General features: G+C 66.9%; 108 protein-coding genes (1 of these 108 cut by a window edge). 43 read left to right on the top strand and 65 right to left on the bottom strand.

Annotated features, from left to right (window positions below):
* Positions 1–56: 56 nt before the first annotated feature.
* The 12 genes from glp to GV161_RS16935 form a co-directional block, all read right to left on the bottom strand.
* The gene (gene glp, locus GV161_RS16990) at positions 57–1,307 is read right to left on the bottom strand and encodes a gephyrin-like molybdotransferase Glp (protein ID WP_152016814.1); all 1,251 of its coding nucleotides are present in this window, start codon (positions 1,305–1,307) and stop codon (positions 57–59) included.
* 2 nt (positions 1,308–1,309) lie between these two features.
* The gene (mobB, locus tag GV161_RS16985) at positions 1,310–1,840 is read right to left on the bottom strand and encodes a molybdopterin-guanine dinucleotide biosynthesis protein B (RefSeq protein WP_152016813.1); all 531 of its coding nucleotides are present in this window, start codon (positions 1,838–1,840) and stop codon (positions 1,310–1,312) included.
* A gap of 94 nt (positions 1,841–1,934) precedes the next feature.
* Positions 1,935–2,939: a formate dehydrogenase subunit gamma gene (locus GV161_RS16980; RefSeq protein WP_152016812.1), complete on the bottom strand. Its 1,005-nt coding sequence runs from the start codon at positions 2,937–2,939 to the stop codon at positions 1,935–1,937.
* An 86-nt stretch (positions 2,940–3,025) separates the two neighbouring features.
* Positions 3,026–3,622, bottom strand: coding sequence for a formate dehydrogenase FDH3 subunit beta (gene fdh3B / locus GV161_RS16975; protein WP_110488212.1), 597 nt, complete (start codon positions 3,620–3,622; stop codon positions 3,026–3,028).
* Between the two features lie 14 nt (positions 3,623–3,636).
* Positions 3,637–6,615, bottom strand: a complete 2,979-nt coding sequence (locus GV161_RS16970) for a formate dehydrogenase subunit alpha (protein WP_152016811.1) — start codon at positions 6,613–6,615, stop codon at positions 3,637–3,639.
* A gap of 12 nt (positions 6,616–6,627) precedes the next feature.
* Positions 6,628–6,822: a formate dehydrogenase gene (locus GV161_RS16965; protein ID WP_152016810.1), complete on the bottom strand. Its 195-nt coding sequence runs from the start codon at positions 6,820–6,822 to the stop codon at positions 6,628–6,630.
* 23 nt (positions 6,823–6,845) lie between these two features.
* Positions 6,846–7,637: a Cro/CI family transcriptional regulator gene (locus GV161_RS16960; RefSeq protein ID WP_152016809.1), complete on the bottom strand. Its 792-nt coding sequence runs from the start codon at positions 7,635–7,637 to the stop codon at positions 6,846–6,848.
* A 105-nt stretch (positions 7,638–7,742) separates the two neighbouring features.
* Entirely contained in the window at positions 7,743–8,459 is a 717-nt protein-coding gene (locus GV161_RS16955) for a DUF3306 domain-containing protein (protein WP_152016808.1), read from the bottom strand.
* Entirely contained in the window at positions 8,459–8,965 is a 507-nt protein-coding gene (locus GV161_RS16950; RefSeq protein ID WP_152016807.1) for a DUF3305 domain-containing protein, read from the bottom strand. The genes GV161_RS16955 and GV161_RS16950 overlap by 1 nt, the downstream gene beginning before the upstream one ends.
* A 10-nt stretch (positions 8,966–8,975) precedes the next feature.
* A complete protein-coding gene (locus tag GV161_RS16945; RefSeq protein WP_152016806.1) occupies positions 8,976–9,986 on the bottom strand; it encodes a DUF6352 family protein in 1,011 nt (336 codons plus the stop codon).
* Positions 9,983–10,534 carry a DUF6505 family protein gene (locus GV161_RS16940; protein ID WP_152016805.1) on the bottom strand — a complete coding sequence of 184 codons (552 nt, stop codon included), beginning with the start codon at positions 10,532–10,534 and terminating at the stop codon, positions 9,983–9,985. The genes GV161_RS16945 and GV161_RS16940 overlap by 4 nt, the downstream gene beginning before the upstream one ends.
* Positions 10,531–11,274: a biotin/lipoate--protein ligase family protein gene (locus GV161_RS16935; protein ID WP_152016804.1), complete on the bottom strand. Its 744-nt coding sequence runs from the start codon at positions 11,272–11,274 to the stop codon at positions 10,531–10,533. The genes GV161_RS16940 and GV161_RS16935 overlap by 4 nt, the downstream gene beginning before the upstream one ends.
* Positions 11,275–11,400: 126 nt before the next feature.
* Between GV161_RS16935 and GV161_RS16930 the strand changes: the two genes are divergently transcribed.
* The gene (locus GV161_RS16930) at positions 11,401–13,440 is read left to right on the top strand and encodes a 4Fe-4S binding protein (RefSeq protein WP_152016803.1); all 2,040 of its coding nucleotides are present in this window, start codon (positions 11,401–11,403) and stop codon (positions 13,438–13,440) included.
* A 1-nt stretch (position 13,441) separates the two neighbouring features.
* Here GV161_RS16930 and GV161_RS16925 read toward each other — a convergent pair whose 3' ends face one another.
* Positions 13,442–14,671, bottom strand: coding sequence for a c-type cytochrome (locus GV161_RS16925; RefSeq protein ID WP_244624246.1), 1,230 nt, complete (start codon positions 14,669–14,671; stop codon positions 13,442–13,444).
* 230 nt (positions 14,672–14,901) lie between these two features.
* Between GV161_RS16925 and GV161_RS16920 the strand changes: the two genes are divergently transcribed.
* A complete protein-coding gene (locus tag GV161_RS16920) occupies positions 14,902–15,132 on the top strand; it encodes a sulfurtransferase TusA family protein (RefSeq protein WP_152016801.1) in 231 nt (76 codons plus the stop codon).
* A 27-nt stretch (positions 15,133–15,159) separates the two neighbouring features.
* Positions 15,160–16,290 (top strand): Mrp/NBP35 family ATP-binding protein, encoded by a 1,131-nt coding sequence (locus tag GV161_RS16915; protein WP_152016800.1) that lies wholly within the window; start codon positions 15,160–15,162, stop codon positions 16,288–16,290.
* A 9-nt stretch (positions 16,291–16,299) separates the two neighbouring features.
* Here GV161_RS16915 and GV161_RS16910 read toward each other — a convergent pair whose 3' ends face one another.
* A complete protein-coding gene (locus GV161_RS16910) occupies positions 16,300–16,788 on the bottom strand; it encodes a VOC family protein (protein ID WP_152016799.1) in 489 nt (162 codons plus the stop codon).
* Positions 16,789–16,948: 160 nt separating this feature from the next.
* On the opposite strand from GV161_RS16910, the gene GV161_RS16905 reads away from it, so the two are divergent.
* A complete protein-coding gene (locus GV161_RS16905) occupies positions 16,949–17,350 on the top strand; it encodes an SRPBCC family protein (protein ID WP_152016798.1) in 402 nt (133 codons plus the stop codon).
* Between the two features lie 9 nt (positions 17,351–17,359).
* Here the strand turns inward: GV161_RS16905 and GV161_RS31355 are convergent, their stop codons facing one another.
* From GV161_RS31355 to GV161_RS16890, 4 genes are all read right to left on the bottom strand, one after another.
* A complete protein-coding gene (locus GV161_RS31355) occupies positions 17,360–17,482 on the bottom strand; it encodes a hypothetical protein (protein ID WP_280179062.1) in 123 nt (40 codons plus the stop codon).
* Between the two features lie 70 nt (positions 17,483–17,552).
* Complete coding sequence (gene mobA / locus GV161_RS16900; protein ID WP_152016797.1) at positions 17,553–18,185, bottom strand: molybdenum cofactor guanylyltransferase MobA; 633 nt, start codon at positions 18,183–18,185, stop codon at positions 17,553–17,555.
* Positions 18,178–19,035: a formate dehydrogenase accessory sulfurtransferase FdhD gene (locus GV161_RS16895; RefSeq protein ID WP_244624296.1), complete on the bottom strand. Its 858-nt coding sequence runs from the start codon at positions 19,033–19,035 to the stop codon at positions 18,178–18,180. The genes mobA and GV161_RS16895 overlap by 8 nt, the downstream gene beginning before the upstream one ends.
* Before the next feature lie 54 nt (positions 19,036–19,089).
* Positions 19,090–19,608: a DUF2478 domain-containing protein gene (locus GV161_RS16890; RefSeq protein ID WP_152016795.1), complete on the bottom strand. Its 519-nt coding sequence runs from the start codon at positions 19,606–19,608 to the stop codon at positions 19,090–19,092.
* A gap of 182 nt (positions 19,609–19,790) precedes the next feature.
* On the opposite strand from GV161_RS16890, the gene GV161_RS16885 reads away from it, so the two are divergent.
* The gene (locus GV161_RS16885) at positions 19,791–21,044 is read left to right on the top strand and encodes a peptide ABC transporter permease (protein ID WP_201720719.1); all 1,254 of its coding nucleotides are present in this window, start codon (positions 19,791–19,793) and stop codon (positions 21,042–21,044) included.
* 74 nt (positions 21,045–21,118) lie between these two features.
* Positions 21,119–21,343: a hypothetical protein gene (locus tag GV161_RS16880; protein ID WP_152016793.1), complete on the top strand. Its 225-nt coding sequence runs from the start codon at positions 21,119–21,121 to the stop codon at positions 21,341–21,343.
* Positions 21,344–21,352: 9 nt separating this feature from the next.
* On the opposite strand, the gene GV161_RS16875 is transcribed toward GV161_RS16880, so the two are convergent.
* The 6 genes from GV161_RS16875 to argE form a co-directional block, all read right to left on the bottom strand.
* On the bottom strand, positions 21,353–22,345 hold the full coding sequence (locus GV161_RS16875) for an oligopeptide/dipeptide ABC transporter ATP-binding protein (protein ID WP_152016792.1): 993 nt from the start codon (positions 22,343–22,345) through the stop codon (positions 21,353–21,355).
* Positions 22,342–23,343: an ABC transporter ATP-binding protein gene (locus GV161_RS16870; RefSeq protein WP_152016791.1), complete on the bottom strand. Its 1,002-nt coding sequence runs from the start codon at positions 23,341–23,343 to the stop codon at positions 22,342–22,344. The genes GV161_RS16875 and GV161_RS16870 overlap by 4 nt, the downstream gene beginning before the upstream one ends.
* Positions 23,344–23,347: 4 nt before the next feature.
* Positions 23,348–24,295, bottom strand: a complete 948-nt coding sequence (locus GV161_RS16865; protein ID WP_152016790.1) for an ABC transporter permease — start codon at positions 24,293–24,295, stop codon at positions 23,348–23,350.
* Positions 24,296–24,303: 8 nt separating this feature from the next.
* Positions 24,304–25,284: an ABC transporter permease gene (locus tag GV161_RS16860; protein WP_152016789.1), complete on the bottom strand. Its 981-nt coding sequence runs from the start codon at positions 25,282–25,284 to the stop codon at positions 24,304–24,306.
* A 103-nt stretch (positions 25,285–25,387) separates the two neighbouring features.
* Positions 25,388–26,929, bottom strand: a complete 1,542-nt coding sequence (locus tag GV161_RS16855; protein WP_244624295.1) for an ABC transporter substrate-binding protein — start codon at positions 26,927–26,929, stop codon at positions 25,388–25,390.
* A gap of 285 nt (positions 26,930–27,214) precedes the next feature.
* Complete coding sequence (gene argE, locus GV161_RS16850; RefSeq protein ID WP_244624245.1) at positions 27,215–28,363, bottom strand: acetylornithine deacetylase; 1,149 nt, start codon at positions 28,361–28,363, stop codon at positions 27,215–27,217.
* Between the two features lie 152 nt (positions 28,364–28,515).
* Here argE and GV161_RS16845 point away from each other — a divergent pair, with 152 nt between their 5' ends.
* Positions 28,516–29,484 (top strand): pyridoxal-phosphate dependent enzyme, encoded by a 969-nt coding sequence (locus tag GV161_RS16845; RefSeq protein WP_159650280.1) that lies wholly within the window; start codon positions 28,516–28,518, stop codon positions 29,482–29,484.
* 52 nt (positions 29,485–29,536) lie between these two features.
* Here the strand turns inward: GV161_RS16845 and GV161_RS16840 are convergent, their stop codons facing one another.
* A complete protein-coding gene (locus GV161_RS16840; protein WP_152016786.1) occupies positions 29,537–30,112 on the bottom strand; it encodes a hypothetical protein in 576 nt (191 codons plus the stop codon).
* A 97-nt stretch (positions 30,113–30,209) separates the two neighbouring features.
* Complete coding sequence (locus tag GV161_RS16835; protein ID WP_152016785.1) at positions 30,210–31,160, bottom strand: phosphoribosylaminoimidazolesuccinocarboxamide synthase; 951 nt, start codon at positions 31,158–31,160, stop codon at positions 30,210–30,212.
* A gap of 228 nt (positions 31,161–31,388) precedes the next feature.
* On the opposite strand from GV161_RS16835, the gene GV161_RS16830 reads away from it, so the two are divergent.
* The gene (locus tag GV161_RS16830) at positions 31,389–32,564 is read left to right on the top strand and encodes a M20 aminoacylase family protein (protein WP_152016784.1); all 1,176 of its coding nucleotides are present in this window, start codon (positions 31,389–31,391) and stop codon (positions 32,562–32,564) included.
* Entirely contained in the window at positions 32,561–33,664 is a 1,104-nt protein-coding gene (locus GV161_RS16825; RefSeq protein WP_152016783.1) for an NAD(P)/FAD-dependent oxidoreductase, read from the top strand. The genes GV161_RS16830 and GV161_RS16825 overlap by 4 nt, the downstream gene beginning before the upstream one ends.
* Positions 33,665–33,787: 123 nt before the next feature.
* Here GV161_RS16825 and GV161_RS16820 read toward each other — a convergent pair whose 3' ends face one another.
* Positions 33,788–34,123 carry a GIY-YIG nuclease family protein gene (locus GV161_RS16820; protein ID WP_152016782.1) on the bottom strand — a complete coding sequence of 112 codons (336 nt, stop codon included), beginning with the start codon at positions 34,121–34,123 and terminating at the stop codon, positions 33,788–33,790.
* 98 nt (positions 34,124–34,221) lie between these two features.
* Between GV161_RS16820 and GV161_RS16815 the strand changes: the two genes are divergently transcribed.
* Positions 34,222–34,785 carry a DUF2239 family protein gene (locus GV161_RS16815; protein WP_152016781.1) on the top strand — a complete coding sequence of 188 codons (564 nt, stop codon included), beginning with the start codon at positions 34,222–34,224 and terminating at the stop codon, positions 34,783–34,785.
* Here GV161_RS16815 and eda read toward each other — a convergent pair.
* From eda to GV161_RS16775, 8 genes are all read right to left on the bottom strand, one after another.
* On the bottom strand, positions 34,782–35,426 hold the full coding sequence (eda, locus tag GV161_RS16810) for a bifunctional 4-hydroxy-2-oxoglutarate aldolase/2-dehydro-3-deoxy-phosphogluconate aldolase (protein ID WP_244624244.1): 645 nt from the start codon (positions 35,424–35,426) through the stop codon (positions 34,782–34,784). The two genes, GV161_RS16815 and eda, sit on opposite strands and share 4 nt — an antisense overlap.
* 154 nt (positions 35,427–35,580) lie before the next feature.
* Entirely contained in the window at positions 35,581–36,270 is a 690-nt protein-coding gene (gene pgl / locus GV161_RS16805; protein ID WP_159650279.1) for a 6-phosphogluconolactonase, read from the bottom strand.
* Positions 36,267–37,775 carry a glucose-6-phosphate dehydrogenase gene (gene zwf / locus GV161_RS16800; RefSeq protein ID WP_152016778.1) on the bottom strand — a complete coding sequence of 503 codons (1,509 nt, stop codon included), beginning with the start codon at positions 37,773–37,775 and terminating at the stop codon, positions 36,267–36,269. Before zwf ends, pgl begins: the two co-directional genes overlap by 4 nt.
* A 278-nt stretch (positions 37,776–38,053) precedes the next feature.
* Positions 38,054–38,809, bottom strand: a complete 756-nt coding sequence (locus tag GV161_RS16795; RefSeq protein ID WP_152016777.1) for an ABC transporter ATP-binding protein — start codon at positions 38,807–38,809, stop codon at positions 38,054–38,056.
* Positions 38,806–39,654, bottom strand: coding sequence for an ABC transporter ATP-binding protein (locus GV161_RS16790; protein ID WP_152016776.1), 849 nt, complete (start codon positions 39,652–39,654; stop codon positions 38,806–38,808). The genes GV161_RS16795 and GV161_RS16790 overlap by 4 nt, the downstream gene beginning before the upstream one ends.
* A gap of 8 nt (positions 39,655–39,662) precedes the next feature.
* Positions 39,663–40,574: a nickel transporter permease gene (gene nikC, locus GV161_RS16785; protein ID WP_201303024.1), complete on the bottom strand. Its 912-nt coding sequence runs from the start codon at positions 40,572–40,574 to the stop codon at positions 39,663–39,665.
* Positions 40,575–40,585: 11 nt separating this feature from the next.
* Positions 40,586–41,656: an ABC transporter permease gene (locus tag GV161_RS16780; RefSeq protein WP_152016774.1), complete on the bottom strand. Its 1,071-nt coding sequence runs from the start codon at positions 41,654–41,656 to the stop codon at positions 40,586–40,588.
* A 116-nt stretch (positions 41,657–41,772) separates the two neighbouring features.
* On the bottom strand, positions 41,773–43,341 hold the full coding sequence (locus tag GV161_RS16775; RefSeq protein ID WP_244624243.1) for an ABC transporter substrate-binding protein: 1,569 nt from the start codon (positions 43,339–43,341) through the stop codon (positions 41,773–41,775).
* A gap of 278 nt (positions 43,342–43,619) precedes the next feature.
* Between GV161_RS16775 and GV161_RS16770 the strand changes: the two genes are divergently transcribed.
* From GV161_RS16770 to GV161_RS16755, 4 genes are read left to right on the top strand one after another with little or no spacing between them, the layout of a single operon-like run.
* Positions 43,620–47,003, top strand: a complete 3,384-nt coding sequence (locus GV161_RS16770) for a transglutaminase family protein (protein WP_152016772.1) — start codon at positions 43,620–43,622, stop codon at positions 47,001–47,003.
* An 8-nt stretch (positions 47,004–47,011) separates the two neighbouring features.
* Positions 47,012–49,534 (top strand): circularly permuted type 2 ATP-grasp protein, encoded by a 2,523-nt coding sequence (locus tag GV161_RS16765; RefSeq protein WP_152016771.1) that lies wholly within the window; start codon positions 47,012–47,014, stop codon positions 49,532–49,534.
* 10 nt (positions 49,535–49,544) lie between these two features.
* Positions 49,545–50,423 (top strand): transglutaminase family protein, encoded by an 879-nt coding sequence (locus GV161_RS16760; RefSeq protein WP_152016770.1) that lies wholly within the window; start codon positions 49,545–49,547, stop codon positions 50,421–50,423.
* 14 nt (positions 50,424–50,437) lie between these two features.
* Positions 50,438–51,145 carry an HAD-IA family hydrolase gene (locus GV161_RS16755; protein ID WP_244624242.1) on the top strand — a complete coding sequence of 236 codons (708 nt, stop codon included), beginning with the start codon at positions 50,438–50,440 and terminating at the stop codon, positions 51,143–51,145.
* 12 nt (positions 51,146–51,157) lie between these two features.
* On the opposite strand, the gene GV161_RS16750 is transcribed toward GV161_RS16755, so the two are convergent.
* Together GV161_RS16750 and GV161_RS16745 are read right to left on the bottom strand one after the other, a co-directional pair.
* Positions 51,158–52,156 (bottom strand): BMP family protein, encoded by a 999-nt coding sequence (locus tag GV161_RS16750; protein WP_152016768.1) that lies wholly within the window; start codon positions 52,154–52,156, stop codon positions 51,158–51,160.
* A 131-nt stretch (positions 52,157–52,287) separates the two neighbouring features.
* Complete coding sequence (locus tag GV161_RS16745) at positions 52,288–53,733, bottom strand: aldehyde dehydrogenase family protein (protein WP_152016767.1); 1,446 nt, start codon at positions 53,731–53,733, stop codon at positions 52,288–52,290.
* Positions 53,734–54,031: 298 nt separating this feature from the next.
* On the opposite strand from GV161_RS16745, the gene GV161_RS16740 reads away from it, so the two are divergent.
* Positions 54,032–55,405: a GGDEF domain-containing protein gene (locus GV161_RS16740; protein WP_159650278.1), complete on the top strand. Its 1,374-nt coding sequence runs from the start codon at positions 54,032–54,034 to the stop codon at positions 55,403–55,405.
* Between the two features lie 40 nt (positions 55,406–55,445).
* Here the strand turns inward: GV161_RS16740 and GV161_RS30940 are convergent, their stop codons facing one another.
* The 5 genes from GV161_RS30940 to GV161_RS16720 all read right to left on the bottom strand — a co-directional run bounded on the left by GV161_RS30940 (position 55,446) and on the right by GV161_RS16720 (position 58,852).
* Entirely contained in the window at positions 55,446–55,598 is a 153-nt protein-coding gene (locus GV161_RS30940) for a hypothetical protein (protein ID WP_193219588.1), read from the bottom strand.
* Positions 55,599–55,671: 73 nt separating this feature from the next.
* Entirely contained in the window at positions 55,672–56,367 is a 696-nt protein-coding gene (locus GV161_RS16735) for a phosphatase PAP2 family protein (protein ID WP_159650277.1), read from the bottom strand.
* 8 nt (positions 56,368–56,375) lie between these two features.
* Positions 56,376–57,359 carry a diacylglycerol kinase family protein gene (locus tag GV161_RS16730; protein WP_152016764.1) on the bottom strand — a complete coding sequence of 328 codons (984 nt, stop codon included), beginning with the start codon at positions 57,357–57,359 and terminating at the stop codon, positions 56,376–56,378.
* Position 57,360: 1 nt separating this feature from the next.
* Positions 57,361–58,248 (bottom strand): transglutaminase family protein, encoded by an 888-nt coding sequence (locus tag GV161_RS16725; RefSeq protein ID WP_152016763.1) that lies wholly within the window; start codon positions 58,246–58,248, stop codon positions 57,361–57,363.
* A gap of 232 nt (positions 58,249–58,480) precedes the next feature.
* Positions 58,481–58,852: a PRC-barrel domain-containing protein gene (locus GV161_RS16720; RefSeq protein ID WP_100961908.1), complete on the bottom strand. Its 372-nt coding sequence runs from the start codon at positions 58,850–58,852 to the stop codon at positions 58,481–58,483.
* Positions 58,853–59,171: 319 nt separating this feature from the next.
* Between GV161_RS16720 and GV161_RS16715 the strand changes: the two genes are divergently transcribed.
* Positions 59,172–59,453 carry a glycine zipper domain-containing protein gene (locus GV161_RS16715; RefSeq protein ID WP_193219587.1) on the top strand — a complete coding sequence of 94 codons (282 nt, stop codon included), beginning with the start codon at positions 59,172–59,174 and terminating at the stop codon, positions 59,451–59,453.
* 108 nt (positions 59,454–59,561) lie between these two features.
* Here GV161_RS16715 and hutC read toward each other — a convergent pair whose 3' ends face one another.
* Together hutC and GV161_RS16705 are read right to left on the bottom strand one after the other, a co-directional pair.
* Positions 59,562–60,311 carry a histidine utilization repressor gene (hutC, locus tag GV161_RS16710; RefSeq protein WP_152016762.1) on the bottom strand — a complete coding sequence of 250 codons (750 nt, stop codon included), beginning with the start codon at positions 60,309–60,311 and terminating at the stop codon, positions 59,562–59,564.
* A gap of 13 nt (positions 60,312–60,324) precedes the next feature.
* On the bottom strand, positions 60,325–61,683 hold the full coding sequence (locus GV161_RS16705) for a formimidoylglutamate deiminase (protein ID WP_152017492.1): 1,359 nt from the start codon (positions 61,681–61,683) through the stop codon (positions 60,325–60,327).
* Positions 61,684–61,852: 169 nt separating this feature from the next.
* Between GV161_RS16705 and hutI the strand changes: the two genes are divergently transcribed.
* The 5 genes from hutI to GV161_RS16680 all read left to right on the top strand — a co-directional run bounded on the left by hutI (position 61,853) and on the right by GV161_RS16680 (position 67,739).
* A complete protein-coding gene (hutI, locus tag GV161_RS16700; RefSeq protein WP_152016761.1) occupies positions 61,853–63,019 on the top strand; it encodes an imidazolonepropionase in 1,167 nt (388 codons plus the stop codon).
* Positions 63,016–64,542, top strand: a complete 1,527-nt coding sequence (hutH, locus tag GV161_RS16695; RefSeq protein ID WP_152016760.1) for a histidine ammonia-lyase — start codon at positions 63,016–63,018, stop codon at positions 64,540–64,542. The genes hutI and hutH overlap by 4 nt, the downstream gene beginning before the upstream one ends.
* A complete protein-coding gene (hutG, locus tag GV161_RS16690; RefSeq protein ID WP_152016759.1) occupies positions 64,539–65,348 on the top strand; it encodes an N-formylglutamate deformylase in 810 nt (269 codons plus the stop codon). The genes hutH and hutG overlap by 4 nt, the downstream gene beginning before the upstream one ends.
* Positions 65,345–67,012, top strand: coding sequence for a urocanate hydratase (gene hutU / locus GV161_RS16685; RefSeq protein WP_152016758.1), 1,668 nt, complete (start codon positions 65,345–65,347; stop codon positions 67,010–67,012). The genes hutG and hutU overlap by 4 nt, the downstream gene beginning before the upstream one ends.
* 163 nt (positions 67,013–67,175) lie before the next feature.
* Positions 67,176–67,739, top strand: coding sequence for a HutD family protein (locus tag GV161_RS16680; protein WP_152016757.1), 564 nt, complete (start codon positions 67,176–67,178; stop codon positions 67,737–67,739).
* Between the two features lie 128 nt (positions 67,740–67,867).
* Here GV161_RS16680 and GV161_RS16675 read toward each other — a convergent pair whose 3' ends face one another.
* The gene (locus tag GV161_RS16675; RefSeq protein ID WP_152016756.1) at positions 67,868–68,944 is read right to left on the bottom strand and encodes a citrate synthase/methylcitrate synthase; all 1,077 of its coding nucleotides are present in this window, start codon (positions 68,942–68,944) and stop codon (positions 67,868–67,870) included.
* Between the two features lie 97 nt (positions 68,945–69,041).
* Between GV161_RS16675 and GV161_RS16670 the strand changes: the two genes are divergently transcribed.
* The gene (locus GV161_RS16670; protein ID WP_152016755.1) at positions 69,042–70,181 is read left to right on the top strand and encodes a citrate/2-methylcitrate synthase; all 1,140 of its coding nucleotides are present in this window, start codon (positions 69,042–69,044) and stop codon (positions 70,179–70,181) included.
* Between the two features lie 27 nt (positions 70,182–70,208).
* Here GV161_RS16670 and GV161_RS16665 read toward each other — a convergent pair whose 3' ends face one another.
* The 10 genes from GV161_RS16665 to GV161_RS16620 form a co-directional block, all read right to left on the bottom strand.
* Positions 70,209–71,672, bottom strand: a complete 1,464-nt coding sequence (locus GV161_RS16665; protein WP_244624241.1) for a lyase family protein — start codon at positions 71,670–71,672, stop codon at positions 70,209–70,211.
* Positions 71,673–71,779: 107 nt separating this feature from the next.
* Positions 71,780–72,859, bottom strand: coding sequence for a cyclopropane-fatty-acyl-phospholipid synthase family protein (locus tag GV161_RS16660; RefSeq protein WP_244624240.1), 1,080 nt, complete (start codon positions 72,857–72,859; stop codon positions 71,780–71,782).
* Positions 72,860–73,175: 316 nt separating this feature from the next.
* Positions 73,176–74,582 carry a TRAP transporter large permease gene (locus GV161_RS16655; protein WP_152016753.1) on the bottom strand — a complete coding sequence of 469 codons (1,407 nt, stop codon included), beginning with the start codon at positions 74,580–74,582 and terminating at the stop codon, positions 73,176–73,178.
* 3 nt (positions 74,583–74,585) lie between these two features.
* Positions 74,586–75,164 carry a TRAP transporter small permease gene (locus GV161_RS16650; RefSeq protein WP_152016752.1) on the bottom strand — a complete coding sequence of 193 codons (579 nt, stop codon included), beginning with the start codon at positions 75,162–75,164 and terminating at the stop codon, positions 74,586–74,588.
* 126 nt (positions 75,165–75,290) lie between these two features.
* The gene (locus tag GV161_RS16645; protein ID WP_152016751.1) at positions 75,291–76,262 is read right to left on the bottom strand and encodes a sialic acid TRAP transporter substrate-binding protein SiaP; all 972 of its coding nucleotides are present in this window, start codon (positions 76,260–76,262) and stop codon (positions 75,291–75,293) included.
* Between the two features lie 43 nt (positions 76,263–76,305).
* A complete protein-coding gene (locus tag GV161_RS16640) occupies positions 76,306–77,058 on the bottom strand; it encodes a FadR/GntR family transcriptional regulator (protein ID WP_152016750.1) in 753 nt (250 codons plus the stop codon).
* Between the two features lie 128 nt (positions 77,059–77,186).
* On the bottom strand, positions 77,187–77,972 hold the full coding sequence (locus tag GV161_RS16635; protein WP_193219586.1) for an ABC transporter ATP-binding protein: 786 nt from the start codon (positions 77,970–77,972) through the stop codon (positions 77,187–77,189).
* A complete protein-coding gene (locus GV161_RS16630) occupies positions 77,969–78,742 on the bottom strand; it encodes an ABC transporter permease (protein WP_152016748.1) in 774 nt (257 codons plus the stop codon). Before GV161_RS16630 ends, GV161_RS16635 begins: the two co-directional genes overlap by 4 nt.
* Positions 78,743–78,744: 2 nt before the next feature.
* The gene (locus tag GV161_RS16625; RefSeq protein WP_244624239.1) at positions 78,745–79,260 is read right to left on the bottom strand and encodes a mismatch-specific DNA-glycosylase; all 516 of its coding nucleotides are present in this window, start codon (positions 79,258–79,260) and stop codon (positions 78,745–78,747) included.
* Positions 79,257–80,195, bottom strand: a complete 939-nt coding sequence (locus GV161_RS16620) for an ABC transporter substrate-binding protein (RefSeq protein ID WP_152017490.1) — start codon at positions 80,193–80,195, stop codon at positions 79,257–79,259. Before GV161_RS16620 ends, GV161_RS16625 begins: the two co-directional genes overlap by 4 nt.
* A 328-nt stretch (positions 80,196–80,523) precedes the next feature.
* Between GV161_RS16620 and GV161_RS16615 the strand changes: the two genes are divergently transcribed.
* Together GV161_RS16615 and msrA are read left to right on the top strand one after the other, a co-directional pair.
* A complete protein-coding gene (locus GV161_RS16615) occupies positions 80,524–82,080 on the top strand; it encodes an acetolactate synthase large subunit (RefSeq protein WP_152016746.1) in 1,557 nt (518 codons plus the stop codon).
* 99 nt (positions 82,081–82,179) lie between these two features.
* Positions 82,180–82,686: a peptide-methionine (S)-S-oxide reductase MsrA gene (msrA, locus tag GV161_RS16610; protein WP_152016745.1), complete on the top strand. Its 507-nt coding sequence runs from the start codon at positions 82,180–82,182 to the stop codon at positions 82,684–82,686.
* Between the two features lie 215 nt (positions 82,687–82,901).
* Here msrA and GV161_RS16605 read toward each other — a convergent pair whose 3' ends face one another.
* The 5 genes from GV161_RS16605 to GV161_RS16585 form a co-directional block, all read right to left on the bottom strand.
* Entirely contained in the window at positions 82,902–83,945 is a 1,044-nt protein-coding gene (locus tag GV161_RS16605) for a histone deacetylase family protein (protein WP_152016744.1), read from the bottom strand.
* 167 nt (positions 83,946–84,112) lie between these two features.
* Complete coding sequence (locus GV161_RS16600) at positions 84,113–86,431, bottom strand: EAL domain-containing protein (RefSeq protein ID WP_152016743.1); 2,319 nt, start codon at positions 86,429–86,431, stop codon at positions 84,113–84,115.
* Between the two features lie 59 nt (positions 86,432–86,490).
* The gene (locus GV161_RS31350) at positions 86,491–87,090 is read right to left on the bottom strand and encodes a TetR/AcrR family transcriptional regulator (protein WP_152016742.1); all 600 of its coding nucleotides are present in this window, start codon (positions 87,088–87,090) and stop codon (positions 86,491–86,493) included.
* Positions 87,087–88,262 carry an acyl-CoA dehydrogenase family protein gene (locus tag GV161_RS16590; RefSeq protein ID WP_152016741.1) on the bottom strand — a complete coding sequence of 392 codons (1,176 nt, stop codon included), beginning with the start codon at positions 88,260–88,262 and terminating at the stop codon, positions 87,087–87,089. Before GV161_RS16590 ends, GV161_RS31350 begins: the two co-directional genes overlap by 4 nt.
* A gap of 148 nt (positions 88,263–88,410) precedes the next feature.
* Complete coding sequence (locus GV161_RS16585; RefSeq protein WP_152016740.1) at positions 88,411–88,680, bottom strand: hypothetical protein; 270 nt, start codon at positions 88,678–88,680, stop codon at positions 88,411–88,413.
* A 344-nt stretch (positions 88,681–89,024) separates the two neighbouring features.
* On the opposite strand from GV161_RS16585, the gene GV161_RS16580 reads away from it, so the two are divergent.
* Positions 89,025–90,113, top strand: coding sequence for a hypothetical protein (locus GV161_RS16580; protein ID WP_152016739.1), 1,089 nt, complete (start codon positions 89,025–89,027; stop codon positions 90,111–90,113).
* A 57-nt stretch (positions 90,114–90,170) separates the two neighbouring features.
* On the opposite strand, the gene GV161_RS16575 is transcribed toward GV161_RS16580, so the two are convergent.
* Both GV161_RS16575 and GV161_RS16570 read right to left on the bottom strand, forming a co-directional pair.
* On the bottom strand, positions 90,171–91,184 hold the full coding sequence (locus tag GV161_RS16575) for a TRAP transporter substrate-binding protein (RefSeq protein ID WP_152016738.1): 1,014 nt from the start codon (positions 91,182–91,184) through the stop codon (positions 90,171–90,173).
* Positions 91,185–91,329: 145 nt separating this feature from the next.
* Positions 91,330–93,228, bottom strand: coding sequence for a TRAP transporter large permease subunit (locus GV161_RS16570; RefSeq protein WP_152016737.1), 1,899 nt, complete (start codon positions 93,226–93,228; stop codon positions 91,330–91,332).
* A 190-nt stretch (positions 93,229–93,418) separates the two neighbouring features.
* On the opposite strand from GV161_RS16570, the gene GV161_RS16565 reads away from it, so the two are divergent.
* From GV161_RS16565 to GV161_RS16535, 7 genes are all read left to right on the top strand, one after another.
* Positions 93,419–94,270 (top strand): IclR family transcriptional regulator, encoded by an 852-nt coding sequence (locus GV161_RS16565; RefSeq protein WP_152016736.1) that lies wholly within the window; start codon positions 93,419–93,421, stop codon positions 94,268–94,270.
* Positions 94,267–95,907: an acyl-CoA synthetase gene (locus GV161_RS16560; protein WP_152016735.1), complete on the top strand. Its 1,641-nt coding sequence runs from the start codon at positions 94,267–94,269 to the stop codon at positions 95,905–95,907. Before GV161_RS16565 ends, GV161_RS16560 begins: the two co-directional genes overlap by 4 nt.
* Positions 95,904–96,761 carry a DUF296 domain-containing protein gene (locus GV161_RS16555; RefSeq protein ID WP_152016734.1) on the top strand — a complete coding sequence of 286 codons (858 nt, stop codon included), beginning with the start codon at positions 95,904–95,906 and terminating at the stop codon, positions 96,759–96,761. Before GV161_RS16560 ends, GV161_RS16555 begins: the two co-directional genes overlap by 4 nt.
* Before the next feature lie 632 nt (positions 96,762–97,393).
* Positions 97,394–97,711, top strand: a complete 318-nt coding sequence (locus GV161_RS16550) for a hypothetical protein (RefSeq protein ID WP_152016733.1) — start codon at positions 97,394–97,396, stop codon at positions 97,709–97,711.
* A gap of 156 nt (positions 97,712–97,867) precedes the next feature.
* Positions 97,868–98,917, top strand: coding sequence for a hypothetical protein (locus GV161_RS16545; protein ID WP_152016732.1), 1,050 nt, complete (start codon positions 97,868–97,870; stop codon positions 98,915–98,917).
* An 11-nt stretch (positions 98,918–98,928) separates the two neighbouring features.
* Positions 98,929–99,627, top strand: a complete 699-nt coding sequence (locus GV161_RS16540; RefSeq protein ID WP_152016731.1) for a cysteine peptidase family C39 domain-containing protein — start codon at positions 98,929–98,931, stop codon at positions 99,625–99,627.
* Between the two features lie 8 nt (positions 99,628–99,635).
* Positions 99,636–100,211, top strand: a complete 576-nt coding sequence (locus GV161_RS16535; RefSeq protein ID WP_152016730.1) for a hypothetical protein — start codon at positions 99,636–99,638, stop codon at positions 100,209–100,211.
* A gap of 69 nt (positions 100,212–100,280) precedes the next feature.
* On the opposite strand, the gene GV161_RS16530 is transcribed toward GV161_RS16535, so the two are convergent.
* From GV161_RS16530 to GV161_RS16520, 3 genes are read right to left on the bottom strand one after another with little or no spacing between them, the layout of a single operon-like run.
* On the bottom strand, positions 100,281–100,637 hold the full coding sequence (locus GV161_RS16530) for a RidA family protein (RefSeq protein ID WP_244624238.1): 357 nt from the start codon (positions 100,635–100,637) through the stop codon (positions 100,281–100,283).
* A gap of 8 nt (positions 100,638–100,645) precedes the next feature.
* Positions 100,646–102,982, bottom strand: a complete 2,337-nt coding sequence (locus tag GV161_RS16525; RefSeq protein ID WP_152016728.1) for a molybdopterin-dependent oxidoreductase — start codon at positions 102,980–102,982, stop codon at positions 100,646–100,648.
* Positions 102,983–102,996: 14 nt separating this feature from the next.
* Positions 102,997–103,722, bottom strand: a complete 726-nt coding sequence (locus GV161_RS16520) for a GntR family transcriptional regulator (RefSeq protein ID WP_159650276.1) — start codon at positions 103,720–103,722, stop codon at positions 102,997–102,999.
* Between the two features lie 285 nt (positions 103,723–104,007).
* Between GV161_RS16520 and GV161_RS16515 the strand changes: the two genes are divergently transcribed.
* The 11 genes from GV161_RS16515 to GV161_RS16470 all read left to right on the top strand — a co-directional run.
* The gene (locus GV161_RS16515; protein ID WP_152016726.1) at positions 104,008–105,933 is read left to right on the top strand and encodes a TRAP transporter fused permease subunit; all 1,926 of its coding nucleotides are present in this window, start codon (positions 104,008–104,010) and stop codon (positions 105,931–105,933) included.
* On the top strand, positions 105,930–106,652 hold the full coding sequence (locus GV161_RS16510) for an aspartate/glutamate racemase family protein (protein ID WP_152016725.1): 723 nt from the start codon (positions 105,930–105,932) through the stop codon (positions 106,650–106,652). Before GV161_RS16515 ends, GV161_RS16510 begins: the two co-directional genes overlap by 4 nt.
* Positions 106,653–106,660: 8 nt before the next feature.
* On the top strand, positions 106,661–107,785 hold the full coding sequence (locus tag GV161_RS16505; protein WP_152016724.1) for an FAD-binding oxidoreductase: 1,125 nt from the start codon (positions 106,661–106,663) through the stop codon (positions 107,783–107,785).
* The gene (locus GV161_RS16500) at positions 107,760–108,071 is read left to right on the top strand and encodes a (2Fe-2S)-binding protein (protein ID WP_152016723.1); all 312 of its coding nucleotides are present in this window, start codon (positions 107,760–107,762) and stop codon (positions 108,069–108,071) included. The genes GV161_RS16505 and GV161_RS16500 overlap by 26 nt, the downstream gene beginning before the upstream one ends.
* The gene (locus GV161_RS16495; protein WP_152016722.1) at positions 108,068–109,462 is read left to right on the top strand and encodes an NAD(P)/FAD-dependent oxidoreductase; all 1,395 of its coding nucleotides are present in this window, start codon (positions 108,068–108,070) and stop codon (positions 109,460–109,462) included. The genes GV161_RS16500 and GV161_RS16495 overlap by 4 nt, the downstream gene beginning before the upstream one ends.
* Complete coding sequence (locus GV161_RS16490) at positions 109,459–109,854, top strand: carboxymuconolactone decarboxylase family protein (protein ID WP_152016721.1); 396 nt, start codon at positions 109,459–109,461, stop codon at positions 109,852–109,854. Before GV161_RS16495 ends, GV161_RS16490 begins: the two co-directional genes overlap by 4 nt.
* Before the next feature lie 8 nt (positions 109,855–109,862).
* Positions 109,863–110,564: a ribonuclease activity regulator RraA gene (locus GV161_RS16485; RefSeq protein WP_152016720.1), complete on the top strand. Its 702-nt coding sequence runs from the start codon at positions 109,863–109,865 to the stop codon at positions 110,562–110,564.
* Positions 110,565–110,598: 34 nt separating this feature from the next.
* On the top strand, positions 110,599–111,582 hold the full coding sequence (locus GV161_RS16480; protein ID WP_152016719.1) for a TAXI family TRAP transporter solute-binding subunit: 984 nt from the start codon (positions 110,599–110,601) through the stop codon (positions 111,580–111,582).
* A gap of 119 nt (positions 111,583–111,701) precedes the next feature.
* Positions 111,702–111,911, top strand: a complete 210-nt coding sequence (locus GV161_RS16475; RefSeq protein ID WP_152016718.1) for a hypothetical protein — start codon at positions 111,702–111,704, stop codon at positions 111,909–111,911.
* A gap of 135 nt (positions 111,912–112,046) precedes the next feature.
* Positions 112,047–112,178, top strand: a complete 132-nt coding sequence (locus GV161_RS31345) for a hypothetical protein (protein WP_280179061.1) — start codon at positions 112,047–112,049, stop codon at positions 112,176–112,178.
* A gap of 540 nt (positions 112,179–112,718) precedes the next feature.
* On the top strand, positions 112,719–113,972 hold the 5' portion of the coding sequence (locus GV161_RS16470; RefSeq protein WP_152016717.1) for a glutamine synthetase family protein. Its footprint extends 120 nt past the window's final position; the window shows 1,254 of its 1,374 coding nt (coding positions 1–1,254); its start codon is at positions 112,719–112,721; its stop codon lies beyond the right edge, outside the window.

The raw sequence follows: 113,972 nt of genomic DNA, 5'->3' as shown, positions 1-113,972 counted from the left end.
CTGGATTGGGCATCAGGTTGCTCCGAAAAGTGGATTCCACTTTTCGGCCCGATGCTTCAGCCCGTCAGAATCTCATAGGCGAGGAAGGGCACGATCGTGCCTTCCGCCACGCTCGTCAGTTCGTCGGCGAGCTCGACCAACCCGTCGGTCTCGGTCAGCGAGGTCAGCACGCCTGCGCCATCGCGTGGATGCTTGCGCGCCACGGCGATGCCGTCCGGCCCGAAGGCCAGTGAGACACGGACATATTCGCGCCGACCCGCCTTCTTCTTGTAGGGAAAGCCGAGCCTGACCGGCAGTCCAGGCAGCCTGATCGGCTGCGTGCCCGAGAGGAGCGCGATCACGGTGCGGGCAACGAAGGCAAAGGTGACGAAGACCGCGACCGGATTGCCGGGGAGACCGATGAAGGGCGTGCCGGCGACCAGCCCCATCGCCACCGGACGGCCGGGCTTGATCGCGACACGCCAGAAGGCGAGCTCGCCGCCGCGCTCGACCGCCGCCTTGACGTGGTCCTCCTCGCCGGTGGAGACGCCGCCCGAGGTCAGGATCAGGTCGCAGCTTTCCGCAGCCTGGAGCAGTCGTGCGGCGAGGCTCTCCGGCTCATCCTTGAGGATGCCGAGATCGACGATCTCCGCTCCGGCGCGGGCGACGAGCGCGCGCAGCAGGCTGCGATTGGCATCGTAGATGCCGGCCGGCGGCAGTGCCGTGCCAGGCTCGTTGAGCTCATCCCCGGTCGAGAAGATCGCCACGCGGACGCGGCGGCGCACTAAAACCTCGGTCAAGCCGAGCGCGGCGAGCAGCGCCAGATCCTGTGGGCGCAGGCGCCGGCCGGCGGCGAGCGCGACGTGGCCGCGCGGCAGGTCTTCGCCCGCCGGCCGGGCGTTGGCGCCACGCTTCAGCCCTGGCGGCAGGATGACCGCGCCGGCATTCAGCGTGACGTCCTCCTGCATGAAGACGGTATCGGCACCCGCCGGCATCGGCGCGCCGGTAAAGACGCGCACGGCCATTCCCGCCGTCGCGACGCCGGCGGCGTCGGCGCCGGCCGCAACCCGGCCCGAGAGCGGAAGCCGCGTTTCCCCGGCCGCCAGATCGGCGAAACGGACGGCATAGCCATCGACCGCCGAATTGGAGAAGGGCGGCAGGTCGAGCGGCGCGACGACATCCGCGGCCAGCACGCGCCCATCTGCCACAGCGAGCGGGATCGCCTCGATGCCGGTCACCGTCGCGATGCGCTCGGCGGCATGTTCGGCCGCCTGCTCGATCGTCAGCATCGGCCCGAAGGCGTCGGCATCCGCGCTGAGCTGCGCCATCGTCAGAAATCCTCTTTCACCCGGGCCAGCACCGCGTCGAGCGGCTGCGCATTGGCGAAGAGACAATCGGCGATGGCGGCGACGTCGTCGAGCCCGATCACCGGGCGACCGGCATCCGGAAAGGCGGTGTCGCTGGCGATCGCGACGATGCTCGGATCGTCCGGATGCAAGGGTGGCTTGCCATTGGCGGCGCGGTAGACCTCGAGCTTGGCATGCGGATCGCGCTTGAAGCCTTCGACGAGAACGATATCGACCGGAGACAGCCGCGCCAGCAGCTCCGGCAGCGCCGCTTCCGGCTCGTCGCGCAATTCGTGCAGCAGCGCCCAGCGCTTGGCCGAGGAGATCAGCACCTCGGAGGCGCCGGCCTGCCGGTGCGCCCAGGAATCCTTGCCGGGCGTGTCGAGATCGAAGGCGTGATGGGCGTGCTTGATCGTCGAGACCCTGACGCCGCGGCGATTGAACTCCGGGATCAGCTTTGTGAGGAGCGTCGTCTTGCCGGCTCCGCTCCAGCCCGCCAGTCCGATCACGCGCATCGACAACGACATCCTCAAAAACACAAAGCCGGGCGCGAGACGCGCCCGGCTGTCATCGTGCAAATGCCGTCAGCCGGTCAAGCGCGGCAAAAGCTCACTCCGCCGGCTGCAGCTTGCCGTCATGGACGTGCCCCTTCTTCATCTCCTCGGCGACCCAGAGCGAATGGTGCTCCCTGGCCCAGTTGAGATCGACCTCGCCGGAGCCCATCGCGTCGAAGGCGCCCTCCATGCCGACGGTGCCGATATAGATGTGGGCGAGGATAGCGGCGATCATCAGCACGCCGACGATGCCGTGGACCACGTTCCAGAATTGCAGGTTGAGCACGCCGCCGGCCGTCGCGGGGAAGAGCAGATAGATGCCGGAGACCGAGAGCGCTGCACCGCCGAGGACGACGGTCCAGAACACGATCTTCTGGCCGCCATTGAAGCGCTTCGCCGGCGGGTGGCCCTTGCCGACGATGCCGCCGCCGGCCGCAAACCAGCGGACGTCGATCATCGACGGGATATTGTCCTTGATCCAGACCAGGAGCATCAGGGCGATGCCGAGCATGAACGGCCAGGCGAGATAGTTATGGGCCCATTTCGCCGCGATCGAGATATTGGTGAAGGCCTCCGGGCCGATGAGCGGCAGCAGCAGCGCCTTGCCGAAGGTGACATTCAGACCCGACAGCGCCAGCACGATGAAGCAGGCGGCGGTGAGCCAGTGCATGAAGCGCTCGAAGCCGTTGAAGCGCGTCAGGGTCTGCCCGGACGGGCCACTCTCGATCCGAATGCGGCCGCGAATGAGGTAGAAGGCGATCAGCACGATCAGCATGCCGAGCACGGAAACCGCGCCGATCTTGGTCATGGTGTTCTGATGGAAGGCGCGCCATTCGCGCCCTGCCGGCCGCTCCAGCGTCGCCGCCTTGGTGTCGGGAATCGTGATGCGGCCCTGCAACTCGGCCGAGGGGTTACCCTTCAGCGCGTCGAGGAACTGCTTTTCCTTGACCGAGTCGGCGGTCGGATTGACCTGCTGGGCCGTGCCGGGCTGAGCAAAGCCGACCGCGACGGCCAGTAGCAGCGCCGTGACCAGGAAGCGGAGATGAGCGCGGAGCGACATGGCGGCATCCTTTGCGAAGGCGGTATCGACCTAGGGAGAAACGCACCCGACCCTTTTCGAGTCGTGATGCGCCCCCCTCCCCCAGCTCAGATCGTGATGGTTTCCCGGTAGGCCGTCTGCCAACCCCAGGCTCCCGAGCCGTAGCCGCGCTTGACCACCCGTTCCTTGTAGATCTGCGCGATCACCTCGCCGTCGCCGGCGAGGAGCGACTTGGTCGAGCACATCTCGGCGCAGAGCGGCAGCTTGCCTTCGGCAAGACGGTTCGAGCCGTATTTCTGGTACTCGGCCGGCGAGAGGTCGACCTCCGGTCCGCCGGAGCAGTAGGTGCACTTGTCCATCTTGCCGCGCGAGCCGAAGTTGCTGACCTTCGGATATTGCGGGGCGCCGAACGGGCAGGCGTAGAAGCAGTAGCCGCAGCCGATGCACAGGTCCTTGTTGTGCAGCACCACCGCATCGGCCGTGGTGTAGAAGCAGTCGACCGGGCAGACCGCGGCGCAGGGCGCGTCGGTGCAGTGCATGCAGGCCATTGAGACCGAGCGCTCGCCGGGCTTGCCGTCATTGATGGTGACGACGCGCCGGCGGTTGATGCCCCAGGGCACGTCGTTCTCGTTCTTGCAGGCGGTGACGCAGGCGTTGCACTCGATGCAGCGGTCGGCGTCGCAGAGGAATTTCATCCGGGCCATGGTTCAGTTCCTCCTCACGCCGCCGCGATCTGGCAGAGCGTGACCTTGCCTTCGTGCATGGCGGTCACGGGGTCGTAGCCATAGGTGGTGATCGTGTTGACGGACTCGCCGAGCACGATCGGATCCAGCCCCTTGGGGTAGTTGCCGCGCTGGTCGACGCCCTGGAAGAAGCCGCCGAAATGGAAGGGCATGAAGGCCGCGCCCTTGCCGACCCGCTCGGTGACCAGCGCCTTGACCCTGGCCTTGGAGTTGTTCTCCGGGCCGGTGACCCAGACCATCGCACCGTCCCTGATGCCGCGCTCGGCCGCATCCGCCGTGTTGATCTCGACGAACATGTCCTGCTGCAGCTCGGCCAGCCACTTGTTCGAGCGCGTCTCCTCGCCGCCGCCCTCGTATTCGACGAGGCGGCCGGAGGTCAGCACGATCGGGAACGACTTGGCGATGCCCTTCTCGACCGCCGCCTTCTGCACGGAGGTGTGCAGGTTCGGGATGCGCAGCGTGCGTTCGTCCGGCCTGGCCGGCCATTTCGCCACGAGATCGACGCGCGGCGAATAGATAGGCTCGCGGTGGACCGGCACCGGATCAGGCAGATTCCAGGCATTGGCTCTGGCCTTGCCGTTGCCGTAGGGCACGCAGCCATGCTCCATCGCGACGCGCTGGATGCCGCCCGACAGGTCGGTCGACCAGGAGACGGTGTCGATCGTGTTGCCGCCGATCCAGGAGATCGTCGCCAGCTCCGCCGGCGTCAGGTCCTTGTCCCAGCCGAGCTTCTTCAGCACCCCCATGGTGAACTCGGGGTAGCCATCCTTGATGTCCGAGTTCAGCGAGTAGGAGCCACCCTCGGCGAGCAGGGTGTCCTCGACCTTGCTGCCATCGGGCAACGTGCGCTCGCGGGTGAGGCCGAAACGCGGGCGGAAGGTGCCGCCGCCATCCTTGGCCGCGAGCGAGGTATTGTAGAGGATGTGCGTGCCCGGGTGCTTGTATTCGGGCGTGCCCCAGCACGGCCAGGGCAGGCCGTAGAAATCGTTCTCGACCGGCGAGCCCTTGGCGCCGCGCAACGTCACGATGTCGAACTTGTCCTGGTTCGCCATGTGCAGCTTCAGGCGCTCGGGCGACTGACCAGTATAGCCGGTCGACCAGCCGCCGCGGTTGATCTCCCTGAGGATCGATTCAGCCGTCGGCTCCAGCCCGATCTTGCCCTGAACCATCTCGTAGGGCCGGAACATCTCGGTGGCGAAGCCGAGCTTCTGCGAGAATTTATAGATGACCGCATAGTCGCTGGCGGATTCGAAGATCGGTTCGACGACCTTCTCGCCCCATTGCACCGAGCGGTTGGAGCAGGTGCGCGAGCCCGAGGTCTCGAACTGGGTGCAGATCGGCAGGATGTAAGTGCCGTTCTTGCGCCCGCCGAGCGAGACGAAATTGGTCGGGTGCGGATCGCAGACCACGAGCAGCTCAAGCTTCTCGAGGCCTTTCACGGCATCGGGCATGCGCGGGATGGTGTTGCCGCCATGGCCCATGACGAACATGGCCTTGAGATTGTCCTTCTGATCGACCTGCTCGGCCGGCAGATTGGCTGCATCGAACCAGCGGGTCGAGGTGTGGCCAGAGGTCTCCATGTTCTGCTTGCGGGTGCGTGCAGCGCGGCCGCCCTTGGCCGGAACCTCGTCAAAGCGCGAGACGAAATAGTCGTAATCGACGCCCCAGACGCGGGCCCAATGGCGCCAGGCGCCTTCGACCAGGCCGTAATAGCAAGGCAGGTTCGAGATATCCAAGCCGAAGTCGGTCGCGCCCTGGACGTTGCAGTGGCCGCGGAAGATGTTGGCGCCGGTGCCGCGCGCGCCGACATTGCCGGTCGCCAGCAGGAGCGTGCAGATGGCGCGGACATTGGCCGTGCCGACCGAGTGCTGGGTCACGCCCATGCACCAGACGAAGGTCGCCGGCTTCACCGTGGCGAAGGTCTGGGCGACGCGCTTCATCTGCTCGCCGGGGACGCCGGTGATGTCCTCGACCGTCTTGGGATCGTATTTCTCGACCTCCTTGCGGACGTCGTCCATGCCGTGGACGCGCGCCGCGATGAAGGCCTTGTCCTCCCAGCCGTTCTTGAAGATGTGCCACATCAAGCCCCAGATCACCGCGATGTCGGTGCCGGAGCGGAAGCGGACATAATCGGTGGCGTGCGCCGCAGTGCGGGTCAGGCGCGGATCGAAGACGATGACGTTGGCGCGCTGCTGCTCCTTGCCGGTCAGGATGTGCTGCATCGAGACCGGATGCGCCTCGGCCGCGTTCGAGCCCATGAACAGCACGGTCTTCGAATTGCGGATGTCGTTGTAGGAATTGGTCATGGCGCCGTAGCCCCAGACGTTCGCGACGCCCGCGACCGTGGTCGAGTGGCAGATGCGCGCCTGATGGTCGACGTTGTTGGTGCCCCAGAAGGCTGCAAACTTGCGGAACAGGTAGGAGCCTTCATTGGAGAACTTGGCCGAGCCGAGCAGATAGACGGAATCCGCGCCGGACTTGGCCCGGATCTCCATCATCTTGTCGCCGATCTCGTTGACCGCCTGGTCCCAGGACAGGCGCTGCCATTGCCCGTCGACCAGCTTCATCGGGTACTTGATGCGGCGGTCGCCATGGACGAGCTCGCGCACCGAGGCACCCTTGGCGCAATGGCTGCCGCGATTGATCGGGCTTTCCCAGGCCGGCTCCTGGCCGACCCAGACGCCGTTGTTGACCTCGGCGCGGACAGTGCAGCCCACCGAGCAATGCGTGCAGATGTTCTTGACGACCTTGGTGCCGGTGGCCGGGCCGAGCTCGGCGGCCTCGGCCTTGCGAACGGCGCCGATCTGCAGCGCGCCAGCGGCCGCGACACCGCCGGCGACCAGGCCGGAGCGGCGCAGGAAGGAGCGGCGATCCATCACGCCGGAGGCGAGGCCTCCAAGGGCGCTCTGCAGGCGGCCGCGCTGGACGTCGGCGGATTTACGCTTGATCAGCATGACGCCGCCTCCTCAGTAACGGTTGACGCGGTAGAAGTCCTTGACGTGCTCGCTCTCGCGATAGCGCGCCTTCGTCTCGTCCTTGCCGGGGTCGACGGCGGCGGCAGGCGTGATCGCGACGGGAGCGACGGCCACCGTCGCGCCGGCGCCGAGCGCCTTGAAGAAGTTGCGGCGGTCGAGAGCCGTCTCCTTGCTCTTCTGCGACATCGTCGTCTCCTCCGTGCCGTAAATCATGCGGGCAGGCTCGCGGCCTGCGTCTCGATCGAAAGGTAGAGGCTGCCGACCCGGCCGACGGCGCGGTAGAAGCGCGCCGTCTCGGCGGTTTCGAGATCGGCGAAGAAGCGGTCGGCCCAGGGCCGGATATGGCGGGCGAAGAAGGAGGCCTCGTCGACCCCCTCGCCCGAGACCTCGCCACGGATCAGCTTGGCCTCGATATCCATCAGCACGGCGATATGGTCTTCGGGCTCGCCGACGCGCTCGGCCCGGGCGAGACCGAGCTTGCCCATGTCCTCGCGCACCAGAGCCAGTGGGCGCTCATGCAGGAAGCCGGTGAGGTAGTAGGAGGCGTAAGGCAGGAGCTCGCCGCGGCCGACGCCGATGAAAAGCTGGAAGAACTCGTCGCGGACCTGCTCGGGGCTCGCCTCGGCGGCCGCCTCGGCCAGCGCCAGATGGGCCATACCGAGCGGCGAGGCGTCGCCGCGCAGGCCCTGCAGGGCGGCCAGCGTCTCGGCTGTGGGAGCACGCCAGAGCAGCGCACCGATCAGCTCGAACTCCTCGGCGCGGGCGGCGTCGATCTCGTCGATCGCAGGCGCAGGGGCCTCGATGATGATCGGCTCGTGCGGATAGAGGTCAGGTCGAAGGTCGTTTCGCGAGACCCCTGTCAGAGCTTCCACTGAAAGCACGCGATCCGCCGGGACGCGCTTCCAGGTCGAGATCGCCGGCTGCGAGACGCCGACCGCCCGCGCCAGCGCACGCACGCCGCCGGCCGCTTCGATCGCCCGCTCCAGAGCCTGGTCCCGCATGAACGAAGGCGTCTCCAATCCCGCACCGGCACGCCTGGAGGCGCCGGAACATGCAGTGATAATGAGACCTTATCGTTCTAGATTGCAATTGTTCTGAACTGAAGCTCAGAGCGGTGTCGCACCGCCGCCGCGTCGTCTCGAGCGTTGCTGGGACGGTGGAATTTCGGGTGTTTTTTGCGCTGCAACAGAATTGCCGCCTGAAGAACCACCTGTTTCAGCAGCATTTTCAGTAGATTTTCGGGAAACACCCTCGTCGCTCAACCGCACCGGCTGGGGATCGTCAGCCGCCGTTGCCAAACCCTGCTGCGCCGCAGCAGAATCAGACCCGCTCTCGTCATTAGACGAAGGTCGAACAACTGCGACGTCGTTACGCACCGCCTCGGTCGGGTCGGCAACCGGCTCGGGCGGCTTGCCGAAGATGTTGGCCAGCATCTCCTCGACATTGTCCGACTCGCTGAGCGGCCCATAGCCCGGCGCGCCACCCGGCGTGTTCCAGTCGAGCGCGTAGTCACGGGCCGGGTCGAGATAGCTGGAGATCATCGGATCGCTCTCCCAGGCGCGCCGCAGCGCCTTGAGCTTCCACTCCTCGGGTACGTTCTGCTTCAGCCAATGAGCGAGGTCGAAATCCTTGTCGACGAGATCGAGCGAAGGCGGCTCGACCATCTCGGGCTCTGGTGCAGGCGCAGCGGGGTCAGCCGAGACAACCGGTTGAACTGGCGACTCTGTGACAACCGGCACAGCCGGCTGCTGCGCCTCTTTCTTGCGGCGCGCCCAGCGGCCGAGAAACCCTTCGCCCTGATCCTCGTCATCGGGGCGTGACATCAATCCTCTCCGCGATCGATGCCCGGGCGCGGCCGCAATCCGCCCTTGCGCGGATCATGCTCGGTCCTCTTGCGCTTGACGAATTCGCGCTCGACATGATGCACCTCGAAGAAGGCGAGCACGGCCTCAGCAATCGCGGCCGGCATCGGCACAGCCTCGACGATATCATCGACATTCTCAAGGAAGACCTCGCCCTCGGACGGATCGGCGGTGACGCCGACCAGCTCCAGCGCCGGCTCGATCCCGGTCGGCCTGACGGAGACCCAGAGCCTGGCCTGGCCTGTTGCGAAGTTCTCGCGAAAATGGGCGGTGTCGACCGAATGCAAGGTCAGCACGGCCGAACCGAGATAGAACCGCTCGCGCCTGTCATCGCCGGCGAGCCGGCTCCAGGGCGCGAGCGGCGGCGGCTCGGGCAGCACCGCGATCGGCGCCCAGGCATGGTCGGCCCAGGGCGAATCGAGCTTGCGCCGCTCGACCACGACACCGACCTCGTGATGCTGCTGCATGGCCTCGTCCTCAGTTCACCATCTCGTGCACGGCGAGTGGCAGGCCGGTCACCAGGTTCTGCGGCTTCATCCGGACGGTCCGGTCGCCGTCCATTGCCAACATCAGATAGATGGGTGCCCCCTTGGCCGCCGGTAGCACCGGCACCTCCGGTGGCAATGTCAGACGATAGAGCGCGATCAGGCGCGAGGCCTTGTCCTCATCAAGCGCCTCGCCCTTCCAGAGTGCATTGCCGATCGCCGTCGCCTGCGCATCGAGGCCGACGAACCAGCGCCAATCGGCATCGCGGACAGTCTCGACGGCTTCAATCGCGACCTCGAAACCATGGATCTGCCGGATCCAGTGCGCGATCGCCTTGCCGAGCGCGACGCGGCCCGAGGGCTTGCCGCCCAAATCGAGCACCATGTCGAAAGCGTCCGAGCGCTGCCAATAGCGGTCGGCATCCGCCTGCTTGAGGATATCGAGCGAGGTCACGGCCGGACCGCCCAGCATGGCGAGCAAGGGCGAGGCATGCCGGTCGGTCTCGTGCCCCTCGATCATCTCGGCATCGGCGAGCAGGATCGTGTTCTCGTGCAGGGTGACGCGCTGCGGCCGGAACAGGCATTCGGCGGCGCGCACCACGAAGGGGTCGCTCTCTTCGTCGAGCCCGGCCCGCAGGATGACGTGGACGAGCTGGTCGAGGAACACCGGCGGAATGCCGGAGACGCCGCGGCGGATGATCCCGGCATAGGCGCCCTGCAAGGTCGGCGCCGCCAGCAGCCGCCCGCGCCAGCCGAGCAGGAAGCGCCAGTTCTCGCGCGCATCGGCATCGGCGATGGCCGCGACCTCGCGTTCTGTGACCCCCGCCTGCGGCTGCGCCATCAGCCGGGCATGCAGCGCCCGCTCGGCTGCGCAGGCCTCTTCCGGCGGCAGCACTTCCGGCCGCGCCAGATAGGCTTTCAGGAAATCATCGGTGACGACGAGCCCGCCGCCTTCCTCGCGGTCGAGCAGGAGATGGCCGGAGCTCGCCCAGAAATGGGTCATCGCGGCGCGTCCTTGATCAACTGCATCAGGTCGACCTGCTCCTGCGGCTCGTCCTCGCCATCGGTCTCGACGAACTCGAAGGCGCGGAACGCATCCTTCGGCGTATCGCCGCGCGGCATTAAGGTCCGGAAGCGCTCGCGGATCTCGCCATCATCGAGCGTGCGATGCAAAGCGAGCAAGGTCTGCGCCGGATGATCACAGAGCGAGGCGGCGAAGGCGATCTCCTCCTCCGCGGCAGCCCGCGCGGCCGCGAGATCGGGCGCGCCGAGTTTGTCGACGAGTTGCGTCGCAAGCTGGGCAACCGCTTCCTGGCGTTCCTCCACCGTCACTTCGGTGACGACCGCAAGCGTGCTCCAGCCGAAGCTGTCGATGCCGAGGAAGCCGGAGCGGAAGGCGACGCGGCCCTTGGTGTCGAGTTCAGCGACGCTTTCCGGCGTGAACAGGAAGGAGCCGGTGACCAGCCATTCGCCGGCCTCTGCCGCCTTGCGGAAGACGAAGCTGTCCGACGGATCGAGCCGGATCGCGCGGGGGAGCTTGAGAGCGCTCACAGCTTCGGCGCTCCGCTGTCACGGTCGAGCCAGTCGATCCTGGCCAGAGCCTCGACCATGCTCCGGCGCTCGGTGCCAAACTGCGAGGTCGCGATCAGATCGCCGTTCGGCTCGATGCCGTGGCGGACGCCAACCACCTTTTCGAGCCGATCGAGCCAGCGCCGCGCCGCCGCCTTAGCTCCCTCCTCCTGCCAGTGGCTGACACCGAGCATGAGATGGCGGCAGAAGGCCTCGATCAGGTCGACGGCATCGACCTCCTCGAACCCTTCCTCGGCCATGCCGACGCCGGTCTGGCCGAGTTCGAAGGGCGACATCGTGGTCGCCCGGACCATGGCGCCGAAGACGAGCCAATCCGGCACCTGCCCTTCCGGGCAACCAGCCGGCCAGCCGAGGCGCCCGCCGCCGATCAGGCCGAGATCATAGGTCAGCGCATCCGGCCAGCGGAACAGCACCGGCCGCTCCGGCGGCGAATGCACGGCAAGCGCATCGGCAAGCGCGTTCATGGCGAGGTAGTGGGCGAGCCGGGCCTCGGCGAGGATGGCATCGGGCTCCAGCACCACCGCGAACTCGACGATGTCGAAACGTCGCACCCAGACCAAAGTCGCGGCGCCAGCCTCGGCCGCAATCGCCTGCGCATGGGCGAAGGCATCGCCGGATTCACGCAGGGTGACGAGCGAAAAGCCCGGCGGCAGCACCGGCTCGCGCCTGAGATCGTCCTGCCTGATCGGCCCTGCCGCCATCACCCGCCGCCTAACGTCTCATCCCAAGGAAGGCTTGCTTCTTTGGAGCCATTCCAATTCCATATAAGATGAGATTATCGCAAGCGCGACCAAAGACGCTGCTGCGATCTTGAGGATGCCTGCTCGATGACCGATGTCGCCCGCACGCTGATGGTCTGCTCGTGCGAAGACACGATGCCGCTCGATGGCGCGGCGATCCGGCGCGGCTGCAGCGGTGCTGCGGTCAGCGAGCATCGCCACCTCTGCCGCAGCCAGGTCGAACGCTTCCACGCCATGCTGGCTAAGAGCGATGCAATCACCGTCGCCTGCACGCAGGAGGCGCCGCTCTTTGAGGAGATCGCTGCAGACCTCGATTACACCGGCGATCTCATCTTCACCAACATCCGCGAACAGGCCGGCTGGTCGGACGAGGCCAGGGCCGCCGGCCCGAAGATGGCCGCCCTGCTCGCCGCGGCGAGCGAACCCATGCCGCCGGCCTCCTTCACCACGCTGACCAGCAAAGGCGTCGCGCTGATCTATGGCCGCGACGAGATCGCGATCACGCTGGCGCATCGGCTCGCCGAGCATCTCGACGTCACCGTGCTGCTGTCGCGCCCAAGCGAGATCGCGCCACCGCGCAGCGACGAATTCCCGGTGCTGAAGGGCACGATCGCGCAGGCGAGCGGCTGGCTCGGCGCCTTCGAGCTCACCGTCAACGACTATGCCGCGCCGAGCCCGTCCTCGCGCGGCAAGCTCATCTTCGAGGCGCCGCGCAATGGCGCGGTCTCGCAATGCGATGTCGTGATCGACGTCTCTGGCGGCACGCCGCTCTTCCCGGCCGGTGACCTCCGCGCCGGCTATCTGCGCGCCGATCCACGCGATGCGGCCGCGGTCGAGCGGCTCGCCTTCCAGGCGAGCGGGCTCCTCGGCGAGTTCGACAAGCCGGCCTATATCGCCCTGAACGAAGGCCTCTGCGCCCATGCCCGCTCGCAGAAAGCCGGTTGCACGCGCTGCCTCGAACTTTGCCCGACCGGCGCGATCACCCCGGCCGGCGACCATGTCGCGATCTCCGCTGAGATCTGCGCCGGCTGCGGCGCCTGCGCCGCCGTCTGCCCGACCGGCGCGGTGACCTACGCGCTGCCGCCGGCCGATGCGCTGCTGCGGAAGCTGCGGACGCTGCTCGTCACCTATGCCGAGGCCGGCGGGCGCGAGCCGGTCGTGCTGCTGCACGACGGCGACCATGGCGAGCCCCTGATCGAGGCGCTCGCCCGCCACGGCGCCGGTCTGCCGGCGCGGGTTTTGCCCCTGCGTGTCAACGAGATCACGCAGCTCGGACTGGAAAGCTTCGCCGCTGCGCTCGCCTTCGGCGCGTCGGCCATCCGCGTGCTCGGCCGGGCCAAGCCGAAGCACGATCTGTCCGGTCTCACCCGCAATCTCGACTACGCCAATGCTCTTGCCGGCGCGCTCGGCTATGGCGAGGCCCGCGCCGCGCTGATCGAGACCGACGATCCCGACGCGCTCGCCGCCGCCCTGTCGAAGGTCGCGCCCGGAACGAGCGCCGCGCAGCCCGCCCGCTTCCGGCCGATGGGAAGCGGCCGGCCGCTGCTGCGCCAGGCGATCGGCGAATTGCACGCCGCCGCGCCGACGCCCGTGGCAAACGTGGCGATGCCGCCGCGCGCGCCCTTCGGCACTGTTCATGTCGACACGGAGGGTTGCACGCTCTGCCTCGCCTGCGTCTCCGCCTGCCCGGTCAGCGCACTCGGCGACAACCCGGAGCGGCCGACGCTCACTTTCCAGGAAGACCTCTGCGTGCAGTGCGGGCTCTGCTCCGCGACCTGCCCGGAAAAGGTGATCACGCTGGAGCCACGCGTCGATTTCGACGCCTGGAAGGGCGGCCGCCGGATCGTCAAGCAGGAGGAGCCGTTCCACTGCATCGCCTGCGCCAAGCCGTTCGGCGTCCGCAGCACGATCGAGAAGATCGCGGCCAAGCTCGAGAACAAGCACTGGATGTTCGCTGGCGAAGGCGCCAAGCGCGCCTCGATCCTGCGCATGTGCGAGGATTGCCGGGTCGAGGCCGTGGTCAACGAGAGCTTCGACCCGCACCTCTCGCCGCAGCGCCCGCCGGTGCGCACCACCGACGACTATCTGCGCGAGCGGGCGGAACGAGGCGAGGATCCGCTGGGCTAGCTCAGCGCGTCACCTTCTCCAGCCAGTCGACCAGCGCCTGCCTGTCTTCCGCCGAGCCGATGGTCTGCTCCGGCATCTTGGTGCCGGGCGTGTAGGCGTTCGGGCCGATCTCGAACAGCTTCGCGACGCTCTCCTTGCTCCAGACGATGTCCATGCCCTTGAGCGCGTCGGAATAGGCATAAGCTGGCGCTGTGGCGATCCGGCGGCCGAAGATGCCGTGCAGAGTGGGACCGGCGCGATTGCCATCCGCCGGCGTCAAGGTGTGACAAGCCGCGCAGGCGCGGAAGACCTGCGCGCCCCGCTCGGCTTGGAAGCCGGCGAGCGCATCCTCGCCGGCCCGCGGCACCACCGCCCCGACATGCTCGCCAGTGACGGCGTTCCAGCGCCGGACCAGCCGGTCGGCGCCGCCGGACAGGAGATGCTTGCCGTCCGGCAGGAAAGCGAGCGACCAGACCGGCAGGCCAGGTCCGACCAGCGTGGCGCGGATGCTGCGCGCCTTGCGGTCGATCAGAGCGACCTGACCGCGCAGGCCGCCGGCGGCGATCGTGGCGCCGTCGGGCGAGATTGCGAGTGCGATCAGCGGGGTGTCGCCGACGACGATCTCGGCGCGCTGGGCGCTGTCCGGGCCGAACAGGCGCAGGCGGCCATCGGCAGCGGCGGCGACGATCTCGCCATCGGGCGCGACGACGACGCCGTTGAGCGGCGCCGGCGTGGTGACGATCAACGGCGCCCCGCGATCCGCCGGCCAAAGCCGCAAGGTCGCGTCATAGCCGGAGGAGACGACCATGCCGCCCGGAGCGAAGGCGACGCCGTTGACCGGACCCTGATGGCCTTCGAGCACCCGGGCCGCGCCGTCGGCCAGAGCGGTGACGCGCACCGTCCCGTCCCAGGAGGCGGAGGCGAGGTGCTGCCCTTCCGGCGAGATTGCGAGCGCCGCGACCGGCCCCTTGTGCCCTTCGATGACCTTCGCCGGCTCGGGCGCATCGCCGCGCCAGAGTGCGATCCTGCCGTCCTCGCCGCCCGTGGCGAAGCCGAGGCCGTTCACGGTGATGGCGGCATTGACCGCGCCCTGATGGAAACGCAGCACCTTGATCGCGCTGCCGCGGGCGAGGTCCCATAGGATCGCCGACTGGTCGAAGGAGCCGGTCAGCGCCAGCGTACCATCGGCCGAGACGGCCGCAGCGCGTACCGGCCCACCATGGCCGCGCAGTTCCTGAGCGGAAGCAGGCATTGTTGCAAGGACAAGCGCGAGGACTGCCAGGCGAACCCTTCTCCCCTCGGGGGAGAAGGTGGCAGCGCGCAGCGCTGACGGATGAGGGCATGAAAGGCGTCGGCGCATAACTTCCCTCATCCGTCTGCTTCGCAGACACCTTCTCCCCCGAGGGGAGAAGGATAGGTGCTGTTGCTCCCACGCGAAAAGCCATCATATGAAGCGCAACATCGTTCGATTGGCCTTCGCCCATGTCTTCCATCCCGCTCAATCTGCGCGGCCTGAAGTGCCCCCTCCCCGCCCTACGCGTGCGCAAGGCGTTGAAAAGCGCGGCTCCCGGCGATCTCTTCCTGGTCGAATGCACCGACCCGATGGCGGCGATCGACATCCCGAACCTGACGCGCGAGACCGGGGACGCGATCGAACTGAGCAGCCGCGAGGGCGAGTTGCTGGTCTTCCACATCCGCAAGGCCGCGGCCTAGCGTCGCGCAACAATCGGAGCCCAGATCGTGGCCCTTTCGCAAAACGACATCCTGCGCGCGCTCGAGCTGGTGAAGCTACCGGCGAGCGGGCAATCGCTGGCGGCGTCAGGCCGCATCGGCGACATCCTGATCAACGACGGCAAGGTGATCTTCGCGATCGGCATCGATGCGACCGAAGCCGGCGCGATGGAGCCCGTGCGCAAGGCGGCCGAAAGCGCGATCGGCGGCATTCCCGGCGTAACGCAGGTCTTGGTCGGCCTTACTGCCGACAAGGTGCCGGGGCGCGCGCCCTCGCAAGCGGCCGAGGCGCGCCGACAGGCGCATGGCCAGCCTGCACCCGGCGGTCCGGTGCCGAAGGCGGCCGGCATTCCCGGCGTCAAGCAGATCATCGCGGTGGCGAGCGGCAAGGGCGGTGTCGGCAAGTCGACCACCACCGCCAATCTCGCCGTCGGCCTGGCGACGCTCGGCCTCAAGGTCGGCGTGCTCGATGCCGACATCTACGGCCCGTCCGTGCCAAAAATCTTCGGCATCACCGGCAAGCCGCGGCTGGTCTCGGGCCGCACACTCGCGCCGATGGAGGCCTATGGCCTGAAGATCATGTCGATCGGCTTCCTGATTGACGAGGAAACGCCGATGATCTGGCGCGGGCCGATGGTGATCTCGGCGATCACCCAGATGCTACGCGAGGTCGCCTGGGGCGAGCTTGACGTGCTCGTCGTCGACATGCCGCCCGGCACCGGCGACGCCCAGCTCACCATGGCCCAGCAGACCCCGCTCGCCGGCGCCGTGATCGTCTCGACGCCGCAGGATCTTGCGCTGCTCGATGCCCGCCGCGGCGTCGCCATGTTCAGGAAGGTCGAGGTGCCGATCCTCGGCATCGTCGAGAACATGAGCTATTTCATCTGCCCGGAATGCGGCCACCGCTCGGACATCTTCGCCCATGGCGGGGCCCGGCATGAGGCGGAGCGGCAGGGCGTGCCTTTCCTCGGCGAAATCCCGCTCGCCATGCCGATCCGCGAGACCTCCGATGGCGGCCGCCCGATCGTCGCGAGCGACCCGGACAGCCCCCATGCCAAGGCCTATGTCGCCCTGGCGCGGCAGGTGAAGGCCGGCCTCGCCGGGCCGGCGCGGGCCGCACCGCGGATCGTGATCGAGTAAGGCCAACCGCTAGGCCCGAAGCGCCGAAATACCAGGCCTATCCGCCTGCGCCACGAGCTGGTCGGAAGACGCTCTCTCGGCTTCCGCCTCTCGCTCCGTCAGCATCCAGATATGGCCGAACGGATCGAAGAGCGAGGCGACCCGCCTGCCTTCGGTATCGGTCTGGACGCGGTCACGCAGCGCGGCACCAGCAACGATCGCTTGCGCGAAACAGGTCTCGATATCGGGAACCGTCAGCAGGATCGTCATGCTGACCGCCCCGGCCGCCTTGGGGAAGAACGGGCCGCCATAGGACGGTTCCTCCTCGCGGCGCGGATTGGAACCGGCGACGGAAACACGGGTTCCACCGATGAGCATCTCGACCCCGGCGAGCTCGCCGTCGATCCTGTGTGTCTTGAATTGCCGCGCCTCGAAGGCCTCGCTGTAGAAATCCGCGGCCTCCTGCTCACGCCCGTGCTGCACGAAAATCGCCAGGCCCAAGCCGATGGTCTGCTTCATGTCGAATCTCCTGATCCGTCGCCGCTGGAATAGAGGGCGGGCGAAACCGGCGGATTCTTGATCGATCCGCGGCGAGCTCGCGCACGGCCCATCACCGATCCGCGATGACAGATAATTTTGTTCATGTTATGTTCTAAGTGAAAACTATGGAGACGCGACCATGCCCATCCTGCCAACGCGCCATATCAGCATCACGATCGACCGGTCGATCGAGGAGGTCTACGGCTTCCTCGCCGATCCCATGAACTTCCCGAAATGGGCGGAGGGGCTCGGGGCTGAGTTCAGCCATGTCGAGGGCATGACCTATCGCGCGAAGACACCGATGGGGCCGATGCGGGTGATGTTCAGCGAGCCCAACCGCTACGGCGTGCTCGACCACGCCGTGGTGCCCGACAACGGCGCGCCGATGCACAACCCGATGCGCGCGCTGCCGAATGGCAGCGGCAGCGAGGTGGTGTTCACGCTGTTCAGGCGTCCGGAGATGACTGATGACGAGTTTGCGCGCGATGCCGAATGGGTCGCATCTGATCTCGCGCGCTTGAAAAAGCTGCTGGAAGGCTGAAGCTGAGCTTCAGAGCCGCACGCTGCTGGTCGCGTAGGCGACGTCGACCGGGCGCTGATAGGTCGCCAGCACCAGGCTCGCCCCGTAGGCGGCGATGGCGGCGAAGACGACGGCGATGGCAAAGGACTTCATGCGACTTCCCCCAGAGGCAGGCGAATAAGCTTCGCTTATCAGTTGAATCTAGGGGCGGCGCTGCCCCCGATCAAGCATCACCCAGCGCGGCATGGAGCCGCTCGGCCTCGGCGAGATCATCAGGCCGGTTGGCGTTAAAGAAGGGGTCGACCGGTGTGACCGGCCATTCGACCGAAACGACGCCATGGCGCGCCGTCCAGCGGTCGATCTTGCGCTCGTCCTCGACGGTGAGAGCATGGCGCAGTTCCTCGCGCAGCGCGACCGGCCAGAGCCCGATCACCGGATGGGTCCAACCGCCCGAGGCGGCGCAGGCGAACGGGACATTCGCCTCCGCACGCGCCGCATGCAGCCGCGTCACCAGATCGCGCGGGATGAAAGGCGTGTCGGCGGCGACGCTGACCAGCCACTCCGCGCCCGGCCGGTTCGCGGCCAGCCAGTCGAGCCCAGCGAGGATGCCGGCGAGCGGCCCGGCGAAATCCGGCACGCTGTCGGCGACCACGGGCAGGCCGTACTCCGAAAAACGCGCTGGGTCGCCATTGGCGTTGAGCAGCAGCCCGTCGCATTGCGACGCCAGCCGCTCGATTACATGGGCGAGGATCGTACGGCCGGCAATCGTACGCAGCGGCTTGTCGCCGCCCCCCATGCGACGGGCAAGCCCGCCGGCGAGCAGGAGGCCGAGGGTCGGCGGGCCGGGATCAGTCATCGCCGGACCCCTTGCGACGATGCTTGCCGCCCTCCTCCTCGACGCTGTCCGGGTCCTGGTCGAAGATGATGCGATTCTCGCCGGCCAGCGCCAGGAAACGCTTGCCGCGGGCGCGGCCGATCAAAGTGAGGCCGGCCTTGCGGGCGAGTTCGACGCCCCATTCGGTGAAGCCCGAGCGCGAGACCAGGATCGGGATGCCCATACGCACGGTCTTGATCACCATCTCCGAGGTCAACCGGCCGGTGGTGTAGAAGATCATCTTGCCGGGATCGACCTCGTGGCGGAAGAGCCACCCGGCGACCTTGTCGACGGCGTTGTGGCGGCCGACATCCTCCATATAAACCAGTGGCTTGTCACGCTCGCAGAGCACGCAGCCATGGATCGCGCCGGCCTCCAGATAGAGCGAGGGGGTGGTGTTGATCTTGCGGGTCAGCGCATAGAGCCAGCCGGTGCGCAATTCGGCTTTGGGCAAGACGATCTCGTCGATCGCCTCCATCAGGTCGCCGAAGGCCGTCCCCTGTGCGCAGCCGGAAGTCAGCGTCTTCTTCTTCAGCTTCTGCTCGAAATCGGTGCGCTCCGGCGTGCGCACCACCACGACCTCGAGCTCCTCGTCGTAGTCGACCGCCTCGACCGGGTCGCCGCGCCTGAGCATGTTCTGGTTGAGGAGATAGCCGAGCGCGAGATATTCGGGATGGTCGCCGATCGTCATCATGGTGACGATCTCCTGGCTGTTCAGGTAGAGCGTCAACGCCCGCTCGGTGACGACGCGGGTCTCGACGCGGGCGCCGCTATGGTCGATGCCGGTGACCGTCGCGCCGAGCCGCGCGGCGGCCGGGTCGGGCCGGATCAGATAATCGTCGAGAAAATCGCTGCCAACAGGCACGGGATGCTTCCTTGCGAGCCTTCAGGCCGGCTGGCGGAGCGCCGCCATCGCCCAGCCCGTCACCGCGGCAGATTCGGGCGGCAGGCGCTGCCAGTCCTCGCCGGCGAACTCGGACCAGGCGGCGAGCATGTCATCGCGCACGGCGGTCAAGAGCGGCAGGCCGGCGACGACGCCGGCGGCGATCTCGGCGCGCAGCCCCTGGCCTAGCACCTCCTGCTTGCCGAACTTGTTGACGATCACGAGGTCGACCGGCCCGGCAAGCGCCCCCGAGACGGCGGCACCGGCAGCAGCAAGCCCGGCCGCGTCAAGCCGGCAGCCGGCCGAGCCGGCACCGCGATCCTCGCTGATCGGGAAGAGCCGGCCGGAGGCAAGGTCCTCGAGCGCCATGCTGGCGCAGCCGCTCATGCAGTCGCCATTGTTGTGCTGGACGACGCCGCCAAGCCGGACGGCCTCGCGCTTCAGGGTATCGGCGACCTCCGCCATCAGTTCGTCGATGGGGAAGCCCGAGGAATAGACGATCGCGGCAAGCGGAGCAGTCATCGTCTGCCTTCATCCCACGGAACGGCGTTCACGGCCAGTGAACTTTAGGTGTTCCAAACTGCATGAGATGCTTTGCCAGTGTTGCAGCGCACCTACAGTCGAAGCTTGAGGCAGGCGCTAGGGTGACGTGGGCTGTTCCCGGCATCCTGGCCGGGCGCGGCTCGCCGAGTACCTGCTTGCCCATGATCCGCCCCAACGCCCAGACGCCCCTCGACCCTGCAACCGACGCCGCGCTGCTGCTGCGCCGCATCGGCTTTGCGACGCTGGCGCTCGCCCTGCCGCTGGCCTCGCTGGTCTCGCGCCGCGCCGCCGTCGTGCTGGTGCCCATCGGGGTGATCCTTTTGTCGATCGCTGCGCTGATCGAGGCGCCGCGCTGGTTTGCCGGCAACATCAGGGCAGCGATCTTCAGCCGCGCGGGCGTCACGCTGTGGGCGCTGGTCGGCTGGGCCGTGCTCTCGCTGATCTGGAGCCCCTATACCGGCTCGGCCACTGAAAAGGCGGCCAACCTGTTTCTTGCCGTGGCACTCGGCTTCGCCGGCGCGGCGGCGCTGCCCGAGCGCATGCGCGCCTCGAATCTCAACCTCGCTGCGCTCGGCGCCGGCGCCGCTGCGATCTTCGCGCTCGGGCTGCTCCTGACCGAAGCGCTCGGCCCGGTCGACTCACGCGCCGCCGACGCCGCCGGCAGTGTCGAGCGCGGCATCAGCGTCGTGCTGATCATGTCCTGGCCGGCGCTCGCCTGGCTGCTGTCGCGCGAGCGCGGGCTGACAGCGCTGGGACTGGCACTCGTCGTCGGGCTGCTTGCGCTCTCGCGCATCGAAGACGGCGAAGCGATGGCGATGCTGTGCGGCGCGATCGCCTTCGGCGCGGTCAGCGCCAACCGCATCGTCGGCGCGCGGCTGATGGGCGGGATCATGGCCGGGCTGATGCTGCTCGCCCCGCTGCTGCCCTTCCTGCTGCTGCCGTTCTTCCGGCTCTCGCCGGCGGTGTTCAGCACGGTCGGCGTCGGCCTCGACATCTGGGCCGACATCATATCGAGCCGGCCGGTGCAGCTGATCACCGGCCATGGACTCGATACGGTGCTGCGCGGACGCACCACCGGGGCGCTGCCGCTGGAGGTGCCGACCACCATCCTGTTCGAGACCTGGTACGAGCTCGGCCTGGTCGGCGCGGCAACGGCGGCGCTCTGCCTCTATTTCGCGGTCAGCGCCGCCGGCCGGATGCCGGGCGCGCTCGCCGCCGGCGGTGTCGCGGCTTATGTCACCGCCTTCGCGTTGGCGGCGCTCGGCTTCGCCTCGTTCCAGACCTGGTGGCTGATGACTCTGACCGCCGTCGCGCTGCTGTTCACCGCGATCGCGCGCGGCCAGTACCGCACCGAGCGGCCGGTGGCGCCACTCGGGCGACGGCCGAAGGCGCCGAACGTTCCGATTGGAGAGTGAGCGGGCGCAGCTTTTCTCGCCCGCTGCGGAGCGCTATCGTTGCGCGTCCGCCCCGGTCGGAAAGCGAGGCCGCGATGCTTACCGCAGACGATCCGCTCATCCTCGATCTCGTCGAATGGGTCGCGCGCGAGGAGCGCAGCCATGCCGATCTCATGGAAAGCTGGCGCACATCCTGCCCGCGCCTGACGGTCTGGGAGGACGCGGTCGAGCATGGCTATCTCGCACGGCAGGGCAGGCTGATCACGGTAACGGCAAAAGGCCGGGAGTTGCTCGGCACAAGCGGCCGGCGCGCCGCCTGAACAAGCCCCTTACGCCGCTTCCCGCCCGGCATTCACCGCATGGCAGGCGACACCATCGATCGCCGGCGGGTTTTCGATGCGGCAGCGGTCGAAGACAAGCGGGCAGCGCGGATGGAAGGTGCAGCCCGATGGCGGGTTGATCGGGTTCGGGATCTCGCCCTTCACGCCCTCGTGCGGCTTGCCGATCATGGCAAGGTCCGGCACCGCGTCGAGCAGCATCCTGGTATAGGGGTGACGCGGGGCGGCGAAGAGCTGCTTGCCGTCGGAGACCTCGACGAGGCGGCCGAGATACATCACGCCGATCCGCGTCGCCATGTGCCGGACGACCGCGAGATTGTGGCTGATGAAGAGATAGGTCAGCCCGAACTTCTCCTGCAGGTCGCGCATCAGGTTGAGGATCTGCGCCTGGACGGAAACGTCGAGCGCCGAGGTCGGCTCGTCGCAGACGATGAACTCGGCATTGGAGGCAAGCGCGCGGGCGATCGCGATACGCTGGCGCTGGCCGCCGGAGAATTCGTGGGGAAACTTCTTGCTGTCGTCCGGATGCAGGCCAACCAGCGAGAGCAGTTCGCCAACGCGCTCTGCGACCGCCGCATCGCCTTGGATGATGCCGAAGGCGTGGATCGGCTCGGCGATGATCCGCCCGACGCGCCAGCGCGGATTGAGCGAGGCGTAAGGGTCCTGGAAGATCATCTGGATGCGCTTGCGCAGGCGCTGGCGCTCCTGGGCGACGTTGACGTCGTTCATCGAGACGCCGTCGATCGAGACCGTACCGCCGGACGGGTTCAGCAGGCCGACGACCATGCGCGCCACGGTCGACTTGCCCGAGCCGGACTCGCCGACCAGCGCGAAGGTCTCGCCCTTGCGGATGTCGAAGGAGACGCCGTCGACGGCCTTGAGATACTGCTTCGGCGCGTTCTCCAGCACCCGGTTGAGCCAGGGCCGGGAGACGTCGAAGACGCGTTTGAGGTCGCGGACCTGGACGAAGGCTTTGTCGCTCACGCCGCGATCTCCGTCTTGCCGGCCGGCGCCTTGGCCTTGTCGTAGAGATGGCAGGCGACCTGATGGCCGCCGACATCGATGAGCTCCGGCCGGTTGACACGGCAGCGGTCGAACACCTTGGAGCAGCGCGGGTTGAAGGCGCAGCCCTGAGGGATGCTGGAGAGCCTGGGCATCGAGCCGGGGATCTGCACGAGCCGCTCGGCGTCACCCGTGATCGAGGGAATCGCGCCCATCAGCCCCTGCGTATAGGGATGGAGCGGCTGCTTGATCACGTCGCGCACCGGACCGATCTCGGCGACGCGGCCGGCATACATCACCGCGACCCGGTCGGCCGTCTCGGCGATCACGCCCATATCGTGGGTGACCAACATCACCGAGGTCCCGCGTTCCTTGCAGAGCCGCTTGATCAGGGCGATGATCTGCGCCTGCACCGAAACGTCGAGCGCGGTCGTCGGCTCGTCGGCGATGATGAATTCCGGCTCGGCGCAGAGCGCGAGCGCGATGACGACGCGCTGGCGCATGCCGCCGGAGAATTCGTGCGGATAGCCGTCGATGCGCCGCTCAGGCGCGGGAATGCCGACCTCGTCGAGCAGGGCGATGGCGCGCTTGCGGGCGTCCGCAGCGTTGAGATCGGTATGGGTCTGGATCGTCTCGATCAATTGCTCGCCGACCCGGTAGAGCGGGTTCAGGCTGGTCAACGGATCCTGGAAGATCATACCGATGCGCTTGCCACGGACGCGGCGCATCTGCTCCGGCGGGAGATGGTCGACGCGCTCGCCGGAGAGCACAACCTTGCCATCGGCGATGCGGCCGGGCGGATCGATCAGGCCGATGATGGCCGAGCCGGTGACCGACTTGCCGGCGCCGGATTCTCCGACGACACCGAGCACCTCGCCGCGGGCGATGTCGAAGGAGATCTTGTCGAGCGCGCGCAGCGTGCCGCGGCGGGTGACGAACTCGACAGTGAGATCCTGGACGGAGAGAACGGTCTCGCTCATCGGCTCACCTCAACCGCGGGTTCAGGGCGTCGCGCAGCCAGTCGCCGAGCAGATTCACCGCCAGCACCAGGATAGCGAGCGTCACGCCGGGGAAGGTGACGATCCACCAGTCGCCGGAGAACAGGTAGCGGTTGCCGATCGAGATCAGCGTGCCCAGCGAGGGCTGGGTCGGCGGCAGGCCGACGCCGAGGAAGGAGAGCGTCGCCTCGGTGATGACGGCGAGCGCGAGGTTGATGGTCAGGATGACCAGCACCGGGCCGATGACGTTCGGCAGGACATGGCGCAGCATGATGAGAGGCGCCGGCAGGCCCACGAGGCGGGCTGCCTGGACATAGTCCTTGTTGCGCTCGACCAGGGTCGAGCCGCGGATCGTGCGGGCGTACTGCACCCAGAAGGACAGCCCGATCGAGATCACTAGCACATAGAGCGCAGTGTCCTCGCGGTTGGCGTGCTTGAAGATACCGCGGACGACGCCGTCGATCAGAAGCGCGATCAGGATTGCCGGGAAGGTCAATTGCACGTCGGCGATGCGCATGATCAGCGAATCGACGCGGCCGCCGAGATAGCCGGCGAGCAGGCCGAGCGTGATGCCGATCGTCGCCGCCAATGCGACCCCGAGCAGGCCGACGATCAGCGAGACGCGCAGGCCATAGAGGATCGCCGAATAGAGATCGCGGCCCTGGTCGTCGGTGCCGAGGATGAACTTGGGATCGCCACCCTGCTGCCAGGCCGGCGGGATGTTGGCGTCGGCGAGGAAGACGGTCGCCGGGTCGAACGGGTTGGTCGGCGCGATCCAGGGCGAGAAGAAGGCGCCGATGAACAGCGCCAGCACGATCACGGCGGCGACCATCGTCACCTTCGAGCGCAGGAAGCTCGCGAGGATGTCGCTGTCGAGGATGCGGGCCCAGAGCGAGGGCGGCTGTTTCGAGGGGGAAGCGGGTTGCGCGCTCATGACCGGCCTCAATGCGCCCCGATCGTCGCGCGCAGGCGCGGATCGACCAGTGCGTAGAGCAGGTCGACGATCAGGTTGATGCTAACGAACAGGAAGGAAATCAACATGAGGTAGGCGGCCATGATCGGGATATCGACCTGCTGCACCGCCTTGAGGAAGAGCAGGCCCATCCCCGGCCACTGGAACACCGTCTCGGTGATGATGGCGAAAGCGATGATCGAGCCGAGCTGCAGGCCGGCGATGGTGATGACCGGCACCAGCGTGTTCTTCAGCGCATGGCCGAAATGGATGGCGCGGGTCTTGAGGCCGCGGGCGCGGGCGAACTTGATGTAGTCGGTGCGCAGCACCTCGAGCATCTCGGCCCTGACGAGGCGCATGATCAGCGTCATCTGGAACAGGCCGAGCGTGATCGACGGCAGGATCAGCGCCTTCCAACCGGAGGCGGTCAGGAGACCGGTCGTCCACCAGTTGCCGAGCTTGACGACCTCGCCACGCCCGAAGGAGGGCAGCCAGCCGAGCGTGACCGAGAACAGGTAGATCAGGAGGATACCGATCAGGAAGGTCGGCAGGCTGATACCGACCAGCGAGACCGTCTGGAAGATCTTCGCCAGCCAGCTGTCGCGGCGCAGCGCCGTGTAGACGCCCATGGGTATGCCGACCAAGAGCGAGAACAGCGCCGACATGAAGGCGAGCTCCAGCGTCGCCGGCGCGCGCTCGCCGAGCAGCGAGATCACTGGCAAGCGGAACTGGTAGGAGACGCCGAATTCGAGCCGCGCGGCGTTGTAGATGTAGCGCGCGAACTGGACGACGACCGGCTCGTCGAGGCCGAGCGTCTGGCGCAATTGCGCGACCTGCTCCTGCGGCGTGTCGACGCCGACCATCTGGTTCACCGGATCGCCGACGAAGCGGAACATGGTGAAGGCGATGAGCGCAACCGCGAGCATCACGATCAACGACTGGAACAGGCGGCGCAGGACAAATGCGAGCATGGTCGCCCTTACAAGGAAAACGAGACCGCCCCATGCGGGACGGCGTCTGTGCTGCAGATGGAGAAAGGGCGCGAGAGCTCTTCGCCTACGCGCCCTTCAAACCTCACTGCTCCTTGGTGGCGTAGTAGAGCAGCACCGAATTGTCGGCGCGCTGGGCGAGCTTCACCTTCTTCGACACCCCCCAGGCCAGGGCCTGCTGATGCAGCGGGATGTAGGAGAACTCGTCGACGGTCATCTTGAAGGCCTCGCCGATCATGGCGTTGCGCTTGGCGGTGTCCGACTCGACCAGGATCTTGTCGGTCAGCTCGTCGACCTTCTTGTTGCAGTAGTTGCCGAGGTTCGACTCGCCGCGGGAGGAGCCGGCAACGTCACGGCAGCCGAGGATGTCATAGAGGACATTGTGGCTGTCGAAGGTGCCGGGGGTCCAGCCGAGCAGGTAGAACGAGGTCTTGTAGCCACCCGGCTTCAGCACCTTGGCGAAATACTGCGCCTTGGGCTGGGCATTGAGGTTCACCTTGACGCCGATGCGGGCGAGCATGCCGACCACGGCCTGGCAGATCTGGCCGTCATTGACGTAGCGGTCGTTCGGGCAGTCCATGCCGAGCTCGAAGCCGTTCGGATAGCCGGCCTCGGCGAGCAGCTTCTTGGCGGCCTCGGTGTCGAACTTGGCGCGGATGAAGCCGGCGGTCGAGAACAGCTCAGGGGCGATCATCAGCGGCGAGGGCGTCGAGAGCCCACGCATGACGCGGCTCTTGATCGTCTCGATATCGATCGCCTGGAAGAAGGCCTGGCGGACCTTGACGTCCTTGAACGGGTTCTTGCCCTTGACGCTCGATTCCAGCAGCTCGTCGCGAGTCTGGTCGAAGCCGAGGAAGATGGTGCGCAGCTCGGGGCCGGTCAGGACCTGGGCATTGCCGGAGGCGTTGACGCGCTGGATGTCCTGGATCGGAACCGGCTCGATCACGTCGACCTCGCCGGAGAGCAGCGCCGCGACACGGGTCGCGTCCGAGGAGATCGGGGTGAAGATGATCTCCTTGATATTGCCCTCGATCTTCTTCCAGTAGTTCTCGTTGAGCTTGAAGACGGTCTTCACGCCCGGCTGGTGGCTCTCGATCTTGTAGGGACCGGTGCCGTTGGCGTTGAGCGAGGCGTGGCTCGGGGTCGTCGCGGCCGCAGGCGTCGGGGCGACGGCGTTGTTCGCCTCCGCCCACTTCTTCGACATGATGTACCAGGTGTCCCACTGCGCGTTCAGGATCGGGTTCGGCGTGGTCAGGATCACGTCGACCGTGTGGTCGTCGACCTTGACGAACTTGGCGCTGGTCGGGATGCGGGTGGTGAAGTTCGAGCCCGTGGCGCGGACGCGTTCGGCCGAGAAGAGCACGTCATCGGCGGTGAAATCCGAGCCGTCATGGAACTTGACGCCCTTGCGCAGGAAGAAGCGCCATTTCAGGCCGTCGGCGGAAATCTCCCACTTCTCGGCGAGGGCCGGCTCGATCTTGAGGTCCTTGCCGCGCGCGGTCAGGCCCTCATAGGGGTGGCCGAGATGGGCGTTGGTGGTGGTCTCGTTGACGGTATAGGGGTCGAGCGACTTCAGCTCGCCCTGGTTGGCGTATCGCAAGGTCTGGGCTTGCACAGCCCCGCACATCAAGGCCAGGGCGGCAACAGCTGCCAGGCAATGGGTCTTGAACGACATGTGAGACTGCTCCCGTTTGGTTAGAAACCACTCCTCCCCAGGAGCGGTGCCGGCTGCCTGCTTATTTTGGCGGCGGACCGACGAAGGCGGCAGATTAATGACGGTTCGAAGCCCGCGTCCAGTGCGGTCGATCGACTTCGTCCCAGATCGAACTTTGTTGCGAATCCAACTAATGCAACGCACGAAGCTGCGAAGGGCGGGGCAAAAGCCTGCAATGAAGCGCCCCGCCCTGCGCTCTCAGCGGGCCAGCTCCGTGATCAGCGCACGGACGAAGGCGGTGCCGGCGTCGAGCTGGGCCACGGTGAGGAACTCGTCCGGCTGGTGCGCCTGGGCGATATCCCCGGGCCCGCAGACCACCGTCGACCAGCCAGCCGCCTGGAACAGGCCGCCCTCCGTACCATAGGCGACGACATGGCTGCCATTGTCGCCGGTGACGCGGCGGGACAGCGTCTCGGCCACCCCGTCTTTCTCCGGCGCCAACGGCGGCGTCTGCGAGGTGATCTCCATCGTGATGCCGGTTTCGGGGGCGATCGCTTTCATCGGCCCTTCGAGCTCGGCGATCTTCGCCCGATAGCGCGCGACATAGTCCGCATTGTCGCCCGGCATGACGCGAACCTCATGGCTGAAGCTGGCATGCTCGGCGGTGATGTTGACCGCCGTGCCGCCGGCGACGACACCGACATGCAGCGTCGAATAGGGCGGCTCGAACGCAATGCCGGCTTTAGCCTTCGCCTTGTTCTCCTGCATGACGTCATCGTGCCAGGCGATCAGCTTGCCGGCGACCATCACAGCGGGCACGCCGATATCGACGCGGCTCGAATGCACGGCGTGGCCGCGCACCGTCGTCTTCATGCGCGTGCCACCCTTGTGGCCAGTGACGACCTGCATCATCGAGGGCTCGCCGACGATCACCGCCGACGGCTTCAAGCCCGCCTCCGCCATGGCGTCGATCATGATCGCGGCGCCGATGCAGCCAACCTCCTCGTCATAGGAGAGCGCGATGTGGAAGGGCCGCTTCAAGCCCGCTTCCAGCATCTCCGGCACCAGCGCCAGCGCGATCGCATCGAACCCCTTCATATCGCAGGAGCCGCGGCCATAGAGCTTGCCGTCGCGTTCGGTCAGCGTCCACGGATCGGAACTCCAGTCCTGGCCCTCGACCGGAACGACATCGGTATGGCCGGAGAGGACGATGCCGCCTTCGACCTTGGGGCCCACAGTCGCGTAGAGATTGGCCTTCTCGCCGTCCGGGCTCGGCACGATCGTGCTCTCGACCCCATGCGCCGCGAGATAGTCGCGGCAGAAATGGATCAGCTCGAGATTGCTGCGCCAGGACTCGGTGTTGAACGACACCAGCTTGGCCAGCATTTCCTTGGGGGAATATCGCACGGGTAAAAATCTCCAGAAATCGGCCGAGAGGCATGAACCGTGCCGGCAGGCTACGCTGGCATTGCCTGTCGTCAATCGCTTCTGCGCGCTTGACCGGGCTGCGCCCGGCGCGCTCATGTGCCGGCCAAGCAAAGCTTCCCCGTGAGTCCGCCATGCTCTTCGACGTCTCCCTCGCCGATATCCAGGCCGCCGCCACCCGCATCGCCGGCAAGGTCCGGCGCACGCCGACCTTCATGAGCGCCGGCCTCTCGGCCCGACTCGGCGTCGAGACCGTGGTCAAGGTCGAGAGCCTTCAGCTCGCCGGCTCGTTCAAGGTGCGCGGCTGCTACAACAAGCTGCTCGGGCTCTCCGACGCCGAGCGGGCGCGCGGCGTCGTCACCGTCTCCGGCGGCAACCACGCGATCGCGGTCTCGCTGGTCGCCAGCATGCTCGGCATCAAGGCCCTGGTGCTGATGCCGAAGAACGTCGCACCGCTCAACATCCGCCTGACGCAGGAGGCGGGCGGCGAGGTCGAGCTCTGCGAGGACGCGCTGGCTGCCTTCTCCAAGGCAGAGGAATACGAGGGCAAGGGCATGACCCATGTCCATTCCTATGACGATCCGGCGATCATCGCCGGCCATGGCACGGTCGGCCTCGAGCTCGCGGCCGATGCCGGCGGGCGGATCGACCATGTCTTCATCTCGATCGGCGGCGGCGGTTTCTCGGCAGGCGTCGGCGCGGCACTGAAGGGGCTGGACCCCGCCGTGCGCATCCATGGCGTCGAGACCGAAGGCGCGACGACGATGACGCAGGCACTGGAGGCTGGAAAGCCGGTACCGATCCGCCCGACCTCGATCGCGCGCACGCTCGGAGCGCCCTTCGCGACCGAGCGGACCATGGCGGCAGCGCGCCAATTCCTCGAAGAGATCGTCGTGGTGTCGGACACGGAAGCCGTGAGAGAACTGGTCTGGGTGTTGCAGAACGGGCGCGTCCTGCTCGAACCGGCCGCCTCCTGCACGGTCGCGGCCGCGATGGCGCGCAAGGATCAGTTCAAGCCGGGGGATCGCGTCGCCCTGGTGCTGTGCGGCTCGAACGTCGCGCTCGACGACATCGAGCGCTGGCGGCAGGAATTCGGGGTCTGAGGCAGACGGAAAGAGCGCAGGTCACGGCGCGCGCTCGTTTAGCGTGCAGCTCCTAAGGAACGACGCTGCCGCGAGCCCGCCCGCCGGCGACCCGGCACGAGCAGCTCGCGCCGAGCTCGGCCGGATTGATCAACTGGCAAGTCCGGATCGGCGTCCGGCAGTAGTCGCCAATGCCTGACGACACCGGAGCGGCGTAATAGGGCCTGCGGTAATAATAATAGGCCGGCTCGTCGTAATACGGCGCGCCATAGTAATAGGGATAGGCTGCGGCACTGCCGAGAATGGCGCCGGCTGCCAGGGCCCCGCCGCCCCATCCCCAGCCGCCGCCATAATAGCCGCGCCGCCCGTAATAGCCGCCGCCAGACCAGCGGTTGGGGCGGTAGCCCCAATTGCCGCCACCGCGGTAGGAACCGCCGCGATAGCCGTAGCCTGCGCCGCCCAAGGCGGCACGATTGCCACCGCCGAAGCCGCCACCGGACAAGGCCCGGCCTCCACCGCTGAGAGCGCCACCCACGCGGGGACCGCCGCCTGGAAAGGCACCGCCGCTCAAGGCCTGCGCGGAGACGTCGTTGGCGGAGAAGGCGAGCAGGGGAACAAGCGAAGCGGCAAGAACGATCAGGCGGCGCATGGCAGCCTCCCTCGGCGACAAGGACGGTCAACCATTAACGCGCGCGCACTGCGGCTGTTCCGTGGCGCCGGCTCGGGCCAGCCGAGCCGCAACCCGCTCAGAAATAACGCGCCAGGTTCCGCCGGATCCGCTCCAGCGGCGGCACATCGACCGCCGGCGGCACGAAGGTCTGGCCGGTGATCGTCTCGAAGGCCCGGATATAGACCTGCGAGGTCTGCTCGATCAGCTCGTCCGGGATCGCGGGGATCGGCTCGTTATAGGGGTCGCAACGCGCCGCGACCCAGTTGCGTACGAAATCCTTGTCGAAGCTCTCGGGCTTCTCCCCCTTCGCGAAGCGCTCGGGATAGCTGCCAGCGAACCAGTAGCGGCTCGAATCGGGGGTGTGGATCTCGTCGGCCAGGATGATCCTGCCGTCGGCATCGGTGCCGAACTCGTATTTAGTGTCGGCGAGGATGAGGCCGCGCTCGGCCGCGAGCTTCTGACCGCGCGCGAAGAGCTTCAGCGCATAGTCCGACAGCGTCTCCCATTGCTCCGTTGTCAGCAGCCCCTGCTCCAGAATCTGCGCCGGCGAGAGCGGCTCGTCATGGCCGCCGTCGAAGGCCTTGCTGGTCGGGGTGATGATCGCCTGCGGCAGCGCCTCGTTGTCCCGGAGACCGTCGGGGAAGCGGGCGCCATACATCTCCCGCTGACCCTGCTTGTACATGGTCAGGATCGAGGTGCCGGTGGTACCGGCGAGATAGCCGCGCACCACGATCTCCACGGGGAGGATGTCGAGCCGCTGGCCGACCACGACATTCGGGTCGGGGTAATCGAGGACATGGTTGGGGCAGATGTCGGCGGTCTGCTCGAAGCAGAAGCGCGCCGTCTGCGTCAGCACCTGCCCCTTGAACGGAATGCAGGCGATGGCGCGGTCGAAGGCGGACAGGCGATCGGTGGCGATGATGATCCGGCGGCCGTCCGGCAGGTCGTAATTCTCGCGGACCTTGCCGCGATAATGGTTCGGCAGCTCCGGGATCGTGACATCGCGGATGGTGTTCGCCTCGGACATGGCAGCGCTCGTCAGCTCGGGATCGCCCGGAGCGACACTCTCCGGTTGCGTGGCTCTTAACGCTTTCGCAGCGATGTGGACAGCGGGGCGCTACGCATTCGCCAGCCTCCCACCCCTCATGCCGCATTCGGCTTGGACAGGAGACATGGCTCCGGGCTAGCGTGCGCGCCTGGCAACCCGTTTTCTGCCGACCTGCTTTCCGCAGGGCCGCGACCTGTCGAGGACACAATGCCCAAATCCGATCTCATCGCCGCGATCGAACCCGAGATCAGCGCGATCCGCCGCGACTTCCATCGCCATCCCGAGCTGCTCTTCGACGTCGAGCGCACCGCCGGCATCGTCGCCGACAAGCTGAGGGAATGGGGCGTCGACGAGGTCGTCACCGGGATCGGGCGCACCGGCGTCGTCGGCGTGATCAGAGGCAAGGGCCAGGATTCCGGCAAGGTCATCGGCCTGCGCGCCGACATGGACGCACTGCCGATCCATGAGGAAACCAATCTCGAGCATCGCTCGACCGTAGCGGGCAAGATGCACGCCTGCGGCCATGACGGGCACACCGCCATGCTGCTGGGCGCCGCCAAGTATCTGGCGCAGACCCGCGATTTCGACGGCACCGCGATCGTGATCTTCCAGCCGGCCGAGGAAGGTGGCGGCGGCGGCCGCGAGATGTGCGCCGACGGTATGATGGAGCGCTTCGGCGTGCAGGAGGTCTACGGCCTGCACAACATGCCCGGTCTACCGATCGGCCAGTTCGCCATCCGCAAGGGCCCGATGATGGCGGCAGCCGACAAGTTCCTGCTCAAGCTCGAAGGCCGCGGCGGCCATGCCGCCAAGCCGAACGAGACGATCGATCCGCTGGTCGCCGCCTGCCAGCTCGTCACCTCGCTGCAGACCATCGCCTCGCGCAATGCCGATCCGCTCGATTCCCTCGTCGTCTCGGTGACGGCGCTGCAGGCAGGCACGGCTTTCAACGTCATTCCGCAGCATGTCGAGATCAAGGGCACGGTCCGCACGCTTTCGCCGGACATGCGCGACCTCGCCGAGAAGCGCCTGCGCGAGATCGTCACCGGCACCTGCCAGGCTTTCGGCCTCAGCGTCACCATCGAATATGATCGCGGCTACCCGGTCACCTTCAACCATGCCGGCCAGACCGACTTCGTCACCAGCGCGACGAAGAGCACCTTCGGCAAGGAGGCGATCGACACCGCGGTGCCGCCGACCATGGGCTCGGAAGACTTCTCCTTCATGCTCGAGGAGCGCCCTGGCGCCTACATCTTCATGGGCAATGGCGAGTCAGCCGGGCTGCACCACCCCGCCTATGAGTTCAACGACAAGGCGATTCCGGTGGGCATGACCTACTGGGCGAGCCTGGTCGAGATGGCGATGCCGCAGCGCGCGGCATGAGCGACATCGACTGCCTGGTGATCGGGGCCGGCGTCGTCGGCCTCGCGACGGCGCGCGCGCTTGCGCTCGCCGGCCGTGAGGTCGTGATCGCCGAGGCCGCGGACGGCATCGGCACCCAGACCTCAGCCCGCAACAGCGAGGTCATCCATGCCGGCATCTATTATCCGCCGGGCTCGCTGAAGGCGCGGGTCTGCGTCGAGGGGCGCCAGCGCCTCTACGCCTATCTGCGTGAGCGCGGCCTGCCGCACAAAGCCTGCGGCAAGCTGATCGTCGGTACCCATGCCGGCCAGCGCCCCGCGCTGGAAACCATCGCGGCGCGCGCCGAAGCCTCGGGCGTGACCTCGGTACGCTGGCTCGATGGCGCGCAGGCCAAGGTGCTGGAGCCGGAAGTGACCTGCGAGGTCGCCCTGCTCTCGCCCGAGACCGGCGTGGTCGACAGCCACGCGCTGATGCTGTCGCTACTCGGCGAGTGCGAGGCGGCCGGCGGCTCGCTGGCCCTCAACACGCCGATCCTGGCATGGCGACGGGAGGCGGATGGCTTCAGTGTCGATTTCGGCGGCGACGATCCCGCGACCTATACCGCGAACACCGTGGTGAACGCGGCCGGCCACAACGCGCCGCGCCTGCTCGGCAAGCTCGATGGCTTTCCGTCAGAGCTTGTGCCGAAGCAGTATTTCGCCAAGGGCAACTACTTCTCGCTGCTCGGAAAGCAGCCCTTCTCGCATCTGGTCTATCCGGTGCCGGAAGCGGCGGGCCTCGGCATCCACGCCACCATCGACATGGCCGGCCGGGTCAAGTTCGGGCCCGATGTCGAATGGGTCGATGATGACCAGGACCTCGTCGTCGATCCCGCCCGCGCCGAGAAGTTCTACGCGGCGATCCGGACCTATTGGCCCGGCCTGCCGGATGGCGCGCTCGTCGCCGACTATGCCGGCATCCGGCCGAAGCTGCACGGGCCGACCGAGCCGATCGTGGATTTCCGCATCGACGGGCCAGCGGTGCATGGCGTGCCGGGGCTGGTCAACCTGCTCGGCATCGAGAGCCCCGGGCTGACGAGCTCGCTGGCGATCGCCGATCTGGTGGTGGAGCGGCTGCGCTAGGCACGGCGGATTGCACGTCATGGTCGGGCTTGACCCGACCATCTCAGGACGGAAGGGCGCCCTATCCTGCCCGAGATTCCCGGGTCTGCGCTTCGCTCCGCCCGGGAATGACGCCTGCGGGCTTCACACTGCCTCCGCTCCCAATTCCGCGCACCAATGCGCGAGACGCGCCTTCATGACGCGTTCGTGGCCGGCTTCCAGCGCCTTCTCGTCGAGCCGCTCGATCTCCTCGAAGGCGAATGCGTCTTCGCCATGCGCATTCCAGGCGTCCTGCAGCTTTCGCCCGCGATGGCTGCCATGGCGCAGCGTGAACCAGACGCGGTTCTGGATCGTCGATAGGTCCGGCGCCTGCCCGGCCCAGCGTTCGCCGGTCGCAAGGCAGCGCACCAGATAGATGCCGGCCACGACCTTGCGCTCCTTATAGGCCGCGACCGCGACCTTCCTGTCCTCGTGACGCATCGCGCCCTCCTTGTGTGAGACGCCGCAAATATCACCCGGGCAATATTGACTCAAGTATTTTTATCCGGGTATTTAATGGCGTCACTCGGGGATCTACCATGTCCGACGCCGACCGCCTCTCGACCGCCTTCGACGGCAACAGCATCCTGGCCCGCGGCCGCCTCGCCGAGGTTGCCCTCGCCGTGCGGCAGCGCCTCGACGACCACCCAGAAGCCGCGCTGCTGACCTTCGACGATACGAGCGGGCGGGTGATCGATCTCGATTTGCGCGGCACGCCGGCCGAGATCGTGGCGCGGCTGGGCGACGAGCCACGCGGGCGCGGACGGCCGAAGCTCGGCGTGGTCGCACGCGAGGTGACGCTGCTGCCACGGCATTGGGAATGGCTTTCGGCGCAACCGGGCGGCGCTTCGCAGGCACTGAGACGCCTGATCGACGAGGCGCGGCGTGGCGATCGCGGCGAGACGCAAGGGCGCATCGCTCGCGAGGCGGCCTATCGCTTCATGAGCGCGCTCGCCGGCGATCTACCGGGCTTCGAGGAGGCGACACGCGCGCTCTTCGCCAATGACGAGATCGGCTTCTTCCGGCAAGCGGCGGGCTGGCCAGCCGACATCCGCACCTACACGCAGGAGCTGGCCTGGAGCGCAGTGCGGGACGAGGATTAGCCGCGCAGCTCGGCGACCCTTTCGCGCGCTTCCCGCGAGAGCTTCGTCACCTGCGCCCAGTCGCGGTTCTTCACCGCATCGGCCGGGACGAGCCAGGAGCCGCCGACGCAAATCACCTGCGGTAGGGCGAGGTAATTGCCGAGATTGGTGAGCGAGACGCCGCCGGTCGGGCAGAACTGCATCTGCGGGAACGGGCCCGAGAGCGCCTTGAGGCCGGCGACCCCGCCGGCCTGCTCGGCCGGAAAGAATTTGCAGGTCAGGCGGCCCGCCGAGACGGCGCGCATGCAGTCGGAGGCGGTCGCGACACCCGGCAGCCAGGGCAAACCGGTCTTGCGCATGGCCTCGTCGACGCTTTCGGTGAAGCCGGGGCTGACCACGGCGAGCGCGCCGGCATTGTGGACCTCGGCGGCCTGGGCCGGCGTCACCACCGTGCCGGCGACGGGCAGGATGCCCGGCACCTTCTTCGCCACGATTTCGAGCGCCGCCATCGCGGCCGGGCGGCGCAGGGTGATCTCGATCACGTCGATGCCGCCGGCGAGCAGGGCCTCCGCCAGCGGCACGGCGATCCCGGCCTCGTCGATGACGACGACGGGAACGACGCCGCAAGCCTTGAGGCGGGCGATTTCGGCGGGCATGGACATCGACATTTCTCCTGATCTCACCCTCGGCCCTCATCCTGAGGAGCGAGCAAAGCTCGCGTCTCGAAGGATGCTCCAGGAGGTTCCGGAGACGTCTCGACCATCCTTCGAGACGCAGCCTACGGCTGCTCCTCAGGATGAGGGCTGAAGATGTCGCTTACGCCTTGGCCCAGTAGACGTCGAGCCCCTGCGGACGCGAGAGCAGCAGGCCGACCGGGAAAGCCGCCGGCAATTCGACGGCCGAGGCCAGGACCTCGTCCTTCTCCTGCCCCGAAATCAGCAGGGCGACATGGCCGGCGCCCTGCAGCCGAGCCGGCGACAGCGAGAGCCGCGGCGGCAGATCGGGCGGGCTGGCAGCAACAGCATGGACCGATGCTGGCGCGGCCAGCGCCGCCGTCTGGCCGGGGAAGAGCGAGGCGATGTGCCCATCCGCGCCCATGCCGCTGACGACGATGTCGAGCGGCGGCAGGGTCTTCAACACCCGGTCCAGGCTAGCGGCTGCGGCTGAGAGATCATCGCCGGCATTGTGGAAGGAAACGAACGGGGTCCGTCCTTCGCGCAAGGGAGCGAAGGTCGCCCGGATCATGCGCTCGTTCGACGCTTGGTCGCCGGGCGCGACGAAGCGCTCATCGGTCGGCATCAGCGTGATGCGCTCCCAGGGCAGATCATGCGCGCCGAGCGCTACAAGAAAGCGCGCCGGCGTCGTCCCGCCGGGAACCGCGACAAGCGCCCTGCCCTGCTCCGCCACAAGCGCGCGCAACCGGACCGCGACCGCCTCGGCCAGCGCCTCCGAGGCGTCGGCCAGCGTCTCGAAGCGATGGCGGATCAGCGGGCCGGCCGCGCTCACTCGCCGAACTCCGGATCGGCCCAGGAGCGGCCCTCGCGCTCAATCAGCCCGATCGCCTGTGACGGCCCCCAGGAGCCGGCGGCATAGCGATGCGGCTGGGGATAGTATTCCTGCCAACCGGCGAGGATCGGGTCGATCCAGGTCCAGGCCTGTTCGACCTCGTCGCGCCGCATGAACAGGGTCTGGTCGCCGCGAATCACGTCGGTGAGCAGGCGCTCATAGGCATCGGGCGTGCGCACGTCGAAGGCAGTCTCGTAGCGTAGATCGAGCTGGCGCGGCACGACCTTGAGCTTGCCGGAGCCCGGCACCTTCATCATCAGCTGGAGCTGCACGCCGTCATTGGGCTGGAGCCGGATGACCAGACGGTTGGCGTAGAGTTCCTCGCAACCGGGGGCACGGCCGAAGATCGAATGCGGCACCGGCTTGAAGGTGACGGCGATCTCGGAATAGCGCTGCGCCATGCGCTTGCCGGTGCGCAGATAGATCGGCACGCCGGCCCAGCGCCAGGTGTCGAGCTCGCAGCGGATCGCGACGAAGGTCTCGGTGCCGCTGCCATGGCCGAGCTCCTCGGAGTAGCCCTTGACCCGCTGCCCGTCGATCGCACCCGGACCGTACTGGCCGCGCACGGTGTGACGCTGGACGTCGGGGCCAACGATCGGCCGCAGCGCCTTCAGCACCCTCACCTTCTCGTCGCGGACGGCGTCGGCTTCGAGCTGGTTCGGCGGCTCGATCGCGAACAGGCAGAGCAGTTGCAGCACATGGTTCTGCACCATGTCGCGCAGATGGCCGGCCTTGTCGTAATAGCCGGCACGGGATTCGAGCCCGACCGTCTCGGCCACGGTGATCTGGACATTGTCGATGTCGCGGCTCGACCAGGAGCGCTCGAACAGCGTGTTGGCGAAGCGCAGGACAAGCAGGTTCTGCACCGTTTCCTTGCCGAGATAATGATCGATCCGGTAGGTCCGGCTCTCCGGCAGGATGCGGGCGACGGCATCGTTGATCTCGCGCGCCGAGGCGAGATCGCGCCCGAGCGGCTTCTCCAGGATGACGCGCGAAGTCGGCGTCAGGATGCCGGAGTTGGCGAGGTTCTCGCAGATCGGGATGAACAGGTCCGGCGGCGTCGAGAGATAGAAGGAGCGCACGCGCTGGGAGTCGCCAAGCGCCTCTTTCAGCGCGCCATAGGTCTCGGGCTTCACCGCATCGAGCAGCACCATGGTCAGGCGCCGGCGGAAGGCGGCAATACGGTCTTGCGACAGGCCGGCGGCGGCGAGCTTGCTGGCGATCTCGTTGGGGATGCCCTCGACATCCTCCTGCTTGCGGACGATGCCGATGATGCGGCTCTCCTCCGGCAGCACGCCCTCCTCGTTGCGCTGGGCCAGCGCCGGGAAGAGCTTGCGCAAGGCGAGGTCGCCACCGGCGCCGAAGATCACCAGATCGAAGGGCGGGACCGGCGTGCGCTCCGGCGCAGCCTCCGGCTTCAGCAGGCGTTCAGCAATGGCGTCCATGGCGGCATACTCCTGATCGGCTGACACGCGGTCGGCGCGAATTCTCGTCGATCGATCCGTCCCGGTCGATCGGAAAGCGCGCCAGTCGAACCGAATCCTGCGACGACAATGCGACCAAGCACGCAGCTTGCCAAACGCTTTGGGCACGGGGATGGCGCGGCGCGCCGTCATTCTCGGGCGGAGCGAAGCGCAGACCTGGGAATCTCAGGATAAGAAGGCGCTATCAGGTGCCTCCTCCGGCCTGGGAACTCGGGTCGAGCCCGAGCATGACGCCTTTCTCAGCCGACCCGCCGAAAACCCTCGCTCGCGGTCAGCAATTGCTGGGCATAGGCCGTCTGCGGGGCGCGGGCGGCGAGCGTCGCCGCCGTCATTTCCTCGACGCCGCGGCCGAACTGCATGACCAGCAATCGCTCGCACATATGGCCAACCACGGCGAGGTCGTGGCTGACCAGGATATAGGTGAGCTTGCGCTCGTGGCGCAGCGCCTGCAGCAGGTTCAGCACCTCGGCCTGGATCGAGACGTCGAGCGCCGAGGTCGGCTCGTCGAGCAGCAGGATCGTCGGCTCCAGCACGAGGGCGCGGGCGATGGCGACGCGTTGGCGCTGACCGCCGGAGAGCTGGTGCGGATAGCGGAAGCGGAACGAGGTCGGCAGGCCGACATCCTGCATGGCCCGGCTGATCTTGGCCTCAGCGTCGCGGATGCCGTGGATGGCGAGCGGCTCGGCCAGGGTGTCGTCGACCGTCTTCTTCGGATGCAGCGAGCCGTAAGGGTCCTGGAAGACCATCTGGGCGGCGCGATAAAAGGCCTTGTCGCGGATCTTGGGTTGGCGCTTGCCGAGGATGTCGACCTCACCGCTCCAATCGCGGTTGAGACCGGCGAGCACCCGCAGCACGGTCGACTTGCCCGAGCCGGATTCACCGACGATGCCGTAGCTCTCGCCCGGCGCGACCGCGAAGGAGAGGTCTTTCACGACATGCGAGTCGCCGAAGGAGACGTTGAGCTTGTCGATGTTGATCGCGAATTGTGTCGTCATGCCAGCCATGCCGGATCGCGGGTGAGGGTCGCGAGCTTCTCGCGCGGATGATCGAGATCGGGCAGGCAGCCGAGCAGGCCGCGGGTATAGGGGTGCTGCGCCCGGTCGAGTTCGCTTGCTGCAAGCGTCTCCAGCGCCTTGCCGCCATACATGACGATGACGCGGTCGCAGAACGACTTCACCAGATGCAGATCGTGGCTGATGAAGATCAGCCCCATGCCGCGGCTGGTGACGAGATCGTCGAGGATCTTCAGCACCTGCAATTGCACGGTGACGTCGAGCGCCGAGGTCGGCTCATCGGCGATCAGGATCTCCGGCTCGGCGATCAGCATCATCGCGATCATCACGCGCTGGCCCATGCCGCCCGAGACCTCGTGCGGGTAGAGGTCGTAGACGCGCTGGGGTTCGCGGATCTGCACGGCCTCCAGCATCGACAGGCTGCGCTCCTTGGCCTGCCGTGCACTCGCCTTGTGGTGGACGCGATAGGCCTCGGCGATCTGGTCACCGACGGTCTGGACCGGGTTCAGCGAGAACTTCGGGTCCTGCATCACCATGGAGATGTGGCGGCCGCGCAGCTTGCGGCGGCTCGCCTTGTCCATGGTCGTGAGGTCCTTGCCCCGGAACTCCATGCGCTCCGCGCTGACCACGCCGGGATGCGGGATCAGGTCGAGGATGGCGCGGCCGGTCATCGACTTGCCGGAGCCGGATTCGCCGACGATGCCAAGCCGTTCACGGCCGAGCGTGAAGGAGAGCCCGCGCACCGCGTTGACGATGCCGGTGGGGGTATGGAAGTCGACGCGCAGATCGTCGAGCGTCAGCAGAGGTGCATCAGAGGGTGCAGTCATCTTGGCGCTCACCTCGCATCCAGCACGTCGCGCAGGCCATCGCCGAGCAGGTTGAAGCCGAGCGCGACGATGCAGATGGCAAGGCCCGGAAAGGTCGCGACCCACCACTGGTCGAAGATCTGCTCGCGGCCGGTCGAGATCATCGCGCCCCATTCCGGGATCGGCGGCTGCGCGCCGAGGCCGAGGAAACCGAGGCCGGCGGCGATGATGATGATGCCGGCCATGTCATAGGTGGTGCGCACGATCAGCGAGGGCACGCACATCGGCACGACATGCTTCAGCACGATCCGCATCTGGCTGGCGCCCTGCAGGCGCATCGCCGAGATGTAGTCGGCATTGCGGATGATCATCGTCTCGGCACGGGCGACACGGGCGTAAGGCGGCCAGGCGGTGAAGGCGATGGCGATGACGGCGTTCTCCAGTCCGGGGCCCAGTGCCGCGACGAAGGCGAGTGCCAGGACGAGCCGTGGGAAGGCGAGGAAGACGTCGGTGATGCGCATCAGCACGGTGTCGACCCAGCCGCCGAAATAGCCGGCGGCACAGCCGATCAAGAGGCCGAGCGGCCCGACCGTGATGACCACGAGCATGACGATCACCAGCGTGACGCGGGTGCCGTAGACGATGCGGCTGAAGATATCGCGGCCGAGCGCGTCGGTGCCGAACCAGTGCTTGGCCGAAGGCGCCAGCAGGCGCTGGTCGAGCGTCTGGGCGAGCGGATCGTATTGCGCGATCAGCGGCGCGAAGGCGGCCATCAGCAACAGCGCCAGCACGATCACGAGGCCGACCACGGCGGCCGGGTTCTTCCTGAAGGCGAGCCATTGCCGGTAGAGCTGGCCGAGCTTGGCCTGCCGGCGCGATTCCGGCGAGGTCGTGGTCAGCCAGGCATGCCAGCTGACAGGGGCGGAGGCGTGGTCGCTCATGGCCATCCTCCTCAGCGCGCTCGCGGATCGGCCAAGCGGCCGAGGATGTCGGAGAACAGGTTGACTGCGATGAAGACGGCGCCGACGACGAGCGTGGCGCCGAGCACCGCGTTCATGTCGGCGTTGAGCAGCGCATTGGTGAGATAGCGGCCGAGGCCCGGCCAGGCGAAGATCGTCTCGGTCAGCACCGAGCCTTCGAGCAAATGCATGTACGAGAGCGCGATCACGGTGACGAGCGGCACGAGGGCGTTGCCGAGCGCGTGGCCGCAGACGACGCGCCATTCCGACAGCCCCTTCACCCGCGCCGCCACGACATATTGCTGCTGCAGCTCGGTGATCATGAAGCTGCGGGTCATGCGGCTGATATAGGCGACAGAGAGCAGGCCGAGTACGGAAGCCGGCAGAATCAGGTGCCAGAAAGCATCCCGGACCGCCTCCCACTCGCCCTGCATTGCGGCGTCGAGCATGACGATGCCGGTGATCGGCGTGACGAAATCCTCGAAGGCGACCGAGAGCCGCCCAGGACCAGCAACCCAACCGAGCTTGGCGTAGAACAGCAGGAGCCCCATCAGGCCGAGCCAGAACACCGGGATCGAATAGCCGATCAGGCCGATCACGCGGGCGATCTGGTCGATCCAGCGGCCCTGGTTGACGGCGGCGAGGATGCCGAGCGGCACGCCGAGCGCGACGCCGATCAAGGTGCCGAGCGTCGCCAGCTCCAGCGTCGCCGGGAACACGGTCTTGATGTCGTCGGTGACCTTCTGCGCAGTCAGCACGGAGGTGCCGAGATCACCAGTGAAGACCTTGCCGATATAGACGGCGAATTGCTGCCAGTACGGCTTGTCGAGGCCGAGGGCGAGCCTGGCCTTGTCGTAGACATCCGCGGGAGCGCGATCGCCGACCACGGCCAGTACCGGATCGATCGGCATGACGCGCGCGATCAGGAAGGTGACCAGCAGCAGGCCGAAGATCGTGATCGCGACCGTAGTCAGCTCGCGGCCGAGGATCTTCGCCCAGCGAACGACACCACTCTTGGCGCGTGGCGGCGGTGCAGGCGGGGTCGGTGCAGTGATGGAAACCATCGTCGGCTCCGTTCTTCTTGTTCTTGGAGGGCGTCGGCCAGATTAGGTCGGGGCCAATGGCGAGAACCCGCCGCAGCCTGATGATGGGCTACGGCGGGTTCCGCTAGCGAAACGCCTCAGTTCTTGGTGATCGGAGCGTAGAAATTGGTGTCGGAGGTCGGTCCGATCACCCAGCCGGCAATGCCCTTGCGGTCGGCAGAGACTTCGACCTGCTGGAACATGATGACGAAGGGCGAGACCTTCTGGTGGTCGCGCTGCAGCTCGCCATAGACGTTGGCGCGCTTGGTCGCGTCGCTCTCCAGGACGTTGGCCTGGGTGAGCTTGGTCATGTCCGGAATATCCCAGGCATTGCGCCAGGCCAGGGTCTTCGACTTGGCTTCCTCGCCATTGTCCTCGTTGATGGCGAAGGTCTCGGCATTGGTGTGCGGGTCGAGATAGTCCGGGCCCCACTGGCCGATATAGATGTCGTGAGTGCGGGCGCGGTACTTGGTCAGCGTCTGCTTGCCGTCGCCGGGAAGGATCTCGAGCTTGATCCCGGCCTGGGCCCAGGTCGACTGGATCGCCTGGGCGATGTCGGTGATCGGATTGACCGAGCGGGTGTCGATGGTGACGGTGAAACCGTTCGGCAGACCAGCCTTGGCGAGCAGTTCCTTGGCCTTGGCGACGTCGAGCTTGTAGGGCTTGTCCGCGATGGCGCCGAGGAAGCCCTTGGGCAGGAAGCTCTCATGGCCCTTATAGGTGCCCTCGACGATGTTGCGCTCGATCGAGTCGTAGTCGACCAGCCACTTCAGGGCCTCGCGTACCTCGGGCTTGGCGAGGTTCGGGTTCTTCTGGTTCAGGCCGAGATAGAGGATGTAGCCCTTGTCGCCCTGGACGATCTCGACATTGGCATTGCTCTTGACCGCGGCGAGCTGGTCCTTGGAGAGATTGCGAGCGATGTCGATGTCGCCCTTTTCCAGCAGCAGGCGCTGCGAGGCCGGCTCGGCGACATGGCGGACGATGACGCGCTTGGTCTTGGGCGCGCCCTTGTACCAGCCTTCATTGGCATCGAGCGCATATTGCTCGTTCGGGCGATAGACCCGGACTTTGTAGGCGCCTGAGCCAGCCGAATTCAGCTTGAGCCAGCCATTGCCCCAGTCGCCATCCTTCTCATTCGCCTTGACCAGCTTGGAGTCGACCACCGCGGCGACGCCCGAGGTCAGGCAATTCAGGAAGAAGGTGGGCGCGAAGGGCTTGGAGACGGTGACGGTGACGGTCAGGTCGTCGGTCGCCTTGACCTTCTCCAGCACGGTGTCCTTGGTCAGGCCGAACTGGGTCAGGATGAAGCCCGGCGACTTGTTCAGCGTGACCGCACGCTGGAAGGAATAGACCACGTCGGCGGCGGTAAGCGGATTGCCGGAGTGAAACTTGACGCCCGGGCGGAGCTTGAAGGTGTAGGTCAGGTTGTCCGGGCTGACGGTCCAGCTCTGGGCGAGATCGCCGATCAGGGCGTTGTTGTTCTTGAGATCGACGCCGATCAGCTTGTCATAGACATTGGCGCCGACCTCGACGCCGGAGAATTCGAAAGCCTCGGCCGGGTCGAGCGTGATGATGTCGTCGATCTGCTTGGCCATCACGATGGTGTCTTTGGGCGTCTGGGCCTGGGCAGCGCTCGCCAGCAGGGCGGCGAAAGCGGAAGCCGCCATCAATTTCGCTACATGACGCATGGAAAATCCCCGTTGTGTGGTCTGCGGGCACTCCGGGGCGCCCGTTGGCGCGCACTCTGTGGCCAGATCATGGCCGATGTCCAGCCGGGGCGGAGCAGTGTTCGAGGGATGGTGCCCAGCATGCACTCTTGTTGCGCAACAGCCTGAATTGCCGGCGCATTCCTGCGCAGGAACGGGCTTGCTCCGCTTGCCCCTGCCGCTATCGTAATGACAGCGGCCAGCCCGGGCCGGTTCATGGCACAGCAGGACCACCGCTCTTGGCCATCATCGCCGCACTGCACCACCTGACCCACTATCGCTATGACCGCCCGGTCACGCTCGGCCCGCAGATCATTCGCCTGAGGCCGGCGCCCCATTGCCGCTCGGCGGTGAAGAGCTATTCGCTCAAGGTCACGCCGGCCGAGCATTTCGTGAACTGGCAGCAGGACCCGAACGGCAACTGGCTGGCGCGCTACGTCTTCCCCGAGCCGGTCACCGAATTCCGCATCGAGGTCGACCTCGTCACCGAGCTCTCGATCATCAATCCGTTCGACTTCTTCGTCGCGAGCGAAGCCGAGGAGTTCCCCTTCGCCTATCCGGACGAATTGAGCGACGAGCTCGCGCCCTATCTGGTCAAGGAAGAAGCCGGGCCGCTGCTCGCCGCTTTCCTCGCCACGATCCCGCGCGAGAAGACCAACACCGTCAACTTCGTCGTCGATCTCAACGCCCGTCTCCAGCAGATGATCGCCTATGGCATCCGGATGGAGCCGGGCGTGCAGGAGCCCGAGCAGACGCTGGCGATCAAATCCGGCTCCTGCCGCGACACCTCCTGGCTGCTCGTCCAGATACTCAGGCATATCGGCCTCGCCGCCCGCTTCGTCTCCGGCTACCTGATCCAGATGAAGGCGGACGTCGATCCGCTCGAAGGGCCGCGCGGCACCGACAAGGACTTCACCGACCTGCACGCCTGGGCCGAGGTCTATCTTCCCGGCGCCGGCTGGATCGGGATGGACCCGACCTCGGGCCTGCTCACCGGCGAGGGCCACCTGCCGCTGGCGGCGACGCCGCACTACCGCTCGGCCGCCCCCGTCAGCGGCGTCGCGAGCTATGCCGAGACGCAGTTTGCTTTCGACATGAGCGTGACGCGCGTGCACGAGGTGCCACGCATCACCCTGCCCTTCTCGGATGCCTCCTGGACCGAGCTCGATGCGCTCGGCGAGCAGGTCGAGGCCGATCTCACAGCGCAGGATGTCCGCCTGACCATGGGAGGCGAGCCGACCTTCGTCTCGATCGACGACCAGACCGGCGAGGAATGGAACACCGCAGCCGTCGGCCCGACCAAGCGCGAGCGCGCCGATGTGCTGATCCGGCGCCTGCGCGAGCGCTTCGCACCGGGCGGCATGCTGCATTACGGCCAGGGCAAATGGTATCCCGGCGAGAGCCTGCCGCGCTGGGCCTTCGCGCTCTACTGGCGTGAGGATGGCGAGCCGATCTGGCGCAATACCGCCCTGATCGCGCGCGAGCCCGGCACCAAGACGGGCGGCGACCGCGAGCACGAGGTCGTGCCGACATCGGCTGCGGTCGAAACGCTGGCTGCAGGCCTGTCCGAGCGGCTCGGCCTCGGCGCCGACTACGTACTGCCCGCCTATGAGGACACCGGGCACTGGCTGGTGAAGGAAGGCCAGCTGCCCGATAATGTCGATCCGCTCGACCCTAAGCTCTCCGACCCTGAAGAGCGCGCTCGCATGGTCCGCGTCTTCGAGCGCGGGCTCGGCAAGCCGAGCGGCTATGTCATCCCGGTGCAGCGCTGGCAGGCCGCGGCGGACGACCGGCGCTGGCGCTCGGAGAAATGGAAACTCCGGCGCGGCAAGCTCTTCCTGGTGCCGGGCGATTCACCCGTCGGCTTCCGGCTGCCGCTCGGATCGCTGCCGCATGTCCCGGCAAAGGCCTATCCGCATATCCACCCGCAGGACCCGCTGGAGCCGCGCGGGCCGCTGCCACCGGCTACGGCCGGCTCTCCCGGCGCGCCACGTGCCGCCGATCCCCCGCCTGGCTTCGACGGCCCAGTCCAGATGGCGCGGCCGGCCGGGAGCAGCGAGCCGCAGGCCGCGCGCCAGGACATCGTCGAGCAGGAGCTCGGCGCCGAGTCGGTACGCACCGCGCTCAGCATCGAGGTGCGCGACGGCGTGCTCTGCGTCTTCCTGCCGCCGGTCGAGCGGCTGGAGGATTATCTCGATCTGATCGCCAGCATCGAGGCGACAGCGGAAGAGACGGGCCAGCCAGTCCATATCGAGGGCTACTCGCCGCCGCACGATCCGCGCCTCAACGTCATCAAGGTCACGCCCGACCCCGGCGTCATCGAGGTCAACATTCACCCGGCGAAGAGCTGGGCGGAAGCTGTCGCGATCACCCGCGGCGTCTATGAGGAAGCACGGCAATCGCGGCTCTGCGCCGAGAAGTTCATGGTCGACGGCCGCCACACCGGCACCGGTGGCGGCAACCATGTCGTGCTCGGCGGCGTCACCCCTGCCGACAGCCCGTTCCTTCGCCGGCCGGACCTCCTGAAGAGCATCGTGCTCTACTGGCAGCGCCATCCCGCGCTGTCCTACCTGTTCTCCGGCCTGTTCATCGGCCCGACCAGCCAGGCGCCGCGCATCGACGAGGCTCGGCACGACCAGCTCTACGAGCTCGAGATCGCGCTGGCGCAGACACCCGGCCCGCACGATCCCGCCGTCCCGCTCTGGCTGGTCGATCGGCTCTACCGCAACCTCCTGGTCGATGTCTCCGGCAACACCCACCGCACCGAGATCTGCATCGACAAGCTCTATTCGCCGGATGGGCCGACAGGCCGGCTCGGGCTGATCGAGTTCCGTTCCTTCGAGATGCCGCCGGATGCGCGGATGTCGCTGGCGCAGCAGCTCCTGATCCGGGCCCTGATCGCCTGGTTCTGGCGCGAGCCGCAACAAGGCAAGCTCGTGCGTTGGGGCACCAGCCTGCATGACCGCTTCATGCTGCCGGAGATCGTCTCGCAGGATTTCCGCGACGTGCTCGCCGATCTGGAACGGGCCGGCTACCGCTTCGATCCCGCCTGGTTTTCGGCGCAGCAGGAATTCCGCTTTCCCTTCTTCGGGAGGGTAAACCAGGGCGGCGTCGAACTGGAACTGCGCCAGGCGCTCGAGCCCTGGCACGTCATGGGCGAAGAGGGTGCGATCGGCGGCACGGTCCGCTATGTCGATTCCTCGGTCGAGCGCCTGCAGGTCAAGGCAAGCGGACTGACACCCGGCCGGCATGTGATCACCTGCAATGGCCGCGCGCTGCCGATGACCGAGATCGGCGCCGGGACCAGCGTCGCCGGTCTGCGCTTCAAGGCCTGGCAGCCGGCCTCTGGACTGCATCCGACGATACCGGTGCATGCACCGCTGACCTTCGACATCGTCGACACATGGGCTGGGCGCTCGCTCGGCGGCTGCGTCTATCATGTCGCGCATCCCGGCGGGCGCAATTACGAGACACCGCCTGTGAATTCCTACGAGGCGGAAGCCAGGAGGCTGGCCCGCTTCGAAGCGATCGGCCATAGTCCGGGACCGCTGGCGATTCCCGCAGAAGAGCGCAATCCGGAGTTCCCGATGACCCTCGACCTGCGCCGCCCGCCGGGGGTTTGAGGTCAAGGATGGCTTTGCAGCGCCGATCGAGTTCGACGCGGACGCGCAACGAGCGCCGCAATGCCCTGCTCGCGGGCTATCGGCCGCTGCCCGGCGCTTATGACGAGCTGATGGCGCCTGACGGCTCGATCCGGCCGCATTGGGAGCCGTTCCTGGCGGAATGGTCGGCGCTCTCCGGCGACGAGCTGCAGCGCCGTTTCGGCCTCGCCGACCGGCATGTGCGCGACACCGGCGTCTCCTATCGCGTCCATGGCGATCTCGACGAGAGCGATCCCCTCGCCGGCGAGCGCTCATGGCCGCTCAATCACGCACCGCTCGTACTCACCGGGCAGGAGTGGAAGACGATCGCCGCCGGCGTCGCGCAGCGCGCTGAACTGCTCGATACCGTGCTCGGCGACATCTACGGACCCGGCCGATTGATCGCGGAAGGCGCGCTGCCGGCCGCCGCCATCACCGGCAGCCCCGACTATCTCAGGCCGGTGCAAGGCACGGCCGGCGCGGGCCAACTGCAGATCTACGCCGCCGATCTCGGCCGCGGTCCGGACGGGCGCTGGTGGGTGCTGAACGACCGCACCCAGGCACCATCCGGTGCGGGCTATGCGCTGGAGAACCGGCTCGCTCTCGGCCGCGCCTTCCCGGACCTGTTCCGGACGATGAACGTCGAGCGGCTCGCCGGCTTCTTCCAGGGCTTCCGCGCCGGGCTCGTCTCGCGCGCCCGGCGGGTCGAGCCGCGCATCTGCCTGCTGACGCCGGGCCAGATGCACGAAAGCTATTTCGAGCAGGCCTATCTCGCCCGCTATCTCGGCTTCCTGCTGGTCGAGGGCGGCGACCTCGTCATGCGCGACGGGCTGGTGCATGTGCGCACCATCGCCGGCTTCAAGCGCGCCGATATCATCTGGCGGCGCATCGACGGCGATTTCGCCGACCCGCTCGAACTCAATGCCGCCTCGGCGCTCGGCGTGCCCGGGCTGGTCGAGTCGGTGCGGGCCGAGAACGTCGTCGTCGCCAACGGGCTCGGCTCCGGCGTGGTCGAGGCGCGGGCGCTGATGGGCTTCATGCCCCGGCTGGCGCGGGACGTCCTCGGGGAAGATCTGATCCTGCCGAACGTCGCGACCTGGTGGTGCGGTCAACCGCGCGAGCGCGGGATCGTGCTCGACCGGCTGAACGAGATGAGCGTCTCCGCCGCCTTCCGCGCACCCGGCGACGGGCTCGACGGCGGCACCGTGCTGGTCGCCGATCTCGACAAGGCCGAGCGTGAGGCTTTGCGAGCTCGCATCGCCGAGCGCGGGCTCGACTATGTCGGGCAGGAGGTGGTCAACCTCTCGACGATGCCGGTGATGCAAGGCGGGCGGCTGGAGCCGCGGCCGATGACACTGCGCGTCTTTGCCGCCGCGACGCCCGATGGCTGGCAGGTGATGCCCGGCGGCTTCTGCCGCATCTCCGAGGAGTGCGATGCGCGCGCCGTGACGATGCGCTCGGGCGTGCGCTCCAGCGATGTCTGGGTGACCTCCGACCAGCCGGTCGAGCAAGTGACGCTGCTGCCGAGCCCGGACCGGATCGGCATCCGTCGCATCGTCGGCATCCTGCCGAGCCGCGCCGCCGACAACCTGTTCTGGCTCGGGCGCTATCTGGAGCGCAGCGAAGCGACGCTCAGGCTGGTGCGCGCCTTGCTCGGGCGCCTGATCAATGCCGACGACCAGGCGCCGGGCCATGCCGAGACGATCAAGCGGCTCGCCAATCTGCTGGTCGCCTGGGGTGCGGCGCCGACGGGCAGCAAGGGTCGGTCCATCACGGCGCAGGCGCGCTCGGCCCTGCATGATCTCGACCAATACGGCTCCGCCGCCGCCTCCGTCCGCGAGGCACGCCGCACCGTCTCTGTCATCCGCGAGCGGCTCTCGATCGACGCCTGGCGTCTGTTCGGCGACCTGCAACGCCAGCTCGCCGACCCCGGCAAGCCGACCAGCGCCGGCGAGGCCTTCGAGATCGCCGATACCGCCTTGAAGTCGCTCGCCGCCTTTTCCGGTCTCTCACAGGAGAACATGGTGCGCGGCGCCGGCTGGCGCTTCCTCGACATCGGCCGGCGGGTTGAACGTGGCGTCACCACCTGCCGCTTCGCCCGGCATTTCGTCGAGAACGATGCGCCGGGCAACAGCCTTGACGCGCTGCTCGACCTGACGGACTCGCAGATCACCTATCGCTCGCGCTACATGCTCGGCGCCTCGCTCCAGCCGGTGCTCGATCTCGTCATGCTGGATCCCTACAATCCGCGCTCGGTCGCCTTCCAGATCGAACGTCTCGACGCCGAGATCGCAGCCCTGCCCTGCCTCAACGATGACGGGATGCTGGAAGAGCCGCGCCGGCTCGCGCTCAAGCTCGCTGCCGAATGCCGCACGGCGGAAGCCAGCCGCCTTGATCGCACCGGCATCCTCTATTTCGAGCAATTGCTGATGGGGCTCTCAAACGCGGTGGCCGAGCGCTATTTCCTGCAAAACTCCAGGCCGGAACGGTCGCGGATGACGCGTCTGGCATAGTGGAAAGCGCGTGATCTACGACATCCGCCATCTCACGGCTTACAGCTATAGCCGGCCGGTTCCGTTTGCCCGCTGCATCCTGCGCGTGCTGCCGCGCGACGGCGTCGGCCAGCGTGTCCTGACGAGCCAGCTCTCCGTGGCGCCGCGCGGCGCCGAGCGGCGCGACGGCGTCTGCTTCTTCGGCAACCGCACGACGACGCTGACCATCGCCAAGCCGCATCGCGAACTCAGGATCGAGATGACCTCGCGGGTCGAGGTGACGCGGGCGGTCGCACCCTTCCCGGCCCTGACGCGAGGCTGGGAGGAGGTCGCCGAACTCGCATTGCAGGCGCAGAGCCTTTCTCCGGATTCCCCCGCCCAGTATCTCTATCCCAGCCGGCTGGCGCCGACCGTGCCGGAGATCACCGATTATGCCCGCAAGAGCTTTGCGACGAAGCGGCCGGTCTTCGAGGCGGCGAGCGAGCTGATGGCCCGCATCCGCAAGGAGTTCGTCTACGATCCCGAGGCGACCGAGGTCTCGACGCCGATCCGCGAGGCCTTCGCCAATCGCCACGGCGTCTGCCAGGACTTCGCCCATATCATGATCGCGGGCTTGAGGGGCCTCGGCCTGCCGGCCGCCTATGTCAGCGGCTATCTGCGCACCATCCCGCCAGCGGGCCAGCCCAGATTGGAGGGCGCCGACGCCACCCACGCCTGGGTGATGCTCTGGTGCGGACCGGAGACCGGCTGGATCGGGCTCGACCCGACAAACGATCTCGTCGTCGCCGACGACCATATCGTCACCGCGACAGGGCGCGACTATGCCGACGTCTCGCCGCTCGACGGCGTGCTGGTCGGCCCGGGCAACCAGAAGCTCGACGTCAAGGTCGACGTGGTCCCTGTCATATGATTGCCGGCGACATGATGGCGCGTCCTTCCATCCGCGGCGTCCTGTTCGATAAGGACGGCACGCTGATCGACTACCAGGCGAGCTGGGCGCCAACCAATCTCGGCGCCGGCCGGCTCGCAGCCCAGGGCGACACCGAGCTGGCGGCGCGGCTGCTGACGATCGCCGGCGTCGATCCCGCGACCGGCTACGCCACCTCCGACGGCCTGCTCGCCTCGGGCAATACCGAGGACGTGGCGCAGGCCTGGGTCGAGGCCGGCGCTCCGTTCGGCATGCTGGAATTGACCGATCGGCTCGATACGCTTTTTCGGTCCGCGGTCGTCGCGGCCGTGCCGGTCTGCGATCTCGCCGCCCTGTTCACTGGTCTGACCGACCGCGGGCTGGTCCTCGGCATAGCCTCCAGCGACAGCGAGGCGGCAGTCGCAGCGACGGCCGAGCGCTTCGGCCTTGAACCCCATCTCGCCTTCCTCTGCGGCTATGATTCCGGCCATGGCCCCAAGCCGGAGCGCGGCATGGTCGACGGCTTCTGCAGGGCGACCGGCCTTTCGGCGGACGCCGTCGCCGTCGTCGGCGATTCCAGCCATGACATGCACATGGCGGCTGCGGCCGGGGCTGGCCTGCGGGTCGCAGTCCTGACCGGGGCCGGCAGCGCCGAGACCTTGCGCCCACTTAGCCATCTGCTGCTGCCGAGCATCGCCGGGCTGGAGCAGGCGCTGTTTGCTTGAGAGGGTGCCGGCTCAGGCCGGATTCTGAAATTCCTCACCCTGCCATTCGGTCGGAACCTCGAAGCGGCGCGCGGCGATCTCGGCCGCCATCGCCTCGACCTTGCTCCGGACATCGGCTGGCACGGATGGGACAATGATCAGGCGCACGGCTTCCGGCGACTCCAGACCGATCTGTCTGATCTGGCCCACGGCGAGACGCGCCTGAACCAGGTCCTCCGTCGCGTTGAAGAGCGCCCGCCCAGCATCGGCAAAGGCCGAGGCGACAAAGACATCCGGCACCACCAGCGTCCAGTCGCGGACATTGCCGATCTGCTTTACGCCGCCCTCGCGGCAGGCCTCGATCGCACCAGCGCGCCCGGCGTTGAGCATGGTGAAGATGATGTCGGCCTTGGCCGCGATCATCGCGGAGGCAATCTTCTTCGACAACGCATTGTCGTCCTGGTTGCCGGAGAAATTGGTCAGGACCTTCGCATCGAGATTGGCGTAGCGCACGCCGGCGGCATAGGCCGCCCGGCCCTTCAATCCGGGCGTCACCCTGATGCCGGACATATGGCCGACGACGCCGGTCCTGGTGGTCAAGCCGGCGAGCATGCCAGCGAGGAAGGCCGAGTGCTCCTGCAGCACCTCGTAACTCGCGAGATTGGGACCCGTGACATTGCCTTGAGTGACGACGAAACGGATGTCAGGAAACTCCGCTGCAACCGTCTTGGCCGCTGCATTGTTCTGCCCGCCATGCGCAATGACGAGATCGGGGCGGCTGCCCGCCAGCTTGCGCAGTGCTGCAGTCAGATCCTCTGGCTTGGGCGCAACGCCCTGCTCGAAAGCGACCGCAACGCCGAGCCGGCTCTCCGCCAGCTTCAAGCCCTCATAGCCCGCCTGCATGAAGCCGTTGTCATCGACCTTGCCGGCGAAGAGCGCAGCGACCTTCGGCGCCGCAGCCAAGGCTCGGCCTGACAACGACATCATTGCCGCGAGAGCGAGAAAGCTACGACGGTGAAGCGATCCTGGCATGGTCTTGTCTCCGAAAAGCCGATCGGCCAGCCGAGCAAGACATATACCAGAGCACTCCGCCACGAGCAGATGGATCATGAAAAGGGCCGCGCTTGCAGCGCGGCCCCGATAGTCCCGGATGACGGCCCGGCTCAGGCGAGCGTGTAGGAGGTCTTCACCGTGGTGTAGAACTCGCGAGCATAAGCGCCCTGCTCGCGCGGGCCGTAGCTGGAGCCCTTCCGGCCGCCGAACGGCACATGGTAGTCGACGCCCGCGGTGGCGAGGTTGACCATCACCATGCCGGCCTCGGCATTGCGCTTGAAGTGCGTCGCATACTTCAGCGAGGTCGTGCAGATGCCCGAGGACAGGCCGAACTCGGTGTCGTTGGCGATGGCGAGCGCCTCCTCGTAATCCTTGACGCGGACGACGTTGGCGACCGGGCCGAAGACCTCCTCGCGCGAGATGCGCATGGCGTTGGTGGTCTCGGTGAACAGCGCCGGCTGCAGGTAGAAGCCGGGGTTCTCGCGGTTGAGCAGTTCGCCGCCCCAGGCGAGCTTGCCACCTTCGTCACGGGCGATCTGGATGTATTTCAGGTTCTGGTCGAGCTGGCTCTGATCGACCACCGGGCCGATCGTGGTGCCGGCCTTCAGCGCGTCGTCGATGGTGACGCCCTTCAGCCGCTCGATGCAGGCCTCGACGAAGCGGTCATGGATCCCGGCCTGGACGATCAGGCGCGAGGAGGCCGTGCAGCGCTGGCCGGTCGAGAAGAAGGCGCCCTGCACCGCGCATTCGACGGCGACCTTGAGGTCAGCGTCATCGAGCACGACGAGCGGGTTCTTGCCGCCCATCTCGAGCTGCACCTTCTTCATCGGGTTGCCGGAGATGCAGGCCGCCGCGACCTTGCGCCCGGTCGAGACCGAGCCGGTGAAGGAGATCGCGTGCACATCCTTGTGCTCGAGCAGCGCCTGGCCGACGACCGAGCCGCGGCCCATCACCAGGTTGAGCACGCCCTTGGGCAGGCCGGCGCGCTGGATGATGTCGACCAGCGCCCAGGCCGAGCCGGGCACGAGGTCGGCCGGCTTGATCACGACGCAATTGCCGTAGGCGAGCGCAGGGGCGACCTTCCAGGCCGGGATCGCGATCGGGAAGTTCCAGGGCGTGATCATGCCGACGATGCCGACCGGCTCGCGGGTGACCTCGACGCCGACGCCGGGGCGCACGGAGGGGATGCTCTCGCCGTTCAGACGCAGGCACTCGCCAGCGAAGAAGGCGAAGATCTGGCCGGCGCGGGTCGCCTCGCCGATGCCTTCCGGCAGGGTCTTGCCTTCCTCACGCGAGAGCAGCTTTCCGAGCTCTTCCTTGCGGGCGAGGATCTCGTCGGAGGCCTTCTTCAGGATCTCGTAGCGCTCCTGCGGGGTGGTGCGGCTCCAGGCCGGGAAGGCGGCCTTGGCGGCGGCGACCGCATTGTTCAGATCCTCGACGGACCCTTGCGAATACTCACCGACGACGTCGTTGGTGTTGGAGGGGTTGATATTGCGCGAAGCGTTCTGCGAGCCGGTCCATTCACCGGCGATCAGATTCTTGAAGGGAGCATTCATCGCAAAGCCTCGTGCCTAACCGAATTGAAACCGAATTGAGGAGCCGGTCTTAACCGTTTTATGTCGGCAAGGCCATGCAGGATGGCCCGATGAATGGCGATGCGGGCCCCGCCGTGAGCGCATGCAGCAGGACCGAAAGCTGGTCGTTGGCCACAGTTTATGGCCGCCATTTCAGCTTGCTTTCACCTTTGTCTGCTTTGCTCCGACGGCAATGAAGCTTGCTCGCGCCTTTCCCTCCCGGCCCGCTCACAACCAGGAGCAAGCAGCACCATCTCGCCTGCTTCCCTGGCGTGCAGCGATGCTGGTCGCGGGCATCGTCTTCACTGCTGCCCTGTTCGGCCACCTCACCCGTCCGCTCGGTTTCCTCTCCACCTTCTGGCCCGCCAATGCCCTGTTGATGGGCGTGATGGTACGCAATCCCGGCTGGGCTGGACCACTCGGCTGGGCGGGCGCCGCGATAGGGTATCTCGCCGCAGACTTCGCCATGGGCGGCAGCCTCGGCATCACGCTCTGGCTGACGGCGGGCAACCTGACCACCGCCAGCGTCGGGTATCTGCTGTTCCAGCACGTCGCCGGAGCGGATCGCCGGCTCGAACGGCCGCAATCGCTGCTGTTCCTGCTGCTGATCGCCTTCGCCGCCGCGGCTTCGGCCTCGGCCATCGGCAGCGGCTGCCTGGTCGTCTACTTCGGCCAGTCGCCGATGCAGGCCTTCGAGTTCTTCCTGACCAGCGAGTTCTCCAGCAATCTCGTGGTCCTGCCGATGGTCCTGACGGCACCGCCACTCGCCGAACTTGTGAAACGACTGAGCGCACGCGCCGCGCCGAGCAGATGGCGGCCGAAGGCGGCCCTTCCGGGCGTCACTTTGCTGGCTTCGATTCTCGTCGCCACAGCGATCGGCGGCACGAGTGCCATCGCGATCCCGGTTCCGTCGATCCTCTGGTGCGCGCTGAGCTACGGCATCTTCCCGACCGCGCTGCTGACCTTCGGGCTCGGCCTCTGGCAAAGCACGGTGCTGCTGTCCGCGCTGGCGCCGGGCACCACCGAATATGCCACCGCCCTCACCTCCCACCGCTTCGGCGTCGCCCTGTTCTCGCTCGGGCCGATCATGGTGGCGGCAATCAATGCCGCCCGCTCTCGCCTGCTGCGCGAGCTCGATCTTGCCGCCAATCAGGATGTCCTGACCCGAACGCTGTCGCGGCGCGCCTTCCTCGCCCGCAGCGAGGCCGCCCTGGCGCAGAACCTCGCCGAGAGCCGGCCGGTGGCCCTGCTGATGCTCGACGTCGACCGCTTCAAGCTCATCAACGACGAGTACGGCCACGCGATCGGGGACGACGTGCTGTTGATCCTGGCCGAGCGAATCTCGGAACTGCTGCGGCGAGATGATCTGTTCGGCCGGATCGGTGGCGAGGAATTCGCCATAATGGTCCCCGGTCTGACGCAACCCGCAGCGCTCGCTTTGGCAGAACGGCTGCGCGATGGCTGCGCCCGGCTGCGCGTCCCTGTCGAGGGACGGGAGCCGCTGGTGCTGACGGTCAGCATAGGCCTCGTCTGGGGTATCCCCGGGTCCGGCTGTTCCTTGCAACACTTGCTGAAGCAGGCAGACGACGCGCTCTACCGGGCCAAGCGCGCCGGCCGCGACCGCGTCGTCGAGGAGTCGCTCCAGGCGGCGTGAGGGGAGACGTCCGATCCGGCGCGGCGCATGGCCGGCCGGCTCACTTCTCCTTGATGGACAGGCCGTTCTTGCCGACCGAGATCTCGACGCCCTCCGGCTGCTTCTTCTCCTGATAGAGCGCGTAGCTGACGGCCCTCAGGCCGAGGACGAGCAAGCCGATCAGCAGGAAAAGCGCGTTGCGGGACAGCGTCATCAGGAACTCCGTTGCAGATGCGCCGGAACGGCGCCCTCATCAACGCTGACGCCAGCGCCCGGTTCCGATCTTCTCAGCCTGCGGGCTCGCTGCGGGATGCGACGGCCTGGGCGAGATCGACCTCCGAGCGGGCTGCCAGACGCCCGGTCAGGAAGGTGGCGAGGCTGGACCAGGCCACTCCGAGGCACCAGCCGCCGAGGACGTCGCTCGGCCAATGCACGCCGAGATAGATCCGGCTCACGCCGATCGCGATGATCAGAGCCCAGGCCACCCACAGGCAGAGCCGGGCGATATCGGCGCGGCGCGAGGCGATGCCGGCGAAGCTGGCGATACTGAGCAGCACCACCGCAGCAAGGAAGGCGTGACCGCTCGGGAAGCTCGCCGTGAAGGTCAATGCTGCGTGCTCGACGATATCCGGCCGCTCGCGGCCGATGCCGATCTTGAGCAAGGTGCTCGCCACCACTGCCGCCAGGACGGTAAGCACCAGGCCGAATGCGAGCGTGCGATGGCCGCAGAGGCGCAGCGTCAGCGTCGCGATCACCGTCGCGATGCCGAGCCCGATGAAACTGCCGAGCGCCGTCAGGTCGCGCATCATCTCGCGGAACCAGGCCGGGCCGATCGGCAGCGACGGGTTGGCCGGATCGCGGAACAGCATGACCAGGGTGCTGTCGAGCGCCGCGGCGCCATCGGAGACGACATAGAAGGCCAGCCCGACGAAACCGAAGGCCGCCGCGACAGGCAGGAGGAAGCGCGGCTGGAGGAGGAACATCGAATGCCTCATGAGGGGAACATGTGCTCGGCCGGGTGCGGTTCGATCTCGGCCGGCCGCGCCGCGATCACGCGCAGTGCGCCCGGCAACAGGCAATAGGTAAAGGGGCTGGCGCGACGCTCGACCTCGCCGTCGAAGGTGACATGGCCGCGGCGCTTGTCGCGACGGTTGATCGTCACGGCCGTACCGGTCAACGAAACCAGATGCTGCGAATTGCGCCAGCCGCCGGTCAGCATCGAGAACGCCGCTTTGGCGCGCGACAGCAAGCCGCCGGTATCGAGGATGTGGACCTCGAACTCGCCGCCGTCGAGACGGCTGCGGCGCCATTCGGCGCCGTCGAACTGGTTGACGGTGACGAGGACCGCATCGGCCTCGACCTGCCGACGCTCACCGGCGATCTCCATCTCGATACGGATCGAGCGGGTGAACAGGATCGACCGTGTCGCCGCAAAGAGGAAGGCGACGAGACGGCTGAACGGGAAGCGCCGGCGCGCATATTCGCGCTCACGCGCCATCAGGCTGAAGAAGCCCATGCCCGAGATCGAATGGAACAGCCGGCCGTTGACGCTGCCGAGATCCATCGAGACCGGCTCGCCCGCGCAGATCGCGATGATCTGCTCTTCGAGCGTGCCGATGAGGCCGAGATCGCGGCCGAGCACGTTGACGGTGCCGAGCGGCAGCACGCCGACCGGCCGCTTGCAGCCGACCAGAACCGGCAAGGCGCCGTTGATGCTGCCGTCGCCGCCGGCGACCACGGTCGTTACGGCCTCGTCGGCGACGGCAGCCCGCAGACGCTCCCGCAGCTGGCGTGGAGGGACGACCTCAACCTCAGCTCGGCAACCCGCCGCATCGAAGGCCGCCTCGATGCTGCGCGCGAAGCTCTCCGCGCCCGCCTCCAGCACCGCCCCGGCGCGCGCATTGGCGATGACGCGGAAGCAGCGAGGCTGCGCCTGCGTTTCGAGCTCCAGCAACGGGTCTGACGGTTTCGCCATGTCAGGCGGCGATATGGACGTCCCTTCTGGCGGGAACAAGGCGGGCCACGGCACGCAACGGCTCGTCCTCGACTTCCTCGGTGATCACCTCGAAACGCCGTAGCGAGTGCGGACCGAAGGAGGTCAGCATCGGCACATCGGCGGCGTCGCGACCGCGAGCGATGACGATCCGGCCGACGCGCCGCTGATTGTGACGGGGGTCGAACGTGTGCCAGCGCCCGCCGAGCCAGACCTCGAACCAGGCGTTGAAATCCATCGGCGCCGGGTCGGGTGCGACGCCGATGTCGCCGAGATAGCCATTGCAATAGCGCGCCGGGATATTGAGGCAGCGGCACAGGGCGATCGCGAGATGGGCGAAGTCCCGGCAGACCCCGATACGCTCGTTGAAGGTTTCCGCCGCTGTCCGCGTATTGCGGGCGAACGCGTAACCGAAGCTGACATGGTTGTGGACGAACCGGGTCACTGCCTCGACGCGGGCCCAGCCGGGCTCGACCTGGCCGAAAAGGCTCCAGGCGGTGTCGGCGAGCCGATCGGTCTCGCAATAGCGGCTGCCGAGCAGATAGGGCAGGGCTTCGTCCGGCAAGTCGGCCGGTGCGGCCTCTGTCGCGGTGAGGTCGACGCCGTCAGGCTCGCCCCTGTCATGGACGAGACCTTCGCAGGTGATCCGCAGCCCGCCCGCCGGTGCGACGAGACGGCGGCAGATGTTGCCGAACGGGTCGAGATGCTGGCTCAAGGCGATCGTCCTGCCCGAGCTGCGGAGCGGGGTGACCTGCATCTCGTCGGGCCTGATCAGATCGTGCCGGCGCGATGGGTGGACGTCGAGCAGGGTGAGCAAGGCGGTCGGCTGTTCGCAGACGAGCTCGATCCGGTAGCCGTAGCGGATGTGCATGATGACCTCGGCGCTGCAACAAGAGAGCTTCCCCGCCGCGGCGGGAGCGCTCCCAGCCGGCGCTCAATGACGCGCGGATCCGGCCGAAGTTCCCCGCTCCTCATCGGCCTGGGCGCATAAAAAAGGTGCGGGCCTTTCGACCCGCACCACGCAATCACGACGATCCGGCTGGGGGGATAGCGACCGCCGCGAGTTGCGCCTTTGTGTGGAACGCAGGCCCTGGAGCGCGCTCTCACATCATCCAATACGGCATCGTGCCGTAGTAATCGTGCACCCGCTTGCCGTATTCCTTGTCGTGCCAATCGGGCTCGCCGTCGGCGCCGTACATCGGGGCAGCTTCGAGCTTCTCGCGGGTCAGCGGGACAACATAGCCGCCCTTGTCGACGTCGTAGTCGAGCATGCTCCACGGAATCGGATGGTATTTCTCGCCGAGGCCGAGGAAGCCACCGAAGGACATGATCGCATAGGCAACCTTGCCCGTCGCCTTGTCGAGCATGACGTCGTAAATCGAGCCGAGATGCTCGCCGGTGGTGTTGTAGACATCGGTGCCGGCGACACGGGCACCGGCGATCAGCGGGTTGGCGGCGTGAGAGGCTGCGGTCATCGTAGCGCTCATCGATCCCTCCATGCATATCTGACGAGCCGGCGTAGGCCGGCTCGCTCCATCAACCCCGCGGAAGCGGCCGGGTTCCCGGAGCGAGCGAAAAAAAGCGTCATCGAGGCAGCGCCGCGACGGGCCATCCCTGGCATCCGGAACACTCCGCGGGCGGCGTGTCAGCCCATGCACGGAACAAATGCGGACGGGTGCGGTTTGATAGCCGATCGAACGCGGCTTCAAGCAACGCGATTCATGCGGCGGATGAACGCCAGCGGCGCTGCTGCGCGCCGTCGGCCCTCGCCCTCACATTATAAGGAAACGCCCGATGACCATCCCGATGACGATGAAGAAACTTCTCCTTGTCGCCACCGCCGTGACCGCGCTCGGCGCCTGCACGCCGCGCGAGGAAAGGACCGCCACCGGCGCATTGATCGGCGCCGGTGCCGGCGCCCTGATCGGCGGCGCAGCGACCGGCCGCGCCGGCGGCGCGCTGGCGGGCGCCGCGATCGGCGGTGCTGGCGGCGCGATCATCGGCAATGCGACGTCTCCGGACCGCATCTGCTATGATCGCGACGAATGGGGCCGGCGCATCCGCTACGCCTGCTGAGGTTCCCGCGCTGTTACGAGGAGCGTGAGCGACAAAGCAATCCAGCGGCCACGGAACTCTGTGCCCGCTTGGATTGCTTTACTGCGCTCGCAATGACGACAGCAGTCCTCAGACTGCCCCGTAAGGCCCGAAGCGGCCGACGAAGCGGTGGCGGCCTCCGGGATAGAGCAGCCGCACGGCGGTGATCGGCTCGGACTGGTTCCAGGTCCGGCGCTCGACCAGCAGGCAGGGAGAGCCGGCCTCGATCTTCAGCAATTCCGCTTCGTCCGGCTCGGCCGCGATGGCGCTGATCGCGTGCTCGGCCTGCGTCCACAGGCTGTTCTGCAGCAGCCAGTCACCCGGCGGTGTCTGCGCGAAGCTCTCATCCGCGACCTGCGGCATAGCCGAGGGGTGAATCACCCGATCCTCCAGCACATGCGGCGCGCCATCAGCGAAATGCAGCAGAGTGAGGTGGGTGACGTTGGCCGAGCGGCCGAGCTCGAAACGGGCAGCGAGCTCGCGAGAGGCCTTGCCGTCGCGCCGCTGCAGGATGCGATAGCTGTAGGCCTGCCCGAGCTCTTCGACCTCCTCGGGGATCGAGAGGATGTCGAGCATGGCGTGGCTCGCCGGCGGGCTCGCCACCACCGTACCCGAGCGGCGCCGACGCAGGATCAGCCCCTCGCGAGCGAGCTGCGCCAGCGCCCGGTGCACGGTCATGCGGGAGGCGCCGAGCTTCTCCATCAGCGCGTGCTCGGGCGGCACCGATGTCCCCGGCGGCCAGGTGCCGGCGAGAATCAGATCGCGGACGGCGCGGCGAATCTGGTCGTAGAGCGGCCCGGCTCCGTCCAGCGTCACGGCGTCGATCTGAGTGGTGGACATGGCTCCCTGACGTTCAGCTGAGGAGAGTGCGGATCACCTGGCCATAGCGGGCAGCGATGCGGGCGCGGTCAATGTGCCGGCCACCGCTGACCACAGGCTTTCCACCGACGATCACCTCCGCAACCGGCAGGGCCGCGGCGGCGAAGATCGCGCTGTCGAGCGCGAAGTCGCCGGCCTTGCCGACGATTGCCGGATGCTCGACGTCGAGGGTGACGAGATCGGCGCGGTGGCCGACGGCGATCGCGCCAATGCTGCGGCCGCAGGCCTGGGCGCCGCCAGCGCAGGCATCCTGCCAGAGCCTCAAGCCCGCCGAGATGCCAGGCTCGGCCCAGAGCGCGCGGCGCCGGTCGCGCAGGCGCTGCGAATATTCGAGCACGCGCAATTCGCCGCCGGCGCCGATCTCGACATTGGAGTCACTGCCGACACCGATGCGTCCGCCCTTCGCCCGGTAGCGAACGCCGTCGAAGATGCCGTCGCCGAGATTGGCCTCGGTAATCGGGCAGAGACCCGCGACCGCCCCGGAGAGGGCCATGGCGTCGCGCTCGGCATCGCTGAGATGGGTGGCGTGGATCAGGCACCAGCGCTCGTTCACCGCGACGTTCTGCATGAGGAGTTCGACCGGGCGGCGGCCGGTGATGGCGAGGCTGTCCTCGACCTCTCGGGTCTGCTCGGCGACGTGGATGTGCAAAGGCACATCCTTGCGCAGCTCCGCGACCCAGTTGAGGTCTTCGAGCGCCACCGCGCGCAGCGAATGCGGCGCCATGCCGACGCGGGCATCGGGGAGGCCGGCGACCGCCTTCTCGCTGCCCTCGATCAGGCGCGCATAGGCGTCGCGGTCATTGAGGAAACGGCGCTGGCCGGGCGCGGCCGGCGCCTTGCCGAAATTGCCGTAGCGATAGAGCACCGGCAGCAAGGTCAAGCCGATGCCGGTTTCCTCAGCCGCCGCCGCGATCGCCCCGCCCATGGTGGCGATGTCGGCATAGGCAGTGCCGTCCTTGTCGTGATGGAGGTAGTGGAACTCGGCGAGCGCAGTGAAGCCACCTTCCAGCATCTCGACCATAGCCTGCGCCGCGACCGCCTGGACATCGTCGGGGCTCAAGCGATCGAGGAAGCGGTACATCACCTCGCGCCAGGTCCAGAACGAATCCTCGGAGGCGCCGCGACGCTCGGCGAGGCCCGCCATGCCGCGCTGGAAGGCGTGGCTGTGCAGGTTGGGCAGGCCGGGAAGCGCGAGCCCGGCGAGCCGTGTCGCCCCAACAGGAGCTGCCTGCCCCGCCGCAACCGACATGATCACTCCATGATCGAGCGTCAGCGTGACGTTCTCGGCGAAGCCCTCAGGCAGGAGCGCCTGGGCAAGATGCAGGGTCGTGATTCCGGTCACGCGGGCTGTCCTTTTTTCATTTGCATATGCAAATGGAGCTTGCTATTTGCATATGCAAATGTCTAGCATAATCTGAAAGCAGACGAAGTCGAGAGGAAGCGACGTGGCGGCGACCCCTCCCCCCAGCCATCGAGTGTGGACCAATGCCCGGCTCGCGACCATGGTGGCCGATACGGGCACACCCTATGGCGCGATCGAGGACGGGATCGTCATCGCCCGCAATGGCCGCATCGTCTTCGCCGGCCCGAGCAGCGAAGTCTCGAACATCGGCCAGGCTGAGGTGATCGACTGCGAAGGGCGCTGGATCACGCCGGGCCTGATCGATTGCCATACCCATCTGGTCTATGGCGGCGACCGCGCCCATGAGTTCGAACTGCGCCTGAAGGGCGCGAGCTATGAGGAGATCGCCCGCGCCGGCGGCGGCATCGTCTCATCAGTCAAGGCGACGCGCGCAGCGAGCGAGGACGAGCTCTTCGCCAGCGCCGACAAGCGCCTCGCCGCACTGATCGCCGAAGGCGTCACCACCGTCGAGATCAAGTCGGGCTACGGGCTCGATACCGACAGCGAGGTGAAGGTGCTCGCCGTGGCGCGCCGGCTCGGACGCGAGCGCCCGGTCGGTGTGCGGACCAGCTTCCTCGGCGCCCATGCCGTGCCGGCCGAGTTCAAGGGTCGCTCCGGCGATTATATCGATCTCGTCTGCGGCCCCATGCTCGATGCGGTCACCGATCAGAATCTCGCCGATGCCGTCGACGTATTCTGCGAGGGCATCGCCTTCTCGCCGGAAGAGACGGCACGCGTCTTCAGCGCAGCCAAGGCGAAGGGCCTGGCCGTCAAGATCCATGCCGAGCAGCTCTCCAATCTCGGCGGCGCGGCGCTGGCGGCAGGCTTCGGCGCGCTATCTGCCGATCATCTCGAGCACCTCGACGAGGCCGGCGTGATCGCCTTGGCCAAGGCCGGCACCGTCGCGGTCGTCCTGCCGGGCGCCTTCTATTTCCTGCGCGAGACGGTGAAGCCGCCGATCGACTTGCTGCGCCAGCATGGCGTGCCGATCGCACTCGCCACTGACGCCAATCCCGGCACCTCACCGCTGACCTCGCCACTGCTGACCATGAACATGGGCTGCACCCTGTTCCGGCTGACGCCGGAGGAGGCGCTGGCCGGAATGACGCGCAACGCCGCGCTCGCCCTCGGCCTTCAGGACGAGATCGGCACGCTGGAGGCCGGCAAGGCCTGCGATCTCGCGATCTGGGAGATCGAACGCCCGGCCGAGCTCGCCTACCGCATCGGCTTCAACCCGCTTCACACCCGCATCCGGAACGGACAATGACCACGCTCTCGCTCACCCCCGGCAAGGCCCGCCTCGCCGACTGGCGCCATGTCATCGATGGCGCCACCGTCACCCTGACCGAGACCGGCGCGATCGCCGGCGCCCAAGCGATCGTCGACGACATCGTCGCCGCCGGCACGGTGACCTATGGCGTCAATACCGGCTTCGGCAAGCTCGCCAGCGTGCGCATCGCCGACAACGATCTCGCCAAGCTGCAGCGCAATCTCATCCTCTCGCATGCGGTCGGCACCGGCCCTGCCTTGCCGGACGAGGTCGTCGCGCTGATCCTCGCCATGAAGGCGGCGAGCCTGGCGCGCGGCGCCTCCGGCGTACGCCCCGTCGTGGTCGAGGCGCTTGTCGGCGCGCTGAAAGCCGGCGCGCTGCCGGTGGTGCCGGCCAAGGGCTCGGTCGGCGCCTCCGGCGACCTCGCCCCGCTGGCGCATTTGACCGCGGCGCTGATGGGGGTCGGTGAGATCCGCCTGAAGGGTGAAATCCTGCCGGCTGCCGAGGCCCTGAGGCGCATCGGCCAGGCGCCGCTCGCGCTCGGCGCCAAAGAGGGCCTGGCGCTGATCAACGGCACGCAAGTCTCCGCCTCGCTGGCGCTGACCGGCCTCGCCAGCGTCGCCCGCGTCTTCGATGCGGCGCTGATCGCCGGGGCGCTCTCGGTCGATGCGCTGAAGGGCTCCGACACGCCGTTCGACCCGCGCATCCAGGCGCTGCGCGGCCAGCACGGCCAGATCAAGGTGGCGGCATTGCTGCTCGACCTGATCGCCAGCAGCGAGATCCGCGAGAGCCACCGCTTCGGCGACAGCAAGGTGCAGGACCCCTATTCGCTGCGCTGCCAGCCGCAGGTGATGGGCGCGGTGCGCGATCTTCTCGCCAACGTCGCCGCGACGCTTGCGATCGAGGCCAATGCGGTCACTGACAACCCGCTGGTGCTGGGGCCGGGCGAGATCGTGTCGGGCGGCAATTTCCACGCCGAGCCGGTCGCTTTCGCCGCCGACACGCTGGCAATGGCCACCTGCGAGATCGGCAACCTTGCCGAGCGGCGGATCGCGCTGCTGGTCGACCCCGTGATGAGTGGCCTGCCGCCCTTCCTCGCCCGCGATGCCGGCCTCAACTCCGGCTTCATGATCGCGCAGGTGACCGCGGCGGCGCTCGCCTCCGAGAACAAGCAGCGGGCCTATCCGGCTTCGGTCGACACCATCCCGACCTCGGCCAACCAGGAAGACCATGTCTCGATGGCGACGCACGGCGCCTTCCGCCTGATCGAGATGGCGAAGAACGCCGCGAGCATCATCGCGGTCGAGCTGATGGCCGCGGCCGAGGCGATCGAGCATCATCGCCCGCTCAAGACCTCGCCGCGGCTGGAGCCGGTGCTGGCGCTGATCCGGGCCAAGATCGCACCGCTGACCGAGGACCGCTACCTCGCGCCCGATCTCGCGGCCGCGACGGAGCTCGTGCTCTCGGGCGCGCTCGGCAAGGCTGCCGGCGTCGACAGCTTCGCGGAGCTCTCCGCATGAGCACGGGAACCGTCTCCGTCACGCGCGGCTCGTCGCCGCTCGTGCTGTCGATGCCGCATCCCGGCACCGGCCTGCCGGTGGAGGTCGCGGCGCACCTCAATGCGCGCGGCAAACTGGTCGAGGACACCGACTGGCATATGCGCCAGCTCTATGGCTTCGCCGAGCGCTTCCAGCCGACGATCGTCGAGGCCGGGCTATCGCGCTTCGTCATCGACCTCAACCGCGACCCGGCCGGCGTCTCGCTCTATCCCGGCCAGGCGACGACCGAGCTCGTGCCGACGACCACCTTCGACGGCGCGCCGATCTGGAATACGGCCCCCGACGAGGCCGAGATCGCCCGCCGGCGCGAGGCTTATTTCCGGCCCTATCACGACGCCCTCGCCGCCGAGATCGCGCATGCCAAGGCGCAGCACGGTTTCTGCCTGCTCTGGGACTGCCACTCGATCAAGTCGGTGATCCCGCGGCTGTTTCCGGGCACGCTGCCGACGCTGAACCTCGGCACGAATTCCGGCGCCAGCGCCGCGCCCACCGTCGAAGCCGCAGCAGCGCAGGCGATGGCCGGCAGCGCCTTCACCCAGGTCGTCAACGGCCGCTTCAAGGGCGGCTGGATCACCCGGCATTACGGCCAACCGGCAACCCAAGTGCACGCGCTCCAGATGGAGATCGCGCTCTCTGCCTATCTCGACGACGAGGCCGCGCCCTGGGCCTTCGCCCCGGCCAAGGCCGCCAGCCTGCAAGCCACCCTGTCCGCCATGATCGAGGCCGCGCTCGCCGCTGCCGCCAAGCTCGAACGGAGCAAGCCATGACCCGCCTGGACAATACCCGCGTCATCCGCCCCGCCACCGGCACCGAGCTCAGCGCCAAGAGCTGGCTGACCGAAGCGCCGCTGCGCATGCTGATGAACAACCTGCATCCTGACGTCGCCGAGAACCCGCAGGAGCTCGTGGTCTATGGCGGCATCGGTCGCGCCGCCCGCACCTGGGAAGATTTTGACCGCATCGTCGCGGCCCTGCGCCAGCTCGAGGCCGACGAGACCCTGCTCGTCCAGTCTGGCAAGCCGGTCGGCGTGTTCCGGACGCACAAGGATGCGCCGCGCGTCCTGATCGCCAATTCCAACCTCGTGCCGCACTGGGCGAACTGGGACCATTTCAACGAGCTCGATAAGAAGGGGCTCGCCATGTACGGCCAGATGACGGCCGGCTCCTGGATCTATATCGGCACGCAAGGCATCGTGCAGGGCACCTACGAGACCTTCGTCGAGGCCGGGCGCCAGCACTATGGCGGCAATCTCAAGGGCAAATGGGTGCTGACCGGTGGCCTCGGCGGCATGGGCGGCGCCCAGCCTCTCGCCGCGGTGATGGCCGGCGCCTCCTGCCTCGCGGTCGAGTGCAACCCGGACTCGATCGATTTCCGCCTGCGCACCCGCTATCTCGACGAGAAGGCCTCGAGCCTCGACGAGGCGCTGGCGATGATCGAGCGCTGGACCAGGAATGGCGAGGCGAAGTCGGTCGGCCTGCTCGGCAACTGTGCCGAGATCCTGCCCGAGATGGTCCGCCGCGGCATCCGGCCGGACATGGTCACCGACCAGACCTCGGCGCATGACCCGGTCAACGGCTACCTGCCGAAAGGCTGGACCATGGGCCAGTGGAGGCAGGCGCGCGAAGCCAATCCGAAATCCGTGGAGAAGGCGGCACGCGCCTCGATGCGCGAGCATGTCGAGGCGATGATCGCCTTCCAGGACATGGGTATCCCGACCTTCGACTACGGCAACAATATCCGCCAGGTCGCCAAGGACGAGGGGCTGGAGAACGCCTTCGCCTTCCCGGGCTTCGTGCCGGCCTATATCCGCCCGCTGTTCTGCCGCGGCATCGGCCCGTTCCGCTGGGCCGCCCTCTCCGGCTACCCGGAGGACATCTACAAGACCGACGCCAAGGTGAAGGAGCTGCTGCCCGACAACAAGCACCTGCACAACTGGCTCGACATGGCGCGCGAGCGCATCTCGTTCCAGGGCGTGCCAGCGCGCATCTGCTGGGTCGGCCTCGGCGACCGCCACCGGCTCGGCCTCGCCTTCAACGAGATGGTCAGGACCGGCGAGCTCAAGGCCCCGGTCGTGATCGGCCGCGACCATCTCGATTCCGGCTCGGTCGCCTCCCCCAACCGCGAGACGGAAGCGATGAAGGACGGCTCGGACGCGGTCTCCGACTGGCCGCTGCTCAACGCCCTGCTCAACACGGCGTCCGGCGCGACCTGGGTCTCGCTGCATCATGGCGGCGGCGTCGGGATGGGCTTCTCGCAGCATTCGGGCGTCGTGATCTGCGCCGACGGCACCGATGACGCAGCCGCCCGCCTGTCGCGCGTGCTCTGGAACGACCCCGCCACCGGCGTGATGCGCCATGCCGATGCCGGCTACGACATCGCGCTCGACTGCGCCCGGGAGAAGGGGCTGAACCTGCCCGGCATCCTGGGCTGACCCCACATGTCATTCCGGGGCTCCGCGCCAACGGAGAACCCGGAACCCACGACTGGGCGAGCCAGACGGACCATCACGTCGCACCCCGTCCGTGGGTTCCGGGTTCGCCCTTCGGGCGCCCCGGAATGACAAGGGTGGCCGCTGGAATTCGAAGGACCGTTTTATGCGCATCATCCGCGCCGCCGACTGCCTGATCATGCCGTGGAAGAACGGCGGCGGGACGACGACCGAGATCGCGGTCGCGCCGGAGGGTGCCTCGCTCAACGATTTCGACTGGCGGATCAGCATGGCCCATGTCGGGCAGGACGGGCCGTTCTCGTCCTTCCCCGGCATCGACCGGACCCTGTCGGTGCTGACCGGGGCCGGCATCACATTGGCTTTCGGCGATGGCGAGCGCGTGCGACTGGATCGCACCAGCGCGCCCTATCCCTTCGCCGCCGACCGGGCGGTCGATGGGGTTCTAGTCGACGGGGCGATCGACGATCTCAATGTGATGTCCCGGCGTGGTCGCTGGCGGCACCGGGTCGAGCGTCTCTCCGGCGCAGGCTCGCTCAACGCGACCGAAGGGCTGTTGGTGTTGGTTGCCCGCAAGGGCGACTGGCAGGTGAACGGGGCAACGCTTCCTGTCGGCGACAGCGCGATCCTCGGCGCACCGGGACGTGTTGAGCTGGTCGTCAGCGGCGGTGAGGCTGAACTCTATGTAGTCCGGTTGACGCCCGAGACCTGATCCAAGGCGTCATTCTCGGGCGAAGCGAAGCGCAGACCCGAGAATCTCTGGACAAGAAGGCGCCGGTCGGAGCCCCGTCCGGCCTGAGATGCTCGGGTCAAGCCCGAGCATGACGGCTGCGGCAAGCTTCAAGCCGCCTGCCTCGGCTGCGGGCCGACATAGACCGATTGCGGCCGGATGAGCCGGCCGGTCTCGATCTGCTCGCGGGCATGGGCGAGCCAGCCGGTGGTGCGGCCGAGCGCGAAGACGCAGGTGAACGCGTCGGGCGGGAAGCCGAGCGCCTCGAGCAGCAGCGCCGTGTAGAACTCGACATTGGTCTCCAGCGAGCGGCCGGGCTTGCGCTCGCGCAGGATGGCCAGCGCCGCCTGCTCGACCGCCTCGGCATGGCGCAGGCGCCCGGCATCGGCGCCGAGTTTGGCGATCGCCTGCTTCAGCGCATCGGCCCGCGGATCGCGGACGCGATAGATGCGATGGCCGAAGCCCATCAGCCGCTCGCCGCGCCCCAGCGCATCCTCCAGCCAGGCGCGGGCATTGGCCGGCTCGCCGATCGCATCGAGCATCTCGATCACGGGCCCGGGCGCACCGCCATGCAGCGGTCCCTTCAGCGCGCTGATCCCCGCCAGCACGGCCGAGACCAGCCCGGCCCGGGTCGAGGCGACGACGCGCGCGGCGAAGGTCGAGGCGTTGAGGCCATGATCGGCGACGGTGACGAGATAGGTGTCGAGCGCAGCGGCCTGGGCCGCGGTCGGCATTTCGCCGCGCAGCATGCGCAGCGTGTCGGCCGCCTGCGACAGCGTCGCATCAGGCGCGATCGGGGCAAGGCCACGCTGCTTGCGCACGGCGGCGGCAGTGAAGACCGCCGGCGCAGCGAGCAGGTGCAGCGCGGCCTCAGATCCCTCGCCATCGGCGATTTGTGCTGTCCAGGCGCGAATGGCCTCGACCGGTCCGAGATCGGGCGAAAGCATGGTGCGCTCGACGATGCCGAAGAGATCGGCGCGGGCCTTGCCGAGCGCCACCGAGAGCTCGCGGCCCTGCGGCAGACCGGACAGCAAGCCGTCGAACATCAGCGCCGCCATCTCCTCGAAGCTGGTGCGGCCGGCGAGTTCGGCGAGGCTGTGGCCGCGGATCACCAGGCGACCGGCGGCGCCGTCGACCTCGGAGAGCACGGTGTGGGCGGCGACGACGTCATCGAGACCATCGGACATGTCAGGAACTCCTCAAAAGCGTTCGTCTCGAAAATCGGCTCCCGCATTGCAACAATCAATCTTGAACAATATAATCAATATATCTGAGGGAGAGGCGATGCAGGACTGGTTGACGGCACAGGAGGCGATGGCGCGACTCGGCCTGAAGCCGCAGACGCTCTACGCCTATGTCAGCCGCGGGCTGATCGAAGCACGCGGCGATGAAGGCGATTCCCGGCGTAGCCTCTACCGGGCCGAGGACGTCGCCCGGCTGGAGCATCGCAAGGCGCGCGGCCGTCGCCCCGCCGCGATCGCCGAGGATGCCATCGCCTATGGCGAGCCGGTGCTCGCCTCCGCCATCACTACGATCGAGCACGGCGGCCTCTGGTATCGCGGGCAGGATGCAGCGCGCCTCGCCGAGGGCGCCAAGCTGGAGGATGTCGCCCGCCTGCTCTGGGATTGCGGCACGCAGCGCTTTCCGCCGCTAGCAAGCATCGTGCCGCCGGGCGAGCCACTGGCGCGTGTCTTCGCGGTGATCGCAGCGCGGACCGCGACCGACCGGCCGATGGTCGGACGAGCCAAGAAGGCGCTCTATCTCGAAGCCGCCGCCGTGCTCGACACGCTGGTCGACGCCATCGCCGGTGGGCCGGGCGAAGGGCCGATCCATGCCCGGCTGGCGCGGGCCTGGGGCTGTGAAACAGAAGGCGCCGAGCCGATCCGGCGGGCGCTCGTCCTGCTCGCCGACCACGAGCTCAACGCCTCGACCTTCGCTGCCCGCGTCACCGCCTCGACCGGCGCCTCGCTCGCCGCCTGCGCGCTGGCGGGGCTCGCAGCGCTCTCAGGGCCCTCGCATGGTGGTGTCGCGCCGCGCGTGCTCGCACTGATGCGGGACATCGAGCGCGACGGGCTGGAGACTGCGCTGGCGGCAAGGCTGGAGACCGGCGCCAAGCTGCCCGGCTTCGGCCATCCACTCTATCCCGACGGCGACCCACGGGCGCTAGCCCTGTTCGCAGCGTTCGAGGTGCCGCCAACCTATGCACGGGCACAGACCGCCATCGCGACGCTGACGGGGGAAGAGCCGAACATCGACTTCGCGCTGTCGGCACTGGCGGCCAAGCTCGTTCTGCCGGAGACAGCGCCGTTCCAGATCTTCGCTGCGGCGCGCTGCACCGGCTGGCTCGCCCATGCGCTGGAGCAGAACGAGACTGGCCGGCTGATCCGCCCGCGCGCCCGCTATGTCGGGCGGCCCCCCGGCTGAGATCGGTACATCGGCGGGGCGAGCGCGCTATTGCGCCTGCGCGCGCAGCGTCTCGAAATCCTTGTCGAGCCTTCCAAGCGAGGCCGCGATCCGCTCGCGCCGCTCCTTGATCCAGGCGCCCTGCTCCGCGATCCGGCCCTTGGCCAAGGCCAGCATCCGCTCCATCTCGGCGGGCTGCGGACCGCCGACGGTCGCGCGGCTGCGCACGATCGCGACGGGATCGAGCGCGGCGCGGAACTCGGCTTCGCTGATCGGCAGCTCGGCCGGATACTCCGTGCCCTTGACCGCCGCAGCATAGATCCGCTTGGCCTCGGTATAGGGAAAATCGAGCGGCCTGATGTCGTGATCCTTGGCGTGGGTGACGACCTCGGAGGCGAAGTGATGGCCAACGCGGAAGGGCAGCTTGTATTTGCGCATCAGCAGGTCGGCGAGCTCCTGCGAGGCGGTCCAATCGCTGTTCAGCTCCTCCAGCGCCCGCTCGGGGCCGATCACCAGCCCTTTCAGGATGCGATCCCAGTTGGCGAGCACGGTGACCGCGCTCTTCACCATCGCACTGTTGGGCCTGACGTCCTTGGGGTCGCTCATCCCCGGCGTGATGTTGTGGGCCTGGATCGCGGCCCCCATCGCAAGCGAGACCGCGGTCGAGGCCTGCTGCCGCGTAGTGTTGAGCAGGCCGGGATTGCGCTTCTGCGGCATGGCGCTGGAAACATAGGTGTTGCCGTCGCCCTCCTGCAGCAGCATCCAGGGCCGCGCGAAGGCATATTGGGTCATGACGTCCTCGACGAAGGCGCCTGCGTGAAGGGCGACGCTGGTGACGATCGCACCCGCCTCGACCGGATGCTCAGCCGAGGAGATCTGGCCGGCGTCATAGGCGTTGTCGACGATCGCCGCGAAGCCGAGATAATCGGCCATCCGCTTGCGGTTGAGCGGCCAGCTCGTGCCGTTGAGCACGGTCGTGCCCATCGCCGAACGGTCGATCCTGGCATAGGCTTCGCGGATGCGCTGGGCGTCGCGCTCGAGGCCGGCGGCATGACCGAGCAGAGTATGGCCGAGGCTGTTCGGCTGGGCCGCGACGCCATTGGTGTAGTTCGGCACGGTGGTCGCAGCGTGCTTCTCCGCCAGCCCGACCAGCGTCGCCGTGGTGCGATTGAGCTGATCGGCGAGCGCCAGCATGTCGTCGCGCAGGATCGCAGCACGGTAGGTGGCGTGCATGTCCTGGCTGGAGCGGCCAGCATGCAGCAGCGTGACTTCCTGCCCGCCAGCCGCGATCAGCAGCGGCTCGAAGCTGATCACGGTCGAAGGTCGCTTGCCGCCCGGCTTGGCCCCCTCCTGCAGCACCTTGACGAGACCGGCCGCAATGCGCGGGGCCAGCGCCTTGTCGAGCAGGCCCTCATCCGTGTTGATCACGGCCGTGGCCTTGTTGATCTCGCCGAGCCAGAAGAACTCGTCGCGAGACTGGCGCTCCTGGGCAAGGGCGGGAAGAGCTGACATCTGCGCCGCCACCGCGAGCGCAATCATCGATGATCGCACGATCGACCTCCGCTAGTGCCCCCGCCGGGCCGGAGCCTAGCGGGGGCATTGCAGTAGCTCAATCGCAGTCAGGCCGCCCGGTCGACCGCCTCGGCCACGCGCGCGTTCTCGCTCATATAGTCGCGCGTCATCGGCAGCGTGCCGAGCCGCTTGGCGAGCTGAAGCTGGAAGACGACGAGGCCGTCATGGCGGAAGCTCGCCTCGGACGCGGCGAGATAGAACTCCCACATCCTGGCGAAGCGCTCGTCATACATCGCGACCGCCTCCTGGCGATGGGCGAGGAAGCGCTCGCGCCAGGCCTTCAGCGTCTCGGCATAGTGCAGGCGCAGCACCTCGACATCGGTGACGATCAACCCCTCCTTCTCCACCGCCGCCGTGACCTCCGATAGAGCCGGAATATAGCCGCCGGGGAAGATGTACTTGGCGATGAAGGGGTTGGTCGCGCCGGGCGGGGTGCTGCGGCCGATCGTATGGATCAGCGCGACACCGTCATCCTCAAGCAGTTCGTGGACCTTGCGGAAATAGTCGCGGTAATACCCGACGCCGACATGCTCGAACATGCCGACCGAGACGATGCGGTCGAAACGCTCGGGCACCGCCCGGTAGTCCTGCAGGCGGAACTCGACCGGCAGGCCCGACTCCTCCGCCCGCTTGGTCGAAGCCGCCAGTTGCTCCTCCGAGAGGGTGATGCCGGTCACCTTCGCCCCGGTCTCACGCGCTATCGAAAGACCGAGCCCGCCCCAGCCGGAGCCGATGTCGAGCACGCGCTGGCCCGGCTTCAGCGCCAGCTTCGCCGCGATGCGGCGCTTCTTGGCGGCTTGCGCTTCCTCGAGCGTCGCATCCGGTCGCTCGAAGAAGGCACAGGAATATTGCTGATCGGCATCGAGGAAGAGCCGGAAGAACTCGCTCTTCAAATCGTAATGGTGATGAACGTTGCGCTTGGCCCAAGCCGGGGTGTTGTGCTGCTTCAGCCGCCGTACAGCCGTGCGCAGCCGCGTCAGCGTTCCCGCGAAAGCGGAGGGGGGCTGTCGCGACAGGCCACGGATCAGGGTTTCGAGCAACTGGTAGATCGTACCGCGCTCGACGATGACACGGCCATCCATCACCGCCTCGCCCAAAGCGAGCTCGGGATCGAGCGCCAATCTCAACTCGGTCTCACGGTCGGCAATACGCAACTTGATTGTGGGCGCCGATCCTCGCCCGGCCGAATGGAGCGTTCCATCGGCGAACACGACATCAACCCGCGGCTCGCAAATGAGCCGGGACAACATATTCATGATCAGACTGCGCATGGCGCCACCTCACGGCAGTGCCCCTTCGCCATCAAAGATGGCAATCACCCGCGGCAGCGTAACAGTGGGTTCGGCGCAAAGCTGATCCACGCTCGCCGCATGCGGCTGTCAGCCTCCTGACAGGAAAAATGGGGGCGGCGGGCGCTTCCCGCCAGTCCACCCCCGTAATGCCTTACCGGATCATGCCCATTGTGCGCGGCAGCCAGAGCGTCAGCTCAGGGATGAAGGTGATCGCGAACAGTGCGGCAAAGAGCGGGATCAGCCAGGGCAGGATCGCCATGGTGGTGCGCTCGACCGAGAGCTTGGCGACGCGCGAGAGCACGAACAGCACCATGCCGAGCGGCGGGTGCAGCAAGCCGATCATCAGGTTGAGCGTCAGGATCAGGCCGAAATGGATCGGATCGACGCCGAGCTTGAGCGCGATCGGCAAGAGGATCGGCACGACGATGGTGATCGCTGCGATGGTGTCGAGGAAGCAGCCGATGAAGAGCAGCAGCAGGTTGACCAGGATCAGGAAAACCCATTTGTTCTGGGTGAAACCGAGGATCAGGTCGGAGAGCAGCTGGGCCGTCTGCGAGACCGTCAGCAGCCAAGCGAAGATCGAGGCGGCGGTGACGATGAACAGCACCGAGGCCGTGGTCTCGATCGTGTCGAAGGTCGCCTTGGTCAGGCTGCGCATGGTCATCGAGCGGTAGCGCACCAGGCCGAGGAACAGCGACCAGATCACCGCGGCGGCGGCGGCCTCGGTCGGGGTGAACCAGCCCATGGTCATGCCGCCGATCAGGATGACCGGCGTCATCAGCGCCATCACCGCCGAGAAGTTGAAGTAGTAGTCCAGGCCCAGCAGCAGGGCGAGTGCGATGCCGATGGCGAGGTTGGGATCGAGCCCGGCGAAGACCAGCGCATAGGCCAGGACCGGGAAGCCCATCACGACCAGCACCTCGATGCCGGCCGAGCCGAGCTCGCGCAGCGAGAACTTGGTGTCCGCTCCCCATTTGTAGATGCGGGCGAATATCGCGACCGTCGCCATCATGAACAGCGTCATGATCACGCCGGGAATGACGCCGCCGAGGAAGAGCGCGCCGATCGAGGTATTCGCCATCATGCCGTAGATGACGAAAGGCAAGGACGGCGGGATGATCGGCCCAAGCGTCGCCGAGGCGGCGGTGACGCCGACCGCGACCTCGGTCGAGTAGCCGTGATCCTTCATCGCCTTGATCTCGATCGTGCCGATGCCGGCGGCATCCGCGATCGCCGTACCGGACATGCCGGAGAAGATCACCGAGCCGATGATGTTGACCTGGGCGAGGCCGCCGCGCATCCAGCCGACGAGGGCGACGGCGAAGGAATAGATGCGGCCGGTGACGCCGGCGATGTTCATCAGGTTGCCGGCGAGGATGAAGAACGGCACCGCCAGCAGCGGGAAGCTCTCGACGCCGGCGATCATGCGCTGCGCCAGGATCACGTCCGGCACAGTGCCGGAGACGAGGATGAAGGCGAGCGAGGCGACGGCCATCGAGATGGCGACGGGCACGCCGAGCACCATCAGGCCGAGGAATGTTCCGAGCAGGATCAGCATCGGTCAGGCCTCCGAGCCGTCGAAGGCCGAGGGACGCTCCAGCACGGAGTAGCCGCGGCGCCAGTTCTGCCAGGCGACCTGGATCGAGCGCAGCGTCATCAGCGCGAAGGCGACGACGACGGCGTAGAACACCGGCGATTTCGGGAACTGGATCGTCGTCACCATCTCGTCGGGGATGAGCTCGGCATAGCGATGCACCAGCACTGTGCCATAGGCGAAGAAGCCGATGCGGATGATGTCCACAGCGGTGGAGAGCGCCCGGCCGGCACGATGCGACAGATAGCGGTAGAGGAAGTCGACCTGGATGTGCCTGGAGGCGCGCACGCAGAGCGAGGAGCCGAGGAAGACGACGACAATCAGCGCGTAGATCGCGATCTCCTCGGTCCAGGCGAAGCTGTCGTTGAGGACATAGCGGGTGAAGAACTGCGCCACGACGCAGGCGACCATCAGCCAGAAGGCGGCGAGCGTCACCCAGTCCTCGAGGCCGTAGCCGGAGAGATCGGCCGGCGGCGGCGCCTCGTCGAAGACGTGGGCGATCTCCTCGCTGGTGACTTGGGTGTGGACTTCCGGCGTCGTGGTCATGGCATGTCTTTTCTAACGAAGGCGGCGTGCCAGGCGTCATTCTCGGGCGTCGCGAAGCGCAGACCCGAGAATCTCCTGAAAGAGATGCTCGGGTCGAGCCCGAGCATGACGAGCCCTGAGGTCAGCTCACTTGATCGCCTGGATGCGCTCCCAGTCGGCCTTGCGGTAGCCGTACTGCTCGAAGCTGACGTTCTTCTGCACGGCGGCGAGGAAGTCGGCCTTGTCGATCTCGGTGACCGAGAGGCCTTTGTCCTTGAAGACCTGGACGAGCTTGGTCTCGTCGGCCTGGATCTTCTTGGTCGCGCGCTCGGCCGCCTCCTGGGCGACGTCGGTGAAGATCTTCTTGTCCTCGGGCGAGAGCTTGGCCCAGAGCTGCTTGGAGACGACCGTGTTGAGATGGTCGACGATGTGGCCGGTCAGCACGATGTGCTTCTGGACCTCGTAGAACTTCTTGGCGTCGATGGTGTTGAGCGGGTTCTCCTGCGCCTCGACGGTGCCGTTCTGCAAGGCGAGATAGACCTCGGCGAAGGCGATCGGCGTGGTGTTGGCGCCGCAGGCGCGCGGCATGGCGAGATAGGCCGGCACGTCGGGCACGCGGATCTTCAGGCCCTTCATGTCGGCGCAGGTCTTGATCGGCTTGTTCGAGGTGGTGTGGCGCGTGCCGTAATAGGTCACGGCCAGGATCTGGTGGCCGCTCTTCTCCTCATAGCCCTTGGCCATCTCCTTGAAGACGTCGCTCTTCACATAGGCGAGGAGATGGTCGGGGCCGCGGAAGATGAAGGGGTAGTAGGTCACGCCGATCGGCGGATAGGCGCGGGCGGCGAAGCTCGAGCCCGAGATGATCATGTCGACGGTGCCGAGCGTCAGGCCCTGGTTGATGTCGGTCTCCTTGCCGAGCTGCGAAGCCGGATAGACCGTGATCTCGTATTTGCCGTTGGTGCGCTTCTTGATCTCGTCGGCAGCCCAGACCGACTCGGTGTGGAAGGGCTCGGAGGTCTCGTAGACATGGGCCCATTTCAGTTTGGTCTGGGCCTGCGCCGGGGCGCCGGCGAAGAGAGCGCCGGCGGCGAGCGCGGCAAGGGCATAGTGCAGTTTCATCGTCTGTCCTCCCTGAAGGTCACGAATAAGGTCTGGCCTTGCGTCATTTGATCGGGCGTGGCCGGCGCTGACGCTCGCCTGCCCGCTTGATGTCGACGTCACCGAAGCTCTGCGAAAAGCGCTCCTGCGAGGCTTGGAGATGGGCGCACATCGCCGCCCGCGCCGCCTCGGGATCACCGTTGGCGAGCGCCGCATGGATGGCGCGATGCTCGCGCGCTGCCGAGCGCCACGAGTCCTCGTTCTCGAAATACTGCGCAAGCTGGCGGAAATACGGGCTCATACGCTGGTCGAAGAGCTCGCCGACGCAGCGCACGAGCACGGTGTTCCCCAGCATCGCGGCGATCTCGACATGGAAGGCGCGGTCGAGCGCGATCAGCTGCTCGGCCGGCAAACCGGGCTGCTCCATCTGGTCGAGGATGCCGGCGAGCCCGGCCAATTGCGCGGGCGTCGCCTGCCCTGCCGCCTCGGCCGCCATCGCCCCCTCGACCAACCGGCGCGCGGCGAGTACCTCGAACGGCCCCTCGACGGGAAAGCCGGCCCCGGCGAGGTGCGCTGCGGCCTGGGCGGGATCGACGACATAGACGCCCGAGCCCATGCGGATACGCACGCGGCCTTCAACCTCGAGCGCGATCAGGGCCTCACGCACAGACGGGCGGGAGACGCCGAGCTTCTCCGCGAGCTCGCGTTCGGGCGGCAGGCGGCTGCCGACCGGAAATTCATGCTGGTCGATGAGATGGCGCAACTGATCGGCGATCTGCCGATACAGACGTGGCGACTCGACGACTGCGAGCGGCATCAGCTCCCGGACCCTTCCCTGTGCCATCCGTTTCGGACGGCATCGATTTGGCCATGTGGTCAGGCCAATTTCGCGAGGAAGGAACCACCATACCGGCGCGGAGTCAACCGGTATGGTGGCCTACGCCGTCAATGCCCCTCGGCCGCGAGCACGGCCTCGACCCGGATCTCCTCGACCAACCGCTCCTTCAGCGCGACGAATTCCGGCGTGGTCTTGATCGTGTAGGGCCGGGGGTGCGGCAGCTCGACCGGAATGTCGGCCTTGATCCGGCCGGGCCTTGCGCTCATCACCACGACGCGCGAGCCGACGAAGATGGCCTCCTCGATGTCGTGGGTGACGAAGAGCACGGTCTTCTGTTCGCGCTCCCAGATGCCGAGCAGCATTTCCTGCATCAAAGCGCGGGTCTGATTGTCGAGCGCGCCGAAGGGCTCGTCGAGCAGCAGGATTTTTGGATCATTGGCGAGCGCGCGGGCGATCGCGGTGCGCTGCTGCATGCCGCCGGAGAGCTGCTTGGGGAAATGGTCGACGAAGCCGGAAAGCCCAACGCGCTCGGCCCATTTGCGGGCGATGTCGAGACGCTCGCGCTCCGGCACGCCCTTCTCGCGCAGGCCGAAGGCGATGTTCTGCACCACGCTCAGCCAGGGGAAGAGCGTATAGCTCTGGAAGACGAAGCCGCGATCGGCGCCCGGCCCCGTGACGGGAGCGCCATCGAGCAGGATCTTGCCTTCGCTTGCCGTCTCCAGCCCGCCGATGATGCGCAGCAGCGTCGACTTCCCACAGCCTGAGGGGCCAAGGATGGTGATGAAATCATTGTCGGCGACAGTGAGCGAGGTCGGCATCAGCGCGCGCGTCGGCTGGCCCTTGCCTCTAGCCGGGAAGACCTTGCCGACCTGGTCGATCAGAAGCTTGCTCATGCCTGCGCCCACGGAAACAGGCGCTGGTTGATCGCCTTGAAGAGGAAATCGGAGATCAGGCCGATCAGGCCGATGATGATGATACCGAAGATGATCTGCCCGGTGTTCAGGAGCGCCTGGCTGTCGGTGATCATGTGGCCGATGCCGGAGGAGGAGCCGATCAATTCCGCGACGATGACATAGGTCCAGGCCCAGCCGAGGACGAGACGGAAGATCTCGGCGATCTCCGGCGCGGCATTGGGCAGGAGCACGCGACGCACCACCGAGGAATCGCTGGCGCCCAGCGTATAGGCCGCATCGACCAGATCGCGCCGGATGCCGCCGACGGCGACCGCGATCATCAGCACGAGCTGGAAGAACGAGCCGATAAAGATGACGAGCAGCTTCTGCGTCTCGCCGATGCCGGCCCAGAGGATCAGCAGCGGGATGAAAGCCGAGGCCGGCAGATAGCGCGCGAAGGAGACGAAGGGCTCGAGGAAAGCCTCGACCGGCTTGTAGGCACCCATCAGGATGCCGAGTGGCAGCGCCAGGATCACAGCCAGAACGAAGCCGCCCAGCACCCGCCAGATCGTCATACCGATGTCGAACAGGAAGCCGTGGTTGACGAGCAGGTTCCAGCCTTCGCCGACCATGGTCAGGGGATCGGCGAGGAAGAGCTTCTGCACATAGCCGCCGAAGGTCGCGACCGACCAGACGACGACGAAGAGCGCGAAAAAGGCGATGCCGTAGCCGACGCGGGCGCCGGCGGAGACAGGCTGGAGTGGTTTCATCGTCAGAAACTTGTTTCCTTCACGAGGGCGGCGAGTTCACGCCAGGGCTCGATAGACCAAAAGCCGGAGGCCGCCCCGGAGGTAGAGGGCAAGATGAAGACGCGACTGCCTGCAAGGGGAGACGGCTGGAGGCCGTAGGCGAGCCTGCGGCCCTTCTCCTCTTCCAACACAGCCTGCGCGGCACGCTTGCCGTTGAACGCGACGATCGCCGGAGCGTAGTCGCGCATCTTGGCCAGGAAGCCGGCGCTATCGACATGGTGCCGCATCAGCGCCGTGTCGGGTCCGGACGTCCCCTTCGCGACATCGGTGAAGCCGATGCCGTATCGCGGCAGCTCCCGGAAATCCATGGGCCCGAGCGGCTGCGAGATCAGCCCGGTCTCGAACAGGGTCTTCCAGAACTTGTTGCCGGGGCCGGCATAATAGGCGCCCCGCCGGGCGGAGACCGCTCCAGCCTGCGTGCCGCAGAACACGACACGCAGGCCAGTGGTCAGCACATCCGGCAGGACGTCATCGCTCACTTGCCGGCGACGTACTTGGTCTCGACCAGCGTGCTGATCTCGGGCTTGGCCTTGATCAGGCCGATCTCCAGCAGCAGCTCGGCCGCCTTGGTGGTGAAGGCCTGCCATTCACCCGAGAAGAAAGCCTTGTTACCGGCGGCGTCCGACCAGCGCAGATAGCCGGCCGACTTGCCGAATTGCTCGCCGGTCTGCTTCACATCTGCGCCCATGATGCCATAGGCCTTGGCCTGATCGGCCTTGATCAGCTCCAGCGCCTCGAAATAGCTCTTGGTCAGCGCGACGGCGGCCGCGTCGTTCTCGGCGAGGAATTTCGGCGTGCAGCCGAAGGTGTCCATCACCATCGGATAGTCGAGCGTCGTGGCGATGATCTTGCCGGCCTCGGTCTTCTCGCGCACGGCCGAGAGATAGGGCTCATAGGTCATGGCGGCGTCGTTCTGGCCGGCGATGAAGGCCTGCGCCGCCGGGCCCGGCTCCATGTTGACCACGCTGACATCCTTCACCGACATGCCGTTCTCCTTGAGGATCCAGGCGAGGGCGAAATAGGGTGAGGTGCCGGGCGCAGAGGCCGCAACCGTCTTGCCCTTCAGGTCCTTGATCGAGCTGGTCGAGCCGCGCACGGCCATGCCATCGGCGCCGTAGCTCTTGTCGAGCTGGAAGATCTGCTTGGTCTTGATCCCGGCGGCGTCCCAGACGATCCAGGTCTCGACCGTGGTCGCGGCGCACTGGATGGCGCCGGAGGCCATGGCGAGATGGCGGTCCTTCTGCGGGATCTTCTGGATCGTGACGTCGAGGCCGTTCTTGGCGAAGATGCCGGCTTCCTTGGCGAGCACCAGCGGCGCGAAGCCGGTCCAGCCGGAAATGCCGATGGCGACCTTGGTCTGCGCCTGCGCGCCACCGGCGGTCATGAGGGCTGCAAGACCGATCCCGGCCAGCATCCCGATACGCTTCAAACCAGTCATGACGAACCCTTCCCCACTTGTTCCCGCCTGCAGCGGACACCCCGGCCAACGCAGCCCGATCGCGCCCATAAAGCAAGCTTCGTTCCAAATCACGTTAAATGCATATGCAAACCGGTCAAGGCGCTGCGCTTATTGGCTCTGCGCGAACTCTGCTCGCCCGGCCGATCCCGGCCGAGCGGAGCACGCGCTGATCACCGCCGCTTGGGAAAGCAATGACATTCTCTTGTTTGACACTCCCGCGGCGATCCCGTCCCCTCGGCAGCATCGGCGCGAGGCGCCCTTGGCTATCGAGAGGTTTTCCCGGATGAATGGCGCCGACCGCCTGTGCGACACGCTGCTGGTCAACGATGTCGATGTCTGCTTCGCCAATCCCGGCACCTCCGAAATGCACTTCGTCGCGGCGCTCGACCGCAAGCCGCAGATGCGCTGCGTGCTTGGCCTGTTCGAGGGCGTGGTCACCGGCGCTGCCGACGGCTATGCCCGCATGGCCGACAAACCGGCGGCGACGCTGCTGCATTGCGGGCCCGGCATGGCGAACGCACTCGCCAACATGCACAATGCCAGGCGCGCCTATACTCCGATGATCAACGTCGTCGGCGACCATGCGACCTATCATCTCCAGCACGACGCGCCGCTGACCAGCGACATCGAGAGCCTGGCCCGGCCGATGTCGCAGTTCGTGCGCCGCATCACCTCGCCTGAGGATGTCGGCCCGGCGATCGGCGAGGCTTACGCCGCCTCGCTTTCATTACCCGGCGTCACCACCGTGATCCTGCCGGCCGATTGCGCCTGGGGCAGCGTCGAGCCGGCGGAGCTGAAGCGGACGCCAGTGCCCGCGCCCAGGCAGGTCGACGCGGCCCAGATCCGCGCGGTCGCCGGCCTGCTGCGCAAGCACGGCTCGCGCGGGGCGATCATGCTGACCGGTTCGGCGCTGCGCGAGGGGCCGATGAACATGGCAGCGCGCATCTGCGCCGCGACCGGCGCGCAGATCTTCTCGCAGATGTCGAACGGCCGGATCGAGCGCGGTGCCGGCCGTGTCGCGATCCCGAAAGTGTTCTATCCGATCGACATGGCTCTGCAGCAGCTCAAGGACATCGACCTGCTGGTGCTGATCGGTGCCCAGGTGCCGGTCGGCTTTTTCGCCTATCCCGGCAAGCCGGGCCGGCTGGTGCACGAGAACTGCCAGGTCGAACAATTGGCCGTGCCGGGCGACGACCTGCCGGGTGCGATCGAGGCACTGGCCGACGAGCTCTCCGCACGGGCGACGCCACCCACCTTCATCGCCGCGCCGCAGAAAACCGACAGCGCGCTACCGGCCGGCGCGCTCGACGCCGACAAGGTCTGCGCCATCGTCACCCGGCTGCTGCCGGAGAACGCGATCATCTGCGACGAGTCGGTCTCGTCGGGCCGCAGCTTCTATTACGACTGCCATGGCGCGCCGCAGCACGACTATATCCAGCTCACCGGCGGCTCGATCGGCGAAGGCATTCCGCTCTGTATCGGCGCGGCGGTCGCCTGCCCCGACCGCAAGGTCATCGGCATGCAGGCCGACGGCTCCGGCATGTACACGGTGCAGGGCCTGTGGACGCAGGCGCGCGAGAATCTCGACGTCGTCACCGTGGTCTTCGCCAACCGGACCTATGCGATCCTGCACGGCGAGATGCGCAATGTCGGCGTCAACGATTTCGGCCGCAACGCCAAGCTGATGCTCAATATCGATGAGCCGGCGCTCGACTGGGTCTCGATGGCGAAAGGCATGGGCGTCGAGGCCGGCCGCGCCACGACGGCAGAGGAGTTCGCCAGGCTGTTCAAGGGCGCGCTCGGCCGCAAGGGGCCATTCCTGATCGAAGCGGTGATCTAGCCGCCCTCCCGATGAAGGCGTTGCCAAGCGTAACCAAACGCACCGACATGGCGAACTCAGGCTTCGATGCTTATCTCGCCGGGATCAAGGAGGTTTGACATGACGGAACGTGCTGTACTCGCAGGCGGTTGCTTCTGGGGCATGCAGGACCTGATCCGCAAGCTCCCCGGCGTCGAGACGACCCGGGTCGGCTACACCGGCGGCGACGTGAAGAATGCGACCTATCGCAATCACGGGACCCATGCCGAGGGTATCGAGATCACCTTCGATCCCGGCAAGATCGGCTATCGGCAGTTGGTGGAGTTCTTCTTCCAGATCCATGACCCGACGACGCTGAACCGCCAGGGCAACGACCTCGGCACCAGCTATCGCTCGGGCATCTACTATGTCGACGAGACGCAGAAGCAGATCGCCGAGGAGGTCATAGCCGAGGTGAACGCGTCGGGCCGCTGGCCCGGCCGCGTGACCACCGAGGTAAAGCCTGAAGGCGATTTCTGGGAGGCCGAGCCGGAGCACCAGGATTATCTGGAGCGCTATCCGGCCGGCTACACCTGCCACTGGGTCCGCCCGGACTGGGTGCTGCCGCGCCGCGAGGCGGCGGAGTAGCCGGATCTTCCTTCTGCCGTCGGGGAGAAGGTGGCAGCGCGAAGCGCTGACGGATGAGGGAAGGGTCGCGTAGGCGGCCCTTTTTTCGTCTCACCCGGTCGAAGCGCCCTCATCCCCCTGCCGGGACCTTCTCCCCGGTGCATGTCGGATTTTTCCGACATGCACCGCCCAGAGTGCCCATCTCGGGCAAGCCCGAGATGGGTGGGAGAAGGAAGCTATCCCTTGAACCCACCCAGGAACGCATCGAGGCAATCGCCGATCGCCTCGATCGCATAGCCGCCTTCCTGCACCACCAGCGTCGGCAGGCCGAGCGCCTTCACCCGCTCGCCGATCGTGCCGAAATCGGCGGCGTCGAGCTTGAGCACGCCGATCGGGTCGTCCTTGTGGGCGTCGTAACCGAGCGCGATCACCAGGGCTTCAGCGCCGAACTCGCGGATGGCGCGACCGGCGCGATCGACCGCCGCTTCCATCTCGGCGCCGCCGGCACCATGGGCGAGCGGCAGGTTGAGATTGAAGCCCTCGCCTGGGCCGTTACCGCGCTCGTCCGCATAGCCGGTGAAGAAGGGGTAGTAGTCCGCCGGATCGGCATGGACCGAGATCGTCAGCACGTCGTTGCGGCGATAGAAGATCTGCTGGGTGCCGTCACCGTGATGGGCATCGACATCGAGGATCGCGACCTTGCCGAATTTCGAGCGCAGGCGCTGCGCAGCAATCGCGCTGTTATTGAGATAGCAGAAGCCGGTGGCGCGGTCGGCGCGGGCATGATGGCCCGAGGGACGACAAAGCGAATAGACGGCACGCTCGCCGTCAAGGACCGCATCGGCGCCCGAGACCGCCGTCTCGGCCGAGCGCAGGGTCGAGAGCCAGCAATGCTCGCCGACCGGCACGGAGAGGTCTCCGAGATACCAGCCGAGCTGGCCCATGATCCCGGTCGGCCGGCAGGGTGGGCGGACATCCTCATCTGTCCGGCCGCTCCAATAGGGGAAGGTGTTGGGCCAGGCCTCCGGCCCGCGCTCGGGCAGAGCGAGCCAGCGCTGCCACAGCCCCTCCAGGAAGCGGACGAAGCCCTCGTCATGCACCGCGAGAATCGGCGCCGTGCCGTGCTCGGCCGAGCGCTCGGGCATGACGCCGTGCTTGGCGAGCGCGGCGAGCAGTCGCTCGGTCCGTTCCGGCAGGTCCTTCGGCGCGACGATCTTGCCGAAGCGCATATATTGCTGCGGATCGTGCTTGGACTGGTCGGGATGATAGAAGGCGCGCATGCAAGGCTCCGGTCGCTAGATCATTTCCGCGTTTCTTCGAATCGCGGAAATGATCTAAGTCTCTGTCTTGTCGCATTTTCTTCACGCGAACTGGTGTCCACTTCGCTCGAAAATGCTCTAGAGCCGGCATAGCGCCACGAAAATCCTGCTGCGACCAGTGCGCCAGATCAGGCGGCGGCACTATCCCCGTGCATGGCGTCGCCCTTGGGCAGCAGGTCCGGCAGCTGCAGCAGCCAGGGCACGCGGCCGGCGGGGGCAGGCTTGGCGTAACGATAGCCTTGCGCGAAGCGGCAACCCTGCTCCTTCAGGAAGGCCTCCTGCTCGGCGGTCTCGACACCCTCGGCAATGACGTCGAGGCGCAGATCCGCGGCGAGCCGGAGCAGCGCTCGCACGATCGCCGCATCGCCGCCATTCTCGGTGACGTGACTGACGAAGCCGCGGTCGATCTTGAGCGCATCGACCTGGAAGCGCTTGAGATGAGTGAGCGAGGCGTAGCCGGTGCCGAAATCGTCGAGCGCGACGCGCAGGCCAGCGGCGCGCAGGGTCTTCAGCGTGCGCTCGGCCTCGTCGGCATTGCGGGTGAGCAGCACCGTCTCGGTGACCTCGACGCCGAAATAGCTGGCCGGCACTCCAGCCGCGGCGAGCTGGCTGAGCAGGCGCTCCGGCAGCGCCGGGTCGCGGAAGACGCTGGCCGCGAGGTTGACGCAGACATGGCCGACATCGAGCCCGCCATCGAGCCAGCGGCGCAGATCGCTCACCACGGCCGCGATGATCGCGTCGCTGATCCCGGCGGCGATCTCGGGATCCTGGAAACCTTCCTGGAAGGCGGCGGCCGGGATGATCCCGCGCTCGGAATGACGCCAGCGCGCCAGAGCCTCGAAGCCGACGACCCGGCCGGTGTCGACCGCGACTTGCGGCTGGTAATAGGGCAGAATCCGCTCGTCCTTCAGCGCGCCGGCCAGCCCCTGGCAGACCGCGACGCGGCGCGCCATCGCCGCCCGCATCGCCGGCTCGTAGATGATCGCCATGTTGCGGCCGTTCGCCTTGGCCCGGTAGAGCGCGAGATCGGCGTCCTTCATCAATTCGACGCCGTCGCGATCATGCTCGGGCGCGAGCGCGATGCCGAGACTCGCCCGCGTCGCGATCATCTGGCCGGCATGCTCGCAGGGCTGGCGTAGCACCTCGATCAACGCCTCGCCCCGAGTCAGCGCCTGGAACCCCGTCAGCCGCTGCGTCGAGAGCACGACGAACTCGTCGCCGCCGAGCCGAGCGACCAACTCGTCCGGGCCGATCGCGGCGGCGAGTCGCTTCGCCGCTTCGATCAGCAGCGCGTCGCCGGCGTCATGGCCGAGCGTGTCGTTGATCGACTTGAAGTCGTCGAGATCGATCAGGAAGAGGCAAACTGCCCCGCCCTTGCTGGCCATCCGCGCCAGGGCCTGCTGCATCCGCTCGTTGAAGAGCAAACGGTTCGGCAGCTCGGTCAGCGCGTCATGCGTCGCCTGGCGGCGGGTCCGAGCCTCGGCCGCCTTGCGATCGGTGATGTCGACGATGCCGGCGACGACGGCCGGGTTCTCGCCGATCGGCAATGTCGTGGCGGTGATCAGCACATCGCGGACGGCGCCGCTGCCATCGCGGACTTGCGCCTCATGGCCTTCGATCTGCTCGTGGTCCTTCAGCAGACGGGCAATGACGCGGCGATTGCCGCCATCGAGCAGGACGTCCTGGACCTGCGCCTGCGTGACCTCGTCGCCGAAATAGCGCTTGGCCGCATCGTTGCCGCGCAGGAAACGGCCGTCGCCGCGCGAGGTGACGATGAGCGGGATCGGCACCGCCATGAAGATGCGCTCGATCATCGCCTGGCTGGCGCCGAGCTCGTCCTTGGCCTGGCGCTCGGCCTGCGTCGCCGCCCATTCGAGCCGGCGCAGCCGGTTGCCATGGACGACGACCAGCCCGAGCGCGAAATTGAGCATGACCAGGACGAGGATCAGGCCGGGCAGCGTCGAGGGCAGTGGCCCATTGCCGAGATATCCGGCGAGCATCAGCGCGCTGCAGCCGAGCCCCATGACAAGCGTCCAGCGGAAGATTGTCGGCGCGACCAGATAGAAGATCGACGGCAGCATCAGCACGACGAAGAGGGCAAGATCGCTCCGCGACGACACCAAGAGCGCGACCATCAGCGCGGTCGAGACCTCCCAGCCGATCAGCACGCCTTGCGCTTGCGAGACGTGCGTCGCCTTGCGCACCAGCGCAAAGCAGAGGAGCGAGGCAAGGACGACCGTCAGGCGCGCCGGCACGGCAACGAAGAAGTGCGGCGTGCCGTGGAAGCGCCAGTCGCTGGCGAGGAAGAGCGTGTTGAGGACAGCCGAGATCAGGAAGATCAGCCGACATTGCCGCAGCGTCTCGCCGAAGCGCGCATCGCGGAACGCCGCCTCGCGGACGGAATCCCGGAATTCGCCACCAAATCGAAACAGGCCGTCGCGTGTCATGCCGTACACTCGTTCGGCAGCGGTCAAGGCCAGGTTAAAGCGAACCGGCGATCAGCATCCTAAGGCGCGACGAGTGCCGCGAGCTCGCCGGCAAGTTGTGCGATATCGAAACGCCCCTCGCGATACCAATCGACCGAGCCGTTCATCGCCCCGAGCAGGAAGAGCCGCAGCCGTTCGGGCGCGATGCCGGTGGTCAGGACGCCAGCGCCGGCAAGCTCCTCGACCAGCCTTCGCCAGAGATCGTCATAGGCGCGGCGGGTAGCGCGCACGCTCTCGGGTGTGGGGTTCTCGCCGAAGCTGAAGACCTTGACGCTGGCGCAGGTGTAGTCGGAATGGCCGTGCAGGGCGGATAGATGCGCCGCGATCGCCGCCTCGAGCCGGCGACGCATATCGGCTTTGCCGGTCGCGTCCAGAGCGGCGAGCACAGCGTCATGGACGAAGCCGACGCCGTCATTGACCACCGCCTCGACGATCTCCTCCTTCGAACGGAAGTGATGATAGAGGCTGGCCTTGCGGATCCCGACCGCTTCGGCGATCTCGCGCAGGCTGGTCTGGTGATAGCCATTGCTGCGCAGCAGGCGCGCCGCATGGTCGAGGATCAGGCGGCGCGCGCCGCCCTCCAGCTCTGCCCGCTCGGCGCGTCCGGTCACGACCGTCACAGCCGCTTCGCCACCTCTTCGAGCATGACCTCGGTGGCGCCACCGCCGATCGCCTGGACGCGCGCGTCGCGGGCCATGCGCTCGATCGCGCTCTCGCGCATGAAGCCCATGCCGCCATGGAACTGGACGCAGGCGTACATCACTTCGTTCACCAGCTCGCCGCAGTAGGCCTTGACCATCGAGACCTCGCGCGTCGCATCGAAGCCCTTGGCGTCGAGCCAGGCAGCATGGTGGACGAGCTGACGCCCGGCCTCGACCTTGCCTGCGAGCATGGCGAGCTTCTGGCGGATCGCCTGCTTCTGCCAGAGCGGGGCGCCGAAGGCCGTGCGGGTGCGGACATAATCGACCGTCAGTTCGATCGCGGCCTGCGCCTCGCCCATCGCCATGGCGCCGATCACGGTGCGCTCGTTCTGGAAATTGCGCATGATCGCGTAGAAGCCACGGCCCTCGCCGCCGAGCAAGTTCTCGGCCGGAATCCGGCACTCCTCGAAGACCAGCTCGGCCGTGTCGGAGGAACGCCAGCCATGCTTGTCGAGGGCGCGGCTGACGCGGAAGCCGGGCGTGTCCTTCTCGATCAGGAACATCGAGACCGACTGCGACGGCTTGCCCGAGGGATCGGTCTTGGCGGCGACGCAGTAGAGATCGGCATGGACGCCGTTGGTGATGAACATCTTGGCGCCGTTCAGCACGTAGCTGTCGCCGTCGCGCCGGGCGGTGGTGCGGATGCCCTTCACGTCGGAGCCGGCGTCGGGCTCGGTGACGGCGATGGCGCAGATCACCTTGCCGGCGACGATATCGGGCATCCAGCGATCGCGCTGCGCCTTGCTGCCGGCATTGAAGACATGGACCGAGGCCATGTCGGTATGGACCAGCGCGGTGATGGCAAAACCCGAGAAGGTCGAGCGGCCGAGCTCCTCGGCGAGCACCACGGTCGCGAGCGTGTCGAGCTCGGAGCCGCCATATTCGGCGGGGTAGCGGATACCGAGGAAGCCGAGCTCGCCCATGCGGGCCAGCACCTGCCGCGGCACCATGCCGGCCTCTTCCCAGGCGAGCCCGTGCGGCTTGACTTCATTCGTGACGAAGCGGCGCAACTGGTCGCGCAGCGCCTCGTGCTCCTCGCCGAAATAGGGCGAGCGGAGCGTTCCGCCGCCGACCGCATCGAAACTGTCCATCGCCGCCATCATGCTCCGCTGTTCCCGCGCGCGAACTTAACCTACCGCCCGGCAGGTAGGCAACATTCCGAGCACACACATGAAAAGAGGGGCTCCGAGGCCCCTCTTCCTCCATGCCGGTGCGATCGCCGGTCGTCACATCGCAGGATCAGTTGCAGCCGCAGCCATGCCCGCCATTGCCGATCCCGATGCCGCCGCGGCCGACGCTGACCTTGTTGCCGTTGAGGATGCCGTTGCCGCTCAGCACCGAGACGTTGTTGAGCACCTTGACGCTGGAGACGGCAGTGGTGACCGAGGCCACGCTGGTGACGACGTTGCCGAGAAGGCCGCCGCCCTTGCCGGAACCGCCATGACCGCCGGCGAAGGCGGGGCTGACCGAGAAGGCGGCGATCGAGGCAAGAACAAATGCGTATTTCATCTTTCTCTCCCTGCACTCGCTCCGGGTGTCGAAGCGACATGCACGTTTTGGTTGTATTTCATCTTTATCGCAACCTGAACACATTGTTAACCATACTTGCTAGCGTTAACCGCCGTGCACTCGAATACAATCTGATGCGCTCCATAGATAAACATATATTTTATCAGATCTATTCTTAATTATACGATCGAAATCTTGGCTATATTAACTGACGATTAGGCATGATCACCTATCTTCGATTGAGAGGGGTGATGTTCATGCGTCCTATAAGCTCAGTCTTCGCGCTCTTTTGCATTGCGGTTGGCGCCTTTCCTGCTGCCGCGGGAGAGGATGCGACAGAGACCGTGACCTCGACAGCAGTGGTCGGACTGCGCGGCGGCCTCGACTCGAGCCCGACCAACAGCAAGGGCGAAAAGGGCAGTCCGACGCTCACCGGCTTCGCGAGCTGGAATTATCTGCGCGGCACGCTGCAGGACGGTTACGGGCTCGACCTTCTGCTGGTCGACACCCAGTACGACCCACGCCAGCTCGCCGCCAGCCGGTCGCATGCGCTGACGCTGAAGCACGCCACCGCGATCGGCGAGAACCTCACCCTGCAATCCTCGCTCGCGATCGAGAACGAGCAGACATGGTCGCGCCGCCGTAATGCGCTGACCTGGCGCGAACGGCTCAATCTCAGCCTCGGCTCCTTCAGGCTCTTCGCCAATGCCGAGGCGCGGCTTGCCGCGCTGAACGAGCGCAATGTCTTCGCTGACGGCGATTTCCTGCCGCAGGACGAGAATCTCGCCACGCTCGGCATCACGCCGGGTATCGCCTGGCGCCAGGGCGAGACCGAGATCGGCGTCTCCTTCACGACATCGAGCACGCGCTTCACCAACGGTATCGATTATCTCGGCATGCGCCGCGACAACTACCGGCTGCAGCCCAATCTGTTCGTCTCGACAGCACTCAAGGGAGCGACGTTCGAGGTCTCGCTCTCGCCGTTGCAGATCGTCTTCCCGGACAAGGAGTTCGAGAATGAGAAGAAGCTGCTCTATACGGCCAAGCTCCGCGTTCCCTATGAGTGGCTGACGCTCGACCTGTCATCGGGCCGCACTGTCGAGGACACCACCCTGCCCTTCGCCGTGGTCAATCTGGTGACCCAGCACGAGGGCAAGCTCACCGCGCGCTTCAACGACACGAACGCACTTTCGCTCACCGTCCGGCAGAAGCTGGAGGATTATCTCGGGCTCGACTCGACGACGCGCACCTCGAGCATCGGCCTCGATTATGCGCGCGGCCTCGGCAACGGCATGACTGCGACCGCCTCGGCCGCCTGGCGCAAGACCAAGGATACGGGACTGGAAGCGGTGCCGGCCTTCGTCGTCCAGCTCGGCCTGCAGAAGCAGCTCGATTTCAGCGAGCCGGGCAAGGCGGCGAAGAAGGGCAGCTGAAACAGTTGCGGCGCGCCTTTCAAGGCGCGCCGCAACGAAGCATCGAAAGTGATGCGATCAGGCCAGCTTGCCGCCGACTGCCTTCTCCAGGATCGCCCAGGCCTCGTCGCCGTACTTGCCCTTCCACTCGCCGTAGAAGCCGGCCTTCTGCAGTGCAGCGCGGAATTCGTCGGCCTTGGTCTGGTTGATGACCATGCCCTTCGAGGTCAGCTCAGCCTGCAGGCCGGCGTTGAGCTTGGCGACGTCGGCGCGCTCAAGGAGGGCGGCGGCGTCGATGTTCTTGGCGACGATGGTGCGCAGGTCCTGCGGCAGACGGTCCCAGGCGCGGCGATTGGCCAGGAACCAGAAGCCATCCCACATATGGTTGGTGAGCGAGAGGTACTTCTGCACCTCGAACAGCTTGGCGGTCGCGATGATCGCGAGCGGGTTCTCCTGGCCGTCGACGATCTTGGTCTGCAGGGCGGTGTAGACCTCGGCGAAGTTGATGCTGGCCGGGGCCGAGTCGAAGGCCTTGAACATCGAGGTCCAGAGCGGCGAGACCGGCACGCGGATCTTGAAGCCCTTGAGGTCGGCAGGGCTCGTGATCGCCCCCTTGGACGAAGTCATCTGGCGGAAGCCGTTGTCCCAGATCTTGTCGAGGACGTGCAGATTCGCCTTGGCGATCTGGCCGCGGACGTAAGTCCCGAGCTCGCCATCCATCGCCTTCCAGACGGAGTCATAATCCGGAAAGGCGAAGCCGATGCCGCTGACCGAGGCGTTCGGCACCAGGGTCGACAGGATCAACGGCGACAGCGTGAAGAACTCGACGCCGCCGGAGCGGACCTGGTTCAGCATGTCCGTGTCGGAGCCGAGCTGGTTGTTCGGGAAGATCTGGATGACGACCCGGCCATTGGTCTCAGCCTTGATCTTCTCCATCGCCTCGGCGGCGCGCACGTTCATCGGATGCGCCAGCGGCAGGTTGTTGGCGTATTTGTAGGTGAATTCCGGCGTCTGGGCGCGGGCGATCGAGAAGGTCCCGATCGTGGCGGCGGCAGTGGCGCCCTGCAGGATCGTGCGGCGTGAGATGGACATGGTCTTTCCTCCCTGAAGGTTCTTCATTGGTCAGCGCGGCCTAGTTCGGACGCGTGAAGGCGTTTCGGTCATGCTGGCGCGGGTTTTCGCCATCCGGCAATCGACGGCCACGACGGGTGGCCATGATGGAACGACATGGCGTGCCTCACAGGAACATCGTCGAGAAGGACGGGACATAGGCGATGATGGCGAGCCCGGCGAGCAGGGCCAGCAGATAGGGCCAGATCGCGCCCATCGCCTCGTCCGGTTCGACATTGCCGATCTTGCAGGCGATGTAGAAGCCGATGCCGACCGGCGGCGTCATCAGGCCGATGTTCATCGCGGTGACCACCACCATCGAATAGTGGATGTCGTTGATGCCGAGGCTCTTGGCGATCGGGAACATCAAGGGCGCCATCAGGACGATCGCCGGCAGGCCCTCGAGCACGCAGCCGAGGATCATGAAGACAACGATCGTCACCGCCATGAAGCTGATCCAGCCGCCGGGCAGATGCGACATCGCGGTAGCAAGGTCGCGGGCGAAGCCCGTCTGGGTCAGCGCCCAGGCCATGGCCGAGGCGGTGCCGAGGATCATCAGGATCGCACCCGAGAGCGCCGCGGTCTCGACCAGCATGCCGTAAAAGGTGCGCCAGCTGATGCCGCCATAGAGGACGATGCCGACGATCAGCGCATAGAGCACGGCGATGGTCGAAACCTCGGTCGCGGTGGCGACACCGCCGCCGACGGCACTGCGGATCAGGAAGGGCAGGACGAGGGCCGGCGCCGCGACCAGCGCCGTCTTCCAGATCACAGTGAAAGGTGCGCGGCGCACGCCTTTCAGCATCTCGCCCCGCGCCTTCCAGCGCGCCAGGATCGCGAGCACCAGCAGCAGCACGGTCGCGACGACGAGGCCGTTGGTGAAGAGTCCGGCGATTGAGACGCCGGCAACCGAACCGAGCACGATCAGGACGATCGAGGGCGGCACGGTCTCGGCCATGGCGGCGCCGGTCGAGAGCAGCGCGATCAGCTCCTTGGGCTGGTAGCCGCGCCGCTTCATCTCCGGGAACAGCGCCGGCGCCACCGTCGCCATGTCGGAGACCTTAGAGCCGGAGATGCCGGAGACCAGGAAGAGCGAGCCGAGCAGCACATAGGACATGCCGGCGCGGACATGCCCTAGCAATGAAGCGAGGAAGTCGACGATCGCCTTGCCCATGCCGGTGGCGTCGAGCACGCAGCCGAGCAGCACAAAGATCGGCACCGAAAGCAGGATCAGGCTCGACATGCCCTCGTCCATGCGCCCGATCATCACGAAGATCGGCACGGTGGTGCTGAACGACAGGAAGCAGAGAGCGCCCAGCCCGAAGCAGAAGGCGATCGGGATGCCGGCGAAGAGGCAGAGCCCAACGACGCCGAGCAGGAAGATGGCGATATTGACGTAGCCCAGCGTCTTGAACACCGGCGTCAGCAGGAAGAAGGCTGCCGCGACGAGGCCGATCACCACGGCGGAGATCAAGAGGTCGCGCAGCGTGCAGGTCCTGGCTGCATAGGTCAGCACCAGCGCCAGCATGGCGATGATGCCGAAGGCGATGGCCGAAACGCGATAGCTCGAGGGTATGTTGAGCGCCGCCGAGGTGACGTAGGATTCCTCGATGACGTAGTCGATCGCCGGCCAGGTCATCACGGCGAGGAAGGTCGCGACCGCGAGCAGGCCGAAGGCATGGACGAGACCGCGCAAACGCTCCGGCAGCATGCCGACGAACAGGGTCAGGCGCAGGTGCTCGTTGCGGTCGATCGCGATGGCGGCGCCGAGCATGGCGAGCCAGAGGAAGCAGATCGAGGCGGCCTCGTCGATCCAGACCACCGGAATCGACAGGACATAGCGCGAGGTCACGCCGGCGAGCAGCAACGTGACGATAGCGACGAGCAGGATCGCGGCGATGACCTCGAGCGGGCGCACCAGCGCCGAGCCGACACGCTTGGGGGTATGGTCGAGGCTCTCCAGGACCGCGGCGACGCCATCGCTGGCATGTGCGCCGGCGGCTGCGCTCGTGCTTGCTTCGGCCATAAGGGCCGCTCCTCCCATCCGCCCGTTCTGCCGGCATCGCCGATCCAACGGGTCCACATTATGGCGATTTTGTTCGCTCGTTCCGGCTGGAACATACACGGATCGACCGCTGTTGCAATCAGCATCGCCGCCATTTACACCTTCAAGGCAGAAGAGAGGTCCGCATCATGGACCCAATACGGCAGAGGAAATGCAGCCCGAGTCCGCGCCGACGCCCGATCTGTCAGGCTCGCAGAGCGTCGACCGCGCCTTGCGACTGCTGGCGCTTGTCGGCCGCGAGAGCGCATCCGGCCTGCCGCTCAGCGAGATCGTTGAGGAGAGCCGGCTGAACAAGCCGACCGTCCGGCGCCTGCTGCTGGCGCTGATGCGGGCCGGCCTGGTCGAACAGGACGCACGGACGCGGCGTTACCATCTCGGCGAGGAGGCCTTCGTGCTCGGCCTGCTCTCGGGCCAGCGCCACGGCCTGCTCGACCTCGCCATGGAAAGCCTGCACGCACTCTCCGACACGACGCAGGACACCAGCTTCTTCTCGATCCGGCGCGACCGCTTCGCCATCTGCCTGCATCGCGAGGAAGGCACCTGGCCGGTGCGCACTCACGCCCTCCAGGCCGGCGACCAGCATCCGCTCGGGGTCGGCGCCGGCTCGCTCGCCATGCTGGCGCTGATGCCGGACGCCGAATCCAGCGCGATGATCGAGGCCAACCGCGCCGTGCTCGCGGCACGCTACCCGGCCTATTCGCCGGCGCAGCTGATTACCGACATCGTGCTCGCACGTGCGCAGGGTTTCGCTCTCAATCCGGGGCGCATCGTCGCGAATTCCTGGGGCATCGGCGTCGGCGTACGCTACCCGGACGGGCGCACCGCCGGGGCGCTCAGCATCGCCGCGATCGATTCGCGCATGCAGCCGCAGCGGCAGGAGGAACTCGGGGCGCTGCTACGCCACGAGGCACGGCAGGTCGAGACGCGGATCGCCAACATGCTCGACCGGCGGCAGGCCAGGCCGGCGCAAGCCGAGATCAGAACAGTGGAGACGACGCCATGACGACGAGCGCAGCCGACGCTGAGCCCGCTGGCGGGTTGAAGCCCGTGACGACGCGGGTGATGAACCTCGCGCATTTCCTGACGCGCAATGCCCGCCGCTTCGGCGACCGGCCCGGGCTGATCTGGGGCGAGCGGCAATGGAGCTGGAGTGAGCTCGATGCGGCAGCACATGCGCTCTGCGCCGCCCTCGCCGCGCGCGGCATCGGCAAGGGCGACCGCATCCTCGTCCACTCGAAGAACTGCGACGAGATGTTCGTCTCGATGTTCGCCGCCTTCCGGCTTGGCGCCGTCTGGGTTCCGACCAATTTCCGGCTGATGCCGGACGAGGTCGCCTATCTCGCGACCTCCTCGGGCGCCAAGGGCTTCCTCTGCCATGGCGATTTCCCCGATCATGCCGCTGCCGTCGCCAAGGATAGCAGGGCGCTCGAATTCACCTGGCGGATCGGTGCCGGCGCTTTCGGCGAGACGACGCTGACCGAGGCGATCGCCGCGCACCGGGGCAGCCATGTACCCGACGCCGTCGTCGACCGCGATGATCCCTGCTGGTTCTTCTTCACCTCGGGCACGACCGGCCGCTCCAAGGCGGCGGTGCTGACCCATGGCCAGATGGGCTTCGTGGTGACAAATCACCTCGCCGACCTCGTACCGGGCTCGACCGAGGCGGACGCCTCGCTCGTCGTCGCGCCACTCTCGCATGGCGCCGGCGTGCATCAACTCGTGCTCTCGGCCCGCGGCGCGCCGACGATCCTGCTGCCGACCGAGCGCTTCGACATCGACGAGGCCTTCCGGCTGATCGCAAAGCACCGGGTCACCAACATCTTCACCGTGCCGACCATCCTGAAGATGCTGGTCGAGCACCCGGCCGTCGACCAGCACGATCACTCCAGCTTGCGCCATGTCATCTATGCCGGCGCGCCGATGTATCGCGAGGACCAGAAGACGGCGCTCGCCAAGCTCGGCAAGGTGCTGGTGCAGTATTTCGGCCTCGGCGAGGTCACCGGCAACATCACCGTGCTGCCGACCTATCTGCACGAGGAAGAGGATGGGCCGGCGGCGCGCATCGGCAGCTGCGGCGTCGAGCGCACCGGCATCCAGGTCGCGATCCAGAACGACGCGGGCGAGGAGCTCAAGCCCTTCGAGACCGGCGAGATCTGCGTGATCGGCCCGGCGGTCTTCGCCGGCTATTACGAGAACCCGGAGGCCAATGCGAAATCCTTCCGCAATGGCTGGTTCCGCACCGGCGACCTCGGCCACATGGACGAAGAGGGTTTCGTCTACATCACCGGCCGCGCCTCAGACATGTACATCTCCGGCGGCTCGAACATCTATCCACGCGACATCGAGGAGAAGATCCTGACCCATCCGGCGATCGCCGAAGCCGCCGTGCTCGGCGTGCCCGATGCGGTCTGGGGAGAGATCGGCGTCGCGGTCTGCGTCGCGCGCAGCCCTGTCGATGAGAACGAGCTGGCGAGCTACCTCGCCGAGAAGATCCCGCGCTACAAGATGCCAAAGCGCTTCTTCTTCTTCGAGGAACTGCCGAAATCCGGCTATGGCAAGGTGCCCAAGCGCCTGGTGCGCGACGAGCTGGAGAAGCGCGGCCTGCTCGACTTCGTCCGCGCGCCGGGAGCCTCGGCGTGAGGACGATCCAGCAGCCGGGGCCGGTCGCGCCCGAGCGGGTGCAATGGGCCGAGGCGCGCGGCCGCAAGCTCACCTTGGAGCTAAAGCCCGGCCTGCTGCTCGACGCTATCGCGGAGACCTTCGCCGCGCAGGGCTTTTCCAGCGGCGTGCTGCGCCTGCCGGCCGGGCTTCCCCTCGCGCCCTTCGCCTATGTGATGCCGGCGCTCTCGGCGACGCCGGAGCATGCTGCCTTCTACAGCGAGACCTTCCGGCCTGATGGCGTGACCCGGATCGAGACCGGTGCCCTGACCTTCGGCGAGCGCGACGGCGCCCCATTCTTCCATGGCCATGCGCTCTGGCGCGAGGCGGATGGCAACCGCAATGGCGGCCATATCCTGCCGGACCAGAGCTTCCTGGCCGAGCCAATCGCCGTCGACGCAATCGGGCTGGACGGCGCCGGCTTCGTCGCCAGTCATGACCCGGAGACCAACTTCAAGCTGTTCATGCCAGCGCAGCGACCGAGCAGGGGCGCGGAAGCAGGCGGCCGCTTCTTCGTGCTGCGGCTGCGGCCGAACCGCGACGTCTTCACGGCGCTAGAGACGTTCTGTGCTGAGCGCGGCATCGGGCAGGCGATCATCCATGGCGGCGTCGGTTCGACCATCGGCGCGCGCTTCACGGATGGGCGCTCGATCGAGCCTTTCGCCACCGAGATCGCCATCACGGCCGGACACATCGCACCCGGCACCGACGGCAAACCGGAAGCGGCACTCGCGATCGCGCTGGTCGACTATACCGGCGGCATGGTGCAAGGCGCGCTCGCGCGTGGCGACAATCCAGTACTAATGACGCTGGAGCTGGTGCTGGAAGCGCAGTAGCACTCCCCGCCCCCCTGGACATGGTCGCCGCCACAGGGGAACATAGACTCTCGTCGAGGGTTGCAGCTCGTTCCGAGCAGCTCGGGAAGGCTCGCAGTTGGCGCGGCCTGCCGGACCGGACAATCCCGTCCGCCAGTACCCACTCGAATCCCAGAGGCTGCCGAGGATCTTTTCCATGAGCGGAACAAGCGGACCGGCCAACGCCGAGATTGAGCCTGAAGAGGGGTAAGAAGGCACGCTGCTCGCCGTGTCGCGCCGTGGCCCGCATGATTGGCATGGCCCGATACACAACGTTTCAGATCAAAACATGAGTTGCGTCCAAAAATAAGAATATGCCTAGGTTTATAATTTCATGACCTAAGGGCATATTTATCCAGTTTAGTAATAAAGAAATCGAATTGACCTTGATTTAATATCATTTTTGCAAAAGGAATTATTGCTAGTTTAATTTTTAAATCATAAGACTTCGGTGAATTCAATTTTTATAGCTCATCCTTTTTCCAAAAGAACGATAAACTCACTGAAGTCTTTCTCATATCAGATTCATTGCTTGACGCCGCAACGTCAGCAGTGTACCCAGTTATTGCAAGGTGGAACCATTCTCGCCTGTCGTGACCGCAAGGGGACCCTCGATGAAAAAGTTGTTGCTCGCCTCCGCCGCAGCGCTCGCGTTCAGCGCCGCTCCAGCCGCCGCCGACACTGCCCAGATCTTCGGCAATGCCAGCGCCAAAGTGCTGACCCCCGACGCCAACAAGAAGGTCGTCGGCAAGGGCTATTACGCTGACTACTACGGTTATTATGGCTACTACTATTCATATTACGCCAACTATTATGCGTATTATGGATATATCTACTCGAATTCGAGCTATTACTACACCGCTTACTCCTATTCTTACTACGCAACTCAGTACCTCTACAACGCCTACTACTATCAGTACTACAATTCCTGATAACTCCACCGACAGGCCGGATCGCTTCGGCTGATCCGGCTTGTTGCAATCGGTTCCGGCCTGCCCGGTGGATAGGGATTAGGATTGTTGCGTAGAACATCAATTCGCACGGCGTGCCTTGCGGCGCGTTCAGTCGGTGTTTCGCTGGCGGTTCTGATGACCGCCAGCGTTTCTGCCTTTGCTCAATCGAAGGAAGAGTTGCTTGAGCGGCGTATTCAGCAGCTTGAAGCACGCCTGAAACTGCTCGAGGGCGAGGTCAGCAAGCGCGAGAAGGCCAAGCCGACCGGATCGCGGGATCGCGGCGCCGATCGGCAGCAGGCTGCAGCGAGCACGCCGGCGACCGAAGGTGCCCAGAGTGGCGCGCAGCTGCCGCCCGGCCAGCAGAAGAGCACCGTCGCCCAGGAGGCATTCCTGGCGCGCGACAACATCCCGACTCTGCAGAGCAACAAGTTCGAGGTCTCGCAGAGCTTCGATTACGGCCGCGCCACCAGCTTCGTCCAGAACGATCGCAGCTTCCGCGCGACCACGACATTCCGCTATGGCATCAGCAACGATGTCGAGCTCGCCTTGTCGGTGCCGTATTTCGCCTCGCAGCGCCGAACCAACGCGTTCAACCAGACCATCGTCCGCAACCGCTCCGGCTTCAGCGACATCTCACTCCAGGCCTCAGCCAACCTCTGGCGCGAAGGCGAGTGGTATCCCGGCGCCGCACTCAGCCTCGGTCTGTCGATCCCGACCGGTGATGCGCCCTACGATCTGCAGAACCTGCGGGCGGGCCTCATTCCGACCGACCCGCTGGCGCTTAACCAATCGAGCGGCCATTGGGTGCCGCGCGGTGCGGTCCAGTTCTTCAAGACGGTCGACCCGCTGATCCTGTTCTTCGGCGTCGGCGCCGACTATGCCATCCCGAAGACCTTCAACGGCACCAAGATCGAGCCCGGCTACCGCATCACCTACAATATGGGCTTTGGCTTCGCGGTTTCGGAGCGGACGACGCTGGGCCTGTCCTTCAACGGCGCCTTGTCCGAGCGGCTGAAGGTCGGCGGCGTACCGGTCGCCAATTCGGTCAACGAGCTCCTGACGGCGCGCTTCACTCTGATCCAGCGGCTCGGGCAGGATTTCTGGCTCGAACCCGCAGTGACGCTCGGCCTGACCGACGACGCCCCGGACGCCGCGTTCACGTTGTCGCTGCGCAAGCGCTTCTGAGGCCGGCAGCCATGCCGCGCCCTGCCCTGACACGACGTCGCTTCCTCGGTAGCGGCGGCGCCTTGTGCGCCTCGCTCGCGGGAGGCCTTCCGGTGTGGGCCGAGGAGGCTCCGGCTGAGGAAGGCTCGGTACGCCGGCCGAAATCCTTCCTCGACCGCCGATTCGACGGCGTCGTCGGCCAGACCGCCGACTTCACCTGCGGCGCCGCTTCGATCGCCACCATCCTGACGTATTACTGGAACCGACCGACCACCGAGATCGAGGCGCTCGAGATCATCCGCTCGCGCTACACCGCCGAGCAGTGGAAGAATCGCGAAGGCAACGGCGTCTCCTTCGACGATCTGATCTTCGCGGCTAAGAAACTGGGCTTCCAGGCCGCCGGTGCGGAGATCGCGCTGGAGGATTTGCCGAAATTGGCGGCGCCGGTGATCCTGCATCTCGACAAGGGCAAGTTCCAGCACTTCAGCGTGCTGCGCCGGGCCGTCTCCGAGGTGTATTACATGGCCGATTCGATCGTCGGCCAGACCGTGCTGACGCAGGCCGATCTTCGGTCACAATATACCGGCAAAGCATTGGCGATCGCGAAGCGGAAGGCCGACCTGCCGACGGGCACCGCCTTGTCGGCCGTCCGGGACGGCACCTCTGTCTCGCGGATCGTCGGAGACGTCATGCTGCGGGGCTTCGAGCGCCTGCCCCCAGCCCTGCGATGAGGATAGCCATGATTGCAAGACACATTCCCGCACTTCCTGCCGTGCTGGCGCTGTGCGGCACGGTCGCCTTCGTCCATGCCGCAGCCGCCAATGAATGCGTCAAGGTCGCGCCCGGCTCCTACAGCGCCGATCGCAGCATTTCCGGCCCGGACGCTTCCCTGCGGGCCAAGATCTTCGTTTCCGGCGGCAAGCTCCGCGAGGAAAGCTCGGGCCAGGTCGGGCCCGAGGTCAAGATCATGAACGGGCCAGGCCAAGGTACCGTGCTGTTCAATCCGGAGACCAAGGTCGGCTCGCGGCTCCCCGCCCCTCCCCATAACCGCCGCCGCGACATCAAGGTGAACTCCCAGGATCGCGGCGACGGCACCGTCGTCGTCACCATCACCGCCGACGTCAACGGCCAGTTGCAGCAGATTTCGCAGATGACCTGCCGCAAGGACGGCGTCCTGATCGAGGCCCGGCATACCATTCCCGACGAGCAGGGCAATCCGAAAGGCACGCTGGTGATCCGCGACAGCAATGTCGTGGTCGGGCCGCAGCCTGCCTCGCTCTTCGCCGTGCCGGCCGGTATCAAGTTCCTCCGTTGAGGAACGACTGGCGCTCATCACTGGCATGAGCGGTCGGCATCCGAAGGCCAGTTGCCGAACCGGCTGCCATCACTGCGCGGCCGTCAGGATGATCTCGACCCTGATGGCCGGATCGGCCATCTCGACCACGCCGCAGCAGCGGGCCGGGGCGTGGTCGGGATCGATCCAGCGGTCCCAGACCGCGTTCATCCCGGCATAGTCGGACATGTCCTTGAGCCAGATCGTGGCACTGAGGACTTTGCGGCGCTCGCTGCCGCCTTCGGCCAGCAGCTTGTCGATGCGGGTGAGTGCTTCCTGCGTCTGCTGGCCGATGTCGCCGCTGAAATCGTCGGCGACCTGACCGGCGAAATGCAGCGTGCCGTTATGGACGACGACGCGGCTGCGGCGGCCATTGGAATCGATGCGGCGGATCTCGGTGGTCGACACGGCCATCCTCATTCGGCGGGTTTGACGCCCGCCGGCAGGATTGCCGGCGGCACATGACTGGTGATCTCGGGCAGCGGCCCGCGATAGGCTTCGATCTCGACGAGACAGGAATGGGCGCTCGGCCCCTGCCCCAGACGCGAGGTGCCGCGGTCGGGCGTCAGCACGTTCGGATTGCCATGCTTGTCGAGCGCGCCGGGCCGGCCCGGCTCGAACGGGTCGAACCAGGCGCCGGTCGAGAGCTGAACCACGCCCGGGCGCAGCGCATCCGAGATGCGCAAGCCCGCTAGGCAGGCGCCGCGCTCGTTGAAGACCCTGACGATATCGCCATCCTTCAGGTCGCGGCTCGCGGCGTCCTGCGGATGCATGCGCACCGGCTCGCGTCCGGCGATCTTGCTGTCCCGGGCGTGGCTGCCGTGATCGTACTGGCTGTGCAGCTTGGTCACCGGCTGATTCGAGATCAGATGCAGCGGGAAGTGCTCCGCGGCTTCTGCGCCCAGCCATTCCTGCGAAGGCAGCCAGGCGGCGTGGCCAAGGCAGTCGTCGTAGCCAAAACCTGCGATCCGCTCGGAGAAAAGCTCGATCAGCCCGGAGGGCGTCGCGAGCCGGTGCACCTGCGGATCGGCCCGGAAATCGGCCAGCAGCGGCTTCACGACCTCCGGCTCCGGCAGGAACGTCACGCCTTGGCGCCAGAAGCTGTCGAAGTCGGGAATGTCGAGATTGGCCGCGGCGACGCGCTGGCGGGCCAGCCCATAGAGCTGGCGCAGCCAACTCTCCTCGTCGCGCCCCTCGGTGAAGGCCTCCTCGACACCGAGCCGTGCGGCAAGGCCGGAGAAGATCGCATAGTCGTCGCGCGCTTCGCCGGCCGGCTCGACCGCCTTGTGCGAGGCGGCCAGCATCAGGTCGCGATTGGCGCAGACGATGTCGTTGCGTTCGAGCTGGGTGGTTACGGGCAGGACGATGTCGGCATGCCGGGCGGTCGCGGTCCACCAGGGCTCATGCACGATAATCGTCTGCGGCCGCTGCCAGGCCCCGACCAGACGGTTCAGGTCCTGGTGATGGTGAAACGGGTTGCCGCCGGCCCAATAGACCAGCTTGATGTCGGGATAGTTTCGGCGCTCGCCGTTGAAATCATAGGCGCCGCCGGGATCAAGCAGCATGTCGGCGATGCGCGCGACCGGGATGAAATCGGTGACGGGGTTCTCGCCCTGCGACAGCGACGGCCAGGTGATCTCCTGCGCGGCATTGCCGACGCCATTGACCGAGCCGTAGCCGAAGCCGAAGCCGCCGCCGGGCAGGCCGATCTGGCCGAGCATCGCAGCGAGCGTGATCGCCATCCAATAGGGCTGCTCGCCATGGTCGGCCCGCTGCAGCGACCAGGACATCATGACGAAGGTCCGCTTCGCCGCCATCTTGCGGGCGAGCGAGCGAATATCCTCGGCCGGAATCTCGCAGAGCTCCGCGGCCCATTCTGCTGTCTTCGGCGTGCCGTCGGTGGCGCCGATTAGGTAGGCCTCGACTTCCTTGAATCCGGTGGTGCAGCGCGCCAGGAAATTGCGGTCGTGCAGGCCTTCGCTCAAGAGCGTGTGGCACAGGCCGAGCATCAGCGCGACGTCGGATTGCGGGCGCGGCGCCCACCAGTGTGCGCCGGCTTCCAACGCGGTGTCATCGCGGATCGGGCTGATCGAGACCAGCTCGGCGCCCTGGTCGCGGCAGGCCAGGATGCCCTCGCGCAAAGCGTGGCGGCTGAGTCCGCCGGAGGAGACCTGCGCATTCTTCGGCGAGGCGCCGCCGAACATCACGATCAGCTCGGCATGGCCGGCCAGCAGCCGCCAGGGCGTGTGGCCACTGGCGAGCCCTTTCCGGTCGCCGATCACATGCGGCAGGATCGTGTCGGCGGCGGCGAAGGAGTAATTCTGAACCGAACGCGTATAGCCGCCGATCGTGTTGAGGAAGCGGTGGACCTGGCTCTGCGCATGGTGGAAGCGCCCGGCGCTGGCCCAGCCATAGGAGCCGCCATAGATCGCGCCATTGCCATGGTGGCTGCGCACCCGGTCGAGCTCGCCTGAAACCAGCGCCAGTGCCTCGTCCCAGCCAATCTCGACGAAGGGCTCGTTGCCACGCCCGCCCTCGCCAGCGGCATGGCCGCGCTCGAGGAAGGAGCGTCGCACCGCCGGTCGCAGGATGCGGGCCGGGGCGGTGCGCGCCGCAAGCATCGCCGAAGCGATCGGTGAGGGATCGGGATCGGCCTCGAAGGGATCGAGCGCGACGGGACGCCCCGATTCCATACGCACCCGATAGGTTCCCCAATGGGTCGCCAGCGTCTGTCGTTCCGGCTGCGGCAGCATCTCGTCCTCCCGCGCTAGAGCTCGGCCGCGGCGGGCGCGGCGGTGCTCTCTTGCTGGGCTTCGAGCAGGTCCAGCGCGCGCCAGGCGCTGGAGAAATGCTCGACCAGCAACCGCCCCAGCAGCGCACCATCACGCTTGTCGAGCGCCTCGATGATCGCCTCGTGTTGGTTGCTGACGAAGGTCCAGTCTTTCCGCTGCATGATCGCGAGATAGCGCACCCGGTGCAGGCGCAGATTGAGCTGGCCGTGAACCTCGATCAGCGAGGCGTTGCGCGAGGCTGCGATGATGCGCAGGTGGAAAGCCTGGTTGGCCCGGAAATAGGCGAGCTTGTCGCGCCGTTCGAAGGCCCCCACCATCTCCTGCTGCCAACGATGGACGGCGTCGATGTCGTCCTGCTCCGCACGCTCGCACGCCATCTGGCCGGCCAGGCCCTCCAGCGTCGAATAGACCCGCAGCAGGTCACGCAGTTCCACCACGCTCGGATTGGCGACGGTCGCCCCGCGGTTCGGGTGCAGGTCGACGAGGCGCTCGACCGCGAGGATCTTGAGGGCGTCGCGCAAGGGCGTGCGTGACACGGCGAGCTCCAGCGACAGCGGCTGCTCGCGGACCCGCTCGCCCGGCTTCAGCTCGTCATGGATGATCAGCTCGCGCAGATGCGCGGCGATCTGCTGGGGCAGCGGCTGAGCCGCGACCCGTCGCGCTGAGGCTTCCAGCATCGGCATGCCGAACGGCACCGTCACGTTCCCGCCTCCATTCCTGCGCCGCCCCCGGCATCCGCGATTCTCTGCAAGATCATACCCGCTCTCCAGACAACCGGGAGTTGTCCGCAAGAACGGACAATCCGTTCGGTGCGGAGAATTATTTTCCGAAAATTGCGCGTCAAAGAGAATTGACGACATGGAACTTAGCTGTCTTGATTATTGCATGCAATCGACAAAAGCAGGGGCGCGTCAAATCCGACGTTCTTCCTCAGGTTTCGGTCGGTGCATGTCCGGCATGGCAGCTGCGCTCGGGGGCAACGAACGATGCGGCGGATAGACGGAATTCCAGGCATCCTTCTCGGCCTGTGGTCGGTGGCCGCGGTGCTGGTCCATCTCTGGTTCGCCGGCACCGGCTATCCCGAGCCGCTGGAGCTCGCGGCGATCCATCTGGCGCTGTTCGTGCCGCCGGTCTTCCTGCTGTTTCCGGCGAGCGAGCACTCGCCGAAGAACCGGCCGAGCATTCTCGACCTCATCCTGGCGGTCTGCGCCTTCGTGCCGAACGTCTACATCTACCTGAACCAGGAGCAGATCTACGAGCGCACCAGCTTCATCGACCCGCTGACGCCGGTGCAGTATGTGCTCGGCACGGTGATGGTCGCGACCGTCGTCGAGGCGACGCGCCGCTCGATCTCCTACACGCTCGCCGGCCTCGTGGTCGCGGTGATCGGCTACATGGCGATCTGCCATCTGCTGCCGGGCGCCTGGTATTATCGCGAGCTGCCCTTCGCCCACATCACCGAGATCAACTTCCTCTCGGTCGGCAGCGGGCTCTACGGCTCGCTGACGGTGATGAGCGCGACCATCGTCGCCTCCTTCCTGATCTTCGGCTCGCTGATGCAGGCGAGCGGCATGAGCCGGCTCTTCGGCAATTTCGGCGCCCTCACCGGCGGGCGCTTCACCGGCGGGCCGGCCAAGGTCGCGGTGATCTCCTCGGCCCTGTTCGGCACGATGAGCGGCTCATCCGTCGCCAATGTCGTGGTCACCGGCTCGATGTCGATCCCGCTGATGAAGCGGCTCGGCTTCCGGCCGGTCTTCGCCGCCGGCATCGAGGCAGCGGCGAGCGTCGGCGGCCCGTTGGTGCCGCCGGTGATGGGCGCCGCCGCCTTCATCATGTCGGAGATGATCGCCGTGCCCTATTCGGCGATCATCGTCGCGGCGGCGATGGGCGCAGCGCTCTACTACGTCAACATCCTCGCCGCCGTTCACTATGAGTCGAAGAAGCTCGGCATCGGCGCGATCCCGCGCCACATGCTGCCCAGCCTGTCCGACCTCGGGCGCGACGCCCATCTCATCCTGCCGCTCGCCGTGCTGGTGACGATGATGATGATGCGCTTCTCGCCTTATCTCGCTGCATTCTGGGGGACGATCGCGACGGTCGTGGTCGCGGCGTTGCGCAGCCACACCCGCATGGGACCGCGCGCGCTCTTCATCGCGCTGCGCGATGGCGGTTTCCTGATCTCGATGATCGCGGTCGCCGTGACCTCGGCCGGCATCATCACGGCCGCACTGACCGCGACCGGCCTGCTCCTCGCCTTCACCGGCATGATCAAGGCAGCGGCCGGCGGCTCGCTGCTGCTGCTTGCCCTCCTGATCGCCGGCACCTGCCTCTTCCTCGGCGTCGGCATCCCGACCACACCGGCCTACATCATCACCGCCGCGATCGGCGCGCCGCTCATCGCCGAGCATGGCGTGACGCCGATCGCGATCCACCTCTTCATCTTCTACTTCGCCGTCCTCGCCGACGCCTCGCCGCCGGTCGCGCCGGTGGCCGACGCGGCCGCGACCATCGCTGGCGCCCCGCCGATGACGACCGGCTGGTATGCCTGTCGCTTCGCGCTCGGCGGCTTCGTCACCGGCATGGCCTATATCTACGAGCCCGGCCTGATCCTCGAGGGCTCGCTGTTCAACATCATCTCGACGGCGATCGCGCTGTCGACAGGCCTCATTCTGATCTCGGCCGGACTCGTCGGCTACACTTGGGGACCGCTGCCAGCCTGGCTGCGCCTCGCCTATGTCACCGCCGGCAGCCTGTGCTCGCTCGCCTATGTCGTGCCGGTCTGGCAGCGCGGGCTCGCCGGCATCGCTTTGATCGGCGCCACCATCCTGATGAGCCGCATCGCGACTGCGCGCGGCACTGCGCCCGAACTCAAGCCGGCGCTGGTCAGCCATGCCGAAGGAGAACTGCGTTGAACGAGCGGAAGAAGACCTATTATGGCGTGAGCGTCGGCATCCTGATGGTGCGCTCCTATTTCGAGCGCTTCCTCGGCGATATCGGCCATGCCGGCACCTGGGACTTCCCGGTACAGTACCGCATCGTGCATGACGCGATCCCGGCGCGGATGACCGACCTGCACAATGTCGACCTGCTCGACAAGTTCAAGGCGGCGGCGCAGGAGCTGATCGACGCGGGCGTCGACGGCATCACCACCACCTGCGGCTTCCTCTCGATCTACCAGCGCGAGCTCGCCGAGTTCTGCTCCGTGCCGGTCGCGACCAGCGCTCTGCTGCAGGTGCCGATGGTCGAACGCCTGATCCCGGCCTCGAAGCGCGTCGGCGTCCTCACCTACAACGCGGCGTCGCTGAGCGGGCGCTATTTCGAAGGCGTCGGCGTCGCCGCCGACACGCCGGTCGTCGGCATGCCGCAAGATAGCGAATTCGTCCGCTCGATCCGCGACGGCGACAACAGCGTGCCCTTCGATACCTTGCGGGCCGAGGTGCTGGAAGCGGCCGGCCGGCTGCTGCGCGAAAATCCGAACATTGGCGCCATCGTCTCCGAATGCACCAATCTCACCCCTTACAGCGCCGACATCGTCGAGAAGTTCGGCGTGCCGGTCTATGACGCGGTGTCGCTGGTGAACTGGTTCCATGCTGGATTGCGGCCGCGCCGCTTCCGGCAGGACGAGCGCTGAGACGCGCCATGGCGGCAGGGTCCGAGATCGCGATCGTCGGAGGCGGGCTGGTCGGCGCCGCGATCGGGCTCGGCCTCGTGCGCGGCGGGGCGAGCGTGACGCTCTATGACGAGGGCGACATCGCCCATCGCGCCGCCCGCGGCAATCTCGGCAATGTCTGGGTACAGGGCAAAGGGCTGGCGAGCCCGCCCTATGCCGAGCTTACCCGCCGCGCCGCCCTGGGCTGGCGCGACTTCGCCGCCGAACTGACCGACGAGACCGGGATCGACCTGCGCTTCCGGCAGGACGGCGCCTTCTTCTGCTGCTTCAGCCCGGAGGAACTCGACAGGCGCGCCGGCCAACTCGAAGCGGCCGAGGCACGCTCGCAGATCCCGAGCAGCTATGCGCGGGCGAGCCTGTCCGAGATGCGGGCCGACTTCCCGATGCTAGGCGACGGCGTCGCCGGCGCGACCTTCTGCAAGCTCGACGGCATGGTCGACCCGCTGCGCCTGCTGCGCGCTCTGCTCGCCGCCTTCCAGACGCGCGGCGGGCGCTATCTGCCGCGTGCCCGCGTCGAGAGCATCACGCCGGAAGCCGGGGGCTTCCGCATTACCTCCGCCGCCGGCGCAGGCCATGCCGACCGGATCGTGCTCGCCGCCGGGCTCGGCAATGCACGCCTGGCGCCGCAGCTCGGGCTCGAAGCACCGGTGCGGCCGGTGCGCGGCCAGATCCTGATCACCGAGAAATTGCGGCCGTTCATGCCGCGCGGCATCAGCTTCATTCGCCAGACCGAAGATGGCGGGCTGATCTGCGGCGAATCCTCGGAGGAAGCCGGCTTCGAGGAGGCGACGACGCGCACCATCCTGCAGGACACGGCGCGGCGCGCCACCACCGTCTTCCCCTTCCTGCGCGATGTCCGGGCCGTGCGCGCCTGGGGGGCGCTCAGGGTGATGAGCCCAGACGGGCAGCCGATCTACCAGCGCTCGATCAGCCATCCGCAGGCCTTCCTGACCTCGGTCCATAGCGGGGTGACGCTCGCCCCTTTCCATGCCGGCCCTCTCGCCGATGCCATCCGCACCGGCGCCTTGCCCGACGATATCGCCCTGCCCTTCTCCCCGGCCCGCTTCCATGTTCAAGCAACTCGCGCCGCCTGACCGGCCTCTAGTCGGCATCGTCCTGTCCGGCCGCGCCGTGAGCGCGCCCGAGGGCGAGACGCTGGCCGCCGTGCTGCTGCGCGAGGGCTTCGGGCCATTCCGCACCACGCCAACGGGCGGGCGCGAGCGCGCCGCCTATTGCATGATGGGCGTCTGCTTCGACTGCCTTGTCACCATCGACGGCCGGCCGAATCGCCAGGCCTGCCAGGAGCGCGTCCGCGCCGGCATCTCTGTCGAGCCGCAGCAGGGCGCGGCCCTTCTCCCCGCGACCGGGAGCAAGGCATGAGCGGAACCGTCGATCTCGCCATCATCGGCGCAGGCCCGGCCGGCATGGCCGCCGCGATCACCGCGCGTCGGCATGGGCTCACCGTCGCGGTGATCGACGAGCAGCCGGCTCCGGGCGGGCAGATTTTTCGGGCTATCACCGAGCCGGCACCGCTGCCGGCCTCCGTGCTCGGTCCCGACTACCATGCCGGTCGGATGCTGGCGGAACGCTTCCTCGCCTGCGGCGCCGATTACTGGCCGGGCTCGCTGGTCTGGCAGGAAGAGAAGGGCACGCTCGACCTCACCGGACCGGACGGACCGCAGAGCCTCCAGGCGAAGCGGATCCTCGTCGCGGGCGGGGCTATGGAACGGCCCTTCCCAGTCCCTGGCTGGACATTGCCCGGCGTGATGACCGCCGGCGCCGCTCAGATCCTGCTCAAGACCGCGGCCAGCGCCGCGCCGGGCGCCGTCTTCACCGGCAGCGGGCCGCTGATCTATCTCATCGTCGCGCAATATGCCCGCGCCGGCGTCCCGGTCGCCGCTTTGCTCGACACCACACCGCGCGGCGCGCGATTAAAGGCGCTGCGCCATCTGCCGGGCGCGCTGGTGGCGCCGTCCTATCTGCGCAAGGGACTCGGCCTGCTGGCGGAGATCCGGCGGGCGGGCATCAGGGTCGTCAGGCATGTCGAAGCGCTGCGGATCGAGGGTGAAAGCGCCGTCCGCAGCATCGGCTGGCAGGCCGGCGACGCGCGCGGCGAGATCGCGACCGAGACGGTCTTCCTGCACCAGGGCGTGATCCCCAACGTCAATCTCGCCATGGCGTTCGGCTGCCGTCATGTCTTCGACGAGAGCCAGCGTTGCTGGCGGCCGGAGCGCGATCGCTGGGGCCGCTCGAGCCGCGACGACATCCTGATCGCCGGAGATGCCGGCGGCATCCTCGGCGCCGCCAGCGCAGAACTCACCGGCGAAATCGCGGCGCTCGCAGCCTGCGCCGATCTCGGCCGCCTGCCGACTGACAAGGCAGAGCGCGCCGCCGCGCCGGTTTTCGCCAAGCTGCGACGCGAAAGCGCGATCCGCCCCTTCCTCGAAACGCTCTACCGGCCGGCGCCGCAATTCCTCGTTCCTGGCGATGACGACACGCTCGTCTGCCGCTGCGAGGAGGTGACGCGCGGGGCGATCGCCGCCGCTGTCGCCGAGCAATGCCAGGGACCGAACCAGCTGAAAGCCTTCACACGCGCTGGCATGGGCCCCTGCCAGGGGCGCATGTGCGGCCACAGCGTCACCGAGACGATGGCCGCCCTGACCGGACGGTCGCCGGCCGAGATCGGCTATCTGCGCATCCGCATGCCGGTGAAACCGGTGACATTCGGCGACATCGCCGGGCCAGTCGAGCAAGGGAGGAACGCAGCATGAGCAGCAGGCCGAAGCCGGTCTCCTATGAGGAGGCCTCGCCCGAAGCGCAGGCGGTGATCGACGACATCAAGCGCAGCCGCAACCTGCCTGATGTCAACGACTTCTGGAAATACCTCGCAAGCGACCCCAAGACGCTGAAGCGGACCTGGGAGAGCATCAAGGAGGTGATGGCGCCGGGCGCGCTCGATCCGCTGACCAAGGAGCTGGTCTATCTCGCCGTCAGCGTCACCAACAACTGCACCTATTGCATCGCGAGCCACACGGCTGCCGCCCGCAAGGCCGGGATGAGCGAGGAGATGTTCGCCGAGCTCGTCGCGGTGATCGGCATGGCCAACGAGACCAACCGGCTGGTCACCGCCTATCGCGTTCCGGTCGATCCGGCCTTCGATTGAGCCCGGTGATGACGAGCGACATCCAGGCCCGCCTCGCCGCGATCGGCACGCCGACCCTGTCGAGCCAGCTGATCAAGCATGGCCTGCGCCAGAGCTACCTCGCCGGCCCGCGTCGCCTCGTGGGCGAGAGCGCGCTCTGCGGCCCGGCCTTCACCTTGCGTTTCGTCCCGGCCCGCGACGACAAGGCCGTGCCGGCGAGCTATGGCTGGCCCGGCGCGCTGCCGGCCGCGATCGATGCGGCGCCGGTCGGCAGCGTCATCGTCATCGACGCGCGCGGCCATCCTGCTGCCGGCACGGTCGGCGACATCTTTGCCGATCGCCTCAGGCTCAACGGCGTCCAGGCCATCGTCAGTGACGGCGTGGTGCGCGACCTGCCGGGCCTGCGCCAGGTCGGCCTGCCGATCTGGGCGAGCGGGACTGCCTCGCCGCCCTCGATCGGCGGGCTCAGCTTCGCCGGCTGGGGCGATCCGATCGGCTGCGGCGACGCCGCGATCTGGCCGGAAGACCTGATCGTCGCCGACGAGGACGGCGTCCTCGTCGTCCCGCCCAACCTCGCCGAGGAGATCGCCACCGGCGGCGAGAAGCAGAACCGCTTCGAACTTTGGGTGCAGAAGCGCGTCGCCGCCGGCGCGCAGCTCGTCGGGCTCTATCCCGCCGACGAGAAGACGCTCGCCGAGTTCGAAGCAGAAGACGCCGCCCGAACTGCCTGAACCTTAACCCCTCACCTTGATCGGAGCCTCCAGGATGTCACGCCTTCTCCCGCGTCTCTCTTTGCTGGCGCTCTTCGGCGCCCTGTTCGTCGCGCCCTTGCCGGCTGCGGCCCAGAGCAAGAACCTCGAATGGACCTCCGGCTCGCCGGGCGGCGCCTGGTTCACCCAGACCACCGGCGTCTCGACCTTGGTCATGGAGGCGACGCCGGGGGTCAACATCCGCATCGTCCCCGGCGGCGGCAAGGACAATCCGAGCCGCATCCAGGCAGGAATCAGCCAGATCGGCATGGGCATCGACTTCCTCAGCGCCGCGGCGCTGAAGGGCGAGGAGCCCTACAAGCAGAAGCACGACAAGCTGCGCACGCTCGGCTCGACCGGCGTCGACGTGTATTTCATGGTCTATGTGCCGGTGGAGGAGAAACGCTCGCTCGCCGAGATCCTCGCCGACTCCAAGCTCACCATCGGCGTGACCTCGGCCGCGACCTCCGAGCACCTGACATTGCAGCGCGCGCTCGAACACTACGGCAATTCCTTCGCCAAGATCCGCGCGGGCGGCGGCAAGGTGGTGATCTCGGCCTATGGCGAATTGATCCAGGGCTTCAACGACAACCAGTTCAGCGTGCTCTGGACGGCGGGCGAGATCCCCTCGGGCCTGGCGAGCCAGATCGTCGACGGCCGCCGCAAGGTGAAGTTCGCCGCCTTCCCAGCGGAGCTGCAGAACGCCCTGACCGAGAAATTCGGCTATTCGAAGGGCACCATCCCGGCCGGCACCTTCCCCGATCTGCAGAGCGCCGATGTCTCCGTCTCCTCGATGGGCAACATCTACCTGGTCTCCTCAGAACTCCCCGACGACTTCGTCTATGCGATGACCAAGGCGATCATCGCCAACAAGCCGCGCCTGGCGAACATCTACCAGGCAATGGGCCGCTACGATCCTGCCACCGCCTGGAAGACGCAGCCGGTGCCACTGCATCCGGGCGCCGAAAAGGCCTTCCGCGAGGCTGGTTTCCTGAAATAGGGACTTGCCGCCTGCCACTTCACGCCACCAAAATCGGGCTCGCGCATCCCTGCGCGGGCCCGATCAAATTATCGCCCCATGCGCCTGCTCGACTCGGCCGTTCGGAAGGAGGGACAACCATGCGCATAGCACTCGCGGCAATCGCCATCGTTCTCGCCGGCTGCAGCGGGGGCGACAGCTCGCGCGGCGTCGCCAGGAATCTGACCATCGGCACCGAGCAATGCTCGAAATTCAAATGGGGCACGCCGGAGATGGCCGCCTGCCTCGACCGCGCCGCGGAACAGCAATCGGCGACCGTCGCCAGTCCGCAGGATGCCGGCAGCAGCTGATCTCAAGGCGTTTTCGATTTTGTTCCATGCGCTGGCGGTTATCCCGCACCCGCTAAGATTGCTTGTGCGATGCAGCAATAGTTCATATCTAACCCGTGCCGAAGCAACCTCCCCACGTTTCGAAAGGAGCGATCCATGCTGGAACGGCACGATTGTGAGTGTGTGCTCGAGACTGAGCACGACCACGAGGAGAACCAGGAAGCGCAGCAGCAGGACGTCAGCGAAACGTTCTCTCCGCGCGACCACCAGGCAGGCTTCTGGAGCTAGCCAGACAAGGCAAGGCGGAGGGCGCGGCGCCCTCCGCCGGCCAGATTCTCCCTACCCAACCTTCAGTTGCACGACGCCGCCACCTGAATGGCAGCTGAGGCGGCTCCGCGTTATTCGCCCCCTACTCCCCCGTCCATCACTTGCTGGCCATGCGAAACATTGCCCTGCGCGCTTGGGCGCAGTTGGCCAAGTTTGCGTGTCGGCCAGGACATTTCACGCTCACACAGAGCTGCCATTCCCGCGCTCCTTTCACTGCCGCCAGACTGACGTGAGGTTGGGTGGAAAAGGTTCCCTGGGGGTGCGGGTCACGGCATTGCATCCATCCCGCATCGTGCCTCCCCCTGCTCGATCCCGAGTAAGCGCCCGGCCGTCCAAGCCGCGGTGACGCCAGCGACGACACCGTCAATCCTATAGCCGGCAACAAATCTACACCCCATCGCTGCGAACAGCCCGCAGAACAGTTGCAAGGACAGGCCCAACTGGGCTTCTCTTGGTCGTTCGACGATTGCGCTTCCGCTGCTCCAGCCTTCAGGGATGCCGATGCCCGCTGCGTTTTCCTTCGAGGCCCTGAAGGCTGCGGTCGCAGCCGGGGAGATCGATACCGTGATCGTCGCCATGGTCGACATGGCCGGGCAGTTGATCGGCAAGCGTTTCCACGCCGAGCATTTCGTCGCGAGCGCGCATGACGAGACCCATGCCTGCAACTATCTGCTGGCCAGCGACATCGACATGGAGCCGGTCCCCGGCTACGCCGCCGCCAACTGGGCGAAGGGCTATGGCGATTTCGTCCTGAAGCCGGACATGGCGACGCTGCGGCGCATCGCCTGGCTGCCCGGCACGGCGCTGGTCATCGCCGACGTGCTCGACCATCACGGCCATGAGGACGTGCCGCATTCACCGCGCGGGATGCTGAAGAAGCAGCTCGCTCGCCTGAATGCCATGGGCATCAAGGCCTACTTCGCCACCGAGCTCGAATTCTACCTGTTCGACGAGAGCTATGAGGCGATCCACGCCAAGGGCTATCGCGATCCGAAGACGGCCGGCTACTACATCGAGGACTACCACGTCTTCCAAACCACCAAGGAAGAGCCGGTGATGCGGGCGATCCGCAACGGGCTGCATGAGAGCGGCATACCCGTCGAGAACTCCAAGGGCGAATGGGGCCCGGGCCAGGCCGAGATCAATGTCCGCTATGCCGACGCGCTCGACATGGCCGACCGCCATGTCGTGATCAAGAACGGCATCAAGGAGATCGCCCACGCCCAGGGCAAGGCCGTCACCTTCATGTCGAAATGGCGCTACGACCTCGCCGGCTCCTCCAGCCATGTCCACGCCTCGCTCTGGGATGCGAAGGGGGTGAAGCCACTCTTCGCCGACCCGAACGGCGAGCGCGGCATGTCGGAGCTGATGCGCCATTATGTGGCCGGACAGCTCGCCCATGCCCGCGAGATCACCTATTTCCTCGCGCCCTACATCAATTCCTACAAGCGCTTCCAGCAGGTCGGTACCTTCGCGCCGACGCGCGCCGTCTGGAGCGACGACAACCGCACCGCGGGCTTCCGACTCTGCGGCGCCGGCACAAAGGGCATCCGGATTGAGTGCCGGATCGGCGGATCGGATCTGAACCCCTATCTCGCTTTCGCGGCACTGATCGCCGCCGGCCTCTCTGGCATCGAGCAGAAACTCGAGCTGGAGCCGGCCTTCGTCGGCGACGCCTATGGTGGGGCGGAGTTGCGCCAGATTCCCAACACGCTGCGCGAGGCGACCCTGACGCTCGACGGCTCGGCGATGCTG

Origin of the sequence: Bosea sp. 29B (assembly GCF_902506165.1) — a bacterium.
Classification (GTDB): Bacteria; Pseudomonadota; Alphaproteobacteria; order Rhizobiales; family Beijerinckiaceae; genus Allobosea.
The sequence above is the reverse complement of the archived record's forward strand: the minus strand, read 5'-3'. Positions and strand labels throughout refer to the sequence as shown.

Coding starts and splice junctions, on each gene's coding strand:
- GV161_RS16650 (WP_152016752.1), bottom strand. CDS start 75,164: ATGACCACGACGCCGGAAGTCCACACCCAAGTCACCAGCGAGGAGATC.
- GV161_RS16615 (WP_152016746.1), top strand. CDS start 80,524: ATGAATGGCGCCGACCGCCTGTGCGACACGCTGCTGGTCAACGATGTC.
- GV161_RS16640 (WP_152016750.1), bottom strand. CDS start 77,058: ATGCCGCTCGCAGTCGTCGAGTCGCCACGTCTGTATCGGCAGATCGCC.
- mobB (WP_152016813.1), bottom strand. CDS start 1,840: ATGCGCGTGATCGGACTGGCGGGCTGGAGCGGAGCCGGCAAGACGACG.
- GV161_RS16910 (WP_152016799.1), bottom strand. CDS start 16,788: ATGAAGCAGACCATCGGCTTGGGCCTGGCGATTTTCGTGCAGCACGGG.
- GV161_RS16755 (WP_244624242.1), top strand. CDS start 50,438: ATGGCGCGTCCTTCCATCCGCGGCGTCCTGTTCGATAAGGACGGCACG.
- GV161_RS16495 (WP_152016722.1), top strand. CDS start 108,068: ATGAGCGGAACCGTCGATCTCGCCATCATCGGCGCAGGCCCGGCCGGC.
- GV161_RS16680 (WP_152016757.1), top strand. CDS start 67,176: ATGCGCATCATCCGCGCCGCCGACTGCCTGATCATGCCGTGGAAGAAC.
- GV161_RS16590 (WP_152016741.1), bottom strand. CDS start 88,262: ATGGACAGTTTCGATGCGGTCGGCGGCGGAACGCTCCGCTCGCCCTAT.
- GV161_RS16505 (WP_152016724.1), top strand. CDS start 106,661: ATGGCGGCAGGGTCCGAGATCGCGATCGTCGGAGGCGGGCTGGTCGGC.
- GV161_RS16945 (WP_152016806.1), bottom strand. CDS start 9,986: ATGACCCATTTCTGGGCGAGCTCCGGCCATCTCCTGCTCGACCGCGAG.
- GV161_RS16920 (WP_152016801.1), top strand. CDS start 14,902: ATGTCTTCCATCCCGCTCAATCTGCGCGGCCTGAAGTGCCCCCTCCCC.
- GV161_RS16865 (WP_152016790.1), bottom strand. CDS start 24,295: ATGAGCGCGCAACCCGCTTCCCCCTCGAAACAGCCGCCCTCGCTCTGG.
- hutU (WP_152016758.1), top strand. CDS start 65,345: ATGACCCGCCTGGACAATACCCGCGTCATCCGCCCCGCCACCGGCACC.
- GV161_RS16840 (WP_152016786.1), bottom strand. CDS start 30,112: ATGCGCCGCCTGATCGTTCTTGCCGCTTCGCTTGTTCCCCTGCTCGCC.
- GV161_RS16735 (WP_159650277.1), bottom strand. CDS start 56,367: ATGTTCCTCCTCCAGCCGCGCTTCCTCCTGCCTGTCGCGGCGGCCTTC.
- GV161_RS16535 (WP_152016730.1), top strand. CDS start 99,636: ATGATTGCAAGACACATTCCCGCACTTCCTGCCGTGCTGGCGCTGTGC.
- GV161_RS16665 (WP_244624241.1), bottom strand. CDS start 71,672: ATGTCAGCTCTTCCCGCCCTTGCCCAGGAGCGCCAGTCTCGCGACGAG.
- GV161_RS16630 (WP_152016748.1), bottom strand. CDS start 78,742: ATGAAACCACTCCAGCCTGTCTCCGCCGGCGCCCGCGTCGGCTACGGC.
- GV161_RS16560 (WP_152016735.1), top strand. CDS start 94,267: ATGACGACGAGCGCAGCCGACGCTGAGCCCGCTGGCGGGTTGAAGCCC.
- GV161_RS16585 (WP_152016740.1), bottom strand. CDS start 88,680: ATGAAATACGCATTTGTTCTTGCCTCGATCGCCGCCTTCTCGGTCAGC.
- GV161_RS16970 (WP_152016811.1), bottom strand. CDS start 6,615: ATGCTGATCAAGCGTAAATCCGCCGACGTCCAGCGCGGCCGCCTGCAG.
- GV161_RS16925 (WP_244624246.1), bottom strand. CDS start 14,671: ATGCCTGCTTCCGCTCAGGAACTGCGCGGCCATGGTGGGCCGGTACGC.
- GV161_RS16780 (WP_152016774.1), bottom strand. CDS start 41,656: ATGGTTTCCATCACTGCACCGACCCCGCCTGCACCGCCGCCACGCGCC.
- GV161_RS16885 (WP_201720719.1), top strand. CDS start 19,791: ATGATCCGCCCCAACGCCCAGACGCCCCTCGACCCTGCAACCGACGCC.
- GV161_RS16980 (WP_152016812.1), bottom strand. CDS start 2,939: ATGTCGCTCCGCGCTCATCTCCGCTTCCTGGTCACGGCGCTGCTACTG.
- GV161_RS16795 (WP_152016777.1), bottom strand. CDS start 38,809: ATGACGACACAATTCGCGATCAACATCGACAAGCTCAACGTCTCCTTC.
- mobA (WP_152016797.1), bottom strand. CDS start 18,185: ATGACTGATCCCGGCCCGCCGACCCTCGGCCTCCTGCTCGCCGGCGGG.
- GV161_RS16500 (WP_152016723.1), top strand. CDS start 107,760: ATGTTCAAGCAACTCGCGCCGCCTGACCGGCCTCTAGTCGGCATCGTC.
- msrA (WP_152016745.1), top strand. CDS start 82,180: ATGACGGAACGTGCTGTACTCGCAGGCGGTTGCTTCTGGGGCATGCAG.
- GV161_RS16835 (WP_152016785.1), bottom strand. CDS start 31,160: ATGTCCGAGGCGAACACCATCCGCGATGTCACGATCCCGGAGCTGCCG.
- GV161_RS16890 (WP_152016795.1), bottom strand. CDS start 19,608: ATGACTGCTCCGCTTGCCGCGATCGTCTATTCCTCGGGCTTCCCCATC.
- GV161_RS16605 (WP_152016744.1), bottom strand. CDS start 83,945: ATGCGCGCCTTCTATCATCCCGACCAGTCCAAGCACGATCCGCAGCAA.
- glp (WP_152016814.1), bottom strand. CDS start 1,307: ATGGCGCAGCTCAGCGCGGATGCCGACGCCTTCGGGCCGATGCTGACG.
- GV161_RS16745 (WP_152016767.1), bottom strand. CDS start 53,733: ATGAATGCTCCCTTCAAGAATCTGATCGCCGGTGAATGGACCGGCTCG.
- GV161_RS16715 (WP_193219587.1), top strand. CDS start 59,172: ATGACCATCCCGATGACGATGAAGAAACTTCTCCTTGTCGCCACCGCC.
- GV161_RS16620 (WP_152017490.1), bottom strand. CDS start 80,195: ATGCTGGCCGGGATCGGTCTTGCAGCCCTCATGACCGCCGGTGGCGCG.
- GV161_RS16475 (WP_152016718.1), top strand. CDS start 111,702: ATGCGCATAGCACTCGCGGCAATCGCCATCGTTCTCGCCGGCTGCAGC.
- GV161_RS16830 (WP_152016784.1), top strand. CDS start 31,389: ATGCCCAAATCCGATCTCATCGCCGCGATCGAACCCGAGATCAGCGCG.
- GV161_RS16775 (WP_244624243.1), bottom strand. CDS start 43,341: ATGGCGGCTTCCGCTTTCGCCGCCCTGCTGGCGAGCGCTGCCCAGGCC.
- eda (WP_244624244.1), bottom strand. CDS start 35,426: ATGTCCATGCCCGCCGAAATCGCCCGCCTCAAGGCTTGCGGCGTCGTT.
- GV161_RS16845 (WP_159650280.1), top strand. CDS start 28,516: ATGCTCTTCGACGTCTCCCTCGCCGATATCCAGGCCGCCGCCACCCGC.
- GV161_RS16515 (WP_152016726.1), top strand. CDS start 104,008: ATGCGGCGGATAGACGGAATTCCAGGCATCCTTCTCGGCCTGTGGTCG.
- GV161_RS16870 (WP_152016791.1), bottom strand. CDS start 23,343: ATGAGCGAGACCGTTCTCTCCGTCCAGGATCTCACTGTCGAGTTCGTC.
- GV161_RS16820 (WP_152016782.1), bottom strand. CDS start 34,123: ATGCGTCACGAGGACAGGAAGGTCGCGGTCGCGGCCTATAAGGAGCGC.
- GV161_RS16675 (WP_152016756.1), bottom strand. CDS start 68,944: ATGTCCGATGGTCTCGATGACGTCGTCGCCGCCCACACCGTGCTCTCC.
- GV161_RS16790 (WP_152016776.1), bottom strand. CDS start 39,654: ATGACTGCACCCTCTGATGCACCTCTGCTGACGCTCGACGATCTGCGC.
- GV161_RS16950 (WP_152016807.1), bottom strand. CDS start 8,965: ATGCAGCAGCATCACGAGGTCGGTGTCGTGGTCGAGCGGCGCAAGCTC.
- GV161_RS16905 (WP_152016798.1), top strand. CDS start 16,949: ATGCCCATCCTGCCAACGCGCCATATCAGCATCACGATCGACCGGTCG.
- GV161_RS16485 (WP_152016720.1), top strand. CDS start 109,863: ATGACGAGCGACATCCAGGCCCGCCTCGCCGCGATCGGCACGCCGACC.
- GV161_RS31345 (WP_280179061.1), top strand. CDS start 112,047: ATGCTGGAACGGCACGATTGTGAGTGTGTGCTCGAGACTGAGCACGAC.
- GV161_RS16550 (WP_152016733.1), top strand. CDS start 97,394: ATGAAAAAGTTGTTGCTCGCCTCCGCCGCAGCGCTCGCGTTCAGCGCC.
- GV161_RS16540 (WP_152016731.1), top strand. CDS start 98,929: ATGCCGCGCCCTGCCCTGACACGACGTCGCTTCCTCGGTAGCGGCGGC.
- GV161_RS16655 (WP_152016753.1), bottom strand. CDS start 74,582: ATGCTGATCCTGCTCGGAACATTCCTCGGCCTGATGGTGCTCGGCGTG.
- GV161_RS16635 (WP_193219586.1), bottom strand. CDS start 77,972: ATGAGCAAGCTTCTGATCGACCAGGTCGGCAAGGTCTTCCCGGCTAGA.
- fdh3B (WP_110488212.1), bottom strand. CDS start 3,622: ATGGCCCGGATGAAATTCCTCTGCGACGCCGACCGCTGCATCGAGTGC.
- GV161_RS16490 (WP_152016721.1), top strand. CDS start 109,459: ATGAGCAGCAGGCCGAAGCCGGTCTCCTATGAGGAGGCCTCGCCCGAA.
- zwf (WP_152016778.1), bottom strand. CDS start 37,775: ATGGACGCCATTGCTGAACGCCTGCTGAAGCCGGAGGCTGCGCCGGAG.
- hutI (WP_152016761.1), top strand. CDS start 61,853: ATGGTGGCCGATACGGGCACACCCTATGGCGCGATCGAGGACGGGATC.
- GV161_RS16935 (WP_152016804.1), bottom strand. CDS start 11,274: ATGGCGGCAGGGCCGATCAGGCAGGACGATCTCAGGCGCGAGCCGGTG.
- GV161_RS16670 (WP_152016755.1), top strand. CDS start 69,042: ATGCAGGACTGGTTGACGGCACAGGAGGCGATGGCGCGACTCGGCCTG.
- GV161_RS16955 (WP_152016808.1), bottom strand. CDS start 8,459: ATGTCACGCCCCGATGACGAGGATCAGGGCGAAGGGTTTCTCGGCCGC.
- GV161_RS16570 (WP_152016737.1), bottom strand. CDS start 93,228: ATGGCCGAAGCAAGCACGAGCGCAGCCGCCGGCGCACATGCCAGCGAT.
- GV161_RS16855 (WP_244624295.1), bottom strand. CDS start 26,929: ATGTGCGGGGCTGTGCAAGCCCAGACCTTGCGATACGCCAACCAGGGC.
- GV161_RS16525 (WP_152016728.1), bottom strand. CDS start 102,982: ATGCTGCCGCAGCCGGAACGACAGACGCTGGCGACCCATTGGGGAACC.
- GV161_RS16600 (WP_152016743.1), bottom strand. CDS start 86,431: ATGACACGCGACGGCCTGTTTCGATTTGGTGGCGAATTCCGGGATTCC.
- GV161_RS16750 (WP_152016768.1), bottom strand. CDS start 52,156: ATGCCAGGATCGCTTCACCGTCGTAGCTTTCTCGCTCTCGCGGCAATG.
- GV161_RS16815 (WP_152016781.1), top strand. CDS start 34,222: ATGTCCGACGCCGACCGCCTCTCGACCGCCTTCGACGGCAACAGCATC.
- GV161_RS16740 (WP_159650278.1), top strand. CDS start 54,032: ATGCTGGTCGCGGGCATCGTCTTCACTGCTGCCCTGTTCGGCCACCTC.
- hutC (WP_152016762.1), bottom strand. CDS start 60,311: ATGTCCACCACTCAGATCGACGCCGTGACGCTGGACGGAGCCGGGCCG.
- GV161_RS16720 (WP_100961908.1), bottom strand. CDS start 58,852: ATGACCGCAGCCTCTCACGCCGCCAACCCGCTGATCGCCGGTGCCCGT.
- GV161_RS16825 (WP_152016783.1), top strand. CDS start 32,561: ATGAGCGACATCGACTGCCTGGTGATCGGGGCCGGCGTCGTCGGCCTC.
- GV161_RS16545 (WP_152016732.1), top strand. CDS start 97,868: ATGACCGCCAGCGTTTCTGCCTTTGCTCAATCGAAGGAAGAGTTGCTT.
- hutG (WP_152016759.1), top strand. CDS start 64,539: ATGAGCACGGGAACCGTCTCCGTCACGCGCGGCTCGTCGCCGCTCGTG.
- GV161_RS16645 (WP_152016751.1), bottom strand. CDS start 76,262: ATGAAACTGCACTATGCCCTTGCCGCGCTCGCCGCCGGCGCTCTCTTC.
- GV161_RS16575 (WP_152016738.1), bottom strand. CDS start 91,184: ATGTCCATCTCACGCCGCACGATCCTGCAGGGCGCCACTGCCGCCGCC.
- GV161_RS16725 (WP_152016763.1), bottom strand. CDS start 58,248: ATGCACATCCGCTACGGCTACCGGATCGAGCTCGTCTGCGAACAGCCG.
- GV161_RS16960 (WP_152016809.1), bottom strand. CDS start 7,637: ATGCGGGACCAGGCTCTGGAGCGGGCGATCGAAGCGGCCGGCGGCGTG.
- GV161_RS16765 (WP_152016771.1), top strand. CDS start 47,012: ATGGCTTTGCAGCGCCGATCGAGTTCGACGCGGACGCGCAACGAGCGC.
- GV161_RS16860 (WP_152016789.1), bottom strand. CDS start 25,284: ATGCTCGCATTTGTCCTGCGCCGCCTGTTCCAGTCGTTGATCGTGATG.
- GV161_RS31355 (WP_280179062.1), bottom strand. CDS start 17,482: ATGAAGTCCTTTGCCATCGCCGTCGTCTTCGCCGCCATCGCCGCCTAC.
- nikC (WP_201303024.1), bottom strand. CDS start 40,574: ATGAGCGACCACGCCTCCGCCCCTGTCAGCTGGCATGCCTGGCTGACC.
- GV161_RS30940 (WP_193219588.1), bottom strand. CDS start 55,598: ATGACGCTGTCCCGCAACGCGCTTTTCCTGCTGATCGGCTTGCTCGTC.
- GV161_RS16965 (WP_152016810.1), bottom strand. CDS start 6,822: ATGTCGCAGAAGAGCAAGGAGACGGCTCTCGACCGCCGCAACTTCTTC.
- GV161_RS16930 (WP_152016803.1), top strand. CDS start 11,401: ATGACCGATGTCGCCCGCACGCTGATGGTCTGCTCGTGCGAAGACACG.
- GV161_RS16565 (WP_152016736.1), top strand. CDS start 93,419: ATGCAGCCCGAGTCCGCGCCGACGCCCGATCTGTCAGGCTCGCAGAGC.
- GV161_RS16480 (WP_152016719.1), top strand. CDS start 110,599: ATGTCACGCCTTCTCCCGCGTCTCTCTTTGCTGGCGCTCTTCGGCGCC.
- hutH (WP_152016760.1), top strand. CDS start 63,016: ATGACCACGCTCTCGCTCACCCCCGGCAAGGCCCGCCTCGCCGACTGG.
- GV161_RS16880 (WP_152016793.1), top strand. CDS start 21,119: ATGCTTACCGCAGACGATCCGCTCATCCTCGATCTCGTCGAATGGGTC.
- GV161_RS16730 (WP_152016764.1), bottom strand. CDS start 57,359: ATGGCGAAACCGTCAGACCCGTTGCTGGAGCTCGAAACGCAGGCGCAG.